Source organism: Glaciecola punicea, from assembly GCF_001756615.1.
Lineage (GTDB): Bacteria > Pseudomonadota > Gammaproteobacteria > Enterobacterales > Alteromonadaceae > Glaciecola > Glaciecola punicea.
This window is the reverse complement of record NZ_LZXY01000008.1, coordinates 1-115,343: the sequence shown is the minus strand read 5'-3', so window position 1 is coordinate 115,343 and position 115,343 is coordinate 1. Positions and strand designations below refer to the sequence as shown.

Here is a 115,343-nt window from a genome sequence, read left to right as displayed (position 1 = left end):
GATTACCTTACGATTAAGCCATGTTTTCAACGTAAATGAAGAGCTCGCAAAGTCCATTGAGTTAGTCGCTGAGCGCATTAACAATAAAACCAACGGGGCCGTTCGGGTGCTCACTTATCCTGGCGCACAAATAGCAGCATATAAAGACGGCGTTGAAATGGTAATGCGCGGCGCGTATTTCATTTCAGTCGAAGACCCTTCTTACATTGGCGATTATGTCCCTGAATTCACTGCCTTAGTGGGTCCAATGCTATACAACAATTTTGATGAATATATGGAAATTATCAAGACGCCTTTAGTGCAAGACTGGGTGAAGAAGCTCGAAGACAAGGGCATTAAAGTACTTTCTCTGCAGTATATATTTGGTTTTCGAAACTTAATCACCGATAGGGTAATTATCACACCCGAAGACCTTGAGGGTGTGAAGCTCAGAACGCCCGGGAGCAAGCTCTTCATTCAAACTATCAATACAATGGGCGCTAATGCGACTCCTTTGCCCTGGGGCGAAACTTTCAGCGCCTTACAACAAGGTGTGGTTGATGGGCTTGAAGGTTCTGAATTTACTAACTTAGGCGCGAAGGTGTATGAAACGGGTAAAAAAAATGTGGCGTTTACCAATCATTTTTTAGGTACCTGCGGCATTTACATCTCTACTGAAGTGTGGGCAAAAATACCAGAGAAATACCAGCTCATCATTGCGCACGAATTTGAATACGAAGCGCTGCAAATGATTAACAAGCTTAAGAGCCAACATGCCCAAGTCATTAAAGATTTACAAGCTAAAGGGGTCCAGTTTAATGAGGTAGACCGCGAAGCATTTGAAGCTAGAACCATTCATTTATTCGACGGAAAACTGCCTGGCGTAACCGTTGAAATGTACGACCAAATTCAAGCCGAACTTAAAAAGATTCGAGCAAGGTCTTCGCAATGACCTCAGGGCTAAAATTCTTCTTTACATATTTCGAAGAAATTCTGTGCAGTATCTTTTTAATCATCATGATTAGCTTAGTTATCATCAATGTATTTTTACGCTATTTCTTGGGATATTCAATATTTTGGGCGGAAGAAGTCGCCACGATCTGCTTTGTGTGGTGCGTGTTTGTGGGTGCAAGTGCTACTTATAAACATAAGTTGGATTTGGGAATAGACTTTCTTATTACCAAAATGCCAACTCAAATAGAAAAGATTGTTCGCTTTTTGACGGGTTTGATTCTACTAGCCATTAATGGCTACATTTTTTATATGGCCATTGTGTTTACTAAAATTGCTTGGGCAAAGCCTACCGCGGTGTTAGGCATTAGCTCTGCAGTGTTTAATTCAGCGCTAGTTGTGGGTTTTGGTCTTATCACCTTTTACGCCATTAGGTTTTTATATCACGATGTCGCTGCGTATATTCGCCAAAGGCGAGCTTTATGATTTACTTGCCTATTTTACTCGTTTTCTTACTCTACTTTCTCGGCATACCTATCGCCTACGCATTATTTGGCTCTGCCATCTTTTACTTCACCTTTTTTGACGCCGGTATGCCTGCTGACCTAGTATTGCAAAAGTTTATTACTTCTGCTGCCTCCTTTCCATTACTTGCAATCCCATTTTTTGTGATGGCCGGTTCGGTTATGAACTATTCTGGGATAAGTAGAAAACTCATGCAAATGGCCGAAGTCTTAACGGGCCACCTTATTGGCGGCTTGGCGCAAGTAAACGTGGTAATGAGCACATTTATGGGCGGTGTATCAGGCTCGGCCAATGCAGACGCCGCTATGCAAAGTAAAATACTCGTGCCGCAAATGGAAAAGCGCGGCTATAGCCGCTCGTTTTCTGCCGCTATTACGGCAGCTTCTTCTGCAATTTCCCCAGTAATCCCTCCGGGCATTGTGATGATCATATATGCACTGATTGCGCAGGTTTCGGTAGCTGAACTATTTGTGGCTGGCTATGTGCCAGGTATAATTATGGCGGGTGCGCTGATGTTCACCGTCACGCTTATTGCTCGCAAGCGTAAATACAAACCGTCACGAGATAAGCGCGCTAGCCTTCGCGAGATAGGAGCACAATTTACAGATTCAATTTGGTCGCTGTCGCTGCCCTTTGGCGTGATTCTAGGATTACGATTTGGCCTGTTCACACCTACTGAGGCTGGCGCAATAGCGGTGCTTGCCTCAATTCTCATTGGGTTATTTGTATATAAAGAACTTAAATTCAATCATATCAAACATATTTTGTTAGATACGATTTATGGCACCGGCACAGTCGTACTAATTATTGTTGCTGCTTCGGTGTTTGGTTACTATTTAACCTGGGAGCGTATTCCACAAGAATTTACCGCTATGCTGTTAGAATTTACCTCTAACAAGTATATGATGCTTGCGGTTATTAACGTATTTTTGTTACTCATTGGTATGTTTTTAGAAGGCGGCGCAGCCCTAATCATCCTTGCACCACTTTTAGTGCCCGTTGCAGTTGCCTTAGGCATCGACCCTATCCACTTTGGAATGATCATGATTATAAACATAATGATTGGCGGCGTCACACCTCCATTTGGCTCTATGATGTTTACGACTTGCTCCGTCACAAAGGTGTCGGTAGGCGATTTCATACGCGAGATTTGGCCCTTCATCATCGCGCTCATATTCGCGTTGATTGTGATTACCTATGCCCCTGCTTTGGTCCTGTTTTTGCCCAGTCTGATGTAACGCTACTTTAGTACGATAAATGCTGTATAGACTAAACGTGTGTTTTAACTGCTATTCGAAAAGTAGGAGGTAAAGGACACGATTAGCGCCTTTTGAAGTGGTCATAAATTAGAAGCTAACGGCTGCTTTGAACCTTACTATTTCATCGTTAATCCAAGCGCATGTTTTGGTTGAATATAACGCCTGCCTGCGTACGATTGTATACGCCTAGCTTTTTCAAAACAGCTGAGGCATGTTGCTTCACAGTTGATTCTGAAATGTTTAGCTCATAGGCAATTTGTTTGTTGAGCAGACCTTGTGCGATGAAGCTTAGCACCTTGAGTTGATGTGGCGTGAGTTGTTCTAGCTGCTGGAAAAATAGCTTTTCGGTAGGTGCCTGCTGCGTTAACTGATAGCCCTTAGGTAGCCATTGATTGCCATCTAACACGTGGCTAACCGCTTCACAAATTTCACTCATATCTACCGATTTTGGAATGTAGGCACTGGCGCCTAATTTTACGCATTTAGTAATGGTATGCTCTTGCTCGTCAGCTGAAACCACAATAATTAAGGTATTAGGGAATTGAGCGCGAATAGCCGAAATACCGGCAAGGCCTTCGTTTCCTGGCATATTTAAATCTAGAAATAGTAAATCGATGTCTATGTCATCGCTTAACTTTTCAATCGTGCTGGCTAAATCCTGTGACTCTTGCACCTCAATTAGCATTGGATGCATTATTAACACTTGTTTAAGGGCGTTTCTGAACAAAGGATGATCATCAGCAATGAGTGCTTTAAACATAAGGTTGCCTTAAGAGAAAATAACAAGGGTGTCTGTGTAGACGCAGCCTGTTAAAAGTAACACTTCTGCCATAAAAAAGCGCTAGGTAAGCTACGTTGCCCAGCGCTTTTCAAGGTTTTCTATAAAGACTTGCTAAAACATCCTTTACGTTAAAGTGTAATTGTATTGTATTCAATCACTCGTTTAGAATCTATAACCTACAGTTAAGTGAACCGTTCTGGGGTCACCATAATAGCCAATGAGCGTAACGTCACCGCCTAAACCAGGGGTTAAATTACCAGACCCGTCAAGCCCACCCACAAAGTCATATCCACCCACTAGGTATTCCTCATCAGTTAAGTTCTTACCGTGCAGGCTTGCATACCAATCGCCTTCAAGACTTTCCCACATAACACTAACATTAACCATACCGTAACCGTCTTGAGCAAGCAACTCAGAGGTTTCAAACAGCAGATAGTCGTCGCGGTAGTAGTAATTCGCGTTGAATACAAAGTTACCCAGCTCGGTTTCCAACAAGTAATTGGCCGCAAAGTTAGCCGTATTTTCAGGTGTGCTAGACAAGCCAATAAGTGGCGGTATGCTGTCGTTGCGCACAATCGCAAAGTTCAAATGGCCAAATGCGGCATTGAAGGTTAAATTATCAGAAGCCACATATGTCACTTCAGCTTCAAAACCGCTACCGCTTGTTTCAGCCGCGTTTTGCAAGGTTTGGTTAAGCTGAGTGCCGTCGCCTGCATCGCCCACCCCAATGTATTGGCGGTCTTTGTGATCGTAGCTAAAGAGCGTCACGTTAGTTCTTAACTGTTCGGTCCAATCTCTTTTAAAGCCTATCTCAACTGAATCTACAATTTCAGGATCCACTCCCGCTTCGTTCCCACTCGCGCGCGGGTTAAAGGTACCCGACTTGAAGCCTTGTCCATAAGAGGCATAAATCATGGTGTCGCGATCCATTTGATATTCAAGCCCTACGCGAGGACTAAACTGGTTCCAAGTCTTGGACTTGGGGCTGTCTAATACGCCATCGCCATCGCTGTCGGTGCCTAACACAGTAGGCACTAATTGGCCTTCGGGTCTTACATAACCCGGCACCCAGCCGGTGCTTGGATAAACAGGAGCAAAAACTAAACCATTGTTAACAAAGGCGGTTTTTTCTTCGGTGGTGTATCTGGCGCCTAAGGTTAACGATAGTTTATCGCTCAAATCAAATGAACCTTGGGTATAAAGTGCATAGCTTTGTGAGTTGTTGCAACCGGCAACTTCTCGGGTTAAGCCAGCCGCACCAAGGGATCTTCCTAACACATTTAAAATGGCATTAAAGTTACCACACGACTCACCATCGTAATAATAAAGGCCGCCTACTAGGCTATATCCGTCTTGTAGATAAGTAGCCTGAAGTTCATGTGTTTGGTTTTCGTCTCGGTATTCAGCCGGTACGTCGAAAATATCAAGCGCGGTGTTATCAAAGTCGATATTGGTTGGCGAATAACTGTCGCGATCAGAAGCCACGTATTTCAATTCAAGATCGTCTGTTGCATTGTAGCGTACAGTTAAGCTTACACCTTCAATTTGCACCTCGTTAGTGGTGGGTAGGCTGGTGTAGGAATCGAATTTATTCGCTGGCACTGGCGCATTAGTTAGCAACGAAGGTAGAAGTCTGTAACCGCCTTTAGCGTTTGAGTCGTCTTGTGTTTTATCCCATGCCAGTCTAAAAGATAAGTCGTCGGTAGGTCTGTATTCAAGATTCAAGCGGGCAGCCCACAAGTCTCTATTATAGTTTTCTAAGTCTTGACCCGGCAGCGCCGACTGTAAATAGGTGCCAAAACCATCGCGACTCAAATCAGCATAGCCAGCGCCTATATATAGTTTATCTTCAATAATCGGCAACTGACCGGTAAGTTTTATGTCTTGCTGTCCATAGCTTCCTACGGTGGCACTAGCGGTAAATGCGGCGTCTCCGCGCATCTCTTTAGTCACGTATTTAACCGCGCCGCCAATCGTGTTTTTACCATATAGCGTGCCTTGAGGGCCTCGTAATACTTCAATACGCTGCACGTCTAGAATATCAAGTACCGCGCCTTGGGGACGCGCAATATACACATCGTCAATATAAATACCCACGCCTGGTTCATAGCCCCACAAAGGATCTTGCTGACCAATTCCGCGAATAAAAGCGGTCAGCGTACTGTTGGTACCTCTGCTGGTTTGCAAGGTGGTGTTGGGCGAAAACTGCTGTAATTCGGTGAGCACAGATATGCCATTGCTAAGCAACTCTTCTTCCCCAATTGAGGTAAGTGCCACCGGCACCGACTGCAGCGTTTCTACGGTGCGTCTTGCAGTTACGTTGATGACCTCAAGTTTACCGGCCTCTTTTTCTGCAGTAGCATTGTCTTGAACCGCCATTGTGGGCATAGCAAGTAAGCCGCAAGCTAGTGCAACTGACGTAGCTATTAGGCTTTTGACTAAGCCTTGGCGTAAGTTTAATTTACTAGTGTGTGTCACACCAGCGCAAATATCTGTGCTGTAAACAGTGTGCTTTTGATTAATGGTTTTCATCATTCTTTCCTATTATTAAATGCGGTAAACATAATGTAAATGTCGTTAAATGCTAAGCATGGGGTGTGCGGTCTAATGTAAATATAATGTAAATAGATGTAAAAAGAACTAGTACCATCGTACTATGGGCATTCGAGTAGAAATAGCGCATGCTTTTTCAATCCTGGCGGTCTGCGGTCACAGACTAGGCCATGTGCAATGACGCGCACGGCATTTGCTTAGGATTTGATTTATGTTGAGTTTAATTGGACTAGTTGGTGGCCTTGGCCTACTGATTTATCTAACGATAAGGGGGGTAAATTTATTTATTGCCGCTCCATTTTGCGCCCTACTTGTTGCGCTTAGCAACCACATGCTGGTATTTACCGGTGATGCAAACTTTGTTGTCACCTACATGGACGGTTTTTCGGGTTTTGTCGCCTCATGGTTTTTTATGTTTTTACTCGGCGCTATTTTTGGTAAATTTATGGAAGACACCGGCGCCGCAGACTCCCTCGCGCGCGCTATCGTTAGAAAACTAGGCTATAAACAAGCGCTATTTGCCGTGGTTGCCGCTTGCGCGGTGCTAACCTACGGCGGCGTGTCGGTTTTTGTAGTGGCATTTTCTGTTTACCCCATGGCCTTGAGCCTGTTTAAAGATGCTAATTTACCGCGCCGCTTTATTCCCGCTACCATGGCCTTTGGCTCGGTCACCTTTACCATGACCTCAGCCGGATCACCTGAAATTCAAAACTGGATCCCCATAAAATTCTTAGGCACGTCTCCTTTTGCTGCATGGGAAGTGAGTTTAGTCGTTGCCGTCTTTATGGCCACATTTGGCTACTGGTGGCTGAAAAAAATGGTCACCAAAGCGGTCAACAACGGCGAGTCATTTATAACTAGGCCCCAAGATCCCAATATAGAAGCGCGCGAATACCCGCACCCAGCGTCTGGCTTAGTACCTCTAATGGTGGTGCTGTCTATCTCGTTCTTTCTGCATGAAGCTTATGCTCAGTATGCCTTAATTGCCGCGTTGGGCGGCGGTGTAATTGCCCTGATAATTGTCAATTATAAGTACTTCATTAACATGGGTGAAGCGGTAAACCAAGGCACTACCGGCGCCCTTATTGCCATTGGCAATACTGCGGCGGTGGTGGGTTTTGGTTCAGTTGCTAAAACAACTGAAGCGTTTCAAGATACGGTATACCTAATGACCCATCTTCCGGGCAACGAACTGGTGGGCGCCGCCGTTGCCGTCAGTGTTATTGCGGGTTTAACCGGCAGTGCTTCAGGTGGCCAAGCCATTGCTTTGCCAGAAGTTGCGCCGCATTATCTAGCGCAAGGGGTCGATCCAAGCGAGCTTCATAGGGTGGTATCAATATCCTCAGGCGCGCTTGACTCACTACCACATAATGGCTATGTAGTAACCACTATTCGCGCAATCTGCAATGAAACTCACAAAGCCGCTTACGGCCCTATGGCCTGCTTAACGGTGATTGTCCCGCTCATTGGTTTATGTATGGCAATTGCGCTTTTCATTATGTTTTAAATAAGGAAGGTAAATAAATGTTCAGTATAAGATCCATAAACTATTGTTGTTTACCCAAAGGGCTAGTATGTTGTTTGTTTTCATTAATAGGCATAGTGTTGCTTGCATTTACCTTTGCTAGCACACCCTTACACGCCAAGGAAAATCAAAGCCTAATGATAGTAATAAAACAAACGCATAGCATAGACACCTTCACGACCTTTGGTGGCCAAACAATTGAAAATGTAAAGGTAGGGTGGGAGAGCTATGGCGAACTTAATGAGGACAAGTCTAACGTTATTTTAATTACCCATTACTTCACCGGTAATTCTCACGCAGCGGGAAAGTATCACATAGATGATGCAGAACCGGGCTATTGGGACGCCATTATAGGCCCAAACAAGGCGATAGACACCAATCGGTTTTTTGTGATTAGCGTTGACTCGCTAGTCAATATTGGGGCTTTTGATGAAAACGTGATAACCACCGGCCCTGCCTCTATCAACCCTAAGACACAAAAGCCTTATGGACTCACATTCCCCGTGGTAACCATGCGCGATTTTGTTAATACCCAAAAATCAGTCTTGGAAAGCTTGGGTATCCAAAAACTCTTCGCGGTGGCAGGCCCCTCGATGGGCTCGATGCAGGCTATTGAGTGGGCCAGCGCGTATCCGCAGTGGGTAGAACGATTAATTTCAGTAATAGGATCGGGAAGCGCCGATGCGTGGACAAGTGCGTATTTAGAGCAGTGGACTGTGCCAATTACCATGGATATTAATTTTAACGGCGGCGATTATTATAATCTGCCAAAAGAGCAGTGGCCTACTCTAGGCTTAACCCATGCCTTAGCCATGATCACCCAGTCTGCCTTACACCCAAACTTTTTCATTCAAATAGGCGCACAAATTGGTTATACGCCGCTTGAGGAGGATGCTTTGCAAAGTATTAGCGCTAAGCCCAGCATTGTGAACTGGCTTATGGGCCGCGCAGCCGAGCGAGCGCATCTAATGGATGCCAATCATTTGCTATATTTAGTGCGCGCGAACCAGCTTTTTGTTACTGGCATGCAGGGCACGCTTGAAGAGGGATTAAAGCAAATTACCGCTAAGGTGCTGCTAATACCCGCCACTACCGACCTATTGCTGATGCCTTATCACGCTGAAAAAATAGACTCTTTACTTCGCGCTAACGAACAAAGCTCACAGTTAGAATACTTAAGCGGTGATCTTGGACACCTCGAGGGCGTTGCCGGTATTGTAAAACATGCAAACACTATACGCGCATTTCTAAATGACGAAGCACCTAAAGCTGCAAACAGTGATAATGAATAAGCAATGATAATCTCACGCGATAAGTGCACAGTTTTTACGTTTTTATTGCCCGTACTAGCCTCATGCGCCTTCTACACTGGCACTGCGGTGGCTAGCGAAAAAGCTAAAAATGTTGTGCTTGATACATCAAACATTACCCTGTCAGGCATGTCATCAGGCGGCTACATGGCAACTCAATTTCATTTTTCTCACCCTGAGTTGGTAGCGGGTGTGGGGGTGTTTGCAGCAGGCCCATATGGCTGCGCGCAAAACTCAATTATGACGGCACTGGCGCAGTGTATTGATAAAGCGCCTGAAACCTATGCAGACAAAATAAAGGACATTTCTACGACGCTAGGCCCTTCAATTAGCCAGATTAAAAACGATAAGGTGTGGTTGTTTCACGGCGCCTTAGACACAAAAATTTCATCTAAAGTGGCAAGTGCATTACAAGCGCAATACGCCCAGCTTGTTGCCGCTAGTAATCTTGCTGTGGTAAACAACAAGCCAGTAGCGCATCTGTTTCCTACTTTAGAAAATGGCGTAGACTGCGAAGAATCGGCTTCCCCTTATATTGGCAAATGTAATTTCGACGGCGCAGGAGAAATGCTCTCCTTTATACTAGGGCCGCTACAAAACCCAGTAGATAAAAATACAGCTATGCAAGCAGGCGAGCTTATTACCTTTGAGCAAAATGCATTAGCCAACATTGACAACACCGGCATGAATGAACAAAGCTTTGTTTATTTACCCAATAGTTGCCTAGACGGAAAGTCCTGCAAGGTGCATATAAGCTTTCATGGTTGCAACCAGTCTATAGACAATGTGGGCCAGCAGTATGCCACCAGCACGGGGTTAAATGAATGGGCCGCTAGTAATCGTTTGGTTATTCTATATCCGCAAATTGCAAAATCTAGCTTTATGCCAATGAACCCTCAGGCCTGCTGGGACTGGTGGGGATATACCGGCAGCGACTACTTGAATAAAGACGGTAAACAAATTGCGGCTGTGCACAAAATACTATTGTCACTAGAGGCTTATTTGAATCGCTAATATTGTTGGCGCAGCGTGGGCGTAAACTTTCCTTTCATAGATGAGCGTGCCTTGTATAGACTGATATAAACTGCCCTATTGTTGTTTTAAGCTTAAGCATTATCAGGTTTAGATCAACTATTTATCAAAAGTAGACCAAAGTCCTTTAATCATTATCATTTATATATATTATGAAAATTGCCATAGACGTTATATCGATACCGGCTGCTGTCATGTAGAAATGATATTCGAGATTTTAACGTGATGCTTTTTCATGAACCTATAATAAGGATGCAAATATGACAATAGTAGCTTTAGAAACCGGCGATACCAGAGGGATTGGCGAAGCAATTTGTATAAAGTTGCACGATAAAGCTTATACGGTAGTTGCCAACTATGGTGGCAACAATCAAAAAGCAGCAGATTTTACAGAACGTACTGGTATTGCGACTAAAAAATTCGACGTGTCTGATTTTGAAGCAATAGCAGCGGGCATTGCAGACATCGAAAAAGAATTCGTTCCGGTAGACGTATCAGTAAACAATGCCGATATAACGCGCGACGGCACTATGCACAGAAGGGACTTTGTTCGGTGGGATGCGGTTTTTCAAACCATCCTAGCCTCTTGCTTTAACACCCGCCGTGCAGTAATTTAAGGGTACGCACTCGTCAATTTGGTCGTATCATCAATGTGGGTTCGGTGAATGGTCAAGCCAGTCAGTATAGTCAGGTTTTTATAAATACATAAGGAACAGTAATATGAGCGAGTCAGTTGTAATTGTTGCAGCAAAACGTACCCCTATGGGCGGATTTATGGGCGCATTATCAGCGGTTCCCTCACCTGTTTTAGGCGCAACTGCGATAAAAGCAGTTATCGCCGGCATTCCAGCAGACGCTATTAACGAAGTCATTATGGGCTGCGTGTTACCCGCAGGACTTGGCCAAGCACCCGCTCGCCAAGCTACGCTGGGAGCCAACCTTCCTTTGAGCGTAGGCGCTACCACCATCAACAAAGTATGCGGCTCGGGCATGAAAGCGATTATGCTAGCGAATGACCTAATTAAAGCAGGCAGCGCCTCTGCGATTGTAGCAGGCGGCATGGAGAATATGTCAGCGGCACCTTATTTATTGCCAAAAGCACGTGCTGGTTACCGCATGGGTCATGGCCAAACCTTTGACCATATGATGATGGACGGCCTAGAAAACGCATACGACGGCAAAGCAATGGGCTGTTTTGCACAAGCCACCGCCGACAGCGAAGGCATTACCCGTGAGCAAATGGATGAATTTGCCATAAGCTCGCTCACTAAAGCACAAAGCGCCATTAAAGACGGCACTTTTAAAGACGAAATTATTGCCGTTACTATCCCCACTCGCAAAGGTGACGTAACGGTAGACACCGACGAAGGCCCCAGCAATGCACGCATTGACAAAATTCCTGAGTTGCGCCCTGCTTTCACCAAAGACGGCACGGTAACCGCGGCTAACTCAAGCTCAATTTCTGATGGCGCAGCGGCCTTGTTAGTTATGTCAGAATCTAAAGCAAAAGAACTTGGCTTAACGCCGCTTGCTAAAATAGTGGCTCACGCCACTAACGCCGTTAAGCCTGAAGACTTTACAGTCGCCCCGGTAGGCGCGATTGAAAAAGTGCTTAGCAAAGCAGGCTGGAGTCCCAATGATGTTGACTTGTTTGAAATAAATGAAGCCTTCGCTATGGTCACTATGTTGGGCATTAACAAGCTTGGACTAGACAGCAGTAAAGTTAACATTAAAGGCGGCGCTTGCGCACTTGGTCACCCAATTGGCGCGTCGGGCGCGCGCGTTGTGGTGACTTTACTGCATGCCTTGCATCAAAAAGGCCTGAAAAAAGGCGTTGCTGCTCTGTGTATTGGCGGCGGTGAAGCTACTGCGCTAGCTGTAGAAATGCTGTAGTAATTAAGTTGCTTTAAAAAACGAAGCTGCTGCCTCGTTTTTTAAAGCCTGCTAATTTATTAAGGCAATCAGATCATGAATTGTTTTTACGGGCATCACTTTAGCGCCTAAACCCTCCATCGACTTATGATAGTTCCTGTGCGGAATATAAATTTCAGTAAACCCATGCTGCGCCGCCTCTTTAACACGCGGTACGCCACTATCAATAGGACGCACGTCGCCATTTAGGCTGAGCTCGCCCATAATGCAACTGGTACGTGGAATAACGAAGTCGTTCAAACTGCTTAACAAAGCGGCCACCAACGCAAGATCGATACACGTCTCTAACTCATCAATTTTCAAACCGCCTACAATATTAAAAAAAGTATCGTGAAATATTTTCGTTTTAGTATGCTTACGCAATATACCTGTGAGCATTTTGATACGGTTCATATTCAAACCCACACACACCCGCTGGGGATATTCAGCCTCATTTTCTGTGGTTAAACATTGAATCTCGAGTAAAATATTACGGTTTCCCTTACGAATACAGGTAATGGTAGAGCCGGGAGAGTTAGTACTTGAGCCTGACAAAAATATTTCACTTGGGTTGTCGACGCTAAGCATGCCACGCTCACACATTCTAAATATGCCCACGGTGTCTACATCGCCGAAACGGTTTTTGTTCGCACGCAGCGTGCGAATCTGACCGTCATTAGTGTCTATATGCAACAGCGCATCAACTATATGTACAAGAGTTTGCGGGCCGGCGATTTCGTTATTCTTATTTACGTGGGCAATAATGAACATGGTGACGTTGTTTTGTTTGCAATACTGCGTCAGTATTTGCGCGGCTGCCTTAACCTGCGAAGGCGAGCCAGGGCTGCCGTTTGCCGACTGCGTTACCACCGCTTGAATAGAGTCTATTACGGCAAATTTAATTTGCTGCGCGTCAAGCTCGTCAATGATATTTTCGACGCTGGTTTCGCTGAGCAAAAACAAATTGTCGTTGTTATACTCAAGTTTCAGCCGGTCTACCCGGTTTTTAAACTGCGATAGCGATTCCTCGGCGGTACAATATAACGAGGGCATGCGCAAAGACATCCTAGCCACTAAGTCACTTAACAAAGTCGTTTTGCCTGCGCCTGGGTCGCCCGACACAATATTTACTGAGCCTTTGGTAACGCCGCCGCTTAGCACTCGATCAAGCTCGCCTATGCCGGTGAGGCTTTTTTGCGCGTCAGCAGACTGCACATCGTCTATCTTTTTAGCACCACCGCCTTGGCTGCCCGCATAGCCTAGCGCGCTGCTCGAAAGACCTGACTTTGCGCGCTGACTGGGTGCATCAGCACTTACCCGCATTTCGGTCATGGTATTCCAACTGCCGCAAATACATTGCCCTTGCCAACGCGGAGTGCTGTGCCCGCAATCGGTGCACACAAATTGAGTTTTTGGGACCTTTGCCATTATTTGTTGTTTCCTTTTGGGAGCATTTGGTGATGATACTACATGGTGGGCAGACGTAAGAAGGAAATTTAAATTTCCCTTTATTTATAAGCCAATGTTCCGATAAACAAACAATAAGCACAATAAACTACTTCCACAAGAGCAAGCACTATCAAGTAACAACCTAACCAGCGGCCAAGTTTGTCGCCCTATCGACAAATCATTCAAGGTTTAACCCTTGGTCAAAAGGCCAATTTCAATAAAGAATTTGAACGGCGCCCTAAAGCGATTTCGTCAAACCTACGGCTTTTAGTAAAAATGGAAGTTAAACGTTTGGCCAAGCCCAGTATTCACTCAATAGATCTGCGCACGGTAGTTAATGAACAATGCTGAAAAACTTTATTTGCTATGGCTGCAAGCAGTACAGCAAGCCTTCAAAGCCACAATAAACGATGTTTGCATCGGCGCCAGCTTGGACCTTAGGTTTGGCTTTGTAAGCGACACCTAAAGCTGCGGCGCTCATCATCAGTAGGTCGTTGGCGCCGTCGCCGATGCCGATAGACTGGTGGGGGTCTATGCTATAATGATTCAGGGTATCAATAAGTATCTGTTTTTTCATCTCCCCGTTCACAATATCGCCTTCAATTTTGCCAGTTAAGCAGCCTTGTTCTATGCCTAGAATGTTACTAGTGGCTTGGGTCAGCTCAAAGCTGTCTTTTATGTAGTTGGCGAAATAGGTAAAGCCGCCAGAGGCGATGCACGTTAACCAACCGTGCTTTTGTAAGATTGCTATGGTATGCGCAAAGCCTGGGGTAATGGGGAGTCTGTTTTTTAACTTTTCGAGTTCTGCAACGTGTATACCCTGCAAACAAGCAACACGCGCATTTAAGCTTTGATTGAAGTCGAGTTCTCCGAGCATTGCTCGCTCGGTAAGCTCGCGAACCTTATCTCCTGCGCCTGCTAAGATCGCTATTTCATCTATGCACTCCATATCTATAATTGTTGAGTCCATATCCATAACTAACAATCCCGGCCTCGACAATGACACGGATGAGATTTTAAAAGCATCCACACGATAATCTTTTGCTAAGGTAAGCAATACGCTCGCTTTAAGAAGGCTATACTGATTCGCTTGCAATTTACCGCTGTCACATGTCGCTGCTGCACTATGTTGCTGGGAAGCATCTGGTTTATGCACAAGAAGCACGTTATTCGCGGCTACCGTATTATGATACAGAGTTAGTTCAATAGCCTGTTGCGCAAATTCACTGTGCAGGTAATGTTGCTGAATAACAAGGTGCTGAGCCTGGCAAAAATACTGGCAAATAATGTGACTAAGCAGGTCTAAATTAATAGCTTGGCCCACTATTACGCACTTTTCATTTGGCGCAGCATGAAGACTATGCCGCGCGCTGTAATCGCTAAAATGCGACTTGTCAACTGTTTCAAACTGAAGGTGCTGGGGAAGAAGAACCTCAGATGAAGAATGTTGTGCTAAGGCTAAGCCTAAATAATTACCGTCGTTTAATTGAGTGTGTAAGTGCGCAACAGCCAAGCGTGCGTTGCTCGGTAAGCCGTGTTTGTATGATGCGATATTTTCGGTCACTAAGTGAGCTTCCTGTAAATCAATATTTCAGTGCTAAAGCCATCTGCTAATTAATACGCAATTATAAAATAGTCAAAGGCAGCGCTTGGATAAGCAAATAATACGTGAAGCCCACACATTTATAAAGTCAATTTGAGCACCTCGCGCATGCGCTCCTGCAGCATATCTATCAACAGGTCAGGCTGAGACTTTGAAAAAAAGCGTTTATAACCCACTTTTTTCACCATAGCCTCTTTAAAAACTGTTCTAAAACGACGTTAACCATAGCAGGTTTCGGCTGCTTTTAGCGAAACACCACTGCAAGCTTAGCAATCGTCTCAGGCAAACCTCATCCTTAACAGAAGTTCTCAAAAAACAAATCTTGGCAATTAATGCGTTTTCAACTAAGGTCGTTATAACTGTATAAAAGCAAAGATTAAGCGCCATGAACATCCATCGTAAAAGCCACAATTATTCAATATTCAAACGTATATCTAGCCTTATTTTGCTTATACTCTGCGTGATCATTGGCGTTAATTTATATTACATGCATTCACAAAACGCCGCCAAGTGGTATCAAGTTGAGTCTGAACAACTTGGGCGCAGCCTCACCCTGCAGGCCGCTAAGCTTATTGCCGCGCCCTTAGCTAAAGATGACGAAGAAATGCTGATGCAGTATGTGGCGGTTATTAACCAAGGCATGTTTGTAAAAGGCGCCGTTTTATTTGACGAACTAGGCGTGCGCTACGCTCAGGAAGAAGATAATTTTTCGGTGGTAGACATGGTCAAAGAAAATGCAGTAAAGCCTCTTGTATTTGTCGAAGACATTGTGTTTGAAGGCAACCTTATTGGCTACATTAAGCTGCTATTAGACAAGCAGGCCATTACCGAGCATCATCGAATTTTTAACAAAAACCAGCTTTCGCAGAGTATACTTATGATTGTATTGAGCATTGTGGCCGCTGCGTTAGCCACAAGGTTGTTTTATAAAACCCGTCAAAGCTATCGCAAAGCGGCAACCGAAGACAATTTGGTGTAGTGACCCTTGATTGCTGTGGTTTTAGCTGGTTTGGTAATCTATGTAAATATACGGTGATAGTTAGCAGTACTTTGCTGCACTACCTCGTTTACTGATATACCCTTTAATTTTGCTAAAGCTTGCGCAATTAAAGGTAGTCTTTCGGGCGTATTAGGCTCACCTTGAAAACCATATACTGGCATGTCAGGCGCGTCGGTTTCTAACACAATATGCGCCATATCAACTGCCTTAATTGTGCGCCTTGTTTTAACGGCCCGCTCATACGTTATAGTACCGCCTACGCCAAGGGCCAAACCTAAGGCTATATAAGTCTGCGCTGTTTGATAGCTGCCGCTAAAGGCATGCACCACCCCACCAACGTCAAACTTCTCTTGTTTAAGTATGCGAATAAGCTCGTTGTGCGACTGCCTATGGTGCAGTATTAATGGTTTTTTAATCACTTTTGCTATGCGTATTTGCTCCCGCAGCACTTTTTCTTGATATTCCATGGGTATGCTCAGTGAACCGTCTACCCCGCATTCACCAATGGCGACTATTGTCGTTTTATGCTGGCTAGCCAAATCGGCCATGCGCATCATTTGCCTTTTTAATTCAGGTTCTGGCAAAACGCTTAAAAAACACGGATGACAACCTAAAGCGATATCAATAAGCGGATACCGATGTTTTAATTCTAAAAGGGACGCAAACTGGTCAAGACTTAAGCCCGGCACTAACAGCTTTTTAAGGCCCAGTTGCAGGGCCTTGTTCAGTATTTGCTTGCGCTTATTCTCAAATACCGCAAGGTCAAAATGGCAGTGGCTGTCGATCATGTCTAGGGCATTAATCGAGTACTGTCCCACTCGCCATTTTCTGCTTTATTATATTCGAAACGATCGTGCAGGCGGTGCTCGCCTCCCTGCCAGAATTCTATTTGGCTGGGTTTGACTAAGTAACCCCCCCAAAAATCGGGCAGTGGAATTTCGCCTTTTGCGAACTTTTCTTTTACTTGCATGAACTGAGTGACTAACAACTGACGAGTCGATATGGGCGTACTTTGCTGGCTTGCCCACGCGCCTAGCTGGCTCGATTTGGGGCGTGAGAAAAAGTATTTCGCCACAGTGGAGCGAGGCAAAGGTTGTGCAATGCCGCACACACGCACTTGGCGCTCTAAAAAGTACCATGGGAAGTGCAGACTTATTTTATCGTTGTGCTTTAACTCTTTGGCTTTGCGACTGCCTAAGTTGGTGTAAAACACAAAGCCTTCGTCGCTCACGTCTTTGAGCAATACTATACGCTGGCTAGGCTGACCGCTTGCGTCAACCGTGGCTACAGTCATTGCGTTTGGGTCGGGCAGTTCTGCCGCAATGGCGTCTTGTAGCCATTTGTTAAATAAATCCATAGGGTTTTTAGTAAGCACGTTAGTGTCGAGCGTGCCCTTGGTATATTCTTTTCGAAAATCTTGTAATGGTTTCATCGATTCATCTCGCTTATAAATAGCGTTACTTTAACAACCGTTAATTGTTGATTGGTTTGTTTACCTGCAAGTTTTCGCACTTGCATCTTAGCGGCCAACTAAAAAATTAGAACTTAACACTTTTGGCACAGCCACTTATGGACGATAATCATCGTCATAGCCTAATGAACGCAGTGCTCGGTCATCGTCAGCCCAGCCCGATTTTACTTTCACCCATAGTTCTAAAAACACCTTATTGTCGAACAAGACTTCCATGTCTTTTCGCGCTTCAGCGCCCATGGTTTTTAAATGCGACCCTTGCTTGCCTATAATCATAGGCTTTTGCGAAGCGCGATCAACCAATATAAGGCCGTGAATATGGTAAACACCTTTAGGGGTTAACGAAAACTGCTCAATTTCTACCGTTACCGCGTAAGGCAGTTCATCGCCAGTGAAACGCATTAGCTTTTCACGAATAATTTCAGCAGCCATGAATCGGCTTGAGCGATCGGTTACGTAGTCTTGAGGGTAATAAAACTCACTTAAAGGCAGTTGCTCAAAAATTAACTTGCGCAGGTTATCTATTTGTTTGCCCTGCTTTGCAGACACTGGCAAGAGGTGGGTAAAATCATGCTTTTTATTCAATTCTTTTAGGGTGTCAAATAGTTTGCCGTGCTCAGGCACCATATCTATCTTATTCACGACTAACCAACAGGGTAAACCCGACTGCTTAATTTTGTTCAACACAAGCTCGTCATCATCGGTCCAGCGAGTGCCTTCTATTACGAATAACACCATCGATACCTCGCTTAAGGAGCTTGACGCGGCCTTATTCATCAATTTGTTTATCGCTTTTTTCTCATCAGCGTGAAGGCCTGGGGTGTCTACGTATATAGCTTGCCTATTATCGAGGGTGTCTATGCCCATAATACGGTGGCGAGTGGTTTGGGGCTTGCGCGAGGTGATACTCACTTTTTGCCCTAAAATGCGGTTCAATATCGTTGACTTACCCACATTGGGGCGGCCAACAATGGCAATCATTCCACAGTACGTTTCAGTCATAATGGTAAGGCCTCTAAAATTTGTTTGGCTGCTTCTTGCTCGGCAATACGGCGGCTCTTGCCAGCGCCCGTTTTATGGATTTTTAAGGCATGTACATTGCATTTGACAGTAAACATTTGCGCATGATCCTTGCCCTTTATGTCTGTCACTTTATAATCGGGCAAATCTAACTGGCGGCTCTGCAGGTATTCTTGCAGCTGCGTTTTGTTGTCTTTTATCTGCTCGTCTGGGTCGAGCGCTTTAATTCTTTTTTCAAACAGCGTGTTTATGGTAAGCGCTACAGCGTCTATTCCAGACTCAACATAAATGGCGCCAAGAATGGCCTCTACCGCATCTGCTAAAATTGAATCTCGTCTGCGACCGCCGCTTTTCATTTCGCCAGGCCCTAGTTTCATAAGCTCACCCAAAGACAATTCTCTGGCGACTTTGGCTAGGGTTTCGCCCTTAACCAGATTTGAGCGCATGCGGGTGAGCTTGCCCTCCGGCAGATTTGGAAATTTTTCATACACCCGCTGGGCAATCACAAGGCCTAACACGGCGTCGCCTAAAAACTCTAGTCGCTCGTTATGTTTGCGCGCGGCACTACGATGCGTAAGAGCTTGCTGCAGTAGCGATACATTACTGAAGGTGTAATGAAGCTGTGCTAGCAACTTAATATAGGGATCTATCACGACTTATTTCACCTATCCAATTGGGCTTAACAAACTCAGCATATCCATGTTAATTAATACCGCCAATTCGGCTGAAGCGCACACCGGTTGGCACAAACGTAGGTAAAAAGTCATCTTCGCTGCGTTCAAACTCAAAACTGACCCATATGAAAACGGCTTTGCCGACAATGTTCTCTTGCGGCACAAACCCCCAGCGGCGACTGTCAGCCGAGTTGTCGCGGTTATCACCCATCACAAAATAGTGATCTTGTGGAATAATATGTGTACTGGCGGGGCTCATAATCCTAGGGTTTCGTAAAATTTGATGCTTCACATCGCCAATCGTTTCGGTAAACATGGATAGGACATCACCGTGCTCTTGCAAATTGCTCAAGCCCTGCGATCTTAATGATGCTGGCACTTGCGGCGAGCACACCTGCCCTGTTTCACACACCGGTTCAATAAACACCTGCTTACCACGATAGTGAACAGTTTCCCCCGGCAGCCCGATTACGCGCTTAATGTAGTCTATTCGTTCATCTAGAGGATATTTAAACACGATGACGTCGCCGCGCTTTACCTCACCTGTTTTAATAATTTCCTTGCGCGCTACGGGGTCCCTTAGGCTATATGCAAACTTTTCAACCAGTAAAAAATCACCCACCAGCAAGGTTGGAAACATAGAACCTGACGGTATTTGAAAAGGTTCGTAGATAAAAGAACGAAAAATCATGACGCCAAAAAATATGGGGAACATCTGCTTGCAAAAATCAACCACCGCAGGCATGTCGCCACTTCCGCTTGCTGCATTAGCAATGTCTGCATTGCCAACGGCAACTTTTTTGGGGGCGAAGGCTAGCGCGTATACCAGCCATACCAGGCCGGTTATAAGGCTGGCGCCAACTAAAAGAATGGAGAAGTAAGTGGCCATTAATTATCTACCTTAAGAATTGCTAAGAATGCATCTTGCGGCAGCTCTACATTACCCACCTGCTTCATGCGCTTTTTGCCGTCTTTTTGCTTCTGTAAAAGTTTCTTCTTACGACTAATATCACCGCCGTAACATTTTGCGATTACGTTTTTACGCAACTGTTTAACAGTACTGCGCGCAATAATATGGTTGCCAATAGCGGCCTGAATGGCAATATCAAACATTTGCCTAGGAATAAGCTCGCGTAGTTTTTCAACCAGCAAGCGTCCGCGATAGGGGGCATTGTTTTTGTGTGTGATAATGGCTAAGGCGTCCACGCGCTCGCCGTTAATTAAAATATCTAAACGACACATATCGGCTTCTTGAAAGCGAGTAAAGTTGTAGTCAAGTGATGCGAACCCGCGGCTGGTCGACTTTAGCCTATCGAAAAAGTCCAGCACCACTTCGGCCATGGGTAAGTCGTAGGTAAGCGCTACCTGTTTACCGTGATAGACCATGGCGGTTTGCATGCCACGTTTTTCTATGCACAAGGTAATAACATTGCCTAAGTATTCTTGCGGCACTAATATATGGGCAGTAACGATGGGTTCGCGAATTTCCTCTATGTCGTTAACTGAGGGCAGTTTTGACGGGCTGTCTACTTTATAAACCTCGCCCTGCGTGGTTTTTACTTCATACACTACCGTTGGCGCGGTAGTAATCAGATCAAGATCGTATTCACGCTCCAAACGTTGCTGAATAATTTCCATATGCAACATGCCTAAAAAGCCGATACGAAAACCAAAGCCTAAGGCTGTTGAGCTTTCTGGCTCATAAAATAACGACGAATCGTTTAAGCTTAGCTTAGCGAGCGCGTCACGAAAGTCTTCATAGTCGTCGGAGCTTACCGGGAATAAACCGGCATATACCTGTGGCTTTATCTTTTTAAAACCCGGCAGTGCTTTTTCACACGGATTTCTGGCTAAGGTGATGGTGTCGCCCACGGGAGCTCCGTTAATTTCTTTTATACCGGCAATAACGAAACCAACTTCACCAGTTCTTAATATAGTCGTTTCGGTTTGTTTAGGGGTGAACACACCAATTTTATCTGCCTGATGCACAACACCGGTCGACATAATTTTAATTTTATCTTTAGCGTTTAATTCGCCATTAACAATACGCACAAGTGATACAACGCCTTGGTAATTGTCAAACCACGAATCTACAATGAGAGCCTCAAGCGGTGCGTCTTTATTGCCCACCGGCGGCGGTATTTTGTTTATAATAACTTCGAGTACGTCAATAATGCCCTCGCCGGTTTTTGCCGAGCATCGAACAGCATCTATGGCGTCTATACCGACTATATCTTCTATTTCTTCGGCGACGCGATCGGGTTCGGCTTGGGGCAAATCTATTTTATTTAAAATAGGCACCACTTCCACATTCAGGTCGAGCGCGGTGTAACAGTTAGCTAGCGTTTGCGCTTCGACGCCTTGCCCGGCGTCAACCACCAATAAAGCACCTTCGCAGGCGGCTAATGAGCGCGATACTTCGTAGCTAAAATCCACATGACCAGGGGTGTCAATAAAATTGAGCTGATATTTTTCGCCGTCTTTGGCGTTGTAAAACAAGGTAACGCTTTGCGCTTTTATGGTAATGCCGCGTTCGCGCTCAATGTCCATCGAGTCGAGTACCTGCCCTTTCATTTCGCGAATAGTAAGGCCGCCACATTCTTGTATAAGACGATCAGACAGTGTCGACTTTCCGTGATCAATATGTGCGATAATACTGAAGTTACGAATATTTTTGAGTTGCATATAAAAAATGTTACCTACTATGTTCTATATCCCGGGGCGGTGAAGCTTTGCAGCGGAAAAAAGTTAACGAAATGCTGACGCGTTAGTAAGTGTTGTTTGAATAGCTTACTAACCATTTAACGACCTTTAATTATACGAAACATCAGCGCACAACAAAGGACACAGATAGTACCGTTTTGCGAGACTAATTGCGACAAATCAAGCGCAATATCGGTATTTTGATATAATTTGCATGTGAATGTACAATCTAGCCCCCAGCAGCAGCCTCAGCGCTTATGCTGTGAGCCGGCTGGGCGACTAAAGCAGCCATGCACTCACATGCAAAACCCCTTCACTGCTAAATTTTATGTACGGGAATTTCATGTTTATGTGTGACGACGGGAGAAAGCGTTGCGCCTAAGAATATTGGCGTAAAATGATGCTTATTGCTAGGGCGTTTAGAAAATGCCGACGCCCCCCAGAAACCGCCTAGCGCAGCAGTACAGGCAAACCCTAACGCTAGTAGCTCATGTGCTTGCGGAAAAACAGTCATAAAAATAGTCGCGCTGAGCATTAGCAGCAGCAAAGGCACTACATACACGATAAGAGAAGCGCGCAGCAGTGCTCTCTCGCTTATGCCAATTTTAACCTGTTGGCCTACTACCAACTGGCACGGTACTTCAATGCGTACATGGTTTGCTTTCGGGGTGAAGGCTTTGGCGATGGTGCTAGTTGGGCAGGCTTCGCTGGCTTTGCAACCCGCACAAGTGGTTTTCACTTGGGTTTCAATCCAGACATGATCGCCGTCTAATGCGACTACCGTTCCCATTTCTTCAATCATTTAACGATTGTCCTAGTTGTGCTGATTGTGCTGATTGTGCTGATTGTGTGCTGACTGCATAAGTTATGTGAGCTATACGATACATTTATTACGCAAACAAGCTTAAGGACGGTCACTTTTTAATACAATTGAGCTGGCCATTTTGCTGGCTGTTTCTAAGGGGATCTCTCCCACCACCGTTACTTGAATTCTTCCGTCTGAGATTGACACAATAGAGGTAACATCGGTAGTTAGCGCTATATCTTCTTGACTTGCGTCGCTAGCTTTCATGACGTAAATGGACACGTCAACTAGTCCGTCACTCACCATCATATATTCTGCCGGCTGACCTGTTAATGAAATACGGCGTAAATTTTCGGTGACTTTTTGCATGCCTGTGGGCACAAATTCAAGCGTCCATGGGAGCGCTTGATTCTCGGTCGCTTGTTTGCTGGCGACCGGCGGTAACTGGTCGGCTTGAATATTATAAAAGTATTGCTGTACATCGTCATTAATAGACAATTGGGTAACCTGCATTTGCTCTAAAAGCTCGCCTTGCAGGTCGTACATGTTTAGCTTTAGTAACAACCCCGTTTGCTCATCTAACCATAAGTTATATTGATAACGCGACTTGTCTTTGCTAATCACTCTTATTTGCTGGGCCATACGGCCCGAGACTCGATTACGGCCCATGAGTAACACCTCGTAACCCGCTTTTAATAAATCGGGGTTGTTTAAAAAGGCGTTGGGAATAGGCCCGTCTATAAAATCGGACCTAATGCTAAGCGGTGTAAAGCCTGGCTCAAAAATGCTAACTTTATTGTTTATGCGAATTTGTTCAAAGCCTGGGCCGTTAAGCAAGCTAAGCTGTTCAGCAGAATCGCCATTCTCCATGCGCGCTCGTCGCCATACGTAAGGCATAATCTCACGCCTTGGGCTTGACACTACGTAGCTAATTTCGAACGACACTTGGTTAATTGTGTTCGACAAACGATTCATCCATGCATCAGCTGACATCACATCGAAAGTTTTTTCTTGGTTGATCTCAGCCAGTGATTCAAGTCCAGATTTGGTTTCTGCTTGCGTTTCTGTTTGCGTTTCTGTTTGCGTTTCAAATTGCGTTTGAGCTTCATTGCTGCTTTGGGCCGCACTCGCTAAAGGATACAGAGCAAATGTGATGATAAACATGAAAACAGCCGCCGACAATAAAATCGCAGGCAGCTGTTTTTTAAAATATAATAGCGTCATCTTATTTTGCACTACCACCGTTTTCATTAATCGATTCTTCGTTAGACTCTGCAGCTTTCACGCTTGCATCAGAAATGGAGATGTTTCGCAGCCTTTGCTGGCGCACGTGATCTTGAATTAGCGCGTTGATTTGCCGTCTTTGCTGGATAAGCTGGTCCATGCGATCTTGCTGAGAAATACTGGCGCTTTGCAAGCTCACAGGTGCTAAACCACCTTGAGGACCTATAATGGGAGGCGCAGTTCTAAAAGGGTCTGTTATTTCAGGCTTATTGTAAGTTTGCACGCCAAAAATTACCATTGCCGTTACACATGCCACCATGGCTAACTGGCCACTTTGCCTAGCAATAGGCAACAAGGCTTGCACTACCGGCAGTTCCCGCCAGCCTGGCTTGGGCGCAATCATTGCTAGTTCGTCGTGTAACGCTATGGCAATCTTGTCGCTGATGTCAAATGAAATGTCGCTTGACATGTCTTTACGCAACACATCGCGTGTTAAATGATAGCTTCGCCATTTTGCGCTCAGTTCTGCATCATTCATAATGGACTTAGCAAATTTGCTTCTTTCGCTGTCCGTTGCTTCACCGTCGACCATGGCCGATAAATTTTCATGCTTTTGTATCATTGACTGAATATCCTAGCTCAACCTATCCATTCGAGTCGCAAATAGATGGTTCGTTCATTTTGTTGTACCAAATCTTTTCTTTTGTTTATTAAACCAATGAAAATATAGGCTTTATAAATTTTAACGTTCAGTAAAAATCAACCATTACGAATATACAAACGTAAACAAAATAAAAAATTAATTCTCAATTAACGGCAGAATCACCTTGTCAATCGCTTCTCTAGCTCTAAAAATTCTAGATCTTACCGTGCCAACCGGGCATTCCATCACCGCAGCAATTTCTTCATAGCTTAAACCTTCTATTTCACGCAGTGTGATAGCCGCGCGTAAATCGTCTGGTAAGCTTTCAATTGCCGCAAAAAGTTTTGTTTGTAACTCTTCTGACAGTAAGGTTTTTTCGGGCGACGCATTTTCTTTTAGGGCATCGCTACCGTCATAAAAATCAGCCTCTTGGGCGTCTACATCACTCGCAGGTGGCTTTCTGCTTTGCGAGGTTAAATAGTTTTTTGCGCTATTAACCGCTATTCTATAAAGCCAAGTGTAAAAAGCACTCTCGCCTCTAAAATTCGGCAATGCTCTGTAAGCTTTTATAAACGCTTCTTGAGTAACATCGGCTACGTCTCCTGAATTTTTGACATAGCGCGAGACAATGTTCATTACTTTATTTTGGTGCCTAACTACAAGTAAATTAAACGCGTTTTTATTTCCGCTTTGTACCTGTTTAACTAACTCTTGGTCGGTTGTTTGCTCGCTCATTAAAGCCACATCTCCTTTTACACTACTACCGAAATGGCGGCTGGCAAGTGCTATAATTGACCCATACTTTTGGTTTAAGTTCGAACTTTATCAAATTTAATCCGTAAAAACGCTTTATCTTAGTATTTTATTGCTAATATTTAGAACTATCCAAACAAGTTTCACGTAATTATCGAGTACTTTCATTACTATGTCTGAAAATAACTATGCAAGCACCTACAGCAGTCCCAACGGCTACATCCGAACCTGCAATGTCTGCACAAACCGCGATATTAGAAGCAGATTCGCCTGAAATATCTGTGGCAAAAGTCACTAGCTTGCCAGAAGCACAGGCAGAACATAGCTGCGACCTCTTAGTTATTGGCAGTGGCGCGGCTGGGCTTAGTCTTGCTTTGAATATAGCCGACCATTGCAATGTAATTGTGTTAAGTAAAAGCGATATTGATGAAGGCAGCACTCGCTATGCTCAAGGTGGTATAGCAGCGGTATTTGACGACAACGACTCTATTGAGAGCCATATTCAAGACACCTTAAAAGCTGGGGCCGGCATATGCGATGAGGAAGTGGTGAGATTCACCGCGCAAAACGCCAAACAAAGTATGCAGTGGCTCATAGGTGAAGGCGTGCCCTTTGACCAAGAGTTAGATGCTAACGGCGACACTAGGTTTCACCTCACTCGCGAGGGTGGCCATTCTCATCGTCGAATATTACACGCTGCTGATGCCACCGGCGCCGCCGTTCAAAGCACCTTGTCTGAACGCGTAAAAAATCACCCAAACATTCAATTGTTTGAGCGCTACAACGCCATAGACCTTATTAAAACAAGCAAAAGCGACAATCACTGTGTAGGTGCATATGTGTGGAACAGAAACACTGAAAAAGTAGAGTCAATAAGGGCCACTTTTGTCGCACTAGCAAGCGGCGGCGGCAGTAAAGTATACCAGTACACCTCAAACCCCGACGTTTCAAGTGGCGACGGTATTGCTATGGCGTGGCGAGCAGGCTGTAATATCGGCAATATGGAATTTAATCAGTTTCACCCTACCTGTTTGTATCACCCCGACGCAGGTAACTTTTTAATTAGCGAAGCCCTGCGCGGTGAGGGCGCATATTTGTGTCACGGCGACGGCACCCGCTTTATGCAGCAATTTGATGAACGCGGCGATTTAGCCCCGCGCGACATTGTAGCCCGCGCCATCGACTTCGAAATGAAGCGTCTAGGTGAAGACTGCATGTATTTAAATATTAGCCATAAACCAAGCGAATTTATCATAAAGCACTTTCCGAACATCTATAAAAAATGCCGCTCTTTAGGCATAGATATAACTCGCCAGCCTATTCCGGTGGTACCAGCAGCGCACTATAGCTGCGGAGGCGTGGTCACCGACCTTGATGCGCGTACTAATTTAAACAACGTGTATGCCATTGGTGAAGTGGCTTATACAGGTTTGCATGGCGCTAATCGCATGGCCAGTAATTCGCTGCTTGAATGCGTGGTATTTGCACACGCCTGCGCTAGACATCTAATTGCCAGCGGGCAATTAGGCCACAGCAAGCAGCAGTCGGCTAACGCAAACGCCATTATTGAACTTTGGGATGAAAGCCGCGTTATTGATTCAGATGAAGCGGTTATTATTCAGCATAACTGGCATGAGCTACGCTTATTTATGTGGGATTACGTTGGCATAGTGCGCTCTAACAAACGCTTGGAACGCGCCGCACGACGGATTAATTTGCTGAAGCAGGAAGTGGACGAGTATTACTCTAACTTTAAAGTAAGTAACAACATGCTTGAGCTGAGGAATTTGCTCTGCGTTGCCCAGCTTATTGTCATTTGTGCCATCAAGCGTAAAGAAAGCCGCGGGCTGCATTACAACTTAGATTATCCTGAACTGTTGGAAAACTCTGGCCCTACTATTATTAACAAGGATATGTCGCTGTAGCTAAGTGCAGTGAGCCGCTCACGCATGTTATTCAGCTCAAAAAATCACATTATTAGCCAAAATAACTAGAATCTAATATTGCCATGCAAAAATATGTGTTCTTTGGTGCCTGTCTTGGGGCTTAAGTTAAAATTTATTGTGTTTGAGGCACACTCTCGAGTATTGAGTATAGTGTTTGCCGGTAGCGCAATTGCATGTTTAAACACAGTGTCTATTGTAAATGGGCTTTGATAAAAGCGATGCTTATTGGCAATGTTTGAGACCGTGAGCGCTTTTGAGAACATGCCGTGGGCAATGGCTTTTTTGAAGCCAAAGAATTTTGCGCTCATGTTATGTAAATGGATGGGGTTATAATCGCCCGACACTTTCGCGTATTGGCGGCCAATGTTACTCGCAAAATTCACTTCAAGCTTTTCTGAAACGCCCACAGCAATTGCGCTTGAAATCCAGTCCGGCGCTTGCTTGGCGTGATTTTTTACAGCCTCTGCTGCATCCGCATGCTTAGTGCGAGCTAAGTAAAAACTCGTGGCTTTTATATCAGGCGCATCATCGTTTGTGTTGTTCGCGCTGCTTGCGGTGGTAACAACCTCAAACAACCAGCCTTTTTTGTGGTAAAAAACACCGCCAAAATAAGTCTGCAAATGTAATTTATCAGCTTGACTGGGTAGCTTATTTACGTTTATTTGATTGGCCACATGCACCATGCCCATGGGCGCAAAAGGAAAATCTTTATGCACCATCATTTCTAACTGCAAAGGCAATGATAAAGTTTGAATATAATTGGGATGCACTAGCGAAGCTAAGCCCGGCTGCCACTTCGTAAGTTGATTGTAAGTGGTGCAATGTTTTGCATTAATAGACTCTTGGCGCTGACAACTTACTGTTGGCAAGCACATATTCGGTAATGAATGCTCGCTTTGTAGCGTCGTGCTAGGTTTGTGGCTAAGTGCTTTTATATAAAGCTGTAGCGTTTTAGTATTCATATTCATTAGGCCCAATACTTTCACACAAGTTACATACATGGAAACTTTCCCCATCAGGAAAGTTATCAACCGTGATATTCATTGTTAGTATAGAGTAAAGTACTCTCTTCATGAAAACTTCTTCATATCAGAGCATAATCGGTGTTTGTCAAAACCATGGTGTTCTCACGCACTTTGTTTTGAAAAGCGCCAAAGCGCCAGTTAAGACACGTGCCATATTAAGTGACGACATATGCTTTTATATTGAGAAGGACTAAGCAAGAATTTAGGTAAAAACACCCAGTGCATTTTTTTTTGCCTAGCCCAAAGTGACAACTCATTACTAGGCGTTTTTTGAAATGCAAGCCAGCAACCCAGCTGATTATGCCTGCAGTGTACTTCACACAGCACGGCTAAAAGCTCATATTCGTCGTTTATTCTATGCACACCAGCGCCAACGTCACCTTCATGCAATATCAAATGAGTGATAGTATCTTGCCTACGCCCTTTCAGTAAGAAAATACACATAACGGTGAGGCTAATTAGTAAAATATAGCTGAGTGTGGAAAGAGTATACTTCGCAAGTAGTAGGGTTATCGCTACCGCTATTAGTAGGCAAGCGACATTACAACGGTCAACAAATTGGTTTGATGGCGCAAGTGCAATCGTTATTGACACATATAAGCCTTATATTAAACGTGTTTAAACGGCTTTAGTCAGCTCTAATCTTAACCCGGTCTAGCACTATACTCACCATTTCAGACAGATCTGGATCGAAACAACGTTGATGTCCCATAAACCAAGCGAACAAATCTGGGTCGTCGCAGGTTAATAACCGCTCTAACGTTTCTTGCTCTTGAAAAGTGAGTGTGTCAAACGCCTGATCTACGAAAGGCAGTAGTAGAACATCAAGTTCTAACATGCCTCTTCTGCAGGCCCATCTTAATCGTGCTAATCGTTTAGGTTCAAATACCTTCGCGTTCAAAACTCTTTCCTTTATTAAATAAGTTTTACATTGCTAGCTTAACATTAAGCTAAGCTCCAAAATACTGATCTTGGGATAATTGTTGCTTTAGCAAGTAAATCTTTGTGCGACTATTGTAAAATGCACAGGTAACCCATAGTTCTACCTGATAACATGCATAGCATCTGTATTTTTAACCCTTTTTAAGGAGCGTGTAACGTGGCTACTCATTCATTTATGGCAACACTAGATGACCTAAACATTGTTAAAGTATCGGGCGAACAGCGCGTCGACTATTTAAATGGGCAATTAACGGTGTCGACCAAAAAGTTTGACGGCGGGAGCGCACGATTAACCGCCCACTGTGACTTTAAAGGCAAAATGTTTGCCGCTATTATCATAAGCCAGTGTAATGACGCATTTTTCCTTAGCATGCATAAAGACTCGGCAATAATTAGCCAAGAACAGCTTAAGAAATACGGTGTATTCTCAAAAGTAGACATTCAAATAAACGAAGAGCTCCATTGTATCGGCATTGCCGGCGATGAAAACATTAAGCACCTAAGGGTGCTGTTTCCAGCGCTAAGTAGCACGCATATGAGCACTACCAACAATGAATTCGGCCAAGCTATTTGCTTTTATGACGCAAGCCTGCGCTACTTGTGTTACCTAAGCGACAAAGGCAAGCAAAGGTTGCTAGATATTAGCGACGCCGACGCATTTGTTCCCTGCGACCGTTGGAATATGCTAGAAATTGAAGCCGGGATTGCGAACATACAAGCCGCCACTATGAGCCAGTTTGTGCCTCAAATGCTAAACTTTCAAAGCATACACGCCATCGATTTCGACAAGGGCTGCTATATGGGCCAAGAAGTAGTGGCTAGAACCAAATTTTTAGGCAAAAACAAACGTGCTACGTTTTTATTAAGCGGTACGCTTGAAAGTGAGCTAAGCATTAACGCCGGCGACAACATAGAGTTGCAAATAGGCGAGAGCTGGCGACGCGGCGGTGTTATTGTGCGCGCCGTAAGCAGGCCTAATGCAGTGGACGAGTCGGGCAATAGCAAAACGGTAAAGCTGCTCGCGGTTATGCCCAACGACACTGACCCAAACGCGGTAGTGCGCTTAAAAGACAGTGATGTTAGACTTAGCGTGACGCCACTACCTTACGAATTAACAAGATAGTATTGATATTATATATCTTAGCACTAACTTATCTTACTTAACCAAAAGGATATTTATGCAAATAGCCGACAATCACGTAGTTACGCTTCACTATACCGTTAAAACTCAGGACGGAGACATTATTGATGAATCTCAGTCAACTGAGCCACTAGCATTTATTCAAGGCTCCAACTTTATGATAGCGGGCTTAGAAGACGCTTTATATGGCAAGCAAAAAAGCGAGAAGTTTGAAATAACTGTTGAGCCTGAGCAAGCTTACGGGCACCGTCAAGACGCATTGGTGCAGGCAGTACCTGCTAGTATGTTTGAAGGTATGGACATTGAAGTGGGCATGAGCTTTCGCGCCACTACCGACCAAGGTGAGCAGTCGGTCATAATAATCGATAAGACTGACGAGCACGTTACCGTAGACGGTAATCATCCATTGTCAAGCCTAACACTTACCTTTGATGTAAGCATTGAAGATGTGCGAGAAGCCAGCGCCGAGGAACTCGAGCATGGACACGTGCACGGTGCCGGTGGACACGATCACTAAGGCTTAAAATACTTGGGCTGCTTTTTATCTGCCAAGCAGTTGTTAAGCGCCCCTTGCTATTGATTTATTAAGTTTATCCTAGCGCATCAGCGCCCTCTTCACCGGTGCGGATCCTGATAGTACGCAACACATCAGACACAAATATTTTGCCATCGCCAATTTTGCCTGTTTTAGCCACCTCAATAATACTTTCTACTACCAAGTCAACAATATCGTCATTAACCACCACCTCAATTTTTACCTTAGGTAAAAAATCTACCTGATATTCGGCCCCTCTATACAGCTCCTGATGGCCTTTTTGGCGACCGAAACCTTTCACCTCAGTGATAGTCAAACCTGACACCCCAGCATCTGCAAGGGCCTCTCTTACATCATCAAGTTTGAAAGGTTTAATTATCGCTTCTATCTTCTTCATTATATATTACTCGTTGTCGTAAATAGTCGGAATAGGAATTCGTTTATGCTGCGTTTTAGTATAGATGTTTATTAAACGCTCGTCACTGCTCTTGTCTTGGCTTTTACCTTCTAAAAAGTCATCAATTTGATTATATGTAAGCCCAAGTGACGCTTCGTCAGTTAACTGCGGCTGCAAAGATTCTAAGTCAGCGGTTGGCGCTTTTGTAATAACGTGCTCTGGTGCGCCTAAAAATGCAGATATTTGTCTCACCTGACGTTTGTTTAGGCCAAACAGCGGTGCTAAATCACAGGCGCCATCGCCGTACTTCGTATAAAACCCCGTAATATTCTCGGCTGAATGATCGGTACCTAGCACTAAACCTTTGCTTAAGCCTGCAATATCGTACTGTATGGCCATACGCGTGCGCGCTTTAGCGTTGCCCTTTACGAAATCGTCTAACGCGCTAGTAATATCGTTATTGTTAAAAGCCGACGAGGCTTGCAGTGCGTCACGCGCTGCACTATGAATAGCGTCGGCACCCTCTTTTACGTTCGCCGTTACAGAAAGACTTGGCGCTATAAAATCTAAACTGGCTTGGGCGTCGGCTTCATCAGCTTGGCTTGAATAAGGCAGTCTTACTGCAATAAAACGATATTGCGCAGCTACTTGGCCTACTTCTTCATTTAAAGCATTAACCGCTAATTGCGCTAAACGGCCTAGTAGGCAAGAGTCTATACCACCGCTAATGCCCAGTATTAAAGATTTCATACCAGAATCGAGTAGCTGCTGTTTAATGAAATTAACCCTGCGGTTCACCTCAAAACTAGGGTCTATGCTAGGAAGCACTCTCATTTCATCAATAATATTCTGTTTTAACACTGTAGGCTCCGTTCAATATTTATGCTATACGGTGGATAATTTGTAAGTCAGGATTTGCAGACCAGTACTACAACAAAGTCTAAACTTTAACATGCTATTGTATAGCTGCATACGCATCCATTGCTCTTCATATTATATAGTTTACGCGTATTAATTAGGAGTAGTGAAGTGAATTTTAGTGTAAGAGTGGTTAAAACGTTAACAATGCGTGACGGTAAGTCGCCTTTGACAACATGCGAGTCAAAGCAAAAGGCTTGGCGCTGTTGAAGATACTGATGGAAACGAGCTTAGCTGTAGCTAACGTTTTTAGTTTATATTTTGTTCTATGTTTACTATCACAAAGACCAGTATTTAATTAAATAAATACGGTTAAGCTTTTATCTCACACTTTATATAAGATGGGATTAACAGCTTGTGGTAAAAAAAACAGATCTTGACAGCGGTTTCACACTGCTTGAACTACTCGTTAGCATCGCTTTATTTTACATAGTATTAGGCATTGCTGCGCCAAGCGCTAAAAGAATTATCGATGTGCACAAAATTGCTGCCGATATAAATCACACCAACGCGATCATTCGATATGCTAGGACCTATGCCATAAGTCATTATCAAACAAGCAAAGTGTGCCCTGCTTTTGATCACACTACCTGTTCTACAGACTGGGCGCAGCCGTTAATTGTATTTGCTGATAGCAATAGTAATAACCTTCGCGATGCTGATGAGCCTCTGCTTGCGGCGCGCGCTGCCCTGCGTTCGCAGCACAAAATGAAAGGACCGAAATCACCGATACAGTTTTACGAAAGCGGTGAAAACGCTTCGCCTGCCAGTTTAACGCTGTGCCCTGTGTCTAATGATAATACACTGGCAAGAGCATTATATGTGAGTTTACAGGGCCGTATTAGACTCAGTATAGATCACAATAAAGACGGTATTCATGAACGGGTTAAAAGAGTAAATTTAGTCTGTACTTCATTTTGAGCACTCGTTCATCATTGCTTTATAGGGCTTTGCATTTCCCACTGACAAGTTTGATATGGGTGCACGAACCTGAACCGCGCTGAGAGTTTTTATAGGTTTAATATGCAGATCTTGCACTGTATGGGCAGGATCTGCCGTTTGCTGATATATACAAGCTTGTTCAAATTCAAGGCCACAGTAGCTTAGTACTTGGCTTATTAGCGTTTCAGGTTGCTGCACTAGGTCTTCATAATGCAGCCTGTATATTTCGCTACCAAAGGCTTTATGCCAAAAGGCCATTAGGCTTTGATAAAAACCGTGATACACATTTAACTGCGACAAATCACAAAAATAGGGTTCGTTGCTGGCAAAATGATGTCTGAAAATAGACAAGGCGACGTCGTCAAAATTACGGCTTAAGTGAATAATTTTGGCATCAGGGAAAACGCGTTTAATAAGCCCTATTGACTGAAAATTTGCCGGCAATTTGTCGATTATATAAGGGGCGGTTAACTGGCGTTTTTTAATGGCACTGTTATAAATAGCCCGTGCGTTTTTAAGCAGCGTATCGTTTTCGCAAGAGTCTTGTAATAATGCGCTCATAAAGAGTGGATATGGCTGCTTGAAATGCTGAGTAAAATAGCGCGCAAGCTGTTCGCTGATGATAGTTGTCTCTGCCACACTTTCTATGGCCGAATGTTTACTTAGTAGCGTTTCAAGAAGTGTTGAGCCCGTTCTGGGTAAGCCAATTATAAATATAAGGATTGGCCCTTCTACATTCGCATTATTATTATGTTCAAGGCGTTTGTTATGTTGGGTAAACGGGCTATGAACACTTTTTATTTGACCAAAAAAGGTCGCAAGATCTTGGGTATCAAAATTAGCCTGCATGCGCTGAATATTGTTCGCTTGCTGCCATTGCATAAAAGCTTTTTCTGTTTGGCCTAAATGATGAAACACTTCACCAATTCCATAATGTAAAAGCATCGCTTGAGGTGAATTTTTAGGCTGGCTTTCTAATAACTTTATAAGCTGATCTGCGCTGCTGCTGCAGTGCATGCTGGCATCAAGCTTAAGCATTAAAAGCCAAGCATAGGCGAGTAATTGCACCATTTTTGAAGACGACTCACAAAGCGCAATGCAGCGTTTACAATATTCTTTAGCTTTGGTGAATTGGCCGGTTTCACTGCAGTGTAGGGCCGCTTTATATAAAACTTCAGGACTTTGCCTAAATTGCGCTAACATAAAATTATTTAAGGTAGTTACGTCTGCATGCGCATTCACGGCTTCAAAAGTATCCATTAAGCTAAATATGGGCCTGTAATCCTGCGGCATTCTTTGGCAAGCCTGAGACAGGTGAGAAATAGCCCGATCAAACTCTTCTACAATGCTATAAAGTTCACCTAAGACCAAGTGAATCTGGCCATTATGAGGATAGACCTGAAGCAGCGACCTTAATATTTTATGCGCTTGGCCATAGTCTTTTTTTTCCACGCAGTGCTGCGCTTTTTCAAGCGCGTGTTGCGCTTCTTTGGGCAAGTTTAGTTCATTCATATAAGAGCGGCTTTATCCTTGGCTCATAACATAAAAAAGCCCTGCGGCGGCGTTCTAAACTAAACGCACCACAAGGCTTAATGTGTGAAGTGCAAAGGTGATGTTGCCGATGCACTTTTAGTCTTTTATTTCATACAACTTTTTACAAAACGCTAACACTTAAAAGTTATACGTTGCCTGAACATAATAATAACCGCCATTGATACCAAATGGAGAGGTTTCGTAAAACACACCACCCCAGTTATTATTGGGAATACCTTGAGCCGCTGGAATATTAATACGCTCAGCATCTTGGTCGAAGATGTTTTGTGCGCCGGCCGTTAAAGTAATTGAATCATTCACGAAGTAACTCGCTTCAAAATCTACCGTAACTGCTGAAGATGCTGTGATTGCCGTGGCATCAAAGTCGACGTGAACACCTTGGTATTCGCCAAAGTAATTCACGCGTGTAAAGAATGAGAAGTCATCCATACTTTGCGACCACGTGGCGGTAGCGCGATGATTGGGTAAATCTTCTTCTAAACGTTTTACTTTGAAAGCACCGGTAATCTCAGAGAAACGGGTAACCTCGGTTTCATTCCAATTATACGCTACGCTAAATCTCGAACTGCCGCCCATAAGCTCAGTAGAATAGTTTGCTACTATGTCTAAGCCTTGGGTAGTAGTGTCAAAGTCGTTGGTAAAGAAGCTGACTTGGGCAAGGCCGTCTGAGTTGGGAACACCGGCGGCTTTTAAGGTAGCCTTGTTTTGTTCTGTTAAATCGATTTTATTCGACTGCGAAATACGATCATCAACGTCAATATTGTAAAAGTCTAGCGTAATGAAAACATCACCCGCACTGTAAACTGCGCCCAAGGTATAGCTTACTGACTCTTCTGGTGTAAGCTCTGTACCGCCTAACTCAACCGAGATTGGGTTAGTCGGCGGCAGCAGTGCCGAGTCAACTAATACGCCACTGCTCAGGTTAGTTTGCACGTTACTTACGTTAGCTTGACCAACGGTAGGCGCTCTAAAGCCGGTGCTCACTGAGCCTCGAAACGATAAGTCGTCGCTAGCGTGGAACTGACCGCTTACTTTAAAGTTAGCCGTTGAACCAAAGGTGTCATAGTCTTCATAGCGAACGGCTAAGCCCATTAACAATGCTTCACTAAAAGGTATTTCAGCGTCGCCGTAAACGGCGTAACTGCGCCTTGTTGATACACCTTGGTCTGAAGGCTTAAAGCCAGGGAAACCGTTTGACCCAATACTGAAACCTTGGTTAAACAGAGGACCGACCTCAAAGGATGCTTGGTCGCCTGAAATAACCTCAAAGCTTTCTTCTCGCCATTCCAAACCACCGGCAATGTTTGCCAAATCATCTAAGCCAATATCGACTAACTTAGCCATATCATAGTTAATGGTTTTTTCTAGCTGGATGTACTTACCTGGTGCAAACTCTCGGGGGGTATCAGGGCCTAATGAAGAGTTGAGTGTGTCAAAAATCAAAAACTGCGATTCACTTCGACCTACACCGCCGCTTAAATCAAATAACCAACCGTCAACAAAACCACCGTTAAATTCGCCTTTAGTCCCCATGGTTATTGAAGTATCGGTGATGTTTCCGCCAAAGTTAGGGGTAAACCCGCCTGGTAAATTTTGGTTATGTGCAAAACAATTTGCAGCCGTTAATTGACCCAAGGCCAGTTCGTTAGGTAGACCGTTTGCACCAAGTTCCACCACAGGGCAGTTTAATTGCTGCGACAAACCGTCAAGTGAACCGACCAAAATAGTTGCGGGGGCCGCATCCCATGCTGCTTGTCCCGTTGGATTGTCATTACCGGGACGGTAAGCGGGGCTGCCATCAACATTTCTGACAATTCCGCCATATACACCTGGTCGTGTGGTTGGGCTACGGTAGTAGAAACCACCGCGTACGTCACGCTCAGAATAGTTACCAAACATGTAAAATTCTTTATCGTTGCCTAGGTCTAAACCAACGTTACCAAAAATAGTGATGTCGTCATTTATTTCAGGTGAACCCCAAATTTGGGCAGGATTAGCAAGCTCTAAACCCGCTGCGGCGAACTCTGTTGCATCAGCTCGCTGCACACTTCGGCTGGTAGCATCGGAGTTTTTATACTGAAAGCTTAAATTAGCAAAACCATTGTCGGTAAACGGCAAACCAACGTTACCTGACACCTGCGTAGTAGCGCCATCACCTTCGTAATGTTCGCCTTGGCGTACTGAAAGAGAGCCGCCATCGTTGTCATCTTTTAATACAAAGTTCAATACACCGGCAATAGCATCCGAGCCGTATTGTGCAGCGGCGCCGTCGCGCAGTACTTCAACTTGCTTAAGTGCGATGCTTGGAATCACGCTAATATCGGGGCCTTGAGCGCCGTCGTTTATGCCGCCGCCAAGGAAGGTTATAACCGACGAGCGATGGCGACGTTTGCCGTTGAGTAACACCAGCGTGCTGTCTGCTGATAAACCCCGTAAAGTCGCAGGGCGTATTAAGGTAGCACCATCACTGATGGGCATGTCGTGAACATTAAACGAAGGAACCGAGCCCTTAAGAATACTTAGCATGTCAGTGTTACCTGACTTAGACAACTCATCTGCGCCAATAATATCGATAGGTACGGGTGAGTCTGCTACTGAGCGTGGTGCTGCGCGGCTGCCGACAACGGCAATTTTTTCGACGTTGTCAATGTTTCGAGCCTGCTGTGCTAGAACGGGCATGGAGAGCATTAGACCTGCGGCAGCTGAAGCTGCAATGCCGATACGCACGCTGGTGCATAAAGATGAAAGTTTCTTTTGCATGGTTCTTCCTATGAGTGTGTAAATAGTATGTATTAATTATTTTATAAATGACTTTAGGGTAAAAAAGCCACTGTGAGCGCTCATAATTTGGCGACACAAAATAATATATACAGTTCTTTTTCTTAATTATCAATAAAATTAGAAAATAACGCTAGACACTTGTGTTTTTTTATGACTAAAGTATAAATTTTAAGTGATATTTGTAGGAGGCCTTGCTAGTCTGTGCGTAGCAAATTTTTAATGCCCAGATGCGAGATAAAAGAGTCATTAATGGTAGGACCAACAAAAATGCGCTAGGTCAATACTAACAACGCCAACAGTACTCGCTCAAAGCAAGTGCTCCATCCGCGTTTACGTCCCATCCTTTACGTCCATCATTATATAAGAATAGATCACCGTTGCCCGCTACCAAAGAGCCCACGACCGGCGTCGCCTTTAGCATATAGGACTGGCCGTTAGTACTTACGCTGTAAATTGAAAGCGTGTATTTTTTGTTGTCAGCGGGTTCAGAAGCAGGCGAATAAGTCGCAAATATCGCAGGGACACCTGTGTCGCCGCTCGATACTGCAGCGCCTTTATAACTGAAGTTAGACGCACTATGTCTTTCCATGGCGCTGGCAAGACCCATTAAGTCAGCTTGTGCAGCGCCGCGTGCACTGCTAACAACCATGCCTTGATAGCTAGGATAAGCAATGGCAGAAAAAATGCCTATTATGGCCATTACTATCATTAGCTCTATTAAGGTGAAGCCTCTGGTTTTGGCTGTTAACATTACTTTTTCCTTAAATGTGTTGTGATGATTGAAATAGTCGTTGAGCGACTATCTCAGCCTTGTTTACGCCTTACGGCTTTTCAATTTCTGTTGTCCAAGTGTCTTTTTGCACGCGCTCAAAACGTCCATATATGTTTTGCGCTAGGCATTCAAAAGCGCTGCCACAAGCGACTTCATTGCCATTTTCATCAATTTCTATTACCGCTGAAACACATTGTGCTCCCAAACAAACAACGGGCTGCGCAATATTTTCAATCAAAATTTTAGTATCGGGCGCAATACCAGTTTGGGCAATTTGTGCAAATCGATCCAGTGGTTCTTTTTCGTTGTTTCGATTAATGTCTGCTACTGCATTTCCATTTAGCATATTGACTAAATGCGCACGGCTGTTGCCGGTAGGCGGAGCACACAAACTATCACTCGCAGAAGCGGGTAAGTAAGTAGTAAAAAATATCTTATAATCGAGAATTAATGGTGATGCCAATACCTTTTCACCGCCGCTGTTTAAGCGAATTCTCCAACCACTCTTTTCTAATAAGGCTTTTGCTTCGATTTCGCGTTCCTGTGAATTACTTGAGGTTAATAGATGATCGGTCGCATCATACAAATTTTCTTGTGTAAACGCTGAGCTAGGTAATAAGAACTTACCTTCGTCTTCGGTATTAAACATACCGGTGTCTTTTATCAGATAAAATTCATCTTCAATTACCGTGTCTAAAGGATTCGCTCTAAATCCTGAGCCAATCGCCACCGCATAGTATTGTTCTTCGCCCAATGTTATTTCAGACACATCGGGGCCGTAATAAAAACGTCTATTTTCTTGCGCAGTATCGCCTGAAAAACTAGCCAACAATCCACCACTTACCAGCTCGTTTTTATTTTTGCCATTATATATGTCAAGCCGAAATAATTGTCCGCCCATATCTGCAACGTATATATGATCTGCCAGCCCGTCGTTGTTGCGGTCAATCGCTGACACTCTAGCGGGAATACTATATTTCATATCATCAAGGATAAGATCAGCGTTCTCGTTACTGGCAGACCACAGCAGGCTGCCATCATTAGCGTCAATAATGAATACGCTATTGCCAACGCTGTCTTGTGAGCGCTCTTTTTTTTCGTCTTGATCCTCATCGTAGCCGCCACCAATAATCATAACGTCTTTAACATCGTCAGTTATTTTAATCTTGGTTAATATAGGACGCGACCAGCTTTGCCCTAAATTTTCAAATTCACCTTCACCTTCACCGCCGTTTATAGTGAATTTCAATTTAGGATCCATTTTTGCGGTAACGTCAAATACATAGTAATTATTACCGCCTCGGCGCATGCCTAAATACAAGTAGATTTTTTCACCCACGTTGCGCACCACTAAATCACCGTCTAAACCATACTTGTGACTGAAGGAAGAGCCATCGCTATAGAAATCATGTAGGTTAGAGAGTAACTCTTTGGGTGCTATAGCGAAGTTTTCACTGCCGTCTTGTGCATCTATAGAATGCAAGAAGCCGTGATTAGTAGAAACGAACACCGCACTGTCGGTATCTGAGTAGTTAATAATGACTGGTTGTGAGTGAATGGGATCTCCCATTTGTAAGCGCACGTCGCTGGTGGAACCGTCATTGTCATCATCAAACACGTCTACCCCACGCGCCCACTTTAATACTTGCGTTCTTAGCAGTTGTGCATCGCTCATGGTATTAATGGCAAGATCTTGAACGCTTATATTGACGTTACTTTCATTCAATTTATTCGAATTTTTAAATATTCTCTCGGTTGTATCTTCAAAGAAATATATATTTCGTACAAGATCTAGCTTACTAGCCGCACCGCCTTCACGCACATCATTGCCATCGGCAAGTGTAGACCAGAAGCTATGACTGTTTTCTGCAAAGAAACCGCTTGCAGGATTAACCGCATTGAGACCATTTTTATCTAATATTTTATCGCCTTTAATACGGTATTTTTTTAAGTTTCCAGGCCAAAGAGTCCCTTCACCAGGCTTGAACAAAGCAAAATATAGTTCGTCGTGGTGAGACAGGCGATTTAATTGGTTTACCGCAACGCCGGGGGAGACGAAGGTCGTGTTAACGTCTTTTACCTGGCGCAAAATAGTCTCAAAAGCAGCCAATAACTTTTCGCTGTCGTCAGCCTGATAGAAACCGCCGCCGCTTTGTAGGGCTAATTTATTCAAAAAACTGTCAGCATTTGCATTCGTAGCAAAGCCAATTGTATGGGTAACCACGCGCGCATTAATAACGGAGTCGTTGGGATCGCTTATATTTTTTACTAACGCTACACCGCACTTCTCATCTGTGTCACCACCAGCGCACCTTTTACCTAGCAAGCTTTCAATCTTACCGATAGCCGTATTACCAGCAGCTTCACCATCAGACAGCAGCACAATATGGTTATTCGTTTGACAGATTAAATCTTCAATAGGCGAAATGTAGCGCGCGCCGGCAGGTATATACTCTTCGCGGCAGTTCTCATTACTTAAATCATTCTCATCACATCCAGCCGGCAGAACCGAATTTTCGCCCACATAAGATTCTCTGTGACTCACTCGGGTACTTCTTTGCATTCTGCCTCGTTCGTTATATCTTGAAACACCTCGTTTGGGTTTGTAGTCAACGTCAAGTCCACCAAAATACAGCGCCGCTTCATAAAGCGTGCCGACTATTGGGGTGGTTCCAGCAGTACTCAATTGGTTAACTTTACTGATTAAATGATCTCTTACCGTAGAGACGGTCTCGGGTGTTGCATTACCCTCAAACTCTATCACTAAGCTAACCGCATCCGATTGTTTCCCCCTAGCGGTAAAAGCACCACGGCTGTCATTACTAAAATCTGACATAATTAGCATCAATTCGTTGTTAGCAGTCCAGCCTGCTCTATCCACTATTTCTTGAACAATATTAGTGATTGATGGAGACTGATACACGCCGTTTTTTTCAAAACGCTGAATATTGGTCCAGCTAACAGAGGCCGATGTCTTCGGCGTTTTTTTAAGGCGATAATCGCTATGCGTAGAAAAATTAACTGGATTGTCCAGCGCCGCGCCATGAATAGCCATTCTAGCGTTAGATCCATTGCGGTTTTGAAAAGCGGTAAACTCTAAGTATGCGTTCGTTATGGTAGAACCAGCCGGCACTTTTAAATCGTTAAATAGTACTGCTGTGTATGCATTTGAATTTGAGTGAAATGACAATTCATCACCAGTATTTGCTTTGCCATTGTGACGCTCCTCTGCATTGTCGCTTTGTTTTTGTACTTGATACACCAAGCTATCACGAGTACAGCCAGTTGCCGTGTTTTCGTCAAAGGTAATTACAAGCTCAGCTGCACTGGAGTCTGCGTGCTCACTTGTGTAAATTTGCCTGTTAGCCCCAGCGGTGGGATCCAATGTTTTTACAATAAGCGCCAGATTGTTATTACCACACCAGTCAGAGCGATTTACTATTTCTTGAATAATTGGCGTTAAATCAGGCGTTCTAAGGGTTTCGCCATCACTTGGGAATTGATTGCCTTCGTTCCAAATTATTTCTTCATCGCTTGTTGGACGATCAGAAATATTATTTAAACCTGTCGAGAATTCAACAGCATTGCCCACCGCTTCACCTTTAATTATGAAGGCTGTTGCACTGTTGTCTATGCGCGCTGATGTAAAGCGTAAAAATGCACTTGTAATGATGGCTGAACGCGGAATTTTCACATTTTGATATCTAAAACCAGAATAAATCGTTTCTGTCCCCTGAGCAATAGCGTTTATGGTGGCGCCGTCTGTTACGGTTTGTCCGATTTGACGGGCATCATCTTGGCCATCGATAATAGATAAAATTATTTGCGGGGCAATAGATGAGTCAATATCTCGGACAGGAAATAAAATGGGCCCGCCCTCATTCTGAAAATGCATTAGGCCTGCATTAATGTTGGTGGCGCCACCAAGTACCACACGCAGAGCATCTTGTACTCTCTTCATGCGCGTAACGCCAACGCTGTCTCGACTGCCCATACTGCCTGACGTGTCCATGATAAACAGAACATTGGGTTTATAGGTGACCATTGAGTCACTTGAACCTACATAAATATCAAGATCATCGCCAAAGGCACTAAAACTGACCATGAAGCTAAGTGAACAAGCGATCAACGAGAGGCCTAATTTTTGCGTAAACATAAGTATTACCTCGTTAATTTGTTGCAGGTGCGAATACAGAAGCACTCAAAGTATTGGCTACCACGTAGCTACTGCCTTGTGTTTGGCCGCAGCCTCTGACAATGAATATATGGCAATTGATATTGCTACCGCCGATCACCTTACTTGAACCTCGACATGCTTGTTCGCGCACAAAAGCTGTTTTTGACCAGCTGTCTACTGGCGGGTTTTCACTGTAGCGTCCAGTAGCGGTATGTCTTGCATTAAAGTCTAGACCGTTTTTGGTAACGGCACGGTCAGTGCGATTAGTGTCAAAACAGCTCATTTGATCCGTGCCTAGATTAATTTGTGGCAGCTGTCTTGCTTCTGAAAGCGGGTCGGTAAGTACAGGATCTGTTAATACCGATTCGTCTTCTGATTCAAAAATTACTCCTGCAATTGCCGCTTCTGCAGCATTAAATGACACCGACTTACGCTCCATTGAACCGGCCATTTTGCCTTGTAAAAGACTGATAGACACAGACGACACGCCCAATATTGTGATTGAAAGCAATACCAATAAGGCGAATACCATCACCAAACCCTTTTGATTTTTCATACTCCTCCCCTAACAAAATTTCGCATATTTCTAAATGTTATCGTGGTTTCAAAGACCTTATAAAGTCCTTCGTCGGGCGCCGTCAGTAAATCTTCATTAAGTAGTTTAAAGGTCAGTTTTCTATCTAAGTTGATGTTGCCTTCTCCTTTCACTACAATTGCCATGCGTAAGCTAACCACTTGCTGTTTTGCATTGAAGGCATCACTTAGGCCCGACGCATCTATGTATCTAATGGGCAATGTTTCGCCATCGTTGCTTAAGGGGTCTGCCATTCCGTAGGTCACTTGAAAAGACAGTACGTTGTCTAATATTGTGTAAGCAGCATGGCCGTTGTGACCAGCAGCCGCTTTTTGACCGCGCAGTACACGTCCGTCAAAACCTCTGCATTTAAGCTTGCCTTGATCCACAAAGTATTCATTTACCACAAAAAACGCTTCATCCATGGCATAGCCTAGCGAAAAGCCTCGACAGTCTTTCGTAGCCTGCAGGCTAAGCACTAGAGTATCACTTGCGCCATCGCCTCCTTGTTCACTGCCAAGCGTTGTCCGGTTACTAAAATCACCGGGAATAGGAATAGGGTGATTACGCACAAAAGATTCTTCTTCAACAATATCTACGCTGTCGTTTAGGTGTGGGTCTAAAGCATTATATAAGCCCACCATAAGCAATTCGTAGCGCATTCTAGAGACGATAAAACGACCGCTTTCTTGGGTACTTGCCATTGCTCTGTTGAGCTCGCCGGTCATCGAATTACTGATAAGAATTTGCACGACGGCGCTGGAAATGACTAAGCCTAAAGCCAAGGAAATCATCACTTCAACCAGTGAAAATCCCTGTTGCTTGCTATTCACTTTGCCTAAGCCTTGCATTACAGTGCTACCTGTTTTACAACGCAGTCGAAGTCTGAGTTACCATCGTCATTACAGTTTGTATTTGATTTTTTGAAATCACCGCGCCAGCTTTGTACCGACCACTTAACCATTATTGTATGAATGGAACCTGCAGTACATGCGTGGATGTCTGTGGTGTCGCTGTCGTTACAGCTTACCTCAAGCGTGGCATTGGCATTTTCTCTGACCACGGAACATGACATTTGGTAAGCATCAAAAACAGCTAAATCGGCGGCAATGCACTCACCCGTTTGGCACTTAGGAATACCTGCAGGAATAGTTAAGCAATGGCATTCATAGGGAGGTGTTGATCCTACACAGGATAAATTCTTGAAATTATAAAAATTTTCATCGACATAATTATTATGAATAACGAATCCGTCGGTTACGCGTGAAGCCACCGTGGAGGCATATAAACGCTCTGTCATTTGCGCGCTGACCATAATCGCTTGGGTACGCGCTAATGCTTCTTTGTTGGCAAATGAACCAACAAACTGTAAAGAAGCGACACCGAGTAATCCTACGGACAAAATGACCAAGGTAACAAGCACCTCAATCATGCCTACGCCTTTTTGACGAGCTACGCTATTAAACTGCTGTGTCTGCCTGATTTCTATATTTCTCATAACGTAATAAAAAAGTTTGCGTGTAAAGGATATCGACACCTTATCAATTATCCACAAGATAAGGTTATTGTGAATGAGTGTAAGGTATTAAATTTAGATGAGAACTGGCCTTTTGGCCGGAATTGTCAGGCGTAATGTACTAATAAAAATAGAGTATAGATTATAGTGGAAGATGGATAACGTTATGTAAGCTCTCTTAGCACTGCACTATAGGGGAATAGATTTGTGCTTAGCAACATAGTATAAACGGCGCCTATTATGTAGTTTATTTGTAATGGGCGCTGTTTAAAAGGCAGGTATTTTCTTACGTGATCTGTTTAATACGCAGTTCTTTAGGCACAGCAAATTCGACATTTTCTGGTCGACCATCTCGTTCACTGGCTTTACTAGCGCCCCATTCAATTAGTTTGTCAATCACCCCTTGTACCAAGATCTCGGGTGCCGATGCGCCTGCTGTTACGCCAATGTGCAAGGCACCTTCAAGCCATTCTTTTTGAATGCAGTCTTTGTCGGCAATTAAAAAAGATTTAGCGCCTATTTTGTGGCCTAATTCTCTAAGCCTGTTTGAATTAGAGGAGTTTTGTGCGCCTACCACCAGCAATACGTCGCAGTCGTTGGCTAAGTCTCGCACTGCGTCTTGGCGGTTTTGGGTGGCATAGCAAATATCGTCTTTACGTGGGCCATCAATTTTTGGGAATTTTACGCGCAGGGCATCAATTACGTCTGCGGTATCGTCTACCGAAAGGGTTGTTTGGCTGCAATAGTAAAGCTTAGCTGGATTATTAACTTCAAGTTTCAAGACATCATCAATAGACTCGACCAAATAAATGCCGCCATCGGCGTTGCTATACTGCCCCATCGTACCTTCAACCTCAGGATGTCCCTGATGCCCAATAAGCACGCATTCTATGCCCTTCTTGCTTGCCCGCATTACTTCCATGTGCACTTTTGTTACTAGTGGACAAGTTGCATCAAACACTTTTAAACCGCGCATGGTGGCTTTGTTTCGAACCGCTTGTGATACACCGTGAGCAGAGAAGATCACAATGGCATTGTCGGGCACTTCAGTTAGCTCTTCCACAAAAATTGCGCCGCGATCTTTTAAACCATCCACGACAAACTTGTTGTGTACAACCTCATGGCGCACATAAATAGGCGGCTCAAATAATTCTAAGGCACGCTCTACAATTATAATTGCGCGGTCTACGCCGGCACAAAAACCGCGGGGATTGGCTAAATGAATTTGCATAGTTACCTCTTATTTAACATCAATTATTTCAACAGCAAATACCACCGTTTGTCCGGCCAATGGATGATTAAAATCAACCGTTACCGAATGCCCTGCTATGCTGCGGATAATACCTGGGAGCTCGCTGCCATCGGGCTGTGAAAACCCCATTATCATACCTTCGGATAACTCCATATCTGCTGTGAATTTAGTTTTATCAATGTAATAAATGTTGTCTGGATTGGGCATACCAAAGGCATCAGTGGGCTTTAAGGTAAATGACTTTTTATCGGCAACGGTTAAACCGCGCAAACATTCTTCAAAGTTGGGCGTTAAACTGCCGTCGCCCATTACCATCTTAGCCGGCTTGTTGCTCACACGTGTGCTGTCTGCTGCGGTGCCATCCTCAAGGGTTAAATCGAAGTGCAAAATAACTTGGCTGTTGTCACCTATTATTTTGCTATTATCTTGCGGTGTTGCTGTACTATTTGTCATCGACTTTATTTGCCTCTTTATTCTTGAACATATCTAAAATTAGTAGCCCCGCACCAATGAAAATGGCCGAGTCTGCTACGTTAAACGCAGGCCAATGATACGTGCCGTAGTAAAAATCTAAAAAATCGATTACATAGCCATGCATTATACGGTCAAATACGTTTCCTAGTGCACCGCCTAATATAAAGGAGAAGGCGACGGGCAGCAAAAGCTGCTCTTTTGTGGTTTGCCGTAGCCACCACAGTATCAAAGCACTGACGGTTAACGCTACAGCCGATAGAAAATAAACTTGCCAGCCGCCTGCATCATATAAAAAACTAAACGCTGCACCATAGTTATGTACATAGGTTAAATTGAAAAAACCCGTAATTTGTATCGATTCAAATAACGTCATGGTCTGAACAATTGCATACTTAGTCCACTGGTCTAGTATAAAAATAATCGCTGATATCCACAAAAAGCGCAGCCCCGTGGTCTTAAATAAATCAAGCATATTGGCGCGCTTCCCCGTTGCCGTCTACGTTTTCTATACATCTGTTACACAGTTGCGGGTGGGTAGGATCGCTTCCCACTTCTTTTTTGTGGTGCCAACAGCGTACGCATTTCTCATCCGCCAATTTTTCAACCAGCACAAACATGTGTTGATTTGGCGTGTCCAGTGCACCCAGTGGCTTTTGTGCTAAGTCTTTAACATGTGCCTCCGAGGTAATTAATACAAAACGAAGTTCATCTTCGAGTTTACTTAACAAATCGGCGGTTGGCGTATCTACATACAAAGTGACCTTGGCTTCTAGTGAACCCCCAATAAGCTTGCTAATGCGGGCTTTTTCTAAAGCGCTGTTTACGTCTGCTTTAACCAGCATTATTTGCTGCCAAAAAGTGTTGTCTAGTGTCTGCTTACTAACACTGGGTAAAGCGTCGTACCAGGTTTGGGTGAACACAAATTCCTCACGCTCACCAGGCATTACTTCCCATAATTCTTGAGCGGTAAAACTGGTGATAGGCGCCATCCAGCGCACTAGCGCCTCCATGATATGATAAAGTGCCGTTTGACAGGACCGTCGCGCAAGGCCGTCTGATTTGGCGGTGTATTGACGATCTTTGATAATGTCGAGGTAAAAACTACCCATATCAATTGAACAGAACTGCATAAGCGTTTGACAGACAATAAGCATATCGTATTGCTCATAGGCGTCTAAAATTTCTTTTTGTACTTGGCTTGTTCTTTCTACTGCCCACGCGTCTAGTGCTACCATGTCGTTGACCGCAACTAAATCGGTGGCTGGATTGAAGCCGTTGAGGTTAGACAATAGAAAACGGCAGGTGTTACGAATACGCCTGTAAGCGTCTGCAGAGCGTTTCAGTATTTCGTCACTTACCGTCATTTCACCGCGATAATCGGTAGAGGCAGCCCATAAGCGCAATATATCGGCGCCCAGCTTGTTGGTGACTTCTTGGGGCGCAATTACGTTGCCCACGGATTTCGACATCTTTTTACCGTTAGCGTCTACCGTAAAGCCGTGCGTTAATACTTGCTTATACGGTGCGTGGCCATGCATAGCAATAGAGCTGATAAGCGAAGACATAAACCAACCTCGGTGCTGGTCAGAACCCTCTAAATAGAGGTCTGCTGATGCTGGGATATCATCACGCTTGTCAACCACAAAATAGTGAGTAACACCTGAGTCAAACCATACGTCAAGAGTGTCGGTTACTTTTTCATACTCGCTGTTGTTGTCGCCCAGAAGCGCCTCATCGCGTAAATCCCACCATGCCTGAATGCCTTTTTCTTCCACCGCTTTTGCCACTGTTTCCATAATAGCTTGCGTATTTGGATGAATTTCACCAGTACTTACGTGCACGAATAAACAAATAGGCACGCCCCATGTACGTTGACGCGAAATGCACCAGTCGGGACGCCCTTCTACCATAGAGGTAATACGTTTTTCACCCCACGCGGGTATCCACTGGGTTTGTTTAATTTGCTCAAGAGAGGCTTTACGTAAGCCTTTCTTATCCATGCTGATGAACCACTGCGGGGTAGCTCTAAAAATAAGCGGCGTTTTATGTCGCCAGCAGTGTGGGTAACTATGTTCGTACTTAACGCACAGTACCAAAGCCTTATATTCTTTTAAAGCCTCAACAATTGACTGATTTGCTTTAAACACATGCTGGCCAGCAAACATAGGCGTGTCGTGTGTGTATACGCCATTTGGCCCCACCGGATTATAAACTTCTAAGCCATATTCTTTACCTACAATAAAATCTTCCACGCCGTGCGCAGGCGCTGTGTGCACACAGCCAGTACCTGATTCAGTGGTAACGTGATTGCCTAAAATAAGGGGCACAGTAATGCCAAGTAGAGGGTGTTTAACGCGCTGGTTTTCAAGCGCACTGCCGGTGCAGCGTGCCACTATGTTAACGTTTTGCGCTTGATAGCGCAGCGCACAATGCTCTACCAATTCCTGCGCAATTACTAAGCGCTGATTTAAGCCTTCAATTTTCATATCAACCAGTGCGTATACTAGCTCAGGATGTAAACTTATTGCGCGATTTGCTGGAATGGTCCAAGGAGTTGTTGTCCAAATAACGACTTTTGCAGCCAGACTCGTAAACACCGCCTCATCAAGACCAAATGACGCTGCCATTGCTTGAGTATTCGTTACCGCAAAGGAAACATCTATTGCCAAAGATACTTTGTCTTGGTATTCAACTTCAGCTTCCGCTAAAGCCGAGCCGCAATCGGTACACCAATGCACTGGCTTAAAGCCTTTTTCTAGATGACCAGAGTGTACGATTTTTGCCAAGGCGCGAATAATGTCGGCTTCGCTGCTAAAATCCATGGTTTTATAAGGGTTCTGCCAATCAGCCAGCACGCCTAGTCGCTGAAAATCGCGACTTTGTCCTTCAATTTGTTTTTGCGCATACTGCCTGCACTTTTCTCTAAACTGCGCTACGCTCACTTTTTTACCCGGTTTGCCAACTTTTTTCTCAACCATTAGCTCAATCGGCAAGCCATGACAGTCCCAGCCTGGCACATAAGGCGAATCGAAATCAGACAGTGTTTTTGATTTAACAATGATGTCTTTTAAAATTTTATTAACCGCATGACCAATGTGAATATCGCCATTAGCGTAAGGAGGACCGTCATGAAGAATAAAAGACTTTTTGCCTGATTTGGCTTGCCTAATTTTTTGGTAAAGATTTTGGCTGTCCCAGTGTTTTAACATTACAGGCTCGCGATTCGCCAAGTTACCGCGCATTGGAAAGGCCGTATCAGGCAAGTTTAGGGTCGCTTTATAGTCACTCATAGGGTGTGGTTTCCATTAAATCATCAATTGGCGAACAAGCATTTGGCCCGCGCTGCGTCTTTTTTTATTTGTACGGTGAGTTCCCCAAAATCTGAAAACTTTACCTCATTGCGTATCTTGCTGACAAACTCAACTCGTATATATTGGGAATACAAATCACCCGAAAAATCGAACAAGTGCGCTTCAAGCTGCATCTTTGTGCCATTTAAGGTAGGGCGATGCCCCACATTTGCAACGCCATTGTAAACATTGTCGTTATGTTTAACTTTTACCGCAAACACACCACTGACGGGCGATTTTGTTCGCTTTAGTAATATGTTTGCAGTGGGGAAGCCAATTTTTCTGCCGTTTTGTTCGCCGTGAACCACCGTGCCTGCTACCTCAAAGGGTCGCCCTAGCATTTGCGCGGCCAAAGTAAAATCGTCATTTCTTAGGGCATTGCGTATGGCGGTAGAACTGATTCGGTGGTCGTGCAGCCTAAAACTTTGGGTGCTAACAAGTTCAAAACCTTGTGCTTTGCTTTCTTGTGCCAACATCGTAAAATCACCACTTCGCCCAATGCCAAACCTGAAGTCGTCACCCACAACCAAAAACTTTACTCCTAGCTGCTTCACCAGCAAATTAGTGATGAAGTCGTGGGGCGACATACTGGAAAATTCTGCGCAAAAACGCACGCACAAGAGCCTATGAACGCCTAACTTTTCAAGCGCAATATATTTATCTCTTAACACAGACAAGCGCGCTGGCGCATGTTCAGGCGCAAACAGCTCTTCAGGCTGTGGCTCAAATACCATCACCACTGCAGGTAAGTTTAACAGTTTAGCCTTTTGCAATACACTTTCAAGTACCGCCTGATGGCCTAAGTGTACACCGTCAAATTTACCAATGGTTAGCACGCAACCATTATGCTGCGCCCGGATATTATGTAGACCTCTGATTAATTCCAAACTATTTCGCTACTTTTTTATGAAACAACAAAGCCAGAGATTATAAACGATGAGCACATTAATGTCAGTGCCTTAACGCGATTAAAAGTGCTTACTTTACGTAACTGCGCTGCTATTTTTTAACTTTCTTACCAATTAACTGATGAGGCCGTACCCCTAAGATCAAAATGCTGATGGCATAACAAATTATGCCTATTGCGATACAATAGCACAAATATTCTACACGCTGGCTGAATGAGCTTTGTACCCACGCCAGATTTGCCGAATAAGCAAACACCGCTATTACCATAACAACAGTGGCAAGGGTAATTTTGGCTAGAAACCACCAAGTGTCTTTTGAGATCCTGTACACCTCTAAAAAAGATAGACGTCGGTATAGTAAAACCGCGTTCATAATACCTGAAATAGACGTGGCTAAGGCTAAACCGACGTAACCAAGAGGAATGGCCAATATTAAGTTAAGCACCATGTTTATCGCCATGGTAATAATACCGTATTTAACCGGCGTTTTAGTGTCTTGCCTAGAGTAAAAAGCGGGTGCAAAAATCTTAACTAACATAAAGCCAAACAGGCCTATCGCGTAAGCCATTAAACTGAGCGAGGCCATGTGTGCGGTGTCTACACTGAAAGCACCCCGCTGGAAAATCACCAGCATTAGCGGCATTGCAAGGACCATAAGTGCAGCACCTGCGGGAATACCTAGCATGGCAACAATACGAAAAGCCCAGTCTATATTTTTTGAGAATGCCTGCTTGTCTTTACTTACATGGTTTCTTGACAGCGTGGGTAAAATCACTGTAGCGATAGCGATACCAAAAAGCCCTAAAGGAAACTCAAGCAAACGGTCGGAATAGTATAGCCAGCTAATCGACCCTGTTTGTAAGAAACTCGCTATTACAGTGTCAAGGAGTAAGTTAATTTGGCTCACCGATACACCAAAAAGTGCGGGTATCATGAGTGTGCGCACTTTTACCACGCCTGGATCAGACCAGCCCCATTTGGGTCTAACCAGCAGTCCGGCTCTGTATAAAAAAGGAAGTTGAAAAAACAACTGAACCACGCCGCCAATAAACACACCCCACGCCAGCGCATATGCGCCCAGAGACAAATGAGGCGTTAGAAAGTATGCGCAGGCAATAATAGAAACATTTAGCAACACCGGCGTAAAAGCAGCAACGGCAAACTTGCCCATAGTGTTTAAGATAGCGCCGGCAAACCCTGTTAGCGAAATAAAAAATATATATGGAAAGGTTATTTTTAAAAGGGTTGACGCTAGTTCAAACTTTTCTCCCCCAGGCTCTTCATTTAAATAATCAATAAACCAACCTGCACCAAATATGGCGGCTAACAGGGGTGAGGCGACCACACCAACAATGGCCGTAAAAAAAACGATAGCACCGAGTGTACCCGACACTTTTGCAACAAAGTCTTTTAACTTTGCGTTGTCATCTTGTGCATTAACTTCTGTTAAAACAGGTATAAACGCTTGAGCGAAGGCGCCTTCGGCAAATAGGCGACGTAAAAAATTGGGAATTTTATTCGCGAATAAAAACACATCAGCGCTTGCGCTCGCGCCCAACAGATTAGCCACCACAACGTCTCGCACTAGCCCTAGCACTCTGGACAATAGCGTCATTGCGCTGACGATAACGCCGGCCTTTATTAGTTTGTCAGGCATAGAGCACTCTTGAAGAAACACACATGGAATATTGTATTAAACCCATACACTGTTGGGGAGTATAATACGACGGTATTAATGTAGTATAACTGTATTGTTGATAAGTTTGCTGTGTCTTGAGGTTTTTTTGTTTTTATCCTCTATAAGCGTTGACAAATATCGAAATAACTTAGATAATCCGCACCCTCAATTTTGACATGAATATTTTAGGAGTTTCCCCCTTGGCTAACATTAAGTCCGCTAAGAAACGTGCAATTCAAGCCGAGACGCGCCGCCAGCATAATGCAAGCCGCCGCTCCATGACACGCACTAGCATCAAAAAAATCATTGCCGCTATAACCGCTGGTAACAAAGAAGAAGCACAGGTAGCTTTCACAGCCGCTGTTCCTGTTCTCGACAGAATGGCGACAAAGGGTCTTATTCATAAGAATAAAGCAGCCCGTCATAAATCTCGCTTGAATGCACAAATTAAGGCTATGGCCTAGTTTAATAGCCCTCACGGGTATTTAAACACAGATTACAAAGGCTTCTAGTCAATTAGAAGCCTTTTTTTTAAGCTCAAGTTTGCCTTTTTGCGTATACCCCTTATATGTCTTAATTAACATAAGAGTTGTTTGATGATCAAGTATGTTTTTGTACTGCCACTTACCCTTAGTTTCATCTGGTTTTTGTATCTTCAGTATAATAACTATTCGTTTAAGCAAGGTAGGAGAGGCTATGTGTATATAGCGGTTGTTAGCGCTTTCATAGTAGGGTTTTTCAGTATTGTGTGGCTGATAACGCGGTCGTAACACGATCCATTAATATTAAAAAACCCGCTTTTGCGGGTTTCTTATTTTCAGTGATACAGTAGCGTTTCTTATTGAGTCACCAAAGTAAGATCGGCACCAACTCGCAGCGCCGCAACGAAATTTTCATAAGTTTGCTGACCTTGCATACTAACTAACCTTTGCGCAATAGTAGCTTGCATGCTCTCGTCTGTTTGCGAGGCTATATTAACCAACGACAATACCACTAGACCAACGCTGTTATCAAACACTGACACTACTTTACTGTTAACACCTTGAGTAGGCCCTAGTTCAAAAATAGCATTCACCATTGGCACCGGCAGTTCGTTTGAACTACGCGCTAAGCCTACATGCGTCGACCATGACAATGCGTGTTTAGCTAAGAGAGGGCTAATATCTTCATCATTCAACATAGCAGTTTGAATATCTAGTGCATAGACCAGCGCCTGCTGCTGCGCCTTTTGGGTCTTGAGTAAGCCCTCTATTTGCTGACTAACTTCACCGAGCGAACGCGTGCGCTTAGATTTATGCTCGGCAACTCTGGCAACCATCACTAATTCATCACTAAGCTCTAATAAATCACTGTTTACTCGGTCAATTACTAATTCACCAGAAAAAGCAATGTCATTTAATTGGGGGTAGTCAACACCCTGGGGTAGTTGGTTTTCCTCAAAAAAACCAGTTTCTATAACAGGTCGGTTAATGGCTTTTGCGACCGCTTCTAAGGAATCTGGCTCCTCAAATGCTAAACGCGCCATTTCTTGCTGCAGTGCAAAGAATTCATCAGTTGCTTTTGTTAAGCGTAAATCGCCCTCAATACGCGCGCTAGCCTGAGACAATGGTGTAACAATAGAAGGCGAGTACTGGGTAAGTTTTATAATGTGTAGACCAAAGTCGGTTTCAACAATCACAGATATATCACCCACCGCGTTTAAAGCGTAGGCAGCATCGCCAAACTCACCTTCGTAATCGCTAGGACTAATTTGACCTAAGTCACCACCTTCCTCAGCACTTATAATGTCATCAGAATTCTCTTGCGCAAGTGTTGCAAAATCTTCACCATTACGCAGTTGTTCTAAGACTGCCTGCGCACGAGTTCTGGCTAATTCAATGTCGTCTCCTGCCTCAAACAAAATATGCGATACGCTGCGCGTTTCTTGGCTTGCGAACAAACGGGTATTGTCAGCGTAATATTGGGCTATTTCTTCTTGGCTCACTTCCATTTGCGGACTTAAGTCCGCTACCGATAACGTTACGTAGGCGAGTTTAACCTGCTCTTGAGTATCAAATCTTGAAAGATTTGCATCGTAATATACCTGAACCTCTTCACTTGTTAGTTCTATGGATTCTTGATATTTCGCTAAATCTATTTGTAAGCTTTTCGCGTCGCGCGTTTGCCCCTGAAGCGCTAGCAAATTAGATATTTGATGCTGCAAACTAAAGTTAGACCCGTTAATAGCCTGAACCAACTGCTGGCGGGTCATTTGGTCGCGCATATACTCAGCAAATTGAGTAGGTGTATAGCCTGCACGGCCTAGTGTATTTAGATAAATGGTGTTGTCAAAAGCCCCAGCTACTTGAAACTCGGGTAGCATTGTAATTGCTTTCTTAATTTCACTGTCCCCAACGCGTAGGCCCAACGATTTAGCCTTTTGGGTAACCAGCTCATCATTAATGAGCTGTTGCAATATGTCATTGCGAAATTGAGTAACGTAAGTTTCACTGGCGAATAAAGAATTAACCGCGTCACCAAACTGGCTTTCAAGTCGTGCGCGCTCATTGTTATAGGCAATATCTAGAGCGCCTGCGGGTATTTCTTCACCATTTACTATTGCCACTGCATTCGTATTATCAGAAGAAATGTAGCTTCCCACACCAGTGAACACGAAGCTAACGACTATTAGCGCAATAATTCCTATCGCCCAAGGACCTTGAATGCCCTCACGAATATTTTGTAACATGTTTAACAACAACCTTTTGTTAGCAAGAAGAAGCCGTCCTAACCGTTGGCGCCTACTTTATTAGTTAAATATTTAACTGTAGATTATACCGACCCTTTTCTGGATACGCGAGTAAAACCCGTTTTAAGTCATAATAACTTGACTATTAGCAAGCAACAGACGTAAAAAAGGCGATGAATTTTCATCGCCTTTACGCAGTGTATAACGCTTTACTAATTAGTTGCATGCGTCTTTTAGTGCTTTACCTGCTTTGAATGCTGGTACTTTTGCAGCCGCTATTTGTATAGTGGCGCCCGTTTGAGGATTACGCCCACTGCGAGCAGCACGGTCGCGGACGGCAAAAGTGCCAAAACCTACAAGCGCAACTTGATCACCATCTTTAAGCGCTGTGGTTACAGTATCGGTAAATGCATCTAATGCACGACCAGCGGCTGCTTTAGAAATATCTGCAGCTTCAGCGATTTCATCAACTAGTTGAGTTTTGTTCACAATATGCTCCCCTTCATTTATTTTTATAATATATTATCTTAACAGAATGTGTAGCCAACTCTGAGAATCATTCTTCGTTTTATGAACAATGGCTGCCTAGAGCTTAGCCAGTTTAATGATCGTTAAATCGTTGAGTTTGAACGACGACTTCGTTACTGTAATAAAAAATCTGAGTACCTGCAAACCCTTTATAATAAAGGCTTTGAACGATTACCTCAATAAGGTAGCATAACTAGGCTAAATGTGAATAACTTATTTACGTAAAATCACAAAAAATGCAAATATGCCACGCTTGCACTTAATGCTATTTAATAAAAACTCAGTAAACCTATACTTTAGTGCTTACTGTGAAGCTCTCGACGGGATATTCTAAGGCAATATCCAGTACCTCGTCGATCCATTTCACAGGATAAATCGTCAAATCGCCGATCACGTTTTTAGGTATTTCTTCTAAGTCTCTTTCGTTGTCTAATGGAATAATAACCGTTTTTATACCGCCTCTATGGGCCGCTAATAACTTTTCCTTTAGGCCACCAATCGCCAGCACTTCACCACGCAGTGTAATTTCACCGGTCATGGCAACATCGCACTTAACAGGGTTACCGGTTAAAGACGACACGAGTGCAGTACACATACCGATACCTGCGCTTGGACCATCTTTTGGGGTAGCTCCCTCTGGTACATGCACATGAATATCACGCTTTTCATAAAAATCAGGATTAATTCTGAGTTTCTCTGCACGCGACCTGACGACCGTCATAGCAGCTTTAATAGATTCTTGCATCACATCGCCAAGCGAGCCTGTAGCAATAGACTTTCCTTTACCAGGCACGGCACTGGTTTCGATAGTTAATAAATCACCACCTACTTGAGTCCACGCTAAACCTGTCACCTGACCTATTTGATTGTTTTTATCTGCCTTTCCATAGTCAAACTTTTGCACACCAAGATAGTTCTTTAAGTTATCTTGATTAACCACCACTTGCCCTTTTTCTTTTTTAAGCAAGATGTTCTTGACTGCTTTTCGGCAAATTTTAGAAATTTCACGCTCCAAATTACGCACACCGGCTTCACGTGTGTAATAACGTATTACCCCTACTATTGCCGACTCTTCAATTTTCAATTCGTTGTCTTTAAGACCGTTACGCTCAATTTGCTTGGCAATTAAATGGCGAGTTGCAATATTCAGTTTTTCGTCTTCTGTGTAACCCGACAAACGAATAACTTCCATTCTGTCCAATAAAGCATCTGGAATATTCATGCTGTTAGAGGTCGCAACAAACATTACATCAGACAAATCGTAATCAACTTCTAAGTAATGATCACTAAAGGTGGAGTTTTGCTCAGGATCTAATACTTCTAAAAGTGCTGATGAAGGATCTCCACGCATATCAGAGGACATTTTGTCAATTTCATCCAGTAAAAATAGCGGATTCTTGACGCCAACCTTTGACATTTTTTGAATTAATTTACCCGGTAATGAGCCAATGTAAGTTCTACGATGACCCCGTATTTCAGCTTCATCGCGAACACCACCTAAGGACATTCGAACATATTTTCGCCCTGTTGCTTTTGCCACTGATTGCCCCAGCGATGTTTTGCCCACACCAGGGGGACCCACCAAGCATAATATGGGGCCTTTCAATTTCTTTACACGCTGCTGTACCGCCAAATACTCTAATATACGCTCTTTTACTTTATCTAAACCATAATGGTCATTGTCGAGCACCTTTTCGGCCTGCACTAAGTCGCGTTTTACCACGCTGCGCTTATGCCATGGAACCGACACCAACCAATCTATATATGAACGAACGACGGTGGCTTCCGCCGACATAGGCGACATCATTTTAAGTTTGTTAAGCTCTGCTGAGGCCTTGTTTTTCGCCTCCGCTGGCATTTTTGCCGCTTCAATTTTTTGCTGTAAGGCCTCAAATTCGTCAGGTGTATCTTCAAGTTCACCCAACTCTTTTTGAATAGCCTTCATCTGCTCGTTCAAATAATATTCGCGCTGACTTTTTTCCATCTGCTTTTTCACACGCGTACGAATTTTTTTCTCTACTTGCAGTAAGTCAATTTCACCATCCATTAGTGTCATTAAAAATTCGATCCGCTCTACTACACCCTGCATCTCAAGCACTTTTTGCTTTTCAACCAGTTTTAAAGGCATATGAGCGGCCATGGTATCTGCCAGTTTAGCGACGTCTTCAATGCCGTTTAGTGAAGTGAGTACTTCTGGTGGTATTTTCTTATTTAGCTTTACATAACCTTCAAACTGCGACACCGCAGAACGAATAAGTACATCTTGCTCTGCTTCATCCATCACCTCATCATTTAATACGTTTACATCTGCGATAAAAAATGGATCTGTGTTCAGGTAGCTAGCAATCTTGCCACGCACATTACCTTCAACAAGGACCTTGACGGTACCATCAGGCAATTTTAACAGTTGTAAAATGGTGGCTACCGTGCCAATGTCAAAAACTTCAGATGTGCTGGGTTCATCAATACCGGCATCAGTTTGTGCCACTAAGAAAACACGCTTATCGTTATCCATGGCTGCTTCTAGGCATTGAATAGATTTTTCACGTCCAACAAACAAAGGAATTACCATATGTGGATATACCACTACATCGCGTAATGCCAAGACTGGCATGTTTTTAAGTACACTGCTGGTGGTCATTTTTCTCTCTTAACTGGTTGCATTGTGGATGTATATGGGGATTCTCAGGTAAAGTTTAAACCTGATTTAATAAAAAACTAAAAAAGGGCCTCGATGGCCCTTTCTTGCTTACTCAGAAGCTGCTTTTTTATCGGTATTTTCATAGATCAGCAAAGGCGCAGATTCCCCTCTTATGACGGTTTCATCAATAACTACTTTCGCTACATTCGGATTTGAAGGTAAATCATACATAGTATCTAAGAGCACAGCCTCTACAATAGAGCGCAGGCCTCGGGCACCGGTTTTGCGTGTCATTGCTTTACTCGCAATTGCGCGAAGTGCGTCTTCCCTGAACTCCAACTCAACACCTTCAAGCGCAAGTAAAGCGCCATATTGCTTAGTGATAGCGTTTTTGGGTTCTTGTAGAATTTGTATTAGAGCGTCTTCACTTAATTCCTCTAAACTAGCAACTACCGGCAAACGACCAATAAACTCTGGGATCAGACCGTATTTGACCAAGTCTTGCGGCTCAACATCTTTAAACAACTCCGACAAATTTTTCTTATCTGACTGTGCTTTTACTTCAGCACCAAACCCTATACCAGAGCCTTTGGCGCTGCGCTGCTCAATTATTTTGTCTAAACCAGCAAATGCTCCACCACAAATAAATAGAATTTTAGAGGTATCAACCTGCAAAAATTCCTGCTGTGGGTGTTTACGTCCGCCTTGGGGAGGAACCGATGCAATGGTCCCTTCTATTAATTTTAGTAAAGCTTGTTGTACACCTTCGCCAGAAACATCGCGGGTAATTGACGGATTGTCTGACTTGCGCGAAATTTTGTCTATTTCATCGATGTACACGATACCGCGCTGCGCTTTTTCAGGATCGTAGTCACACTTTTGAAGCAGCTTTTGAATGATATTTTCAACGTCTTCACCAACATAACCCGCCTCTGTTAAGGTGGTTGCATCAGCCATTGTGAAAGGCACATCGAGCAAGCGAGCAAGCGTTTCGGCTAGCAGCGTTTTCCCGCTGCCGGTCGGGCCAATTAGCAGTATGTTGCTTTTGCCTAATTCAACGCCTTCGTGTACATCGCCGTTTTTCAAACGTTTGTAGTGATTATAAACTGCTACTGCCAACACTTTTTTAGCGTGTTCTTGACCAATAACGTAATCGTCTAAATGCGCATGAATCTCACTTGGTGTCGGAAGCGCATCCTTCTTTTGCTTAGGTGAAATTTCTTTAATTTCTTCACGAATGATATCGTTGCAAAGCTCTACACATTCGTCGCAAATGAATACAGAAGGACCCGCAATAAGTTTACGTACTTCATGCTGACTTTTACCGCAGAAAGAACAGTACAACAACTTGTTGTCGCCCTCTTTGGTACTATTATCGCTCATAAAATTTGCCTTTAATCTTTGGGTTGCCCTTTTACAAAAGGGCATTTGAATTTATTTTCCAACATCGTCTCTGCTGTTTAAGATACTATCAACTAAACCATAGTCAACTGCTTGTTGTGCACCTAAGAAGTTATCTCTGTCAGTATCTTTTGCCACTTTTTCATATTTTTGGCCAGTGTGCTGCGCCATTAGGCGATTCATCTTTTCTTTTATAGACAAGATTTCTTTGGCATGTATTTCAAAATCAGACGCTTGGCCCTGGAAACCACCTAGGGGCTGATGAATCATTACACGTGAGTTAGGCAATACATAACGTTTGCCCTTTTCACCCGCTGAGAGTAAAAATGCACCCATACTAGCGGCCTGACCAATGCACACCGTGCTAACATTTGGCTTGATGAAATTCATTGTATCATAAATGGCCATACCAGCTGTTACTGAACCACCGGGAGAATTTATGTATAGAAAGATATCTTTCTCAGGGTTTTCTGCTTCTAAAAACAGCATTTGAGCGACAATCAGATTAGCCATGTGGTCTTCAACCTGACCTACTAAGAAAATGACGTTTTCTTTTAACAAACGTGAATAGATATCAAACGAACGCTCACCGCGAGCGGTTTGTTCAATAACCATAGGAACGAGTGCATTAGAGGGTTCAAAAATATTATTGTTCATTTTGTCTCTTTTTAGTTAAAAAAAATGCCCGGTGAGTCCGAGCATTTAATCAGTTGAGAGTCTGTTACGCCAATTATTACGTGTAAACTACGCTTTTTTGTTCATAACTTCATCAAAAGATTTTTTCACTTCTTTGACTTTTGCTTTTTCTAATATGGTATCAATTGCCTGCTCTTCAAGGGCAAGGTTCTGAATTTGTTTTAATAACTCTTGGTTGTTTTTGTAGTACTCAACAACTTCAGTAGGATCTTCATAAGCAGAAGCCGTTGTTTCGATAAGTGCATCAACGCGCTTAGGATCAACTTCAACTTTATTCTCTTTTATAATTTGCCCAATTAACAGACCAACTGCCACTCGGCGCTTAGCGTTTTCAGTAAACATGTCAGCAGGCAACTCGGGTAAATTTTGACCATTTCCTTGCTGTGCAAAGCGCTGCTTAGCTTGTTCACGTAAGGCATTCACTTCTTGGTCAACCAATGCTTTGGGCGCATCAACGCTGTTGCTCGCCAACAATGCATCAATTACTGCTTCTTTTACGCTAGTTTTGAGCGTTTGGTCTAATTCGCGCTGCATGTTTTTCTTCACTTCAGCTTCTAAGGCTTCAACTCCGCCTTCTTTCACGCCAAACAAAGTTGCAAATTCATCGTCAATTTTTGGTAAATTTAGCCCTTCAACTTTGTTTACTGTGATTACAAATGACGCTGCTTTACCTTTTAAAGCTTCTGCATGATAGTCTTGAGGAAAGGTCAACTCAGCAATGACTTCATCGCCCGTCTTAGCACCAATTAAAGGCTCTTCAAAGCCTGGTATCATTTGGCTTTTGCCTAGCTCTAGTGGAAAATCTTCGGCTTTACCGCCGTCAAACTCTTCACCGTCGATGCTACCAACAAAACTTATGGTAAGTTTATCGCCTTTTTTAGCTTTACGCTTACATTCTTTAAACGTAGCGTGCTGCTGCTGAAGGGTTTTCATCATTTCACTTAGGTCATTGCCAGCAATCTCTACTACCGGCTTTTCAATTTCTAAGGTGTCTAGTGCACTCACTACCACGTCTGGATACACTTCGAAGGTGGCGGCAAACTCTAAATCTTCACCAGCAACATCTTTGGTTAATTCAAAATTCGGCATGCCTGCAGGTGTAAGCTCTTCTTGCATAATAGCTTGATAGAAATGCTGCTGCATAACATCGCCTGACACTTCTTGACGTACCGCACTACCAAAGCGTTTTTTGATTACGCTTGCTGGCACTTTACCTGGACGAAAACCGTTTATACGCTGTGTTTTTGCTAATTGTTGTAAACGCGACTTAACGGCTTTATCTACAGATTCCGCTGGAACGGTAATAGTAAGACGGCGTTCTAAACCTTGAGTCGTCTCGACTGACACTTGCATTCTTCTACCTCAACTATGCGCCACTTGCGCTTTGTGTAATCAATCATAATAGATTCGTAGATAATTTAAGACTGTTTGAAGCCCATGTTTCAATTATTTACTAAACTATGCATGGCACTCAAACAACTTTTAATGATGAATGAGTTTAAAAAAAGGACGCCAAATTATACAGAGTGATTTTATTTTAGTCGAGGAGTTATGCGGATTTAATTAAAAAAACCGCGTTTTTGAGGATTATTTTAGTTTTATAGAGTAATTTTTACGCACAAAAGAAAAATGGTCGGTGAGATAGGATTCGAACCTACGACCCCTTGGACCCAAACCAAGTGCGCTACCAAGCTGCGCCACTCACCGATATGTTTATTATGAAAATGTTTATTTTGACTCAAAAGATTGTTGTGACAACCCTTCAATAGATGGTGCGGAAGGAGAGACTTGAACTCTCACGCCGTGAAGCACTGGAACCTAAATCCAGCGTGTCTACCAATTCCACCACTCCCGCAAACTTTATGCTGTGCTGCACTTTCTACAGACACTTTACCAATGTTTTACTGATACTACATGTATATTTATGCTACAAGAACTTAGGTTGTAAAAGAGTATCACATGTTGTCAGAAAAAAGTGGGGTGGACGATGGGGTTTGAACCCACGACCGCTGGAATCACAATCCAGAGCTCTACCAACTGAGCTACGCCCACCACTGATTTACTACTTTTCCTGACAGCAACTACATTTACTACCCTTTCTCATTAGCATGCCTTTTGGGCCAATACGATGGCGCGTCCGGCAGGATTCGAACCTGCGACCACCCGCTTAGAAGGCGGGTGCTCTATCCAGCTGAGCTACGGACGCTCGTCGAATCGAAAAGCTAATGGTCGGTGAGATAGGATTCGAACCTACGACCCCTTGGACCCAAACCAAGTGCGCTACCAAGCTGCGCCACTCACCGATTGCGTAAAGGATAAACATTGAATGCTCATCTCTACGGGGGGCGCATGTTACCGACAATGCTGAATTTGGTCAAACACTATTTAGCATAATTTGTGGATTTTTTAAGGTTGCTGTTTTTTTCAGCATTTCTTGGCCATTAAGCGTCGCTTTGGTGATTCGACTAACGCGCTGCCTATCATTTTATTCGATGTATTATACTACTCTAGAAAGTCTGTTTCACTAGCAAACTCTGGTTATTTTACTCATTTTTCCTTAAACTACACCGCAAAACCACCAGCGGATAAACTCGGTACATGACAGCTCAACTGATAAATGGCAAAAACATAGCACAACAAGTACGTAATAACGTGGCGGCGCATATAGACGTGCTAAAAGAAGCGAACAAGAGACTGCCCGGATTAGCTGTTGTATTGGTGGGCACAAACTCCGCATCTCAAATTTATGTCGCACACAAAACCAAAGCCTGCGCTGAGGTAGGTCTAGTATCAAAAGAGTTTACTTTGCCTGCCACCACCAAACAACACAGCGTATTAGCCTTAATTGACACGCTTAATGACGACCCCGAGATTGACGGTATTTTGGTGCAGTTACCCTTACCTGCAGGCTTAAATGTCGAGGATATATTAGAGCGTATCCATCCAAGTAAAGATGTTGATGGCTTTCATCCCTATAATATTGGTCGCTTAGCGCAGCGCATGCCTGCTTTGAGACCGTGCACGCCCAAAGGTATCATGACCATGATTGAGGCCACAAAGCGCAAGATTAAGGGCATGGATGCAGTTATCGTGGGCGCATCAAATATAGTGGGTCGGCCAATGGGGCTTGAGCTCCTGCTAGCCGGCTGCACTGTTACGACTTGCCATAAGTTCACCAAAAATTTACAAGCGCACGTGCAGCGAGCCGATTTGTTGGTGGTGGCGGTAGGTAAGCCTCACTTTATACCTGGCCACTGGATAAAAAAAGGCGCAATTGTCATTGATGTTGGCATTAACCGCTTGGATGACGGCACCTTAACTGGCGATGTTGAATTTGAAGTCGCAAAAGACCGAGCAGACTGGATAACACCTGTGCCTGGGGGCGTTGGCCCCATGACTGTAGCCAGCTTAATAGAAAATACACTAGAGGCTTATGTTGAATATCACTCCTTCCAACATCAGGTAAGGGGCACTGCTAAATGAACAACAAAAATGGCCCAGCGTCAGCGGCAGGTCACGGCGCAGAAGCAAAAGTATGGAGATGGCTTGACAAGGTCGTCATTGGTGAAAACCTATGTCCTTTTGCAAGAGTACCGCGTGAACGCGGCCAAGTGCGACTGCTAGTTGTGCAAGAGCCTAACGTGCAGCACTTGTTAACAATACTGGCAAATGAATGTCATTACTTGGTCGCACATCCTAAAACAGAAACTAGCCTAATCGCCTTGACCCATCAGCTAGATGATTTTTACGATTATCTAGACGCCTTGGACATGGCTCAGGAGCTGCTAGAAGATCTTGGCTATGAAGGTGTTTTTCAATTGGCAAGTTTTCATCCTGAGTACTTATTTGCAGGTGAACCGGCTAATTCAGTCAGTCATTATACAAATAGAGCACCCTTCCCTATGTTTCATCTAATTCGCGAGGCTAGCATTACCAAAGCGCTCGCCTTCGTTGAAGACCCTGAAGATATTCCTAGGCGCAACATAGCGCATGCAAACAAGCTAGGGGTGGCTTTCTTCAAAGGGTTTCTATCGTAATTGACATTGCACTAGAGCTGTTCTACAAACAGCTCGTAAGGGCTTGTTTGAAGCGCTTATTCTAGATACCTACCCTAGACACTTGTTTTAGGCGCTCGCTTTCGACATACTTTAGCGATTAATAACAGCAGCAAAACAAGTACCACTGGCGCAAGTACAATATTGATGAGTTTAAGAATATCGCCTAAGGCCTCAATATCTCGCTGCAGCTGGAACTGCACCTCGCGAAGTGATTTTCTAATTGCCATTCTTTGCTCGGTAAAGCCGTTGATGGTCGCTTCTTGCTCGGCACTTAGAGCAACATTGCTGTCAGGAATTTGCAACTGAGCCAGGGCCTTTTCGGTTTGTTCTAACTGTTTCTGCAAGCGCTTCTCTTGTGCTCTAAAGTTTTCTTCTGCGATCAGCCGGATAGCCTGCACCCTTGTGAAAGGCCTATCAAAAGTGGCACGACTTCTAATGCCGATAAGACCATCACTACCGCTTAAGTTTTCAAGCGTATTGATGATAAAATCGCCATTATTAGCAAATGGTGTCGATACCATTTGCCCAAAAAAGTTACTGCTTTGCACCCAAAAACGATCTGCCGCTATATCAGCGTCGGCAATTACCACTAAGTTCAAGCTATTGGTTCGTCTTATTATATTTTCACCATCAGGCGCTTGAGCGTCAGCAAAGTGTGATACCGCGCTGCCTGAATAACGCGCCGCAAGGATAAATGCTTCGTCGCCTTTGGTAAAGTTTTCAGCAAACACTGCTGGGTTTCGTGTTGCCATATATCTTTGCGCTGGCATAAGGTCGTTAGCGGCAGATGAGCTTAGCAGAACTGTTTGCGACAGCAGGCTGTTTGAGCCTAAGGATAAAGTGCCAAAAGAGGCGCCGTTAATACTGTCTAAATCGGTAGTGGTGATATCGTTTGGGTTAATTTGCTCGCGAGTTAGGCCTAAAAAACCTAAGTGTCGAATAAGGCCACCAGCCGGATTCCGCACTTCTAGACCCGTTAAAGCATCAAGCACAACGTTTTCATTATCAAATTTAATGCCATAAGAGGCAAGTAAAGGCAAAAACGAACTATTAACCCCCACTGAGCCCATCTGCGCCATTAGGTCAGACTCGTAGTGGGCATCTACTAATGCCAAGGCCCTGCCTTGGCGCATTAAAAACTGATCGATACTGAACAGCAGTGCCTCATTTATATTTTGAGGATGCCATAGCAACAGCACGTCAGTGTTACCAGGTAAAGACTTAGTCGAACTGCTAATTAACGTGATATCGAACATCTTTTCAAGCTGCTGATACAAAACAAAGGCGGCTGTTGTTTTCCCATTTAATGGATTTTCACCGCCGGCAATTTCTAAATCAGTAACAATAGTTAACTTAGCAATCTCAGGCTCGTTTAAACTGTAGAGTAAAGTACTAATATCGTATTCTAAAAAAGCTTCTTTGCTGGGGTCGAAAAAGCCAATTACCATGGTGTCACCAAGGTTGTTTGTGCCGGCTAGACCAAAATAAATAGTGTTTTGAAAACTGCCTGTAGAAGCTGCTGTTAAACCAAATGCTGCAGCGCTGTCTTGGGCTTCTGAGAAGGGCTCAGGATCAATTATTTCTAGGTGTATATTGCCCTTGCCTAGTTTCACATATTCTTGCAGCAGACTTTGTACTCTTGCCTTATAGTCGCGTAGAGCCGTCATGCCGGTTGAGTTACTCTCAGAAAAAAACAGCTGAAGTGTAATAGGCGCTTTTGTATCAGCCGCTATTTTTTGACTACCTTTGCTTAATGAGTATATTTTTCGCTCGGTCAAATCAATGCCTACACTATTGGCATACATGTTATTGAACACCATTGCGCCTAAAAATAAAGCGCCAAGCAGGCCAAATATTATGATGTTAAAAAAAATCGTTTTTAGCATTAATGTGCCTTTTTCTGTTCAATTACCACATAAGCTGCAAACAGCCAAACCGCAATGCTTAGCACGTAAAACAAGACGTCGTTTAGCACAATTACGCCTTTTGCCATGTTTTGGAAGTGAGTCAAAAAGCTTAAACCAGCAATGGCATCAACTATTATGTTAGGTGCCCACATTTGGAATAAATCAATTACCACGGGCGAGCCTGCCAATACAAAAACGAAACAAATCACAATGGCTAAAATAAAGGCAACCACTTGATTTCGGGTAGTTGCCGACATGCAAATACCCACGGCTAAAAAAGTACCCGACATAAGCCAACTGCCTAAATAAGCCGCCAAAATAACCCCGTTATCGGGCGCACCTAAATAGTTAACGGTAACAAATAGTGGAAAGGTCATTAGCAAACATAAACCCAAAATTGCCCAGGCTGCAAAAAACTTCCCGAGCATAATTTGCATAGTGGTAATAGGCAATGTCATGATTAACTCTATACTGCCGCTTTTGCGCTCTTCAGACCACGTACGCATAGCAATAGCAGGCACTAAAAACAAATATAACCAAGGGTGGAAGTCGAAGAAACTAAGCAAGTCTGCCTGTCCTCTTTCATAAAATTCCCCAAACAAAAAGGTAAACACTCCCGACATAACCAAGAAAATTAGAATAAAAATGTAGGCCACAGGGGTCGCAAAAAAACTCGCAAACTCGCGTTTAAAGATAGTCAATGTGGCACTCATACTTGCTCCTGCTGGTTAGACTCAAGTGTAATTTTTCTAAACACATCATCAAGTCTGACCTCTTCAGGATACACCATGTCTACCGGCATTTGGTGATATTGAATATGTGAGGTAACTTGACCAAGAATATACCTGCCAGGCTGAGCAAAAACCGTCACATAATTAGTGCCTGGGGTGTGCGTCATATCTAACACACCGTCTATTTCAAGCAGGCCTGATATGTCACTTGCATAGCTTAGCTTAAGCGTCACGGCATTGTGTAAAGGCGACATTTTTTTCAAGGTTTCTGGTGTATCATCGAAGCACTTTTTGCCATTTGCGATAATAATAACGCGGTTACACACCGCAGCCACTTCATCAAGAATATGCGTAGACACAATCACCATTTTGTCTTTTGCCAAATTTTTAATAAGCTGTCTAACGTGGTATTTCTGATTGGGATCTAAGCCGTCAGTCGGCTCATCTAAAATTAAAATATTAGGATCGTGAATAAGAGCTTGTGCTAAACCTACTCTGCGTTTGAAGCCCTTGGAAAGATGCTCAATTTTTTTATTCAAAACCTGCTCAAGCTGCACTTGTTCACACACCTTGGCGATGGCTTGTTGGCGTGTGGTTCGCGGCATTCTCCTGACTTGGGTAATAAAGTATAGAAACTGATACACAGTCATATCGCTATAGGCAGGCGCTCCTTCAGGCAAGTAGCCAATATTTTGCTTTATTTTTAAGGCTTTGCGGCCTGATTGTGTAAAGCTAAGACCGTTTATTTCGATGGAGCCTGAAGACACGGGCAAAAAGCCGGTAAGCATTTTCATGGTGGTCGATTTTCCGGCTCCATTTGGGCCTAAAAAACCCACCACATCGCCGGGTTTGATTTCAAACGATAAATCGTCGACTACGCGGTGCTGATTAAATACCCGGCTGATATTTTTTACCGAAATCATGTTTTCCCTTGAGATTATTATGTAAGATGGAAGCCTACATGGTCGCAAAAATCCCAAGTGTTGGCTGAGTTTATTCTGCGCTTAAAAAGAATGTATTATAAAGCGCTTTATTGACCAACTATTATAATCAAATGTTTACACTTACTATGACAAATATTTAACGTTAAATCCACTTTCTTAAGCTAAAGCATTGTCTTTTTACGATGAGCTTAGGCCAATTTATACGCTTAATACAAGCACCGGTATATAAGCTTGCTTAAGAGCATTGTTCTACTAACCAACTTTTATGGACACACTTGTGACTCACTCAATCACTCCCATAGGACACATATTAACCCCCTTTACGCAAAAGTTTTCGATTCCACGTCAAGGCTTATCGCTAAGCTGTGCATCTGGCGAAATTGTGTTTAGTGAACATATTGATATCCCACAGTCTCTAGACGGCATTGAAGCGTTTTCGCACCTATGGCTGTTGTTTTTATTTCATGAAAACCTCGCACAAGGCTATAAAACGAAGGTAAGGCCGCCGCGTTTAGGGGGAAACAAAAAAATAGGCGTATTTGCTAGTCGCAGTAGCTTTCGTCCCAATGGCATTGGCATGTCAGTGGTCAAAAACCTTGGTATGAAAGACCAGCGTTTGCAGGTAGAAGGTGTCGATTTGTTAAGCAACACGCCCATTGTGGATATTAAGCCTTACTTGCCCTACGCAGATAGTGTGGCGCAAGCAAGCGCAGGCTTTGCCCAAGAAAAACCAAAGCCGCCTTTAACGCTTAAGTTTTCGACACAAGCTGCGCAAAAATTAACACTGCACCAAGCATGCTATCCCGCACTTACGACGCTGATCCATAATACCCTTAGTCAAGACCCTCGCCCTTCCTACAAAAAGCACAAACCAGACGATAAAATTTATTTTATGCAGCTCTACGATATTGAACTTAGCTTCTGTGTAATGGCCACTACCGCTGAGGTAATCGACATTTATCCAATCCTTACGTGAGCTAGGCTTATTTTAAATAAGCCCTAAGAATACATTTTAGCTTTAGTCTGCGCCCACACACTGCTAATATTCGAGGCATTAAAAACTGACGGTTTATTTATACTCTACTATGCGCACTACACAATATTTATTAGCCACACAAAAAGAAGTTCCTAGCGACGCGGACGTTGTTTCTCATCAGCTCATGTTGCGCGCCGGAATGGTCAGAAAACTCGCTTCTGGTTTGTACAGTTGGTTACCCACGGGGTTACGGGTGTTAAACAAAGTCAGTAAAATTGTACACGAAGAAATGGTCCGCGCCGGATCTATTGAAATCAACATGCCTGTGGTGCAGCCAGCAGATCTATGGCAGCAATCAGGGCGCCTAGAAGAATATGGCCCTGAGCTTTTGCGCATTCAAGACAGACATCAGCGCGACTTTGTGCTTGGGCCAACGCACGAAGAAGTCATTACCACTATTGTTAGCAACGATGTGAATAGCTACAAACAGCTTCCGCTTAACTTGTATCAAGTACAGACAAAATTTCGTGACGAAGTAAGGCCTAGATTCGGTGTTATGCGTTCTCGCGAATTTATAATGAAAGACGCCTACTCGTTTCATTTATCCATGGAATGTCTAAGCAACACATATCAAGATATGCACACAGCATACTGCAATGTGTTTGACCGCATAGGCCTAGACTACAGGTCTGTTATTGCCGATTCAGGCTCTATAGGCGGTGCGGTGTCACATGAGTTTCACGTATTAGCAGAATCTGGCGAAGACGATATCGCATTTAGTAATAGTTCTGACTACGCAGCAAATGTAGAGCTTGCCGAGGCCATTACCCATGCGGTTGCTGCTAGCGCCACCAAAGCGCTTGAAAAAGTAAATACGGGCGATGCAAAAACCATTGCTACGGTATCTGAATTATTGAGCATTAATGCAAGCCAAAGTGTAAAAACGTTAATTGTTGCCGCCAGCAGTGAAATTGACGCTGAGTTTGTAGCGCTTATTTTACGCGGTGATCATCAACTTAACGTCATAAAAGCTGAGAAACACCCGTGGATTGCCAGTCCTTTGGTAATGGCGCAAGAAGACGCCGTCAAAACCTTAGTGGGATGTGGTTTTGGAACACTTGGCCCTATCAAAATGCCTATACCGGTGTTAGTAGATAGAAGCGCCGCCGCCTGCAGCGATTTTGTATGCGGTGCAAACGAAGAAAACATGCATTTTACTGGCGTTAATTGGCAGCGTGATTTTAGCACAAAAGGGGCCAACGCGAGCGGTTTAGACAGCAGTATTGTAGTCGATTTACGCCAAGTCGTTGCGGGTGACCCGTCTCCCTGCGGCAACGGCACTTTAGATATTCGCAAGGGTATTGAAGTTGGGCATATCTTCCAATTAGGCGATAAATACAGTAAAGCAATGAACTGCGGCGTGCTAAGTGAAACGGGTAAGTACCAAGTCTTACAAATGGGCTGCTATGGTATCGGCATAACCCGCATAGTGGCCGCGGCAATTGAACAAAACAACGACAAGTACGGCATAATCTGGCCCGACGCTATCGCCCCTTTCAAAGTGGTGATCATTCCAATGAATATGCATAAGTTGCATCGAGTAAATGAAGTCGCCCAGAAACTTTACCAAGATTTACTCGACGCTGGCGTAGAAGTGTTGTTTGATGATCGTAAAGAAAGACCTGGCGTTATGTTTGCCGATATGGAATTAATTGGGGTGCCGCACAGCATTATTATTGGTGAGCGAAACCTCGATGAAAACGCCCTTGAATACAAAAATAGAGCCACTGGTGAAAAAATAATGTTGCCAATTGATAAAGTTGTTACCTTTATTACCGAAAAGTAAATAAGGCAGTTTCTATTTGCTCTTGAAGGGTGGCAATGTGTAAGACAAATACATGCAAGTAACATTTTATGGTGTACGCGGCACCATACCAAGGCTGGGTGCATATACGCTTCGCTATGGTGGGAATACCGCGTGTGTTCATATTCAACTTAACGATAAAACCGATATAGTGCTAGACGCCGGCACTGATATTCGTTTGATTGGTAAAAAATTTGTCAAAACAAAGACGCTTGGATGATAAGCAGCATAGACACTTAACGGACTAAAGCTATGTCGAGCTGACTAACGGCGAGAAGCGGCCGTTCGGTTATTGTAAAGTCAAGGCAGTATTTCGCTCCATTTGCATGCAAAAACCGTCTAGTGATCAGTCGAAAAGCTTCTTACCTTCTACCAGACTTTCATCCAAATAGGTCAATCAAGGATGATAGCTGTGCTGGCAATGCAGTAAACGGCAAAATACAAACGTCACCGACCGGAAAATACCTTGCTGTATCAACTGGTCGAGAGACATTACCCTGAATTCAAAGAAACCCTATCTGAACAAGGTAAACAATCGCCAAAATTTGTTGAGCGTGAGTTTGACGAGTTTCTGCGTTGTAGTCGCTTAGAGCACGGTTTTTGCGGGTCGTATGTGGCGACTGTAAACATGAGAAGCTCGTGGCGTTTAGTTGCAAGCGAAGAGGCTTTTGTCCCAGCTGTGGTGCTAGAAGAATGGCCGAAAGTGCCGCACTTTTGGTAGATGATGTATTACCCCAGTAACTGGCGCGGGATTACCCGATCCGCCAGTAAGTATTCGGGCCTGCCCATTCCACTTCGATTGCTTTTGGCGAGATATCCCAATGAATTAAGCAAAGTCATGGGGATTATTCACCGTGCAATATCCATGCACATTGTAAGTCTAGCTGGCTAGCAGGGACTGCGCAACGCTCGGTAACTGGCGAGTGAGGATACAAGCAAATGACGGCTGGCATATCAATGAAAACCTGCATTATTTCCCCTTAGTCAACATCAACCCACTCAAAAAGCCAGTTGTAACGAAGGGAAGTACATAGCGTTAATTCGTCTGATACTCTAACACTCTACGCTTTACATTCTTCAAAATAGTTTCACTTTCCCATAAGAACATAACTGATATTCAAAGAATGAAACAAAACTAGTTAAGCGGGTTCAGAATCTAGGCACGAGTTAGTATAGCCCCTAAGTCTTTAGGTCGTTGTACCGGCTAGTAGTTTACGATAACACTAATGGTATCGCTATATGCGCCAGCATACTTACCACGATTTGTGCTTAGAGGTATACGGCCATAGACCGTATGAATGTAGTTTTGGCCATTTACCGGGTTTGCAATGGTGACGGTGTAATTGCCGCCGGAACTGTTATCACCCCAGACTTGCTGGTGAGCAGCATCGCGATAGAGATTGTAGTCAAGAGAATAACTGCCGGAAATCATGCTGCGTTGATTATAGGTACCACTTCCGGATGAGAGCGCGATAGAGTAGACAGCAACATCAGTGCAGTTCACCGTTATACTGCCGGTGCTTTCTACAAATTTGAGGGTTAGTGGGCTAAAATTGCCGAAGTTGACAGCTGTGGCACTTATTTGGCAGACGGCCGCCTCCGTTCCAGAGACGATCATTAGACCAAACATGCACAACAGCATTCCATTTGGGCGTAAAGGCGCAGCTTTCATGGTTCTTCTCCACAAGTTAGCGGCCCAATACGCGGTTCTATAGGGCCGGAGGGGTCAAGTGTAAGAACCAGATGGCATTTGCCACTCTGCCATTCCACTGACAATTTGTTGCTATCAGCAAGGTCCATAAGATAGACCTCTCCGCGCTTACCGACGAGGAAACTGCGCTTACCAGGCGACACCGCTACGCGGGCGCCAGCTGGCACGATGGTACCATTAATCTGGCGTAACAGTATCTGTGCATTGCGTGATCGGCGCACGGGGAAATCGACGAACAGGCCACTGCGTGCAAACGGCACAGCTGTTTCTTTTACACTCTGGATCTCGATATCAAAAGGGAGCTCGGCCGGGTTAATAGTGAGGTGGTTTTCCTGAAAAGGGAGCAAATTTGGAACCAGGGTCATGCCGCTGCTGTTGGTCGTGGCGACCAGCTGGTTACTCCGGTAGATTGGAACATCTTCAAGTTGATCTACCTTGACCACAGCAAAACTACCAGCACCGATACGACGAGTGGCGAAAGCATGCCCGCCCAGCCAACCGACAGAGCCACTAGCACCCAGGCGAAAGGCTGCATTGTTGGCGGTATCACTGGCTTCGGCACTGAAACTGCCTTTGTTGGTATTTTGGGTAAGCCCCCCGTGCCACTGTCGGCTAGGGTCTTCACTGACGCCTAGGCGCCAACCAGACCCGAGACCGCCCGGTGGTGATTGGCTCAGCTCCGCCCGGTTGATTGTGTTACTGTTACCGCTAAAGTTGGTGTTGGCATTTGCTGTCCGTTGCCCTCCTAACGACAGGGTAAAGGTGACGCCACCGCTCCAGGCACGCTCAGGGCCTAGGTCCTGATTCACATAGCTGCTCAGATAAATATCCCATGGCAGTGATACTGACAGGCTTGCCGTGAGAAAATCCAGACTGTCATCGTTCCATGAAGATTGGTAAGTGTAGCTGATCCCCGCCGAGACATTTCCCGGAAGCAATGTACTAAGGCCTGCACTGAGTCGTTTGCGTGGTCTGGTTTCGTTTGGGGCTGCGGCGAACTGTACAAAATCTTGATCAAAGTACTCCCAGCGCAATGAAGTATTGCCCTTTGAAGTTCGACGTTCCAGACCGAACAAATAGTGGTTACCCTGAATGTCGTCGGTACTAGCAGTTGCCATTGCAACTTCCGCAGTGGCAAAGGTGCCAAGTAGCACAGCAAAATCGACCCCTACCGCTCGTCGATGAGGCTGAATCTCGAGGTGTACCCCTGCCGTCAATGCCGAGGTTAGTCCATACCGCCCTGTGCCAGACATGAAGCTATTGCCATAGTCGTTATTTTTTATGCCGTAATTCTCGCGTAATACTCCTGCTTCTAAAGAAAAATCAGATAAGCCTTCGGCCAGCAGACGAGGGGAAAAATAATAACTCTGGCTGATAACACTTTCTCGCCCAAGCAGATCACGCACGATCAGATTGATCTCTCCGGCACCGCTCATAACGGGCACATTGGTCAGCTCAAAGGGTCCGGGATTGACTTGTTCTGTGTTTTGTCGACGATTATTGATCAACACATCAATTGTGGAAGGCAAAGCCGCCGTTCCGGACAAATTGGGCATAGGCATCGAGATAAAACCGGGCCGCAGCGAAAAGTTGCGAGCCCAGCGGACACCTGCATAACGCGCCGGCCGACTCCAAGAGCCGCCATCGCTGACAGTATCGCCCAACACAAGCGTTTCCATTGGACCGGGGAGATCTTTACGCCAGTAGCTCTCCGTGCGCACAGCTTGATCATTTTGCCGGTTACCGCTCATTACGAGACCTGTTACACCCGACCCCCACTGACCAAAGGCTACCCCTTCAAGGAGAATACCGTGGCTCTCGTATCCGTGGTCCCCGCTGTTGATGTTGGCATCATAATCAAGAAAGAAACCGGGTTTGACGACATTGGGGAGTGAAACAGACACACTACTCTGGTAGATTTTATTGTCTATGAAAGCGGATGCCGGAGTGGTAACTGTCAAAGTCATCTGGTTCAGGTCTAATTTGTAGGTCAGGCCAGGGATCGATTCCAGTGCGTAGCCATACTGATTGCCTGCCAGCATTAGGGGCTCGCAATCAGGCAATCGCAGGCGAGCTGTCCGCCAAACGGAAGCTCTTAGAACAAGACGGCCATCTGTAAGCTTTTCCGCACGAACAATTTCAGGCTGGAGTTGGGTGTTAATGGTCATTATAAGTAACAGTGTTTCAGCATGCCCAGTATTATTGCCATCGCCTCGCGTAACGGCGGGCGTGGCCAAGGTCAGGAGTGCCGTGCTGAGCAGGATAAAGACTTGAATCCACAAAGCTTCAATTTGGCGTTCAGGAGATGAGGGAGTCGGGGTCACCGACTTGGATTTGCCAACTCAAAAGTCATCTGTCCATCCGAAGTCTCTGCAGTGACGGTCAATTGCCCGGCAGAGGCTGGCGGCGAGGCGAACGTCCATTGCTTCCAAGCGCCAGCTAAGACGCGGTTACCTGCATCTAGATTCTCTTTCCAATTTATTCCATTCACAATCAGGCTCTGCACCTGCACATATTGGTCGCCGTCGTTTACCAGACGCACGCAACCGCGTTGTGCCGAATTCGCACAACTTTCAAAGTGCGGTCTTGGGCCGACCTTGCCAGTTCCTGCAACAAATACCGGAAGACGGTGCGAGAATAAAAGGTTGATACCATCCCCTTTTCTTTGACCTTCAATATTGCTCACATCATCCAACACCAGGCGGTAGGCGCGTTCTGCAACCGCAACAGTTGGATGTCTCAGCGTGACTCGGAAAATCTGAACTCCTTCTGCCTCGATCTTGGCGATTGTTGGTGCAACCAGCAGGTCAGTGCTTTCTTCGAGAAGGTCTTCGCCGTTGGCCTGAGTCCATGCAAGGACTTCACTCTGCAAGATCAATGGCGAATCCGAATCATTGCTGACGGTGACTGTCACCACTGAATGGATTGGCGATAGCTCTACTTTCACTGGAGATATAATCACGGCCCACGCACTGCTAGAAAGGAGGTTACCAATGACAATAATAGCCAACAGGTATAACTTTTTGCTTTTCAAAATGAAATTGGTGGATACAGTCATAAATAAAGACTCTTAGTAACGTTCATAAATAGATTAAAAAAATCGTTTACCTTGCAGAATTGCAGCTAGGCTATAACACTCATTTTCTTCTCTTGTTGGTGAAGGGCAAAGCCAGAGGTGCCCTATAAAAATTAGTACTCCACGTTGATAATGATTACCGCTTTATAGATACCAGGATCCTTACTTTCGTGGTCTGCTGCCTTTATAAGCCCATTTAGCTGCACTGGCCGTTCGGTGCCGTCTGCAACGAAGGAAGCAATCGCTTCACCTGGTAACGCTGTAGGCAAGGCATTAGTCAGTGCCGTAGCCGGAGTTTGCCCAAGACTAAAGGGAATTTCGACGGTACCGGCGCCAGGACCTTTCAGGAGCCGAGGCGAGTCAGACCAGATAAGCGGCGTAGTCCCAGCGGTGCACGTAATTTTCAGCGACCCTGCTGTATCCGCAACGAGATCTTGAGTCGAAAAAGGCGAGAATGAAGGGAAGACCATTGTGGCGGAGCTTACAGAGCAAGCTTGACCTATGGTCGCGGTAACGGTCATCGTTCCGGGTGAAGTATCCGCCATTGCCATATTGGCCATGCTCAGTGCAACTCCGCATGCTGCCAAAGTAAATAAATTACTTTTCATCTTTCACTTTATTCTCCATGACAAGATCTCACTCACCCGTTATTGAACCATCCCAAACCCTATTGATGTAACCAACTCTCTAATGTTCAAGTGACTTACATCACCGTTCGTTTATCCCACGCCATGCTATCTACTCAACCAAATTCAAACTTACATTAGTTAAGTTAAAAATAGCATGAAGTAGTTACATTTTCTAACACCCTATAGTTTAATTTTTCCATAGACAGGCAATTTACAATAGTGAAATAATACCATACTATGACAACCCAAGCCAAAGGCGTCAAGTCTTGACTTCAGACGTCATAATCAATGACAGTCTGCTTCTCGTTCATTGCAGCCTGCCAGCTTTATTTTGCTTTAGTCTCCTATGTGCCATTTGTGATCATTTGAGACAACCTCATTCATTATTCCTTGAGCACATTCAAGCTGAATCAAAAATGTATGGTTAATAAAAGTTAAGCAGCATTTAGAGGATGTTCAGTTTCAAACATTAATTCCCTTATTTTCGCACTATTTATATTTACGGCTAGTCTCAGTTTCAGACTTTCCGATATTCAGGATAGATTTACGTGAGTAACCTCATGGGTTTAAAGATGCCTTGAGTCCCAAACATTAACTCAATCATACATATGCTAGCAAAATCAACTTTGGTGCATTCGGTAGCACAGGAGGCGATTAAACTAGCACTAGCCGCAAGCGTTAAAAAGCTCGCGCTTTGCAGCCATAATCCACAGTGCAGCAATGCCGTGGAAGAAGGGATTGTTGAACATACTAATCTAATTATTGCGATTGGCGGCGCCAGTACAATAGTGTTTGCTACAAGTGGAGGACTTGTGATTATTGCTTGATTACTTTGCAATTAATTTACCATTACCATGTAAACCCACCGTTTTATTACCGCCTCAACGCTTGCACATAGCATAAGGCTTATGCATTTTACGATATTGTTCGGTATCTTTTGATGTATAATTGTGTATATCTTATCGTTTAACCTGCAATTATACTCACATTGCGATACAAGGACTTAACCTTGAAAAAGCCATTCGCTAGCATATTTATAGCCTTCTTTTTATTCATTTATCAGTGGCCAATGGCAGTGGCAAGTAACGAAATGGTTGTTTTACCCGCTATAACACTTTTTGCTATAATAGCGCCAAAAACCACTGCACAAACGACGCAAGAAAAAGTTGATACACAATCTACAGAGCTTAAAAATGTAAGCGGTAGTGCACCGGTAAAAACATTGCTAAGTGAAAAATTCGAGAATGAACGTGAAGCTAATCTAAATTCTTTCTCACTTGTTCAGCATAATCCAAACTACCTTTTGCCGATAAGCTATTCTCCCAACCCAAACTCCATATCGTTTGATGGCATAGACGACGAGCAGATTGACCGCTTTGAAGCCAAATACCAAATAAGTGTAAAAACCCCGCTGTGGCTCCATCAAGACGATGCTTCGGGCGTATATTTTGGTTTTACTGCGGTATCCTTTTGGCAAGTATACAATGATGAGACCTCTAAGCCTTTTCGAGAAACAAATTATCAACCTGAGGTATTCTACCAATTTAATACTGACACATCCCTTGCCGGTTACAAATTCAATTTGTTTCGAATAGGCTTAAATCATATGTCAAATGGTCAGTCGGGCTTAAAGTCACGTAGCTGGAATCGCATTATCGCAACAGCGCTGTTTAGCGATGAAAATACAGCATACTACATACGCACGTGGGTAAGACTGCCTGAAGATGCTAAAACATCGCCGCTTGATCCCCTAGGCGACGACAATCCTGACATTAATGATTACTATGGAAGAGTGGAATTAGGCTTCGGCTATCGTTTGGGTGAATTAGACATTGCTACTAGCATTAGAAATAACCTGTCTTTAGGGGATAATCGCAGCGGCGTTGAGGTAAACATTACCTACCCCTTTAACAAGCGCTACGATTTACTTGTGCAGTTATTTAGTGGCTATGGAGACTCTCTTATTGACTATAATCTTCACAAACAGCGGGTGAGCATTGGCGTACAAATACGCTTTTTATAGTGACCCAAAGACCTTTTTCTATTCCCACTCAGTAGCAACGTGGTTTTTAAACTGTTTAATATCAAGCACTTAATTCCACCTCATAGTACGTGTGTAACAAGTGTGTAACTCACCAATCACTCTGCACGTTTTTTCTACGCGTGTGAGACTATTGCAATTCAATAGTTTACGCAATCAGCACTTGCACATTGTACGACGAAGAACGTGCTGAATTATACACGTTCTTCTGTTCTTCTGTTCACTTGTTCTTTAGTGTCAAACGTCTGCCAAACTGCGCTTGTTGTTCTATCAGCGCATCTAACTCACCTAGTTCAGCAGCCTCTCGCAACTTACGAAGTGTATCAACTACATCAGCTTCGCTAGCTAGTTCGATGGCATTCTTACCTTTAGCAAACTCTAGTGGCTTGCTGCCATAGCGCACCACTAGGTTTATCTTTCCATCAACACTAGCAGTCCACCAACGCTTAACACGTTTGGCAACTTCAACTTTGGTTTGTTTACCTTCGTCATCAGTAACCCATTTATGCTGCGTGGGCGTGTAGTCTTTGTTTGTTGCAAGTTGGATTTGTTCATCTATCTTTGCCATCAACTTGCGACGACGAACAGCGATGGGGTTGTTGTTTTGAAGTGGGTTAAATGCAACGAAATTCAGTGTATCAAGTACAGTCATAACAGCCTCCTTGTTAGCTAAAAGCATTGTGCTTTCAGAGTTCGGTGGCTGTCATCCGAAGATTAGTCGTCAGTGTTCAGAAACTTTTCAAGCATCAACCTATCACCTTTGGACGATACTACTGTGTCTCTACCGATGCTACAAATTGCACGTTCAACAACACCTATTTTTACGTCAATCTTCTTCACTAAACGACTATCGTCACTCAGCTTCTCTATACTACGTGATGTAACCAAGCGTGGTAAGTTGCCAAGACTTGCATCAATTAAACTACCGTGTCCAAAGTCTAAATTTCTATCAAACCAAATCTGTAAGCTAGCATCAGCAGCAACAATTTCTTGAAGTATCTCTAGCGCATCTTCACATAAGCTTTCGCACTTGCTGTCCAACTTATATGCTGCAGACTTCTTACCCTTTCGATGGTAAGCATCAGAACGATTACGCATCATAATAGCTTCTTTTAACTTATCCTCGTAGCGTTTCAATTCGTCTGGCTTGTCTTTTAGTTCTTCTCGCATTTCAAGCTGTTCTTGCCATTCTATGTCAACTTGTGCGTATTCATCTTCACTTAGCCAAGTTTGAAGCTGACGGTTTTGCACGTTTTCTCTACGCCTTAACTTTTCTGCTATATGTTCGAGTTTAAATAGTCGCCTTTGTTCATCTGCAGTAAGTGTGCGACGTGGATTAGTTTTATCTAAGCGTTCTTGCAGCAACTGAAGAATGTTACTAATTGATTGCTTTTGATTGTCGTACCACTCACTCATTTGAATTTAGAAAGAGCTTCCGCATACAAGACTCTTTAGGATGCATTCCATCGTAGAATTCGTCATTGCTGCAACCAACTAAATCTCCATCATATGAACCGTTAATACCTACATCATTGCGGCTAGCGAAATCTCGAAACCAATCTTCTATTTCAAGAAAAATAGGCTTTTTTGATGCCATCAGTTGATAAAGTTCAGGATGATATGGCGAGAGGATAAAGTTAACCTTCACCCCATTGGATTGTAGGTATGAAACAAACATTTCTAAGTTTTTTATAGACTGATTATCATATTCGAAGTCATCCATTGCGTAATTAAGCAACTTAACAAATTCTGAGCTTATTTCTCTTGCTTGGTTAATATAGGTTTCGTTGTAGACATGAGAACCATCGTAAGCTTTTTTTGCGACAGCTTCTATGCTTCCATCTATTGGAATAGAAATATTTTGTAGAGACAAAATATTTCGCAACGAATCTAGTATAGATTCATCAGAATCTTCAGTTGATTGGTAGTCTTTTAGGCTAAGAAAAGGATAAGGTGTTTCATTACTAGACATTAATCCTTTCCAATGGCTATATAAATTGTAAATTGATCGGTATCTATTCTGACCATCATTGCTATTTATAAGCCAGGGGTCCGCTGCAATGTAAATTGTCTGATAATTTAGCTTAGTCAGTGCTTCAAGGCCAAAAGCGATATCATCTTCTATTGAAGCTCCACTTACTGTAAAACTTTGAATATCTTTTCCTATTATCTCTGAAGTTATCTGCATCACACGGCTTGAGCCCACAATTATGCTATCGACGTTTGAAAGTGGATACAAAAGTCGCGCTTCTATAAACTTTCTTTGATCCATATTTTCAAAATAGACAAATTGATTTTGAGAGAGCATCTTTGCTAACTTGTATTCGCTACCATTTGATACTTGCTTAGATGCATAGCCAACTGCAACAAGAACAACTAGTGCTCCGAAACTCATAATGAACATTGAACTGCGTTGTATTAAATCCTTATTGCGGAACGGTGCTTCAATATATTTCCAACTGAAGTAGGCACAAATAAAAGTTAACCCAATCAATATTAAAGAAATTTCAGTGTCCATCGAAACTTGGTTTTTAAACACCCTCGTAAATGCAAAGATAGGCTGATGCCAGAGATATGCTGAATAGCTAATCAACCCAATGCCAACAAACGCCTTAGTACTTAAAATTTTTGCGACAAAGGTGTCTTTATCAGCGTAGAGAACAAGGAAGACAACACCTAGTACTGGCGCTAATGCGTATACACTAGGAAACGGTGTAGTTTCATCATAGAAAAAGATGGAGAAGATAATTGCGGCTAAACCAATTAGTGCTAAGGAGTTGTTTTTTTGCACACCGCGCTTATGCACTATAAAGGCTGAGATGGATCCAAAAAATAACTCCCAAGCACGAGTTGGTGCAAGATAAAAATTAGCTCCAGCGTTGTTTCTCCAACCCCATTCACTTGTTAAAAAGCTAACTGCTAGCATCATAACAATCATCCAAAAAACTCTATTAATACCAAAGCGCCAAGCAATAATTAAAAAGAGTGGAAACAATACGTAGTATTGTTCCTCTACTGCCAAGCTCCAAGTATGCAACAAAGGATTCAGCTGAGCCGATTCAGCAAAATAACCTTGCTGTAACCAAAAAACAACATTCGATAGAAATAAGGAAACACCAATCAAGCCATTACCGAATTTGTTTAGCGCCACGTCTGATAGTAAAACCCAAGCAAATACTGAGCTTATGATCATTACAAATGATAGCGCTGGCAGTATTCGTCGCGCTCGTCTTTCGTAAAAGTTAACGAGGCTGAAACGCTGGCTCTCTAGATCTTCAATGAGGATTGTAGTAATCAAGTAACCACTGATTACAAAGAACACATCAACGCCTACAAAGCCCCCACTAAACAGCTCAAATCCAGCGTGGAAAAGAATTACTGGGACAACAGCTAGTGCTCGCAAGCCGTCTATTTCAGCGCGATATTTCATATAAACAATCCGTTAAGTAGCATTTAGGTGGGAAGGTAAACTTTACTTCTCTTTTGGTTTTCTGCCTTCAGCAATTGAGCCCTTAAGCATCCCAGCCGTAAAGCCAAACTCTTTGCATAACCGCTTCACTTCTTTGAGTGCGTTAGCACGTTCATTCTTCTTTGCTTCAGCCATCTTCTGCTGGATAATTTCCATCTCAGCTTTAAGTTCGTCATACGATTTCATCACACATCTCCTTCGAATAAGTGTCTATGTCATAATATAGATTTTAACGAAAGTTTGGAAGCACGTTTTTTTGACGTCTAGTGCTGTGTGTTGTAATTAGACAAAAGTATTTACACAGCGCCTCACTATGCCAGTCAGTCATTGTGTCAACCACACTGACATACAGCTATAAACCGTGCAGTTTTGACGGTTTTAACTATAGTAACTTACTGGTTTCGTTGATTCGGTAGCGGTGGTTGCGGACGAATAGGCGTAAAGTCTGTTCGTTCTGTGTCTTTTGGTGTCGTCTGTGGTGGTGTTTGTTTCTTGACTATCTTCGTCTTAGGAACAGCTACTGTCCGTGTCACTGTCTCTGGCTTAGCCATCTTCTTTGCTAATGCTACTACGCTGCTGCTAGTGCCTAGCATCAACTCAAGTGCTGCCCACTTTGTTTCATCATCCACACGCTCTATCTCACCACGTATGGCTTTTAAGCCTTGCTGTATGTCTTGTAGTGCACTCTTGTTCATACTGTTATTTAGCAACTTGTAGGGTGGGGTGGGTTAAAATCACCACCACACTTCTGTAAGTACTCCACCACAAGAATCCGCTGCACGAAATTTTGATACTTAAAACCCAATTTCGGATGACGACTTTGCTCGTTTGAAGTTACAGTGTTACTTGTCAAACTCTCACCTCGTCTTTCCACCACCCCACAGCATCAGAATTTATCTGCTTGTGACAACGTTCGCTGAGTTCAATGAACTGTTTGGCAAGCTGTGCGTGACGCTCTGTAGCCGTCATACAGCGTCCGTAGTGCTGCAGCTTGCTTGCACATATAGCCAAGGTACCAACACTTGGTTTTGCGCGCTTAAAACGCAGCGTACGCACGTAGCACTCGCTTCTGCACAGCCAATCTCTGCTAAATTCACTCTCACTGCTCACAGCACCAATCTGCTGCAATAACTCAAATACGTCGTTTAGAACCGTTTTCTGCATCCTTTTTTCCTCTGTTGATAAATAACTATATGCACAGCTTGTTAATGTTGCTGTGTATTTAGCACGTGTTGCTAGGTACAAATGAGATTAAGGTTGGTACGCCGATTGAAATAGTACTGCTGATGCCTTCTGATGTGAGAGGACAAGCAAACGGACTGCTCATTGTCTGCTTCAATGCACTACCCCAGTGATGCTGGGATGCCTTAAACGACACACCTATGTGTGATTAACGATTTTGCATTGCCGTAATGGTTGAATAGGAACACCTATTGTAAAGTGAGTTGGAAATGTCATTAAACCAACAAAGTCGCTGCGCTGCTTCTGGCTGGCTCGCAGCAATGACTTGCGTAAGACAGCACGTAATAGGTGATAGCAAAACCTACCTTCCTCGTAACAGAGTTGTGTAAGCCCAGTTGTGTAATCCTCAGTAAATGAGCGAAGAACTACAGTCATTGCCGTTTACGGCTTTGACTTGTTCTTCCTAGTAAATGAGTAATAGATAATTATTCATACAAAGAAATTAACGCTGTGTTGTTTGAGATTGAGCGAACGCGAAAGAACAAACGGCACAAGTAGTGTTAGCGAAGCTGACACTTAAACAGCACTTAAGAATATGTAAGAAAACAATGATTATCTTACTTTTCTACATAAGTCTTTGAATTATGGAAGGTATTTATAAGGCACATTCTGGTTGCTCAATACAAACATCAGAAAATACACTGTATGTACGAAAATATTACATTTAGGTGGTTTAGATGGCACAAGCAAAGACACTTAGCAAAGCAGAACTAAAGCAGCTGTTAGACGTAACTAATTCGTGCAGTCGTTATTCACAGCGTGATGCAACGATGCTGCTGTTTACGCACTTGTGTGGTTTACGCATAGGGGAAGTGGCTGCGCTGCGTTTTGACGACATACTTGATGCAAACGGCAACGTACGAGACGAAATGACACTTGATGCAGCACGTACCAAGTCCAAAAGAGCACGTAAGATATTTCTGCCAAAGCAGATGCAGCGTCAGCTAAAAGCATACACAAGCAGCGTAGCAAAGCGTCCACAGCACGGTTATTTGTTCTCTACACAAAAGGGTGCACGATTTAGTGCAAACACTGCTACACAGCATCTACAACGCTTGTACGCACGTGCTGGAATTGCTGGCGCTACGTCACACAGTGGCAGACGCACTTGGCTTACTGCACTTAGTCAGCGAGGCGTTAGCGTGTTTGTGCTAGCAGAGATGGCTGGGCACAGAAGTATTCAAACAACACAGCGCTATGTTTCAGTTAACGACGAGATGAAACGCAACGCTGCTGAGTTGATTTAGCTTACAGAGAAGTCAAAGAATATCTGTGTGGATACTTTGTCATCTTTACTGTTTGGCACCAATTTATTGCCTTCAGAACGGCAATTGTATTGCTCCTCTAACATCTTTTTGTTCTGTGGATAATCACTATTTAACATACGATACACTCCGTTATGTTCATCTAATTGAGTGAAGTAACGAACACTGCTTTCTGTCCAATACGGCGTACCCAATGTTAAACGAGTGTTAGTTGCCTTAGCTATATGTTGTACAGCTTTTTCATTTTCCAAAGCGATAACGTGATTGTGAGCTGTGCCTTCAATTAAGTCTGCATTACGCTTTGCGTCATACCAGAATGTTGCAATTTTCTCATTTCCATACACATCGCTTTGCGTAACATCAACATACTCACCTTCTGGAGTTTTCCAAATACTATGAAACATCCAAATGTACATACCATTACGGTAAAGTTCTTTCTTACGCATCAACAACCAACCACCAATTCGCTCACCACCAATTCTGTCAACTAAGTCTTGTACGTTTTGGTGACAATTCAGCACTACGCCAGTTCCAGTTACACCTTTAATGCGACGTTTAATAAGATAACAATCATCGCTAGACACTTGCTTCATAGCTTCACTAATCACTTTAGGAAGCTTGTTTGTGTAGTTAGTACCAATCATTCTCACTCCTTAAAGCACTTCAATAGTGCCATCTGCGTTACGTCTGTAGTCAGCTACAGCGTTAGTTAAACGGATTTCGTCGTTAAGGTGGTAATACGTCTTTTCAATCTGTGCCACGCTAGTGCCACACATATCTGCTATCTGTCTAAACGTTAAGCCACTCATAATGCGCTGCGTAATCATAAAGTGTCGTAGGCTGTAGGGGACTAAGTCACGTGTTTCCCTATCTGCAATATCTGCTAACTCAATCATCTTGTGCCAGTGATACAACATCATACGTTGTGTGATTTGGTTTTCACCATCAATCGTAAACACAAGTTCATCTGCGTTCGTTGGTTTAGCAATTTCGCGCAAGCGTTCGAAGTACTGTCCGTTACGACACAAGAAGGTACGGCTTGTGCGCACTTTACTTGTCTCAGCACGTACGTGAATACGTGCTAGCGTTTGCTCCGTACTGTTTGCTGAATGTCGCTCTAGCTGCACATCACTCCAACGTAACTGTCGCTGTTCACCAACTCGTAATCCACTGTTAGCTGCAACTAGCACATAGTGCTGCACGATTTTTCGCACTCTAAGCTCAGCGTCATCTAGCTTGTTGTGTTTGGCACAGTAAGTACGCATTGCGCGATAGAGTGTTTCGTATTCATCGTTAGTCAGTGTTGCACGACGTATTGCTTCGTTGCCTTTGTCCAAGCGTGGTAGCTTCTTAAATTCAAAGCCGTCTATGTGCGTTTCGCCATTCTTGTGCAGCCACTTCATCAATGCATTTATAGTGCTTTGTTCGTTTTGTACTGTGACTTGTTTGACTTTGGTGTTGGTGCTTTTGTGGCGATGGTAGAAGTAGTTTTCGCAATCAGTGCGTTCTAGCTCTTTGAGCTTGGTGTCTTTGCCAATGAAGCTAAGGAAGTGCTGAAGGTGTGTTGCGATTGTTGCTAAGCGTCCCTTAACAATATGCCCTAGTTCAACGTCACGTTTGCGAAAGCTCAAGTACTTCTCGACACCTTCTTTTGTAGTTATGGAGAAGTAACTCTTACCTTGCTGCAAGTTGCCGTAAATCTCTAAGTAAGCTGCTTTGCCACGTTCAATTGCTGTGCTTTCGCTGCGTGTGCGTAGGCTTTTACGTGCGTACTTGTTCTCTTTAGGCAACCACAAGCGAAACTGCCAATACTCGCCTCGCTTGTACACACAAGCTTCGTCAAATATGGCTATTTCGCCTTCAGCAAAGTTTTGTTTTTTAAGTACCACGTTTGCTCGCAGAGTTACTATTATTTTCAGTAGTCACACGTTTGTGCAACATTCTGTGTAACTGTACGAGAAAACTTCAATTAAATCAACGATTAATTTTATACGTGAAACAAATGTGTAAGTTAATTATTGTTTAATATCAATAACTTACACTAGAATAACTACTCCCATTCTATGGTCGCAGGAGGCTTACCTGAAATATCGTAAACAACTCTGGAAATGCCATCAACTTCATTAATAATACGATTAGAGACAATGCCCAAAAACTCATACGGTAAATGCGCCCAACGCGCAGTCATAAAATCAATTGTTTCAACGGCTCTTAAAGATACGACCCAGTCATACTTGCGCATGTCTCCCATAACGCCTACCGACTTGACCGGCAGAAATACCGTAAAGGCTTGGCTTACCTCGTGATAAAGGTTATGACGATGTAGTTCTTCAATAAAAATGGCGTCGGCTTTACGCAGTAAATCACAATATTCTTTTTTAATTTCACCCAGTACTCTTACCCCTAAACCCGGTCCAGGAAAAGGATGGCGGTAAAGCATGTCGTAAGGCAGCCCTAGTTCAAGGCCTATTTTGCGCACTTCATCTTTAAATAATTCACGTAAAGGCTCTACTAAGCCCATTTTCATATCGGCGGGCAGACCGCCTACATTATGATGTGATTTGATAACGTGTGCTTTACCTGTTTTAGAGCCTGCCGACTCAATTACATCGGGGTAAATGGTGCCTTGAGCAAGCCATTTCGCATTGGCTAACTTGCTTGACTCTTCATCAAATACATACACAAACTGATTGCCGATGATTTTGCGTTTTTTCTCTGGGTCGGTTTCGCCAGCCAGTGCGTCCAAAAATCTCTGCTGCGCCTCAATCTTGATGATATTTAAGCCAAAGTGATCGCCAAACCTATCCATTACTTGCTGACCTTCGTGCAAGCGAAGTAAGCCGTTGTCAACAAACACGCAGGTTAGTTGAGCACCAATAGCTTGGTGCAACAGCATCGCCGTAACAGAAGAGTCAACGCCGCCTGATAGGCCAAGAATAACTTCGTCATCACCCACCTGTTGTTTTATCCGTGCTACCGCATCTTCAATGATTGAAGCGGGTGTCCATAATTTTTCACAGCCGCAAATGGCCATAACAAACTGCTGCAGAATACGTGAGCCTTGTTTAGTATGCGTGACCTCGGGATGAAACTGCACGCCATAAAATCTCTTCTTTACGTTTACCATGCCAGCGTGCGGGCAGTTAGGCGTTTGTGCGATAGTTTCAAAGCCAGGCGGCACTTCTATAACCTTGTCACCATGACTCATCCACACGTCTAATAGTGCATTTCCCTGCGCGTTTATGCCATCTTCAATTTTATCAAACAAATGTGAAGGCTTCGGCAGTTCCACTTGCGCATAGCCAAACTCGCGCATATCAGAACCTTGCACTTTGCCGCCTAACTGATGCGCCATTGTTTGCATGCCGTAGCAAATACCTAAGACCGGTACACCTGCATTAAAAACATACTGCGGCGCGCGCGGGGAATTTCCCGCGCTTACCGACTCAGGACCACCCGACAAAATAATACCATCTGGTGCAAATTCTCTAATGTACTTTTCATTTACGTCCCAGGCCCAAAGTTCGCAGTAGACGCCTATCTCACGTACGCGCCGGGCGATGAGTTGAGTGTACTGTGACCCAAAATCAAGGATAAGAATTTTCTGACTATGAATATTAATCGACATTAAATGTCCTAAAAAGTAGACTACGTTTACAGGGACATACACATAATGGCAAGAGTATTCTCTGCCCACATGTATACTCCCCGCATAAAAACAAAAAGGGTATTCCCGTAATATGCCCTATCCTAAGCGATAGTTTGGTGCTTCTTTGGTAATGCTGACGTCGTGGACGTGTGACTCACCCATTCCTGCGGCAGTCACTTTTACAAACTTCGGCTTGGTGCGAAGCTCATCAATTGTCGCGCAGCCCGTTAAGCCCATCGCTGATCGCAAACCACCTAACTGCTGATGGATAATGGTAGAAATAGGACCTTTATAAGCCACTCGTCCTTCAATGCCTTCGGGGACTAATTTTTCAGCGCTGCTGCTAGTTTGAAAATATCGGTCTGAAGATCCATGGCTTTGGTTCATTGCGGCTAATGAACCCATGCCGCGATATGACTTGTAATAGCGGCCTTGATAAAGCTCCACTTCACCGGGAGCTTCTTCGGTGCCAGCCAGCATGCTGCCGACCATCACCGAGCTTGCGCCAGCAGCTAAGGCTTTTGCGATATCACCAGAAAAACGAATGCCGCCGTCAGCAATAACCGGAATGCCTAACTTATCAACGGCAGAAACAGCATCGCTTATAGCGGTTATTTGCGGTACGCCGCAGCCAGTAACTATACGAGTGGTGCAAATAGAGCCGGGGCCTATACCTACTTTAACAGCATCTACACCAGCCTTTGCTAATGCTAAAGCGCCCTCGGCGGTAGCCACATTGCCGGCAATAATTTGTAAATTGGGATATTGTTCGCGCACTTGCTTAACACGATCAATCACGCCTTGGGAATGGCCATGCGAGGTGTCAATTAAAAGTACGTCCACGCCTGCTTCAACCAGCAGTTTAATACGCTCTTCTGTGCCTGGCCCTACGCTTACCGCAGCGCCAACGCGTAATCTACCTTGCGCATCTTTGCAGGCGTTTGGTTTACTCTTAGCTTTTTGAAAATCTTTAACGGTAATTAAACCGGCTAGTTTAAAGCTATCGTCAACCACCAATATTTTTTCAATACGATATTGATGCATCAGCTCCATGACCTTGTCGGGGCTAACCTCAGCGGTCACCGTGACTAAGTTTTCTTTACTCGTCATGACTTTACTGACCGGCTCTTCAAGACGGTTTTCAAAACGCAAATCACGGCTGGTGACAATGCCTATTAAATTATTTTCGCCGTCTACCACAGGAAAACCAGAGTATCCTAGCTGCTTACTCATGGCGATTGTGGCGCCAATGGTGTCGCTTGCGCTCACCGTAACCGGGTCGAGCACCACACCACTTTCATATTTTTTGACGCGCAAAACATGATCGGCTTGCGCCTCGGGAGTCATATTCTTATGCACAAAGCCTATACCGCCTTCTTGCGCTAAGGCAATGGCAAGTGATGCTTCGGTAACTGTGTCCATAGCAGCAGACATAAGAGGGACATTTAAACTAATGCCGCGGGTGAGACGTGTTTTAAGGCTTACCATGTGTGGCAAAACTTGGGAGTGACTGGGTACTAAAAGTACGTCGTCAAAAGTATACGCTTCTTTTTCTATTCGTAACATGCAATTTGACCTATATACGAGTGGCTTAATTGCGGTGAGATTGTAGTATTTTTTCATATCTAGGTAAACTACAATTGCGTATTGTTTGAGAAAAATGTTTAATAAAGCCAATCTTTACACGTGAATTGGTCAAAAGGTAATATATTCAATTATGTTTGCAGTGCCCCAAGCCGTCAAAATAATCAGTGTTACCAAACTTAATCGCTTTGCCAAGCAGGTGCTTGAAAGTGAAATTGGACAAGTATGGGTTAGCGGTGAAATATCTAATTTTACGCGCGCTACTTCAGGCCACTGGTACTTCACCTTAAAAGATGACAAAGCGCAAGTACGCACCGCCATGTTCCGCGGGGCTAATCAAGGTGTAAGCTTTACCCCTAAACATGGCGACAAAGTGGTGGTTAAGGCGAATATAAGTTTGTATGAAGCTCGCGGCGACTATCAACTTATTGCCGTGGCCATGGAGCCCGAGGGCGAAGGCTTGCTTAAACAAGCCTTTGAAGCCTTAAAACTAAAACTACAAAACGAAGGTTTGTTTGCGCATGAAACTAAGCAAACCTTACCGGCTCATATCACTAAAATTGGCATTGTTACATCACAAACAGGCGCCGCCGTTCACGACATTTTGCATGTACTGGGCCGCCGAAACCCCAGCATAGAGGTAATTATTTACCCTAGCATGGTCCAAGGCGACGGCGCGGCGGCCTCTATTGCTAAACAAATTGAGCGCGCTAACATCAGAAATGAAGTCGATGTATTAATCGTCGGCAGAGGCGGCGGTTCACTTGAAGACCTATGGCCATTTAATGAAGAAATAGTCGCGCGCGCTATTTATGCCTCACATTTAGTGGTGGTGTCGGCAGTGGGTCATGAGGTAGATGTAACCATCGCTGATTTTGTTGCTGACATTCGCGCTGCTACACCATCAGCTGCCGCTGAATTACTTAGCACCGACAAACATGTACTAGAAAAGAACCTAAGTGAGCAAAAACGCTCACTTGTTCGGGCGCTCAACGACATGCTGGCGCAAAAAGAGCAGCAAAGAATGTCGCTACAGCAGCGATTGCAGGCGCAACATCCCGTTAAAAAGTTTAATCAAAACAGCCAGCAATTTGATTATTTGTACGCTAGACTATTGCAGCAACATCCTGCAAAAACAATTAAAGAAAAGCTTGAATCGCTTCACTATTTACACCAGCGTCTACAGGCACAGCACCCTCAGTTACGTTTACTTGCGCATAAACAAACACTCACTCGCTCGCATCAGCGATTAACTCAAGCCCTTACCAAACAGATCAATAACGCCAAACAGCAGCAGTCGAGCCAAGCAAAAAACATCTCGTTTTTATCGCCTGTTAATGACATAAAGCGAGCTAAGCAAGCTAGTCAAAAGCGTTTACTCGACTTAAGCAGTACAATGAAAGCATACGTGCTTAGCAAAGAACAACACTTAGGCAAAACAGCAGCATTACTCGATACTGTTAGTCCCTTAGCGACTTTATCGCGCGGATATAGTATGACGCTTAGCGAAAATATATTGCTAAGGTCGGTGAGAGACGTTCAAAAAAATCAGATAATTACTTCACAACTAGCCGATGGCGAAATAGTCTCCACAGTAAATTCAGTTTTGAAAACAGCTTCTCCCGCCTCACAGAGGAATTAGTTCACTGCGCTAAAACAGCAAATTTGATAGTCTTTAAACAGGATCTATAGTCTTATTTACTTCGTTACCTTACCTTTTGTCAGGTGAGGACAGTAGGCGCTTTCGTTTACGCTCTTGCGATACGGTAAGCTTACCTGGTTTGGCGTCAAAAGGATTTGAGCCTTCTCTAAACTCTATCTTTATGGGCGTCCCCATCATTGATAATGAACGCCGATAATAATTAGTTAAAAAACGCTTATAAGCATCCGGCAAATCTTTCACTTGGTTGCCATGTATGACAATTACCGGCGGATTGTAGCCACCCGCATGCGCATACTTCATTTTAACTCGTCTCCCACGCACCAAAGGCGGTTGATGATCGTGCTGTGCCATTTCCATTATATCAGTAAGCATAGACGTATTAATGCGCTTAGTGGCCGACTCGTATGCCTCTTGGACCGATTCGAATAAATGTCCCACTCCCGAGCCGTGTAGGGCTGAAATAAAATGCAAGCGAGCAAAATCAACAAAACCTAAACGGCGATCAAGCTCCTTTTTGACTTGGTCTTTGACGTGGTTGTCTAAACCGTCCCATTTGTTAACGGCAATGACTAAGGAGCGACCGGAGTTTAAAATAAAGCCCAACAGCGATAAGTCTTGTTCGGCAACACCCTCTCGCGCATCAACCACAAGCAAGACCACATTGGCTTCTTCAATCGCTTGGAGAGTTTTAACGATAGAAAATTTCTCAACAACGTCAGACACTTTCTTACGTTTTCTAACACCCGCGGTGTCTATTAAGACATATTCGCGACCATCGCGCTGCATAGGAATGAAAATACTGTCGCGGGTGGTACCGGGCAAATCATAAACAACAACGCGCTCTTCCCCTAAAATTCTATTCGTTAAGGTCGACTTGCCTACGTTAGGCTTACCCACAATAGCCAGTTTAATGGGCTGTGCTTGCAGCTGTTTAAGTTTTTCTTGTGCATCGATTGTTTCTTCTTCGATACTCGGTGGCGCTACATGCATGTCTTTAAATATCTTATCTAACGGCGACAACACCGCTTCTATTAGCTTAGACACACCGCGGCCATGCGCCGCAGCTATTTGTAACAAACTGCCCATGCCTAAAGTGTAAAAATCTGCGCTTTCGCTGTCGCCGTCTAGGCCATCAACCTTGTTAACCACAATATGAACGGGCTTTTCTTGCTTACGCAAATGCTCGCTTATACCAATATCAGTGGGCGTTAGTCCGTCTCTTGCATCAACTAAAAATAGCACAACGTCTGCTTCTTCTATGGCCAATAAAGACTGATGCGCCATGCGCGCGTCTATGCCTTGCTCATTGCCACTAATGCCGCCTGTATCAACCACGATAAACTGGCGCAGCTCAAAGGTAGCGGTGCCGTATTTGCGATCGCGGGTAAGACCAGGAAAATCCGCTACTAACGCGTCTCGAGTATTGGTTAAACGATTAAATAATGTAGACTTTCCAACATTTGGGCGCCCTACTAAGGCTATTACAGGTAACATTTTTTTCTCAAATTAGGTAATAAGTAAAAAAGCGCAAACAAAAACGCCAATGAGAGAACCATTGGCGAAGTTTAAACGCAATAATCAACGGGTGCACATTAATTAGATTATTCGGGCGTACTAAGCACACTAATTTCGCCGTCTCGGGTTTGCACAACAAGCAATCCGTCTATAAAAACAGGCTCATTGTATATAGCCTCGTTTTCTCCCCTTCCCACTTCTATGCGCGACACGTATTTTCCTTCGTCTTGCGTAAAGTAGTGCAAATAGCCGAATTTGTCGCCTACAGCAATGTAATCGCCCACGGGGGTAGCAGCGGTTAAATTTCTTCTTCTTAGCTCGCCATTAGACCAAAGCTCTACACCGTTGCGTCTGTCAATTGCATAAATACTGCTGTTGTTGTCTGTCACAAACAAGCGATTCCCATCGATAGACACATTGCGAAAAGAAGCGTATTCGCGCGTCCATATCACATTTCCAGAACGCAGCTCAATCGCGGCTAGTGAACCCCCATAGGATACCAGAAACACGGTGCCGCCAAAAACAAGCGGCTTAGAATCTATGTCAACTATGCGGTCAAGTTCAGTTGCGCCGGTGGGCTTAGCCACTTCCGATTCCCAAGCGGTTAGGCCGGTGTCAATGATACTGACTCTTACACGACCGTTAGCTAAACCAACAATAGCGCCACCAGCGGAGGCAGTTGGCGCCGATATACCTCTTAGCGTAAGGGGAGGAACATCAGAGTCATTTTGCCATTTTACTTCACCGGTAAGCGCATCTAAGCCCATTAATGAACCAGAAACAGTGTTAACAACGATTATGTTTGCGTCTGCAGCCGGTGCAGCTATCACTTCACTTGGTACATTCGTCTGCCAATTTATACTACCATCGGCCTCGTTTAATGAATAAACAACGCCGTCTTCAGTGCCAAAATAAATTGCATTGTAGGCCGCGGTTAAACCACCCGAGATTTTAGCAGATACCGAACCTGCAAATAAGCCATAGCCATTGCTAAAAGAGCTTTTGGTACTCTTACGGCTAATATCACGCGACCAAATGCGCTTACCCGTGTCAGGGTTAAGGGCAACAATTTCGCCCTGCCTGTCGGCGGCAAAAATTTTGCCGTAAGCCACCGCTGGGGTTAATCTTGAGAAAAATTTTTCTACGCCATCACCTACCGATTCAGACCATACAACTTCGGTTTCAAACGCCATGGTTATTTCCGGTAACTGCCTAATTTCTTTTTCTTCATCGTCGTCAAGCCAGCCACCTATGGTAGCGCAGCCGCTTATGCTCATGCCAAGTATAAGCGTAGTTGATAGCTTTAGAAATTTATTCAACATTGCCACCTATTTCTTGCGTTTTTGCAAATGCAATATTATCTCGCTTCATTTTTAAAGTAGGGTTGTTTGGCATTTGCGCCATTGCTATTGTGTAGGCATTTTGTGCGCCATCAAAATCGCCCATAGCTAACAAGGTATCGCCTCTTAACTCTTCGACTTGATTCTCAAAAGACGTTGATTCAAGCGAATTTAGCACCGCCAATGCTTCATCCTTTTCGTTCATTTGAAGATGCACGTTAGCTAAACGTATACGCGCAATATCGGCAATAGTTGAGTCTTGGCTAATGGCAGTTTTCAAATGCATTTTGGCATTTTCGTAATCTTCATCTTGCACTGCTCTTTGTGCCAGTATCATGGCAGCAAGTGGTGCGTAGCCTGTGTCACTTTTCTCAGCCACAAACGCCGCAAGGCCTTCTTTGTTGCCGTCATCTACGAAGCTTTCTAAGCTAGCATTATACGCTGCAGAAGCCTCTTCCTTCGCAATTACTTGTGAATCGTTATAAAAACGCCAGCCCCACAGTAAACCCAAACCAATGATCGCGCCAGCAATAATCGCCATACCATTGTCTTTCCAAAATTGCTTTATGGCCTGTACCTGCTGCTCTTCGGTTTCGTACCCTATCATTTTTATTGTTTCCTTATTTCAGATCTCAAAACATCGCGTTGATTTGTTTCAATATTTATTAATATGACTGTCGTTTAACCTCGTTGGCTAGTGAATGTCTGCCAGTAATGCTAATAATGTTTTTTCATTTACTTGGTTTTGAGGGCTTTCTTTACGTAACCACTTAATCCCAAAGGTATTCTCTTTGACTTCATTTTCACCAATAACGATGGCAACTTTCGCCCCGCTTGCATCAGCTTTTTTTAGTTGTTTTTTAAAGTTTCCACCGCCGCAGTGCAGCTGGACCTTTAAGTACGAAAACTGGTCGCGCAAATTCTCAGCCAGGCGCAATGCGATTAACGATGCATCAGCCCCTATTGCCGTCACGTAAACGTCGGCATGATTAACCATTGGCTCTAGCTGGGTAGACTCGATTAATAAAACCAATCGCTCAATACCCATCGCAAACCCTACGGCGGGAGTCGCTTTTGCGCCAAGCTGTTCCACTAAGCCGTCGTAGCGACCGCCTGCACAAACAGTACCTTGGGCTCCTAAAACATCGCTTACCCATTCGAAAACAGTACGATTATAATAATCGAGACCGCGCACTAAGGCTGGATTAACGTGGTATTTGATGCCTAAAGCGTCTAATCGTTCACATAAACTCATAAAATGTTGATGTGACTCTGGATCTAAATGATCAATAAGCTTAGGTGCATTTGCCACTATAGCCTGCGTATTTTTGTCTTTAGAGTCCAACACGCGCAGTACGTTGGTGTGCAGTCTTCGCTTGCTGTCTTCATCGAGTTGATCTACATGCTGACTTAAGTAGTCACTTAGTAGCGCTCGGTAATCGCTGCGCGCTTGAGCATTGCCTAAGGAGTTAATTTGCAGCGCTACTTTGTCACTTATACCAAATGACTTCCACAACCGAGCCCCTAGCAATATCATTTCTGCGTCTATATCAGGACCTTCAAAACCGAAAGCCTCCATACCTAACTGATGAAACTGCCTGTATCGACCTTTTTGTGGGCGCTCGTGCCTAAACATAGGGCCCATATACCACAGGCGCTGCTGCTGATTGTACAGCAAGCCATGCTGAGTACCTGCGCGCACGGCGCATGCGGTGCCTTCTGGGCGTAACGCTAAACTGTCGCCATTGCGATCTTCAAAAACATACATTTCTTTTTCGACAATGTCGGTAGCTTCCCCCACAGAGCGTTTGAATAAATCGGTGCTTTCTACAATAGGGGTACGAATTTCTTGATAATGGTAGCTATTGGCTAAGTCACGGATACGCGCTTCAACAAACTGCCAAACAGGTGTTTGTGAAGGTAAGCAGTCATTCATACCACGAATTGCTTGAATAGTTTTAGACACTGATAACTCGCGTTACTGATAAAGCGCAATAGTATAAGGATTTTGGTACGTGGGGTAAAGAAATTAAGCGCGCAAAGCACACTTATAGTAAGCTTTTATGCATCCCCATTTGACACCAAAACATCAATTCTATTTTTTTCATCAAGCATTGCTGTTTTTGCGGCAACTTTTGCGCGGATTTTTTGCTCAAGTTTATCCACTAACTGATCGTTTGCAAAACGCTCGCGTTGACGAATACCATCCTCATAAAACCCGCTCATGTTGCGCGCACCCGTTAGGCCTATATCGGAAATCTCAGCCTCACCAGGGCCATTTACTACGCATCCTATTATAGACACGTCTAAAGGCATTATAATGTCCTCTAATCTTTGTTCAAGCGCATTCACGGTGCTTATTACATCAAACTCTTGCCTTGAACAGCTAGGACAGGCAATCAGATTAATGCCTCGGGCACGTATACGCAGCGATTTGAGAATATCAAAGCCCACTTTAATTTCTTCGACCGGGTCTGCGGCCAATGACACACGAATAGTATCGCCTATGCCTTCAGCTAGCAGCATACCTAAACCGACCGCGCTTTTGACAGAACCCGAACGCAGCCCACCTGCTTCTGTAATACCCAAATGCAAAGGCTGACTTATCTGTTTAGCCAGCAGCCTGTAAGCCCCTACCGCGAGAAATACATCAGAAGCCTTGACCGAAACTTTAAATTGGTCAAAGTTTAATTTATCGAGAATATCAACATGGCGCATAGCAGACTCTAATAATGCCTGCGGTGTAGGTTCACCATACTTTTCTTGTAAATCACGCTCTAGAGAGCCGCCGTTTACGCCAATTCGAATAGGGATATTATAGAAGCGGGCGCAGGCTACGACGCTCTTAACACGCTCAATATTACCAATATTGCCAGGGTTAATGCGCAGACAGTCTGCGCCATACTCCGCTACCTTAAGCGCTATTCGGTAGTCAAAGTGAATATCGGCCACTAAGGGAATACTCACTTGCTGCTTAATCAGCTTAAATGCTTCAGCCGCGTCCATAGTAGGCACCGACACTCGAACAATGTCAGCGCCAACGGCTTGGATTCTGTTGATTTGCGCAACGGTTGCAGCAACGTCAAGCGTTTCGGTGTTAGTCATTGACTGCACCGCAATGGGTGCACCATCACCAACCGGCACACTGCCAACGTTAATACGAGTAGATGGACGACGCTTTATGGGAGATTCTGAAAACATTCCTAGCTCTCAACTGTTAAAGTAAAATTAGCCGCTTGACCCGAGGGGTATACGGACATGTCGATGGCTTTCCCGCCAAAATCGATATCCACATTGTCAGGTGTACATAAAATTATCTCAATGGGCGCTAAACCTGACACTTCCATTACGCGCCCCTGCTTTTTGATACCAATAGCAATTGTTTCATTGTTTACATCTTTTACGCTCACCCAACAGTCTGTTTTGAAGGTGAACGCCATATTTATGCTGCCATCAGCGTTCATACGCACGCCATTCACCACCTTTGCAGACGTTGCAGGGCTTATGTTAACAATGTTAGGTACAGCAGTTTGAAACTGCTGGTTAGCTTCATTGTCTGTTTGGTCTGTTTGGTCTGTTTGCTCTAACACCTCAGCGTTAGCGTCGAGGCCTTGCTCTGAGTCTTCATTTTCGCTTAAATTGGTAATGTTAGATGCGCTGTTGTCAATGTCTTCTTCTAGGATTTCCGGTCCGGTGTTTAAGCGGGCAATGTCTTGTTGTTCTAAGTTTAAGCCAAGCACACTCTCTTTTTTGCCAATACTATCAGTTTCAGAAGAACTTGTGCTTGCCCCATCCTCAGACTGTTCACTCTCACTAAACAATTTATCAAGTGTTTCTGATACAAAACGTTGCGAAGTCGTAAGAGAGTCTGATTGCTGCGCCCACCAGCCAATGACAGACCCTAACACTAATAGAGCCACCACAACAGTAACCATATTCCATTTATGATCATCGGCTTCGCGTGACACTCTTTTAGAAAAACTCTGTAACTTAGCGGGCTGATTACTACGCGAATGAATTCTCTCGTAAGCATCAAGCAAGGGCTGTACTTCTAGATAAACCAATTTTGCATACAAGCGCACGTAGCCTTTACTAAATATCAGTGAAACGCCCGGCTCTAAAGCATCATTTTCAACTGCCTTAACACTGTTTGGACGAAGATGAAGCCTGTCTGCTACTTGCTGCTGGGTCAAACCCAAGTCTTCACGTGCTTTTTTTAACTGTTTGCCTGGACTATTTTCGTAATCAACACTTTGGGTCTCTGCGTTAACCGATGACGATGTTTGTTGTAATTTTTTGTCTTCATCACTCATTTTAAATTGGTTCCTTTACCCACAACTTAGTGCCTATTCGGATCGAAGATGCATCTTCTAAGTTATTCCATTCTAGCAGTTTTCTTATCTTCACGTTATATTTCAGCGAAATGCGATATAAATTTTCTTTTGCCTGAACAATATGAAACTGTCTTAGTTGCGTAGCTACTGCGTCTGGAATATCTACAGCGGGTATTTGCGTCATCTGTGTCGATTCAGATGCCAAGTTACTCTCATTCTGACTAGCCGGATTCGCAGCATTACTGGTCGCAATGTCATCCATGGTAATGGTAGAACTGGCGGGTATGTCGCCCACTTGGGAACGCGCATTATTGTCCGGTCTAATTTTTTGTGTAATGGCCATATTAGCTTGAAACTTACCAATATGTTCCAATGCTTTTGCTGTATTTGGATAAGACGGATACAGCGTTCTTAATAGTTCAGAGTATTCTACCGCTGCGCGAACATCATTTTGTCCTTGCGCGACTTGAAATGACAGCCACAAAGACTCTTTGGAAACACCCGCGCTTCGCTCATACTTAAATAGTGACCTTTTTGCAGCGTCAAACTGACTTGTTTGCATATATAACTGCGACACAAAGAGCAGGCTTGAAGCGCGCGTGGGCTGATGATTAAGCGCACTGTCAAAGTATGCAATTGCCTCTTCTATTTTCCCTTGGGTTTGTGCACATATGGCTAAATTCTCATAGGTTTGAGCCGTTGATACATACCGTTTATCGTCTACGGCTCTCAAAAAATATCGCTTTGCCTGCTCGTAGTCGCCCTGCTTACACAAAAAAGCCCCGTAGCTGTTTAATACATCGGGGTCGTTATTAGAATAATCTATCGCTTGCTTATAATACTCTTGCGCGCGCGTAACTTCGTCTACCTGCTGGTAATAAAACGCCATGGCAAAGTTTGCTTGCCCCGAGAGAGGATCGAACTCTAAGGCTCTGTCTAAGTTAAATTTTGCTTGACTGAAACTGCCATTTTTTAAATACGTTAAGCCTAAGCTTACCCGTGTTTTGGCCGCTTCCACTTTATCAAAATCACCCGCTCCTTTAAATCTCTTATCGGCGGGTTGAGACCCACAAGCACTTAATATAAGCACTACTGCGACTACACATATTTTCTTCAACATAAGACCTTCGCCTTTAGCTCCTCACTATTGAAAATATAGTGCAGGCCTGATTACTGGGTTACTCTGACCGATATTGGTTTGCCTTGCATTTGCTTCTTTAATAGGCGCTTTGTTCTATCCACCACGTCGCCTACTAACTGTCCGCAGGCAGCATCAATATCATCACCTCTGGTTTTTCTGACTACGGTGGTAAAACCATAGCTCATTAGTACTTTAGAAAAGCGATCTATTCTAGAATTGCTAGAGCAGGTATAAGGCGAACCAGGGTAAGGATTAAACGGAATTAAATTAATCTTACTTGGCGTATCTTGTAACACTCTGGCTAGTGCATGAGCCTGGTCTGTGCTGTCGTTAACACCATTAAGCATTACATACTCCACCGTTACTCTACCCTGATTAGCTTTTGACTTAGCTAAATAACGCCTAACGGCCGCCAAAAACTCTTCAATAGGGTACTTTTTGTTCACCGGCACTAATTCATCGCGCAGTTCATTGTCTGCTGCGTGCAAGGATATCGCCAATGCCACATCTATTTGATCACCCAGCATGTCTAGGGCAGGCACAACGCCCGAAGTTGACAAGGTCACACGGCGTTTAGATAAACCAAACCCGAAATCGTCAAGCATTATGTCCATCGCGGGCACGACATTTTTTAAATTCAGTAACGGCTCTCCCATGCCCATCATGACGACATTTGTAATAGGACGTTTTGATGTATCTTTTGACAAGCCAATAAAAGTCGCCACTCGCCATACTTGGCCAATAATTTCCGCTACCGACAAATTGCGATTGAAGCCTTGCTGCGCGGTAGAGCAAAACGTGCATTCAAGCGCACAGCCCACTTGCGAAGACACACATAAAGTAGCGCGATCGGTTTCGGGGATCCATACTGTTTCTACTTCTTGCCCGCCATCGAGCATTATAGCAAACTTGATGGTACCGTCTGAGGCTTGCTGATGCTCAGATATTTCAGGAGCACGCACTTCGCATAGGGCAATGAGCTTTGCACGTAAATCTTTATTTAAATTGGTCATTTTGGTGAAGTCGCATTGGCCTTCTTGATAAATCCACTTCATCAACTGCTCTGTTCTGAAAGGTTTCTCACCAATGCTCGACAAGTACTCGCGTAAACCATTGCGGTTAAAGTTAAGTAAATTGACTTTTTTTGTCTGCGCGGCAGTTTTATCCTGCGCAGCCCCTTGTACGATAACCGACATGTAACACCTATCTAAACAAATATTTATATATAACGATGACCCTACTGTATGTGAGTCGACTCAATTTTAAGTTCACTTTTGATGAAAAAAGGGAGCAATTGCTCCCTTTTTCCCAAAATGTACTCATGCTTAGCGTGTGCGTGGGCAAATCTCTTCATCAGAGAAGAAATACGCTATCTCACGCGCCGCTGATTCTGGCGCATCTGAACCGTGAACTGCATTTTCATCAATTGATGCAGCGTAATCAGACCGCAAAGTGCCTGCGGCAGCATCGCTTGGGTTAGTTGCACCCATTATTTCCCGATTGCTAAGAACTGCATTTTCGCCTTCTAAGACTTGCACCATAACCGGACCTGAAGTCATAAAGTCCACTAAAGCACCAAAAAATGGACGTTCTTTGTGTTCAGCATAAAAGCCTTCGGCTTTATCTTTGCTCAAATGAAGCATTTTCGACGCAACTATTCGTAAGCCTGCTGATTCGAAGCGATTATATATTGCGCCTATTGCATTTTTAGCAACTGCGTCTGGTTTAATTATCGAAAAAGTTCGTTCTAAAGCCATGTTTTTTTCCTACTTATTCAAATTTTTTGTGTGTATTTTATTACAAACGCTTGCGCTAAATATGTTCTTATATAACGTTCTTCAACGAAATAACGCATATCTTATTTGGCAATGCGCTCAACAAAGTCGTATTAGTGCACATAATTATATGCAAATACACTATAAAACACTAATCTAATTTTGATTAATGTTGCTCCAACACATGGTTGATGTGCTTTATGGGTACTAAAGACTTAATGATGAACCCAATCAACGGTATTCAAATCGACGCCGTCTTTGAACATGTCCCATAAAGGTGAGATCTCTCTTAGTTTGTCAATTTTGCTTAAAATTACATCAATAACATAGTCTATTTCTGCTTCTGTAGTGAAGCGGCCTAAACTAAAACGAATAGAGCTGTGCGCTAGTTCATCAGTTAAGCCTAGCGCGCGCAGAACGTATGATGACTCTAAACTGGCTGATGTACAGGCTGAACCTGATGAAACCGCCATGTCTTTAAGCGCCATAATTAGGGATTCGCCTTCAACATAGTTGAAACTAACGTTAAGGTTATGCGCTATACGCTGCTCTAAGTCTCCGTTAAGATATACTTCTTCCATATTTTTAATGCCGTTCCACAATTTGTTGCGCAACATAAGAATACGGGCACTTTCAGTTGCCATTTCTTCTTTAGCTATTCTGAACGCTTCCCCCATTCCCACGATTTGGTGCGTGGCTAAGGTACCTGAACGCATACCTCTTTCATGACCACCGCCGTGCATTTGCGCTTCAACTCTAACGCGTGGTTTGCGCGATACATACAACGCGCCTATACCTTTGGGGCCATACGTTTTATGCGCCGAAAAAGACATTAAATCAACTTTCATGGTCTGTAAATCAATTGGGATTTTACCTGTGCTTTGGGCTGCGTCTACGTGAAAGATAATTTTGCGTGAACGGCATATCTCGCCAATGGCCGCAATATCTTGAATCACGCCTATCTCATTGTTTACGTGCATAATAGAAACTAAGACAGTGTCATCACGCATAGCAGCTTGAAGTTCGTCTAAATCGACTATACCATTTGCCTTTGGCAGCATATAGCTTACTTCAAAACCTTCACGCTCTAGCTGGCGTGTACTATCAAGCACAGCTTTGTGTTCAGTTTTTAGGGTAATAATGTGCTTACCGCGTTTTTTATAAAACGCGGCAGCACCCTTAATAGCGAGGTTGTTTGATTCAGTTGCGCCTGATGTAAACACAATCTCGCGTGGGTCAGCGTTAACAAGCGCTGCAATGTTATTACGTGCGATGTCTACTGCTTCCTCTGCTACCCAACCGAACTTGTGTGATCTTGACGCCGGATTGCCAAAGTTACCTTCAAGTGACAAACACTCTCTCATCGCGTCAGCGACACGCGGGTCAACTGGCGTAGTAGATGAATAATCTAGATAAATAGGTAGGGTTAATTCACTCATCTTTTACTCCGCTTATAGCTGCATACTAATTTCAATGTTATTTGAATTAGATATAGCAGTTTAATCTTGTCTGCCCGGGACTTTTTGAATGAAGGCTATTCTATATACTTGACTGTTTTAGTCAAGTACTGTTTAAACCCTCATAGCTAGATCAAACGACACCTGTTGATGCTTAGTCCTTCTTTGATTCACTAACGGTTTTGTCAACCGCAGAGAGCATACCGCGCAAAATCGCAAGCTCTTGCGACTCTAAACGGGTGCGTGTAAACATGCGCCTCACTTTTGACATAATAACACCGGGGTGCTTTGAACGGATAAAGCCGGCTTTAGCAAACGTTGATTCAAAATGTACATAAAACTTTTCTAATTCTTTGCTTAGTGGATACGGGTTTTCAAGTGCCTCGCGCTCTATATATGGCGCGCGCTGAAGCGCAATATGATGCTGACGAATCTCATAGCACAGCGTTTGCACCGCAGCTGCTAAGTTCAATGAGCTATATTCAGGATTAGCGTCTATGCATACATGAAAGTTACACTGCTGTAATTCTTCATTTGACAGCCCGTTGTTTTCTCTGCCAAATACCAAAGCAACAGGGTAATTAGCCGCTTCAGTAATTAATTTATCGCCGCACTCGCGTGAATCTAGCATAGGCCAAGACAAAGTGCGTGAACGTGCAGATGTGCCTACCACTAAACCGCAGTCTGCGATGGCTTCTTGTAAAGTATTCACAATAGTAGCGTTGGCTAAAATATCGGTAGCGCCAGCGGCCAAAGCACTTGCTTTACTGTCGGGTTTGGTAACTGGGTCAACCAAGTATAAATTCTTCAAACCCATGGTCTTCATGGCCCGGGCAGCCGATCCAATATTACCAGTATGAGAGGTATTAACGAGTACAATTCTAATGGCGTCAAGCATGATAAATCCTACAAACCAGTTATATTATGCTGTAATTAATGTGGCGTATATTGAGCGAGTTAACTCAACTCTTACACAATACAATACGCACGAACAGCGGGTATTTTAACAGCAATATTGTAGCACACAGAAAAGCGATTGCGACGATTTGAAAGCTATCTTTAGCCAGAGCTTCTAAGTTTTATTTACAGTCAATTGAGCCTAGGGCTAAGTTCTGCTAGACTACGCGACGATTTCAACTATGTTCTTTTTACAATTTGGTGGGTACTATGCATCCTATGCTTAATATTGCTGTGCGCGCGGCGCGTGCGGCGGGAAATGTGATAACGCGCGGTTATGAAAACCGCAGCGATTTAGAAATTCAGTCAAAAGGCGCTCACGATTTTGTGACTAAAATCGATAAAGAAGCCGAATTAACCATTATTAGCAAAATTCAGCAATCGTTTCCAGATCACTCTTTTATAGGCGAAGAGGGCGGCAACATAAAAGGCAATAGCGACTTCACATGGATTATTGACCCACTAGATGGTACTAGCAATTTCATCACGGGTATTCCTCACTTTGCTGTTTCTATTGCCTTAATGTTTAAAGGCAGACTTGACCAAGCGGTTATATTCGACCCTATCAGAGGTGAATTATTCACCGCAACTAAAGGCAGTGGCGCGCAGTTAAATGGCTACCGTTTGCGCTGCACCAAAGCAAAAGATTTATCTAATACTCTACTGGCCACGGCCATTCCCTTTAGAAACAAATCAAATCTTGAAGACGATTTAGCAAAATTTGCTAAAGTCTTTAAAGACTGTGGCGACATTAGACGCTCAGGCTCAGCGGCACTCGATTTGGCCTATGTAGCCGCCGGTCGCTATGATGGCTACTGGGAAAAGGGTCTTAAGGCCTGGGATATGGCAGCGGGCGCACTATTAGTGAAAGAATCTGGCGGTTTAGTAACTGATTATGCGGGTAACAACGACCCACTTTATACTGAAATGGCAACGCCAAGCAGTGCTAACGGTTTGGTAGCAGGCAACCCGCGCGTAGTACAAAGCATTGTGAAGCGCTTACAATAGCAACGCTCGTTTAAAAAAAGACTAGGCGCTTATAATACAACAAGCGCTTGGTCCAATCATTAAACGTTTTCATCAAGCCCATTCCTCGCCATGTTTAACTACTGGGTTTCTAAATCTAATATCATCATTATGTCTTGACCAACCCATTCTGCCTCTGGGTCAGAATCATAGCCAATGCGATAGTCTAAGCGGTTGATGGCAAAGTTAGCGCTAAGTTTATTACCTGTTTGCTTCAAAAAGAAGGTTTGTGTTTTGCTAAACCCTCTTAAGGTAAGCTGACCGCTCACCTTAAAGCCGCCGTCTATCATTTCAACCGAGTCACTAACAAAGCTTCCTTGAGGATGATTTTTCACATCAAACCAATCCCCCTCTAACAGAGCAGTGTCGTAAGTAAAGTCACCGGTTTTGGCAGAACGTAGGTCAAACGAAGCAGTAATACTGGGATTACTGTGAGGAGGTAGGACTAAATCTGCCTGCCACTTTTCAAATACGCCGCTAAACTTCATACCTACGTGCTCGCCTGAAAAACCTACCTTGCTGCCCTTGTTATCGACTGTATAAGTGTTTAATGCGTACACCGACGCGCTCACGATGCACAAAGCTACGAATAAGCCCGCATATCGCAATCTTGTCAACTTGCCCACCAGAGCATTCATCATTGTTTTGACCACCACATTCTTTTCAGTAAGTTAATTTTATGTTTTTTCTTGTGCCATACGACCGCCGAAATATGGCCCAATATTAACGTTGCCAAGCTTATGGCTGTTATCCAATGTACGTTATTTGCGATTGTTTCAATGGCTTTGTTACGGGCAACACCAGGAACATGAGGCCAATTTATCCAGTCAACAAATACCAAAGTGGGCAAGCCAAAGGGGCTGGCCGACACCATTAACCAGCCCGACAGCGGCATAGTAATAAGCGCTATATATAAAGCAGTGTGCCCAAGCTTGGCCTGCAGATTTTCTGTTGGCGTGAGTGCGTCTAATGCTGCTGGTGCTTTGGTAAATATTCTTACGCCAATACGCAATAATATTGCCCATAGCATAATAACACCCGACGCTTTATGAATTTGGAATAGCCGGAATTGATCGGCTCTAGATATATCGGCATATACCATGTACAGGCCGCTAGCAAACATAAACATTAAGCCTAAAACAATTGACCAATGCAGCAATATACTTAAGCTATGGTAGCGATTGCCTTGACCCGCACCTGACATTAGACTCATACTATTGCATCACCGCGTGCTATTGAGTTTTTGCAAACTCGCCTTCAATCATCACTTTTACTTCGTCGCCTATATTGGGCACAAACTTCGACATGCCCCAGTCGGAACGTTTAATAGTCGTGGTGGCTGAAAACCCCATTGTTGGTTTGCCGCTAAAGGGCTGGCGTTCCATTGCACCGTTGAAAATAACATCTAACGTTACCGGCTTTGAAACACCTAAAAAGCGCAGATCGCCTTGCATAAGTGCGGTTTTTTCGCCCGTCATTTCAATTGACGTCGACGCAAAATCTATACTGGCGAATTTTGGCGCATTAAACCAGTCTTCATCTGTTGCCAGAATTTGATCAAAGTCTTTCTCATCTGCATTAGGGTAAGCGGTTTGAATAGACATTGGGTTAATAGTTGCAACGACCCGACTGGCCTCAATATTATTGGGCTTATAGTCAATGCTTGCATCAAAATCGGCAAAGCGCGCCACATAATTAGTTAAACCCAAATGAGACACTTTCCAGATAACCGACGCATGACTCAGATCTAAGGTGTATTCACCTTCAGGCATATTGTTAAAGGGGCTTTTCGCAAATACCCAGGACACACAGCCCGCCAATGTAATTACAACTACTGCAACTGATATTTTTATAAATTTCATACTAATAGGCTCCTAATTAACGCGTGAATGTTTAATAGTTTTGAATTTGCTGTTGTATCGACGCAGTCAAATCAGACGGAATACACAGCTGATTTGCCAATGCCTGTAAATACGCTTGCGAATCTTGATGCTCTAAATCTAAAGCGGTTGCGCTAGCCGCATAAACCTCAATACCGGTTTGTGCGTTAGGTACCTGAGATACTAGACTGGCTAAATCGAGGGGCTTTCTAAGCTCGTCAAACAATGTGGCTTTTTCTTCTACGCTAAGGTCCATTGAATCAACTTGGGCAAAAATACGCTGACGCTCGTCGTTATCAATGTGCCCATCGCAGTGAGCAGCAGTAATCATCGCGCGCATTAATAGCATTTGTCCGTTAGGGTTGTTATCGTCTACCACTTCTTCAAACTGCTTCTGCTGTATTCTAGCGGGCGCAAAATCAAACTGAGCGCCTTTATGGGCAACGTGATGCTGCTCTTGATTAAAGGTTTGCGGCATACTCTGCGTTTGGTTATTGGCTAAGGCTTGTGGCTCCTGCTGCGGACTAGTTGTTTGTTGAGCACTTTGATTCTTGGCCGAGTAATTTTGATATGCTTTCCAAGCTAAACCCCCTACTGCAGCTAAAGCACCTACTTTAAGCACTGAGCCACCAACTTTACGGCCTTTTTTACTGGCGATCATACTGGTTAGTCCGCCGCCGGCAACACCGCCCATAAAACCGCTCAATGCGCCTGAGCTAGTTAAGCCGCCAATCATCTTTTTTAAGTCCATCCGTCACTCCAAAAATTATTATTATTAATGTTGACAACAGTTATACGAAAAGATTACATAAACTGGCTCAGATTGTTTATGAAATTTTTCATATCAGGGTTTTAAGGGGATTTGAAAAGATAAAACCCCAATAATTATTCATTATTAGGGTTTTCATTGGACGTGATTAGACTGTGTTAGATAGACTCTAAATCTTCGCCTTCCTTTTCAACTTCTTCGGGTATTAAATCTTCTTTGCTGACGCCTAAGGCTAAGGCAACGGCGCTTGCGATATACACAGACGAATATGTCCCTATAAATACACCAAACAATAGTGCTGTTGCGAAGCCGTGTATTAATTCACCCCCTTTATAAAAAAGCGCAACCAGTACTAGGATGGTAGTTAATGAAGTAATAATAGTGCGGTTAAGGGTTTGGGTAAGTGAAATATTCACTATTTCTAGCGGTGTTCCCTTGCGGATTTTTCTGAAATTCTCACGAATTCTGTCCGATACCACAATGGTGTCGTTGAGTGAGTAACCTATTACCGCCAACAACGCCGCCAAGACAGTCAAATCAAACTCTAATTTGAAAATAGAGAACATCCCCAAGGTAATAAGCACATCGTGCAAAAGCGCCGATACCGAACCAAGCGCAAACCGGTATTCAAAACGCATTGCTACGTATAACAATATGCATATTAGCGCCACCAGCATTGCTAAGCCCCCTTGTTCGGTGAGTTCTTCACCAATACTTGGACCAACAAAACTGATACTTTGCACCAAAACGGTGGCATTTTTTGCGCTTAATGCCTCAACCACCATGCCGCCAATTTCATCCTTAGGTAAATCATCTCGTGGAGCAATTCTGATTAGTACATCTTGGCTACTGCCAAAGTTTTGTACAATCGCCTCCGGAAAGTTGGCGTCTGCTAAATCGGTTCTCACTTGCGTTAAATTAGCGCCGTCCGGGTAGGCCACCTGAATTTCTGTTCCGCCAGTAAAGTCTAAACCCCAGTTTAATTGATTGACCGCAAGTGAGGCGACTGAAGCAAATATTAATAGGGTTGAAAAAATTAAGGCGGGCAACCTAAATCTCATGAAGTCAACGGGCTTATCTAATCTCAACAGTTGAAATTTCATCTGCTACCTCCTTAAATCATTAGCGACTTGACGCGTTTACCGCCCCAAATCATGTTAACTATTACGCGCGATACAATAATGGCAGTAAACATCGATGTTGCAATGCCTATCATTAGTGTAATCGAGAAGCCTTTTATAGGGCCCGTTCCTACTGCAAACAAAATCATGCCTGCAATGAAAGTGGTAATATTGGCGTCTAAAATAGTTGAAAACGCATTGTCATAGCCAAAGTGAATAGCCTGTTGTGGGCTTCTGCCTTCACGGATTTCTTCTCGTATTCGTTCAAATATTAACACGTTAGCGTCAACCGCCATACCAACGGTTAATACGATACCCGCCATACCGGGAAGCGTTAACGTTGCACCAGGTATCATCGACATAATGCCCACGATCATGATCAGGTTTACCACTAGTCCAATATTGGCGACCAGACCAAACGCCCTATAGTAAATGAGCATAAAGGCAAGCACCGCAATTAAGCCGTATATAATTGCCTGCATGCCTAGTTTGACGTTTTCAGCGCCTAGGCTTGGCCCTACCGTACGCTCTTCCACAATTTGAATAGGCGCTATTAGCGCTCCTGCACGTAATAGCAAGCTTAAATCTCTTGCTTCTTTCGCGTTATCGATACCGGTAATTCTAAACGAGTTACCTAAGCGAGCCTGAATAGTCGCTACGTTTATGACTTCTTCATGCTTCTCAAAAATAAGTTTGTCTTCACTGTCGCGCTCACCTGTAGACTTGTATTCAATAAATACAGTGGCCATAGGCTTGCCAATGTTGTCTTTGGTGGCATTTGACATTTTACTGCCGCCTTTAGAATCAAGCGAAATGTTTACCTGCGGGAAGCCATTTTCGTCGGTGCTACTGTTAGCGTCAATAATGTGGCTGCCCTGAAGCATAACTTGTTTACGCAGTAAAATAGGCTGGCCGTTGCGATCGAAGTTTAGCTGCGAGGAAGCTGGAATACGTCCATTTACTGCATCGCGTACGTCATTAGTTTGATCAACTAGCCTAAAATCAAGGGTGGCGGTGGCGTTTAGAATTTCTCTGGCAAGGGTAGAGTCCTGTATGCCGGGAAGCTGAACAACTATGCGCTCTGATCCTTGTTTTTGTACCAAGGGCTCTGCTACGCCTAATTGATTTACACGGCTGCGAATAATAGTAATATTTTGCTTAACCGCATAGTCTTTAATCTCCGATAGGCGGGCGTCGGTGAAGCTTGCACGAAGAGTTAGCGCATCGCGTTCACTAAACAGCATGTTGCGATAGTTATTACGTAAGAAAAATTGAGCGTCCTCAAGGACCTGCGGATCTCTAAAAGAAATCTCGATAAAATCGCCAGCTTGACTCACCGCACGGTAACGCAGGCTTTCTTGGCGAAGCTGTGTTTGGAAGTCGTCAATGGTGTCTTCAAATGCCTTACTGACCGCACTCTTCATATCCACTTCCATTAAAAAATGTATACCGCCGCGCAAATCAAGGCCGAGTTTCATGGGCGCTGCGTTTAGCGCTTCTAGCCAATCAGGCGTATCGGGCGCTAAATTCATTGCGACTATGAAATTGTCGCTAAATGCATCGTGTAAATGCTCGCGCGCAAGAAGTTGAGTGTCGGAGTCATTTAACCTAACTAGTAGTTGGTCATTTTTAAATTCAACCGCTTTGAAGGCAATATTTGCTTCGCGCATGCTCGCTTCAACGTCGGCGATCATTTGCGGGCTAACAGTGGAGGTTTTGCCTGACGAAATTTGCACAGCATGATCTTCGCCATATAAGTTCGGCAAGGCATATAGCGTACACATACTTAGCACGAAAACAACTAACACGTATTTCCAAATAGGATTTTGGTTTAACACAATTACTTCCTACATGCCTTGCATACCGCGCCCGCAGTGACGAGCAGCGAAATGCCGGCTTTATTTTATATTGACTTCATAGTGCCTTTTGGCAATACCGCACTAATCGCTGATTTTTGAACAACGATTTGATTAGCTTCATTTAATGAAATTTCAATAAAATCCTTGTCATCTGCAACTTTAGTCACTTTACCCACAATACCGCCTTGGGTTAACACTTCATCGCCCTTGCCAATTGAAGAGATTAAGTTTTTATGCTCTTTTACGCGCTTAGCCTGCGGACGATATAAAAGAAAATAAAAGATTAAACCAAAAACGGCTAACATTATTAGCATTTCGTAGCCGGGCCCGTCTGATACGCCGCCCGCTGCTTGGGCGTGTGCGTTAGAGATGAAAAAACTCATGTTTGCTTTCCTTATGTAAATTTAAAATTTTTGTTATTTGGGTATTATTTTCAACGATAACCTTGTTGTAAGTACTTGCAACAAGGCGCGTTAATTATAAATCGGGGACATCCATCCCTTTTTGCGCATAAAACAGCTCAACAAATTCTGTTAATGCATTTTCACTAATGGCGGTGCGTAAGCCTTCCATAACCACCTGATAATAGCGCAGGTTGTGAATGGTATTAAGACGCGCGCCTAGTATCTCATTACACTTGTCTAAGTGATGTAAATATGACCGAGAATAGTTTTTACAAGTGTAACAATCACATTTCTCGTCTAAAGGTTTGATGTCTGTTTTATGCCGAGCGTTACGTATTTTAACCACACCATCATGTACAAATAGGTGACCATTTCGCGCGTTGCGAGTGGGCATAACACAGTCAAACATATCAATACCACGGCGAACCGCTTCTACTATATCTTCAGGTTTACCGACTCCCATCAAATAACGGGGCTTGTTAGCGGGAATTTGCGGCGCGGTGTGTTTAACAATGCGCATCATGTCTTCTTTTGGCTCACCTACTGACAGTCCGCCGATGGCGTAGCCGTCAAAGCCAATTTCTTCTAGGCCGCTGAGAGAAACATCGCGCAAATCTTCAAACATACCGCCTTGTACTATGCCAAATAAAGCTGAAGGATTATCGCTGTGAGCTTCTTTAGAGCGCTTTGCCCAGCGTAATGATAGCTCCATAGAGCGTTGCGCCTCATCCTTTGTGGCAGGAAAAGGCGTACACTCGTCAAATATCATGACAATATCAGAGCCTAAATCACGCTGAACATGCATAGATTTTTCAGGCGTAAGCAATATTTTTTCACCGTTGATGGGCGAACGAAAGGTCACGCCTTCTTCATTTATCTTACTCATGGCACCTAAAGAGAATACTTGAAAGCCGCCTGAATCAGTTAAGATAGGCTTATTCCAATGCATAAAGTCGTGCAGGTCGCCGTGGTCTTTGATAATGCCGGTGCCAGGGCGAAGCATCAGATGAAAGGTATTGCCTAAGCAAATATGTGCACCCGTTTCGGTGAGTTCTTCAGGAGTCATGCCCTTTACTGTGCCGTATGTACCCACTGGCATAAAAGCAGGTGTTTCAACCACACCACGCTCAAATATTAATTGACCGCGTCTGGCAAGGCCGTCTGTATTAAGTAGAGAAAACTTCATTCACGATCTGCTGTGTTATGGGCTAAATGTTAATCGTACATTAACTAAATATTTCCGATTAAAATTAGCTTGATTCAAAAATTTTCGCGATTATAGCAAACTTAGTGATGAAAATAATACCCCATTACAAAAACCAGTCAGTATTCGTAAATTTAAAAAAGCGGCCGGCGAGATTTGTAGTTGGCGCTTTTAGCCATACAAGCCTCGCAGCAAGCAAGCACCTTATCGCAGCACAGGCATGTGTCTAATCAACATCGATAATAGAACGTCACCTTTGAAAGTGGTAACGGTCTGACCACATCCGCTGTCCATTTATTGGTATCGCTGAACAATAATAATGGTTGATGATTATTATGCCCAAAATATGAACACATATTTTAAGACGCCTGTTGAACAAGCGCTAAACATGAACGTAAGAAGGAAATTACTAGACGCTTGCCAGTGACGGCATAGTCTAGCTTGAATTTTTTTATATAAGTTTCGTGTAATCAGGCCTTTGTTTGAGCACCCTCAATAAACATGGCGTCACCATAACTAAAGAATCGATACTCTTGTTCAATCGCTTCGCTATAAGCCTTCATAACACCGTCGCGACTCGCAAAAGCACTAATGAGCATCATCAGGGTAGACTGGGGCAAATGAAAGTTGGTTAACATACAGTCAACTACTTTGAATTCAAAGCCAGGGTAGATGAATATGCTGGTATCAGACAAAAAACTCTCGATAAGACTATCAGACGCTTGTTGCGCAGCCGATTCAAGCGATCTTACCGAGGTAGTGCCTACCGCAATAACGCGTTTACCATTAGCCTTGGTTTGCTTGACTAAATTAGCCACTTCTGGGGTGACCTCAGCAAACTCCGCATGCATTTGATGGTCTTCAATATTCTCCACGCGTACAGGCAAGAAGGTGCCAGCTCCCACATGCAGGGTAACAAATGCGGTATTTACACCCTTGTCTTTAAGTGTTTGTAAAATTGCCTCGTCAAAATGCAGGCCCGCTGTAGGCGCGGCAACTGCACCTGGTTTTTCGTTATACACCGTTTGGTAACGCTCTTTGTCGGCAGCTTCATCAGGTCGGTCTATATAAGGTGGCAGTGGCATGTGGCCATGCTGTTCTAACAATTCGAAAATTGTTTGAGGACTTTTTGGGTTTACCTCAAATTGAATGTGAAATAAGGCATCTTGACGACCCAACACTTGCACCTTTATATCACCTTCTAAGGTTAATACCGCACCTACTTTGGGAGACTTACTGGATCTTATGTGCGCAAGAGCGGTACTGTCGTTAAGAACACGCTCTAGCATTATCTCTATTTTACCGCCACTTTGCTTATGTCCAAACAGCCTTGCAGGTATGACTCTGGTGTTATTAAACACAAGTAAGTCGCCTGGCTCAACTAGGTCAACAATGTCAATAAAAAGCCCATGGCGAACCTCGCTAGTGGCGCCATTTAACCTAAGCATGCGAGAGGCCGTGCGCTGGGCGCTTGGATATTTTGCAATTAGTTTTTCGGGTAGTTCAAAATCAAAATCAGTTAGTTTCATAAAATAATCAAGTCAGTGTTATCGCTAGTGTATCGGGTTGGGTTTTTCACCATTGTGAATGTGGCGGACTGTTTGCTCATTAGCTTGAGTTTACACCACTGTTTAGGTCTATTAACGCTACATTTATTACTCGCTTAGGCGCTATCACAATAAATAAACGTTAATCGCTTGTATTTAGTTTAAAAGTTTCTCACACTTACGCCCATTATGTTCAAAGCCAAGCCAAAAGATTATTTATGCAAACGTGGATCAAAGTCAGAAAAATAATGACGCAGTACTTTTCTAATTTGCGTTGGTATGTAGTTGTATTAATGATGGTGTTTTATTCACTAAGTAGCTATGCCCTACTTTTTATAGCAGGCGAAGAGGGTTTACTCAATATACACGACTTTGTATATTGGTTAGTAATAACGAGTTCAACCGTAGGCTATGGCGACATGTCCCCCAGCACCGCGGCGGGTAAATGGATAGTCGCCCTATATATAATACCTATGGGGCTGTCTATCTTTGCCTTAGTGCTTGGCAGGGCAGCAAATTTTGTAAGTAAGCAATGGCAAAAAGGAGCACGAGGTTTGAATGCGTTAAATGTAAGTAACCATATTTTAGTAATTGGTTGGAATGGTAAACGAACAGAGCAGCTTATAAAGCTGCTGCTGATTGAGAAAGAAAATTCCATCGAAAAACCGGAAATAGTGCTGTGTGTAAGAGCCGATATTACCAACCCTTATCCTTCTTTAATCGACTTTGTGCACGTTGAATCGTTTAATAAAGACGAAGATATGGACAAGGCCTGCGTACAAACCGCGGCCACTATATTAATTGATAACCCGCATGATGACATGACCATGACCACCGCTTTATATTGTTCTCAGCGCAATAAAAAAGCCCATAAAGTGGCATATTTTGACGACGAAAGCCTGGTTAAACTGCTGCAACAGCACTGTCCAGAAATAGAATGCACGCCTAGCGTAGCGGTTGAAATGTTGGCTAAGTCGGCGTTTGACCCGGGTTCAAGTCTTTTGCATCACGATTTATTAGACGTATATGAAGGCCAGGCGCAATTTTCAGCCACTATTGCGCAAAACGTTGATGCCATTAGCGTTAAAAACCTGTTTTATCAGTTAAAGCATAAATACGATGCCATTTTTATTGGCGTTGCAAGCAATCATGACATTCTTAAAATTGTCGTAAATCCTCCTCTTACCGCACAGCTATTGCCGGGTGATAAAATTTTTTATATCGCTGAAAACCGCATAAATAACATCGATTGGACAAAATTTAGCGACGCTGATTTACTATAGCTTGTATTCAATGTTAGTACCTTTGGGTATAGTATTTTATTACACCCTAAGACAACGAAAGACGCTAATTAGGGTGACAAGCCAAGCTTATTGGGCGTAAAATGCACACCCTTTTGAGTAGTAGAGTAATTGATGTGAGCCAAAACGAAAGCGCCAAGCAGCAGAAGTCCGGTTTTTTTGGAAATTTAATCTTCAATATCGCCATTCCCGTCCTTATAATGACCTACGCCAGCAGTGACGAATATTTAGGCCCGGCATGGAGTATTGTGGTTGCCCTCGCTTTTCCGCTTACCTACGGTTTGCTTGAATTGAAAAACACCAAGAAAATCAACATGTTTTCTGTACTTGGGATTGTAAGTGTGCTGCTAACGGGCGGAATAAGCTTACTCAAACTGCCAGCTGAATATATGGCTATAAAAGAAGCTGCTATTCCTGCCGCTATTGGTCTTGCCGTTCTCATCACCCAATTCACTAAAAACCCGCTGGTTAAAGCGCTAATTCTTAATGACCAATTAATTAATTGGGACAAACTCAATAAACGCTTGGAAGAAAAACAAAAGGTAGAAGTATTTAACGCTAAAGTGGCCATTAGTTCGTACATTGTCGCCAGCTCGTTTTTCTTGTCGTCCTCTTTAAATTACGCCTTAGCCAAGTGGATATTAGTGTCGGAACCCGGCACCACTGCTTACATTGAGGAAATTGGCAGAATGACCGCCTTAAGTTATCCGGTAATTGTTATCCCCAGTATGATTTTGTTGATTACTGCGCTCATTTATTTATTTAAACAAATCTCGGTAGTGACTGGCGACCCAGTTGAGGATTTTATGCGCCAGTGAAGACCTTCGATATTGTCTGTTAACAAAAACGCCTGCTTT

At 43.8% G+C, this 115,343-nt stretch carries 100 protein-coding genes, 5 tRNA genes and 2 pseudogenes (1 of these 107 running past the window's edge); 27 read left to right on the top strand and 80 right to left on the bottom strand.

The features are described 5' to 3' along the window. The 3 genes in view from BAE46_RS10705 to BAE46_RS10695 are tightly spaced (each overlapping or abutting the next) and all read left to right on the top strand, a layout consistent with a single transcriptional unit that may run on beyond the window. Positions 1–931, top strand: partial view of a C4-dicarboxylate TRAP transporter substrate-binding protein gene (locus BAE46_RS10705; protein WP_070112766.1) — the 3' portion only. It extends 98 nt beyond the left edge of the window; 931 of the gene's 1,029 nt are visible here — the last part of the coding sequence; its start codon lies off the left edge, out of view; it ends in the stop codon at positions 929–931. After that, positions 928–1,416: a TRAP transporter small permease gene (locus BAE46_RS10700; RefSeq protein WP_006002514.1), complete on the top strand. Its 489-nt coding sequence runs from the start codon at positions 928–930 to the stop codon at positions 1,414–1,416. Before BAE46_RS10705 ends, BAE46_RS10700 begins: the two co-directional genes overlap by 4 nt. Continuing rightward, entirely contained in the window at positions 1,413–2,693 is a 1,281-nt protein-coding gene (locus tag BAE46_RS10695) for a TRAP transporter large permease (protein ID WP_070112764.1), read from the top strand. Before BAE46_RS10700 ends, BAE46_RS10695 begins: the two co-directional genes overlap by 4 nt. A 148-nt stretch (positions 2,694–2,841) precedes the next feature. Here BAE46_RS10695 and BAE46_RS10690 read toward each other — a convergent pair whose 3' ends face one another. Together BAE46_RS10690 and BAE46_RS10685 are read right to left on the bottom strand one after the other, a co-directional pair. Next, positions 2,842–3,474, bottom strand: a complete 633-nt coding sequence (locus tag BAE46_RS10690; protein ID WP_006002518.1) for a response regulator — start codon at positions 3,472–3,474, stop codon at positions 2,842–2,844. 183 nt (positions 3,475–3,657) lie between these two features. Then, positions 3,658–6,027 (bottom strand): TonB-dependent receptor, encoded by a 2,370-nt coding sequence (locus BAE46_RS10685; protein WP_141729341.1) that lies wholly within the window; start codon positions 6,025–6,027, stop codon positions 3,658–3,660. A 232-nt stretch (positions 6,028–6,259) separates the two neighbouring features. Between BAE46_RS10685 and BAE46_RS10680 the strand changes: the two genes are divergently transcribed. The 5 genes from BAE46_RS10680 to BAE46_RS10660 all read left to right on the top strand — a co-directional run bounded on the left by BAE46_RS10680 (position 6,260) and on the right by BAE46_RS10660 (position 11,808). After that, the gene (locus BAE46_RS10680) at positions 6,260–7,555 is read left to right on the top strand and encodes a GntP family permease (protein ID WP_006002726.1); all 1,296 of its coding nucleotides are present in this window, start codon (positions 6,260–6,262) and stop codon (positions 7,553–7,555) included. Positions 7,556–7,629: 74 nt separating this feature from the next. Further along, the gene (locus BAE46_RS10675) at positions 7,630–8,865 is read left to right on the top strand and encodes an E22 family MetX-like putative esterase (RefSeq protein ID WP_070112791.1); all 1,236 of its coding nucleotides are present in this window, start codon (positions 7,630–7,632) and stop codon (positions 8,863–8,865) included. A gap of 3 nt (positions 8,866–8,868) precedes the next feature. Then, the gene (locus BAE46_RS10670) at positions 8,869–9,897 is read left to right on the top strand and encodes an extracellular catalytic domain type 2 short-chain-length polyhydroxyalkanoate depolymerase (RefSeq protein WP_070112762.1); all 1,029 of its coding nucleotides are present in this window, start codon (positions 8,869–8,871) and stop codon (positions 9,895–9,897) included. A 278-nt stretch (positions 9,898–10,175) separates the two neighbouring features. Beyond that, on the top strand, positions 10,176–10,532 hold the full coding sequence (locus BAE46_RS14830; protein ID WP_006002720.1) for an SDR family NAD(P)-dependent oxidoreductase: 357 nt from the start codon (positions 10,176–10,178) through the stop codon (positions 10,530–10,532). A gap of 103 nt (positions 10,533–10,635) precedes the next feature. Beyond that, on the top strand, positions 10,636–11,808 hold the full coding sequence (locus BAE46_RS10660) for a thiolase family protein (protein ID WP_006002718.1): 1,173 nt from the start codon (positions 10,636–10,638) through the stop codon (positions 11,806–11,808). 51 nt (positions 11,809–11,859) lie between these two features. On the opposite strand, the gene radA is transcribed toward BAE46_RS10660, so the two are convergent. Further along, positions 11,860–13,254 carry a DNA repair protein RadA gene (gene radA, locus BAE46_RS10655; RefSeq protein WP_006002716.1) on the bottom strand — a complete coding sequence of 465 codons (1,395 nt, stop codon included), beginning with the start codon at positions 13,252–13,254 and terminating at the stop codon, positions 11,860–11,862. A 385-nt stretch (positions 13,255–13,639) separates the two neighbouring features. Continuing rightward, entirely contained in the window at positions 13,640–14,839 is a 1,200-nt protein-coding gene (serB, locus tag BAE46_RS10650; protein ID WP_070112759.1) for a phosphoserine phosphatase SerB, read from the bottom strand. Positions 14,840–15,263: 424 nt separating this feature from the next. On the opposite strand from serB, the gene BAE46_RS10645 reads away from it, so the two are divergent. After that, positions 15,264–15,857, top strand: coding sequence for an AhpA/YtjB family protein (locus BAE46_RS10645; protein WP_006002710.1), 594 nt, complete (start codon positions 15,264–15,266; stop codon positions 15,855–15,857). A 38-nt stretch (positions 15,858–15,895) separates the two neighbouring features. Here BAE46_RS10645 and BAE46_RS10640 read toward each other — a convergent pair whose 3' ends face one another. The 10 genes from BAE46_RS10640 to rpoE form a co-directional block, all read right to left on the bottom strand. Then, complete coding sequence (locus BAE46_RS10640; RefSeq protein ID WP_244885010.1) at positions 15,896–16,696, bottom strand: TatD family hydrolase; 801 nt, start codon at positions 16,694–16,696, stop codon at positions 15,896–15,898. Continuing rightward, entirely contained in the window at positions 16,669–17,310 is a 642-nt protein-coding gene (gene pdxH / locus BAE46_RS10635) for a pyridoxamine 5'-phosphate oxidase (protein WP_006002708.1), read from the bottom strand. The genes BAE46_RS10640 and pdxH overlap by 28 nt, the downstream gene beginning before the upstream one ends. Before the next feature lie 135 nt (positions 17,311–17,445). Continuing rightward, on the bottom strand, positions 17,446–18,351 hold the full coding sequence (gene era / locus BAE46_RS10630) for a GTPase Era (RefSeq protein WP_040519954.1): 906 nt from the start codon (positions 18,349–18,351) through the stop codon (positions 17,446–17,448). After that, on the bottom strand, positions 18,348–19,022 hold the full coding sequence (gene rnc, locus BAE46_RS10625) for a ribonuclease III (RefSeq protein ID WP_070112754.1): 675 nt from the start codon (positions 19,020–19,022) through the stop codon (positions 18,348–18,350). The genes era and rnc overlap by 4 nt, the downstream gene beginning before the upstream one ends. A gap of 49 nt (positions 19,023–19,071) precedes the next feature. Continuing rightward, positions 19,072–19,932 carry a signal peptidase I gene (gene lepB / locus BAE46_RS10620; protein WP_070112752.1) on the bottom strand — a complete coding sequence of 287 codons (861 nt, stop codon included), beginning with the start codon at positions 19,930–19,932 and terminating at the stop codon, positions 19,072–19,074. After that, a complete protein-coding gene (gene lepA, locus BAE46_RS10615) occupies positions 19,932–21,728 on the bottom strand; it encodes a translation elongation factor 4 (RefSeq protein ID WP_006002704.1) in 1,797 nt (598 codons plus the stop codon). Before lepA ends, lepB begins: the two co-directional genes overlap by 1 nt. 337 nt (positions 21,729–22,065) lie before the next feature. Next, complete coding sequence (locus BAE46_RS10610; RefSeq protein ID WP_006002703.1) at positions 22,066–22,548, bottom strand: SoxR reducing system RseC family protein; 483 nt, start codon at positions 22,546–22,548, stop codon at positions 22,066–22,068. A 102-nt stretch (positions 22,549–22,650) separates the two neighbouring features. Beyond that, positions 22,651–23,802, bottom strand: coding sequence for a MucB/RseB C-terminal domain-containing protein (locus BAE46_RS10605; RefSeq protein WP_070112750.1), 1,152 nt, complete (start codon positions 23,800–23,802; stop codon positions 22,651–22,653). Continuing rightward, the gene (locus BAE46_RS10600; RefSeq protein ID WP_006002699.1) at positions 23,777–24,397 is read right to left on the bottom strand and encodes a sigma-E factor negative regulatory protein; all 621 of its coding nucleotides are present in this window, start codon (positions 24,395–24,397) and stop codon (positions 23,777–23,779) included. The genes BAE46_RS10605 and BAE46_RS10600 overlap by 26 nt, the downstream gene beginning before the upstream one ends. A 177-nt stretch (positions 24,398–24,574) precedes the next feature. After that, the gene (rpoE, locus tag BAE46_RS10595; RefSeq protein ID WP_006002696.1) at positions 24,575–25,153 is read right to left on the bottom strand and encodes an RNA polymerase sigma factor RpoE; all 579 of its coding nucleotides are present in this window, start codon (positions 25,151–25,153) and stop codon (positions 24,575–24,577) included. A 206-nt stretch (positions 25,154–25,359) separates the two neighbouring features. On the opposite strand from rpoE, the gene nadB reads away from it, so the two are divergent. Then, on the top strand, positions 25,360–27,096 hold the full coding sequence (gene nadB / locus BAE46_RS10590; RefSeq protein WP_244885009.1) for an L-aspartate oxidase: 1,737 nt from the start codon (positions 25,360–25,362) through the stop codon (positions 27,094–27,096). Between the two features lie 65 nt (positions 27,097–27,161). Here the strand turns inward: nadB and BAE46_RS10585 are convergent, their stop codons facing one another. The 3 genes from BAE46_RS10585 to BAE46_RS10575 form a co-directional block, all read right to left on the bottom strand. Then, on the bottom strand, positions 27,162–28,079 hold the full coding sequence (locus tag BAE46_RS10585; RefSeq protein ID WP_171901029.1) for a MaoC/PaaZ C-terminal domain-containing protein: 918 nt from the start codon (positions 28,077–28,079) through the stop codon (positions 27,162–27,164). 201 nt (positions 28,080–28,280) lie between these two features. Then, positions 28,281–28,736, bottom strand: coding sequence for a hypothetical protein (locus BAE46_RS10580; RefSeq protein ID WP_070112746.1), 456 nt, complete (start codon positions 28,734–28,736; stop codon positions 28,281–28,283). A 34-nt stretch (positions 28,737–28,770) separates the two neighbouring features. Beyond that, positions 28,771–29,043, bottom strand: a complete 273-nt coding sequence (locus BAE46_RS10575) for an FAD assembly factor SdhE (protein WP_040519953.1) — start codon at positions 29,041–29,043, stop codon at positions 28,771–28,773. 198 nt (positions 29,044–29,241) lie between these two features. Here BAE46_RS10575 and ygfZ point away from each other — a divergent pair, with 198 nt between their 5' ends. Then, positions 29,242–30,207, top strand: a complete 966-nt coding sequence (ygfZ, locus tag BAE46_RS10570; RefSeq protein ID WP_141729339.1) for a tRNA-modifying protein YgfZ — start codon at positions 29,242–29,244, stop codon at positions 30,205–30,207. Between the two features lie 55 nt (positions 30,208–30,262). Continuing rightward, positions 30,263–30,742 (top strand): FKBP-type peptidyl-prolyl cis-trans isomerase, encoded by a 480-nt coding sequence (locus tag BAE46_RS10565; protein WP_006002684.1) that lies wholly within the window; start codon positions 30,263–30,265, stop codon positions 30,740–30,742. Between the two features lie 73 nt (positions 30,743–30,815). Here the strand turns inward: BAE46_RS10565 and BAE46_RS10560 are convergent, their stop codons facing one another. Together BAE46_RS10560 and nadE are read right to left on the bottom strand one after the other, a co-directional pair. Further along, positions 30,816–31,157, bottom strand: coding sequence for a P-II family nitrogen regulator (locus tag BAE46_RS10560; protein WP_006002682.1), 342 nt, complete (start codon positions 31,155–31,157; stop codon positions 30,816–30,818). Between the two features lie 6 nt (positions 31,158–31,163). Further along, the gene (nadE, locus tag BAE46_RS10555; RefSeq protein ID WP_006002681.1) at positions 31,164–32,018 is read right to left on the bottom strand and encodes an ammonia-dependent NAD(+) synthetase; all 855 of its coding nucleotides are present in this window, start codon (positions 32,016–32,018) and stop codon (positions 31,164–31,166) included. A 414-nt stretch (positions 32,019–32,432) separates the two neighbouring features. Here nadE and BAE46_RS10550 point away from each other — a divergent pair, with 414 nt between their 5' ends. Further along, a complete protein-coding gene (locus BAE46_RS10550; RefSeq protein ID WP_006002679.1) occupies positions 32,433–32,996 on the top strand; it encodes a GspH/FimT family pseudopilin in 564 nt (187 codons plus the stop codon). Here the strand turns inward: BAE46_RS10550 and BAE46_RS10545 are convergent. The 13 genes from BAE46_RS10545 to murJ all read right to left on the bottom strand — a co-directional run bounded on the left by BAE46_RS10545 (position 32,988) and on the right by murJ (position 52,032). Further along, positions 32,988–34,529: a tetratricopeptide repeat-containing sulfotransferase family protein gene (locus BAE46_RS10545; protein WP_070112743.1), complete on the bottom strand. Its 1,542-nt coding sequence runs from the start codon at positions 34,527–34,529 to the stop codon at positions 32,988–32,990. The two genes, BAE46_RS10550 and BAE46_RS10545, sit on opposite strands and share 9 nt — an antisense overlap. Positions 34,530–34,688: 159 nt before the next feature. Continuing rightward, positions 34,689–37,331: a TonB-dependent receptor plug domain-containing protein gene (locus BAE46_RS10540; protein WP_006002676.1), complete on the bottom strand. Its 2,643-nt coding sequence runs from the start codon at positions 37,329–37,331 to the stop codon at positions 34,689–34,691. A gap of 304 nt (positions 37,332–37,635) precedes the next feature. Continuing rightward, on the bottom strand, positions 37,636–38,103 hold the full coding sequence (locus tag BAE46_RS10535; protein WP_070112741.1) for a type IV pilin protein: 468 nt from the start codon (positions 38,101–38,103) through the stop codon (positions 37,636–37,638). Positions 38,104–38,173: 70 nt separating this feature from the next. After that, on the bottom strand, positions 38,174–42,280 hold the full coding sequence (locus BAE46_RS10530) for a PilC/PilY family type IV pilus protein (RefSeq protein WP_070112739.1): 4,107 nt from the start codon (positions 42,278–42,280) through the stop codon (positions 38,174–38,176). Between the two features lie 13 nt (positions 42,281–42,293). Next, a complete protein-coding gene (locus tag BAE46_RS10525; protein WP_040519952.1) occupies positions 42,294–42,857 on the bottom strand; it encodes a pilus assembly PilX family protein in 564 nt (187 codons plus the stop codon). Further along, positions 42,854–43,726 carry a PilW family protein gene (locus tag BAE46_RS10520; protein ID WP_006002668.1) on the bottom strand — a complete coding sequence of 291 codons (873 nt, stop codon included), beginning with the start codon at positions 43,724–43,726 and terminating at the stop codon, positions 42,854–42,856. Before BAE46_RS10520 ends, BAE46_RS10525 begins: the two co-directional genes overlap by 4 nt. Continuing rightward, on the bottom strand, positions 43,726–44,373 hold the full coding sequence (locus BAE46_RS10515; RefSeq protein ID WP_083256860.1) for a prepilin-type N-terminal cleavage/methylation domain-containing protein: 648 nt from the start codon (positions 44,371–44,373) through the stop codon (positions 43,726–43,728). Before BAE46_RS10515 ends, BAE46_RS10520 begins: the two co-directional genes overlap by 1 nt. 304 nt (positions 44,374–44,677) lie before the next feature. Then, positions 44,678–45,622 (bottom strand): 4-hydroxy-3-methylbut-2-enyl diphosphate reductase, encoded by a 945-nt coding sequence (gene ispH, locus BAE46_RS10510; RefSeq protein WP_006002666.1) that lies wholly within the window; start codon positions 45,620–45,622, stop codon positions 44,678–44,680. A gap of 9 nt (positions 45,623–45,631) precedes the next feature. Next, complete coding sequence (gene fkpB, locus BAE46_RS10505) at positions 45,632–46,096, bottom strand: FKBP-type peptidyl-prolyl cis-trans isomerase (protein WP_006002665.1); 465 nt, start codon at positions 46,094–46,096, stop codon at positions 45,632–45,634. After that, complete coding sequence (gene lspA / locus BAE46_RS10500) at positions 46,086–46,589, bottom strand: signal peptidase II (protein WP_070112735.1); 504 nt, start codon at positions 46,587–46,589, stop codon at positions 46,086–46,088. Before lspA ends, fkpB begins: the two co-directional genes overlap by 11 nt. After that, the gene (gene ileS, locus BAE46_RS10495) at positions 46,582–49,407 is read right to left on the bottom strand and encodes an isoleucine--tRNA ligase (protein WP_070112733.1); all 2,826 of its coding nucleotides are present in this window, start codon (positions 49,405–49,407) and stop codon (positions 46,582–46,584) included. The genes lspA and ileS overlap by 8 nt, the downstream gene beginning before the upstream one ends. Before the next feature lie 23 nt (positions 49,408–49,430). After that, the gene (gene ribF, locus BAE46_RS10490) at positions 49,431–50,354 is read right to left on the bottom strand and encodes a bifunctional riboflavin kinase/FAD synthetase (RefSeq protein WP_006002662.1); all 924 of its coding nucleotides are present in this window, start codon (positions 50,352–50,354) and stop codon (positions 49,431–49,433) included. A gap of 112 nt (positions 50,355–50,466) precedes the next feature. After that, positions 50,467–52,032: a murein biosynthesis integral membrane protein MurJ gene (gene murJ, locus BAE46_RS10485; protein ID WP_006002661.1), complete on the bottom strand. Its 1,566-nt coding sequence runs from the start codon at positions 52,030–52,032 to the stop codon at positions 50,467–50,469. A gap of 221 nt (positions 52,033–52,253) precedes the next feature. On the opposite strand from murJ, the gene rpsT reads away from it, so the two are divergent. Continuing rightward, positions 52,254–52,517 (top strand): 30S ribosomal protein S20, encoded by a 264-nt coding sequence (gene rpsT, locus BAE46_RS10480; protein ID WP_070112731.1) that lies wholly within the window; start codon positions 52,254–52,256, stop codon positions 52,515–52,517. Positions 52,518–52,891: 374 nt separating this feature from the next. Here rpsT and BAE46_RS10470 read toward each other — a convergent pair whose 3' ends face one another. The 11 genes from BAE46_RS10470 to BAE46_RS10420 all read right to left on the bottom strand — a co-directional run bounded on the left by BAE46_RS10470 (position 52,892) and on the right by BAE46_RS10420 (position 62,350). Further along, a complete protein-coding gene (locus BAE46_RS10470; RefSeq protein WP_070112726.1) occupies positions 52,892–54,781 on the bottom strand; it encodes a SurA N-terminal domain-containing protein in 1,890 nt (629 codons plus the stop codon). A gap of 216 nt (positions 54,782–54,997) precedes the next feature. Next, positions 54,998–55,270 (bottom strand): HU family DNA-binding protein, encoded by a 273-nt coding sequence (locus tag BAE46_RS10465; protein ID WP_006002657.1) that lies wholly within the window; start codon positions 55,268–55,270, stop codon positions 54,998–55,000. Positions 55,271–55,598: 328 nt separating this feature from the next. After that, positions 55,599–57,950 carry an endopeptidase La gene (gene lon / locus BAE46_RS10460; RefSeq protein WP_006002655.1) on the bottom strand — a complete coding sequence of 784 codons (2,352 nt, stop codon included), beginning with the start codon at positions 57,948–57,950 and terminating at the stop codon, positions 55,599–55,601. Between the two features lie 108 nt (positions 57,951–58,058). Then, complete coding sequence (clpX, locus tag BAE46_RS10455) at positions 58,059–59,333, bottom strand: ATP-dependent protease ATP-binding subunit ClpX (protein WP_006002654.1); 1,275 nt, start codon at positions 59,331–59,333, stop codon at positions 58,059–58,061. A gap of 51 nt (positions 59,334–59,384) precedes the next feature. Next, positions 59,385–60,008 carry an ATP-dependent Clp endopeptidase proteolytic subunit ClpP gene (gene clpP / locus BAE46_RS10450; protein ID WP_006002651.1) on the bottom strand — a complete coding sequence of 208 codons (624 nt, stop codon included), beginning with the start codon at positions 60,006–60,008 and terminating at the stop codon, positions 59,385–59,387. An 87-nt stretch (positions 60,009–60,095) separates the two neighbouring features. Further along, positions 60,096–61,400, bottom strand: coding sequence for a trigger factor (gene tig, locus BAE46_RS10445; RefSeq protein ID WP_006002649.1), 1,305 nt, complete (start codon positions 61,398–61,400; stop codon positions 60,096–60,098). Between the two features lie 277 nt (positions 61,401–61,677). Next, positions 61,678–61,754, bottom strand: a tRNA-Pro gene (locus BAE46_RS10440). Between the two features lie 63 nt (positions 61,755–61,817). Then, positions 61,818–61,902, bottom strand: a tRNA-Leu gene (locus BAE46_RS10435). A 121-nt stretch (positions 61,903–62,023) separates the two neighbouring features. Further along, positions 62,024–62,099, bottom strand: a tRNA-His gene (locus BAE46_RS10430). A gap of 77 nt (positions 62,100–62,176) precedes the next feature. Beyond that, positions 62,177–62,253 (bottom strand) — tRNA-Arg (locus BAE46_RS10425). Positions 62,254–62,273: 20 nt separating this feature from the next. Further along, a tRNA-Pro gene (locus tag BAE46_RS10420) sits at positions 62,274–62,350 on the bottom strand. Between the two features lie 295 nt (positions 62,351–62,645). Between BAE46_RS10420 and folD the strand changes: the two genes are divergently transcribed. Together folD and BAE46_RS10410 are read left to right on the top strand one after the other, a co-directional pair. Beyond that, positions 62,646–63,530: a bifunctional methylenetetrahydrofolate dehydrogenase/methenyltetrahydrofolate cyclohydrolase FolD gene (gene folD, locus BAE46_RS10415; protein ID WP_070112724.1), complete on the top strand. Its 885-nt coding sequence runs from the start codon at positions 62,646–62,648 to the stop codon at positions 63,528–63,530. Next, positions 63,527–64,084, top strand: a complete 558-nt coding sequence (locus tag BAE46_RS10410) for a DUF1415 domain-containing protein (RefSeq protein ID WP_006002646.1) — start codon at positions 63,527–63,529, stop codon at positions 64,082–64,084. The genes folD and BAE46_RS10410 overlap by 4 nt, the downstream gene beginning before the upstream one ends. Before the next feature lie 74 nt (positions 64,085–64,158). On the opposite strand, the gene BAE46_RS10405 is transcribed toward BAE46_RS10410, so the two are convergent. Genes BAE46_RS10405 through BAE46_RS10395 form a run of 3 tightly spaced genes read right to left on the bottom strand, consistent with a single transcriptional unit; the run spans position 64,159 to position 67,666 of the window. Continuing rightward, positions 64,159–65,991: a GldG family protein gene (locus BAE46_RS10405; RefSeq protein ID WP_070112722.1), complete on the bottom strand. Its 1,833-nt coding sequence runs from the start codon at positions 65,989–65,991 to the stop codon at positions 64,159–64,161. Beyond that, the gene (locus tag BAE46_RS10400; protein WP_070112720.1) at positions 65,991–66,725 is read right to left on the bottom strand and encodes an ABC transporter permease subunit; all 735 of its coding nucleotides are present in this window, start codon (positions 66,723–66,725) and stop codon (positions 65,991–65,993) included. Before BAE46_RS10400 ends, BAE46_RS10405 begins: the two co-directional genes overlap by 1 nt. Then, a complete protein-coding gene (locus BAE46_RS10395; protein ID WP_070112717.1) occupies positions 66,722–67,666 on the bottom strand; it encodes an ABC transporter ATP-binding protein in 945 nt (314 codons plus the stop codon). The genes BAE46_RS10400 and BAE46_RS10395 overlap by 4 nt, the downstream gene beginning before the upstream one ends. A 298-nt stretch (positions 67,667–67,964) precedes the next feature. Between BAE46_RS10395 and tsaA the strand changes: the two genes are divergently transcribed. From tsaA to BAE46_RS15265, 4 genes and pseudogenes are all read left to right on the top strand, one after another. After that, a complete protein-coding gene (tsaA, locus tag BAE46_RS10390; RefSeq protein WP_244885008.1) occupies positions 67,965–68,663 on the top strand; it encodes a tRNA (N6-threonylcarbamoyladenosine(37)-N6)-methyltransferase TrmO in 699 nt (232 codons plus the stop codon). A 109-nt stretch (positions 68,664–68,772) separates the two neighbouring features. Beyond that, positions 68,773–70,509, top strand: coding sequence for a proline--tRNA ligase (locus tag BAE46_RS10385; protein ID WP_070112713.1), 1,737 nt, complete (start codon positions 68,773–68,775; stop codon positions 70,507–70,509). Positions 70,510–70,561: 52 nt separating this feature from the next. Further along, positions 70,562–70,729: pseudogene (locus BAE46_RS10380) on the top strand (MBL fold metallo-hydrolase); the annotation flags it as partial. Between the two features lie 228 nt (positions 70,730–70,957). Continuing rightward, a pseudogene (locus tag BAE46_RS15265) lies at positions 70,958–71,265 on the top strand (transposase zinc-binding domain-containing protein); the annotation flags it as partial. Between the two features lie 466 nt (positions 71,266–71,731). On the opposite strand, the gene BAE46_RS10370 reads toward BAE46_RS15265, so the two are convergent. From BAE46_RS10370 to BAE46_RS10355, 4 genes are all read right to left on the bottom strand, one after another. Further along, the gene (locus BAE46_RS10370; protein WP_083256859.1) at positions 71,732–72,199 is read right to left on the bottom strand and encodes a Csu type fimbrial protein; all 468 of its coding nucleotides are present in this window, start codon (positions 72,197–72,199) and stop codon (positions 71,732–71,734) included. Continuing rightward, positions 72,196–74,406, bottom strand: coding sequence for a fimbria/pilus outer membrane usher protein (locus BAE46_RS10365; protein ID WP_171901028.1), 2,211 nt, complete (start codon positions 74,404–74,406; stop codon positions 72,196–72,198). The genes BAE46_RS10370 and BAE46_RS10365 overlap by 4 nt, the downstream gene beginning before the upstream one ends. Before the next feature lie 152 nt (positions 74,407–74,558). Continuing rightward, entirely contained in the window at positions 74,559–75,296 is a 738-nt protein-coding gene (locus BAE46_RS10360; RefSeq protein ID WP_070112707.1) for a fimbrial biogenesis chaperone, read from the bottom strand. 131 nt (positions 75,297–75,427) lie between these two features. Next, positions 75,428–75,901 carry a spore coat protein U domain-containing protein gene (locus BAE46_RS10355; RefSeq protein ID WP_171901027.1) on the bottom strand — a complete coding sequence of 158 codons (474 nt, stop codon included), beginning with the start codon at positions 75,899–75,901 and terminating at the stop codon, positions 75,428–75,430. A 650-nt stretch (positions 75,902–76,551) separates the two neighbouring features. On the opposite strand from BAE46_RS10355, the gene BAE46_RS10350 reads away from it, so the two are divergent. Both BAE46_RS10350 and BAE46_RS10345 read left to right on the top strand, forming a co-directional pair. After that, positions 76,552–76,770, top strand: a complete 219-nt coding sequence (locus tag BAE46_RS10350) for a hypothetical protein (protein WP_070112703.1) — start codon at positions 76,552–76,554, stop codon at positions 76,768–76,770. 182 nt (positions 76,771–76,952) lie between these two features. Then, positions 76,953–77,966 carry a phospholipase A gene (locus tag BAE46_RS10345; RefSeq protein ID WP_070112701.1) on the top strand — a complete coding sequence of 338 codons (1,014 nt, stop codon included), beginning with the start codon at positions 76,953–76,955 and terminating at the stop codon, positions 77,964–77,966. Between the two features lie 238 nt (positions 77,967–78,204). Here the strand turns inward: BAE46_RS10345 and BAE46_RS10340 are convergent, their stop codons facing one another. The 6 genes from BAE46_RS10340 to BAE46_RS10315 form a co-directional block, all read right to left on the bottom strand. After that, positions 78,205–78,663, bottom strand: a complete 459-nt coding sequence (locus BAE46_RS10340; protein ID WP_342341486.1) for a DUF6641 family protein — start codon at positions 78,661–78,663, stop codon at positions 78,205–78,207. Positions 78,664–78,698: 35 nt separating this feature from the next. Next, positions 78,699–79,400, bottom strand: a complete 702-nt coding sequence (locus BAE46_RS10335; protein ID WP_070112697.1) for a hypothetical protein — start codon at positions 79,398–79,400, stop codon at positions 78,699–78,701. Then, complete coding sequence (locus BAE46_RS10330) at positions 79,393–81,414, bottom strand: acyltransferase family protein (protein ID WP_070112695.1); 2,022 nt, start codon at positions 81,412–81,414, stop codon at positions 79,393–79,395. The genes BAE46_RS10335 and BAE46_RS10330 overlap by 8 nt, the downstream gene beginning before the upstream one ends. Before the next feature lie 42 nt (positions 81,415–81,456). After that, complete coding sequence (locus BAE46_RS10325) at positions 81,457–81,639, bottom strand: H-NS family nucleoid-associated regulatory protein (RefSeq protein WP_070112694.1); 183 nt, start codon at positions 81,637–81,639, stop codon at positions 81,457–81,459. A gap of 206 nt (positions 81,640–81,845) precedes the next feature. After that, positions 81,846–82,148 (bottom strand): hypothetical protein, encoded by a 303-nt coding sequence (locus BAE46_RS10320; protein WP_070112692.1) that lies wholly within the window; start codon positions 82,146–82,148, stop codon positions 81,846–81,848. Positions 82,149–82,302: 154 nt separating this feature from the next. Further along, positions 82,303–82,617 (bottom strand): DUF6626 family protein, encoded by a 315-nt coding sequence (locus BAE46_RS10315; protein WP_070112690.1) that lies wholly within the window; start codon positions 82,615–82,617, stop codon positions 82,303–82,305. A 755-nt stretch (positions 82,618–83,372) separates the two neighbouring features. On the opposite strand from BAE46_RS10315, the gene BAE46_RS10310 reads away from it, so the two are divergent. After that, positions 83,373–83,942, top strand: a complete 570-nt coding sequence (locus tag BAE46_RS10310) for a tyrosine-type recombinase/integrase (RefSeq protein WP_070112688.1) — start codon at positions 83,373–83,375, stop codon at positions 83,940–83,942. Here BAE46_RS10310 and BAE46_RS10305 read toward each other — a convergent pair. The 4 genes from BAE46_RS10305 to guaB form a co-directional block, all read right to left on the bottom strand. Then, complete coding sequence (locus tag BAE46_RS10305) at positions 83,939–84,604, bottom strand: hypothetical protein (RefSeq protein WP_070112686.1); 666 nt, start codon at positions 84,602–84,604, stop codon at positions 83,939–83,941. The two genes, BAE46_RS10310 and BAE46_RS10305, sit on opposite strands and share 4 nt — an antisense overlap. A 9-nt stretch (positions 84,605–84,613) precedes the next feature. Further along, on the bottom strand, positions 84,614–85,849 hold the full coding sequence (locus tag BAE46_RS10300) for a tyrosine-type recombinase/integrase (protein ID WP_070112683.1): 1,236 nt from the start codon (positions 85,847–85,849) through the stop codon (positions 84,614–84,616). A gap of 161 nt (positions 85,850–86,010) precedes the next feature. After that, on the bottom strand, positions 86,011–87,588 hold the full coding sequence (gene guaA / locus BAE46_RS10295; RefSeq protein ID WP_070112681.1) for a glutamine-hydrolyzing GMP synthase: 1,578 nt from the start codon (positions 87,586–87,588) through the stop codon (positions 86,011–86,013). A gap of 117 nt (positions 87,589–87,705) precedes the next feature. Then, positions 87,706–89,175 (bottom strand): IMP dehydrogenase, encoded by a 1,470-nt coding sequence (gene guaB / locus BAE46_RS10290; RefSeq protein ID WP_070112679.1) that lies wholly within the window; start codon positions 89,173–89,175, stop codon positions 87,706–87,708. 151 nt (positions 89,176–89,326) lie between these two features. Here guaB and xseA point away from each other — a divergent pair, with 151 nt between their 5' ends. Beyond that, positions 89,327–90,835 carry an exodeoxyribonuclease VII large subunit gene (gene xseA, locus BAE46_RS10285; RefSeq protein ID WP_070112676.1) on the top strand — a complete coding sequence of 503 codons (1,509 nt, stop codon included), beginning with the start codon at positions 89,327–89,329 and terminating at the stop codon, positions 90,833–90,835. A gap of 69 nt (positions 90,836–90,904) precedes the next feature. Here the strand turns inward: xseA and der are convergent, their stop codons facing one another. From der to trmJ, 11 genes are all read right to left on the bottom strand, one after another. Further along, positions 90,905–92,350, bottom strand: coding sequence for a ribosome biogenesis GTPase Der (gene der / locus BAE46_RS10280; RefSeq protein ID WP_006002613.1), 1,446 nt, complete (start codon positions 92,348–92,350; stop codon positions 90,905–90,907). Positions 92,351–92,457: 107 nt separating this feature from the next. Beyond that, on the bottom strand, positions 92,458–93,693 hold the full coding sequence (bamB, locus tag BAE46_RS10275) for an outer membrane protein assembly factor BamB (protein WP_006002612.1): 1,236 nt from the start codon (positions 93,691–93,693) through the stop codon (positions 92,458–92,460). Then, the gene (locus BAE46_RS10270) at positions 93,683–94,318 is read right to left on the bottom strand and encodes a YfgM family protein (protein WP_006002611.1); all 636 of its coding nucleotides are present in this window, start codon (positions 94,316–94,318) and stop codon (positions 93,683–93,685) included. Before BAE46_RS10270 ends, bamB begins: the two co-directional genes overlap by 11 nt. Positions 94,319–94,405: 87 nt before the next feature. Beyond that, the gene (hisS, locus tag BAE46_RS10265; RefSeq protein ID WP_081483873.1) at positions 94,406–95,677 is read right to left on the bottom strand and encodes a histidine--tRNA ligase; all 1,272 of its coding nucleotides are present in this window, start codon (positions 95,675–95,677) and stop codon (positions 94,406–94,408) included. A 95-nt stretch (positions 95,678–95,772) separates the two neighbouring features. Continuing rightward, positions 95,773–96,912 carry a flavodoxin-dependent (E)-4-hydroxy-3-methylbut-2-enyl-diphosphate synthase gene (gene ispG / locus BAE46_RS10260; protein WP_070112673.1) on the bottom strand — a complete coding sequence of 380 codons (1,140 nt, stop codon included), beginning with the start codon at positions 96,910–96,912 and terminating at the stop codon, positions 95,773–95,775. Positions 96,913–96,914: 2 nt separating this feature from the next. After that, positions 96,915–98,024, bottom strand: a complete 1,110-nt coding sequence (locus tag BAE46_RS10255) for a RodZ domain-containing protein (protein WP_070112671.1) — start codon at positions 98,022–98,024, stop codon at positions 96,915–96,917. A gap of 1 nt (position 98,025) precedes the next feature. Next, positions 98,026–99,165, bottom strand: coding sequence for a type IV pilus biogenesis/stability protein PilW (gene pilW, locus BAE46_RS10250; RefSeq protein WP_006002607.1), 1,140 nt, complete (start codon positions 99,163–99,165; stop codon positions 98,026–98,028). Positions 99,166–99,215: 50 nt separating this feature from the next. Beyond that, positions 99,216–100,382, bottom strand: a complete 1,167-nt coding sequence (gene rlmN / locus BAE46_RS10245) for a dual-specificity RNA methyltransferase RlmN (RefSeq protein WP_070112669.1) — start codon at positions 100,380–100,382, stop codon at positions 99,216–99,218. A gap of 129 nt (positions 100,383–100,511) precedes the next feature. Then, positions 100,512–100,943, bottom strand: a complete 432-nt coding sequence (gene ndk / locus BAE46_RS10240) for a nucleoside-diphosphate kinase (RefSeq protein WP_006002605.1) — start codon at positions 100,941–100,943, stop codon at positions 100,512–100,514. A gap of 233 nt (positions 100,944–101,176) precedes the next feature. Beyond that, a complete protein-coding gene (locus BAE46_RS10235) occupies positions 101,177–102,400 on the bottom strand; it encodes an IscS subfamily cysteine desulfurase (RefSeq protein ID WP_070112666.1) in 1,224 nt (407 codons plus the stop codon). A 172-nt stretch (positions 102,401–102,572) separates the two neighbouring features. Beyond that, entirely contained in the window at positions 102,573–103,316 is a 744-nt protein-coding gene (gene trmJ / locus BAE46_RS10230) for a tRNA (cytosine(32)/uridine(32)-2'-O)-methyltransferase TrmJ (RefSeq protein ID WP_006002601.1), read from the bottom strand. A gap of 269 nt (positions 103,317–103,585) precedes the next feature. On the opposite strand from trmJ, the gene suhB reads away from it, so the two are divergent. After that, entirely contained in the window at positions 103,586–104,383 is a 798-nt protein-coding gene (gene suhB / locus BAE46_RS10225; protein WP_006002598.1) for an inositol-1-monophosphatase, read from the top strand. Positions 104,384–104,481: 98 nt separating this feature from the next. On the opposite strand, the gene BAE46_RS10220 is transcribed toward suhB, so the two are convergent. The 9 genes from BAE46_RS10220 to queA form a co-directional block, all read right to left on the bottom strand. Further along, positions 104,482–105,042 carry a YceI family protein gene (locus BAE46_RS10220; RefSeq protein ID WP_006002596.1) on the bottom strand — a complete coding sequence of 187 codons (561 nt, stop codon included), beginning with the start codon at positions 105,040–105,042 and terminating at the stop codon, positions 104,482–104,484. Next, a complete protein-coding gene (locus tag BAE46_RS10215; protein ID WP_238528927.1) occupies positions 105,039–105,614 on the bottom strand; it encodes a cytochrome b in 576 nt (191 codons plus the stop codon). The genes BAE46_RS10220 and BAE46_RS10215 overlap by 4 nt, the downstream gene beginning before the upstream one ends. A gap of 19 nt (positions 105,615–105,633) precedes the next feature. Further along, positions 105,634–106,263, bottom strand: a complete 630-nt coding sequence (locus tag BAE46_RS10210; protein WP_006002591.1) for a YceI family protein — start codon at positions 106,261–106,263, stop codon at positions 105,634–105,636. 31 nt (positions 106,264–106,294) lie between these two features. Next, positions 106,295–107,032 (bottom strand): tellurite resistance TerB family protein, encoded by a 738-nt coding sequence (locus BAE46_RS10205; protein ID WP_006002589.1) that lies wholly within the window; start codon positions 107,030–107,032, stop codon positions 106,295–106,297. A 176-nt stretch (positions 107,033–107,208) separates the two neighbouring features. Then, entirely contained in the window at positions 107,209–108,153 is a 945-nt protein-coding gene (secF, locus tag BAE46_RS10200; protein ID WP_006002587.1) for a protein translocase subunit SecF, read from the bottom strand. Between the two features lie 11 nt (positions 108,154–108,164). Further along, positions 108,165–110,009 carry a protein translocase subunit SecD gene (secD, locus tag BAE46_RS10195; RefSeq protein ID WP_006002585.1) on the bottom strand — a complete coding sequence of 615 codons (1,845 nt, stop codon included), beginning with the start codon at positions 110,007–110,009 and terminating at the stop codon, positions 108,165–108,167. A gap of 65 nt (positions 110,010–110,074) precedes the next feature. Next, positions 110,075–110,413 (bottom strand): preprotein translocase subunit YajC, encoded by a 339-nt coding sequence (gene yajC, locus BAE46_RS10190; protein ID WP_070112664.1) that lies wholly within the window; start codon positions 110,411–110,413, stop codon positions 110,075–110,077. A gap of 94 nt (positions 110,414–110,507) precedes the next feature. Then, positions 110,508–111,620, bottom strand: a complete 1,113-nt coding sequence (tgt, locus tag BAE46_RS10185) for a tRNA guanosine(34) transglycosylase Tgt (protein ID WP_006002582.1) — start codon at positions 111,618–111,620, stop codon at positions 110,508–110,510. Positions 111,621–112,108: 488 nt separating this feature from the next. Beyond that, complete coding sequence (queA, locus tag BAE46_RS10180; protein WP_006002579.1) at positions 112,109–113,167, bottom strand: tRNA preQ1(34) S-adenosylmethionine ribosyltransferase-isomerase QueA; 1,059 nt, start codon at positions 113,165–113,167, stop codon at positions 112,109–112,111. Between the two features lie 236 nt (positions 113,168–113,403). On the opposite strand from queA, the gene BAE46_RS10175 reads away from it, so the two are divergent. Beyond that, a complete protein-coding gene (locus BAE46_RS10175; protein WP_006002576.1) occupies positions 113,404–114,468 on the top strand; it encodes an ion channel in 1,065 nt (354 codons plus the stop codon). Positions 114,469–114,569: 101 nt separating this feature from the next. Further along, positions 114,570–115,304 carry a VC0807 family protein gene (locus BAE46_RS10170; RefSeq protein ID WP_006002574.1) on the top strand — a complete coding sequence of 245 codons (735 nt, stop codon included), beginning with the start codon at positions 114,570–114,572 and terminating at the stop codon, positions 115,302–115,304. Positions 115,305–115,343 lie beyond the last annotated feature (39 nt).

Coding starts and splice junctions, on each gene's coding strand:
- BAE46_RS10370 (WP_083256859.1), bottom strand. CDS start 72,199: ATGAAAGCTGCGCCTTTACGCCCAAATGGAATGCTGTTGTGCATGTTT.
- radA (WP_006002716.1), bottom strand. CDS start 13,254: ATGGCAAAGGTCCCAAAAACTCAATTTGTGTGCACCGATTGCGGGCAC.
- ispG (WP_070112673.1), bottom strand. CDS start 96,912: ATGTTTTCAGAATCTCCCATAAAGCGTCGTCCATCTACTCGTATTAAC.
- BAE46_RS10210 (WP_006002591.1), bottom strand. CDS start 106,263: ATGAAATTTATAAAAATATCAGTTGCAGTAGTTGTAATTACATTGGCG.
- ileS (WP_070112733.1), bottom strand. CDS start 49,407: ATGAGTGACTATAAAGCGACCCTAAACTTGCCTGATACGGCCTTTCCA.
- fkpB (WP_006002665.1), bottom strand. CDS start 46,096: ATGACAAATAGTACAGCAACACCGCAAGATAATAGCAAAATAATAGGT.
- yajC (WP_070112664.1), bottom strand. CDS start 110,413: ATGAGTTTTTTCATCTCTAACGCACACGCCCAAGCAGCGGGCGGCGTA.
- BAE46_RS10310 (WP_070112688.1), top strand. CDS start 83,373: ATGGCACAAGCAAAGACACTTAGCAAAGCAGAACTAAAGCAGCTGTTA.
- BAE46_RS10220 (WP_006002596.1), bottom strand. CDS start 105,042: ATGATGAATGCTCTGGTGGGCAAGTTGACAAGATTGCGATATGCGGGC.
- secF (WP_006002587.1), bottom strand. CDS start 108,153: ATGAAATTTCAACTGTTGAGATTAGATAAGCCCGTTGACTTCATGAGA.
- BAE46_RS10645 (WP_006002710.1), top strand. CDS start 15,264: ATGAACATCCATCGTAAAAGCCACAATTATTCAATATTCAAACGTATA.
- BAE46_RS10700 (WP_006002514.1), top strand. CDS start 928: ATGACCTCAGGGCTAAAATTCTTCTTTACATATTTCGAAGAAATTCTG.
- clpX (WP_006002654.1), bottom strand. CDS start 59,333: ATGAGCGATAATAGTACCAAAGAGGGCGACAACAAGTTGTTGTACTGT.
- BAE46_RS10325 (WP_070112694.1), bottom strand. CDS start 81,639: ATGAAATCGTATGACGAACTTAAAGCTGAGATGGAAATTATCCAGCAG.
- xseA (WP_070112676.1), top strand. CDS start 89,327: ATGTTTGCAGTGCCCCAAGCCGTCAAAATAATCAGTGTTACCAAACTT.
- nadB (WP_244885009.1), top strand. CDS start 25,360: ATGCAAGCACCTACAGCAGTCCCAACGGCTACATCCGAACCTGCAATG.
- suhB (WP_006002598.1), top strand. CDS start 103,586: ATGCATCCTATGCTTAATATTGCTGTGCGCGCGGCGCGTGCGGCGGGA.
- BAE46_RS10540 (WP_006002676.1), bottom strand. CDS start 37,331: ATGCAAAAGAAACTTTCATCTTTATGCACCAGCGTGCGTATCGGCATT.
- rlmN (WP_070112669.1), bottom strand. CDS start 100,382: ATGTCGGTTATCGTACAAGGGGCTGCGCAGGATAAAACTGCCGCGCAG.
- lepA (WP_006002704.1), bottom strand. CDS start 21,728: ATGCAACTCAAAAATATTCGTAACTTCAGTATTATCGCACATATTGAT.
- clpP (WP_006002651.1), bottom strand. CDS start 60,008: ATGAACAATAATATTTTTGAACCCTCTAATGCACTCGTTCCTATGGTT.
- BAE46_RS10235 (WP_070112666.1), bottom strand. CDS start 102,400: ATGAGTGAATTAACCCTACCTATTTATCTAGATTATTCATCTACTACG.
- BAE46_RS10395 (WP_070112717.1), bottom strand. CDS start 67,666: ATGATTTCGGTAAAAAATATCAGCCGGGTATTTAATCAGCACCGCGTA.
- BAE46_RS10170 (WP_006002574.1), top strand. CDS start 114,570: ATGCACACCCTTTTGAGTAGTAGAGTAATTGATGTGAGCCAAAACGAA.
- BAE46_RS10545 (WP_070112743.1), bottom strand. CDS start 34,529: ATGAATGAACTAAACTTGCCCAAAGAAGCGCAACACGCGCTTGAAAAA.
- BAE46_RS10385 (WP_070112713.1), top strand. CDS start 68,773: ATGCGCACTACACAATATTTATTAGCCACACAAAAAGAAGTTCCTAGC.
- BAE46_RS10215 (WP_238528927.1), bottom strand. CDS start 105,614: ATGAGTCTAATGTCAGGTGCGGGTCAAGGCAATCGCTACCATAGCTTA.
- ndk (WP_006002605.1), bottom strand. CDS start 100,943: ATGGCTTTAGAACGAACTTTTTCGATAATTAAACCAGACGCAGTTGCT.
- BAE46_RS10410 (WP_006002646.1), top strand. CDS start 63,527: ATGAACAACAAAAATGGCCCAGCGTCAGCGGCAGGTCACGGCGCAGAA.
- BAE46_RS10330 (WP_070112695.1), bottom strand. CDS start 81,414: ATGAAATATCGCGCTGAAATAGACGGCTTGCGAGCACTAGCTGTTGTC.
- murJ (WP_006002661.1), bottom strand. CDS start 52,032: ATGCCTGACAAACTAATAAAGGCCGGCGTTATCGTCAGCGCAATGACG.
- lon (WP_006002655.1), bottom strand. CDS start 57,950: ATGACCACCAGCAGTGTACTTAAAAACATGCCAGTCTTGGCATTACGC.
- trmJ (WP_006002601.1), bottom strand. CDS start 103,316: ATGCTTGACGCCATTAGAATTGTACTCGTTAATACCTCTCATACTGGT.
- BAE46_RS10350 (WP_070112703.1), top strand. CDS start 76,552: ATGCTAGCAAAATCAACTTTGGTGCATTCGGTAGCACAGGAGGCGATT.
- BAE46_RS10255 (WP_070112671.1), bottom strand. CDS start 98,024: ATGAGTGATGAAGACAAAAAATTACAACAAACATCGTCATCGGTTAAC.
- BAE46_RS10520 (WP_006002668.1), bottom strand. CDS start 43,726: ATGCAAGGCTTAGGCAAAGTGAATAGCAAGCAACAGGGATTTTCACTG.
- BAE46_RS10535 (WP_070112741.1), bottom strand. CDS start 38,103: ATGTTAACAGCCAAAACCAGAGGCTTCACCTTAATAGAGCTAATGATA.
- der (WP_006002613.1), bottom strand. CDS start 92,350: ATGTTACCTGTAATAGCCTTAGTAGGGCGCCCAAATGTTGGAAAGTCT.
- BAE46_RS10560 (WP_006002682.1), bottom strand. CDS start 31,157: ATGAAGAAGATAGAAGCGATAATTAAACCTTTCAAACTTGATGATGTA.
- BAE46_RS10470 (WP_070112726.1), bottom strand. CDS start 54,781: ATGTTACAAAATATTCGTGAGGGCATTCAAGGTCCTTGGGCGATAGGA.
- ispH (WP_006002666.1), bottom strand. CDS start 45,622: ATGCAAATTCATTTAGCCAATCCCCGCGGTTTTTGTGCCGGCGTAGAC.
- guaA (WP_070112681.1), bottom strand. CDS start 87,588: ATGTCGATTAATATTCATAGTCAGAAAATTCTTATCCTTGATTTTGGG.
- BAE46_RS10320 (WP_070112692.1), bottom strand. CDS start 82,148: ATGAACAAGAGTGCACTACAAGACATACAGCAAGGCTTAAAAGCCATA.
- lepB (WP_070112752.1), bottom strand. CDS start 19,932: ATGGCCACTTACTTCTCCATTCTTTTAGTTGGCGCCAGCCTTATAACC.
- BAE46_RS10270 (WP_006002611.1), bottom strand. CDS start 94,318: ATGATAGGGTACGAAACCGAAGAGCAGCAGGTACAGGCCATAAAGCAA.
- BAE46_RS10315 (WP_070112690.1), bottom strand. CDS start 82,617: ATGCAGAAAACGGTTCTAAACGACGTATTTGAGTTATTGCAGCAGATT.
- folD (WP_070112724.1), top strand. CDS start 62,646: ATGACAGCTCAACTGATAAATGGCAAAAACATAGCACAACAAGTACGT.
- rpoE (WP_006002696.1), bottom strand. CDS start 25,153: ATGAGCGAGCAAACAACCGACCAAGAGTTAGTTAAACAGGTACAAAGC.
- BAE46_RS10175 (WP_006002576.1), top strand. CDS start 113,404: ATGCAAACGTGGATCAAAGTCAGAAAAATAATGACGCAGTACTTTTCT.
- pilW (WP_006002607.1), bottom strand. CDS start 99,165: ATGTTGAAGAAAATATGTGTAGTCGCAGTAGTGCTTATATTAAGTGCT.
- BAE46_RS10695 (WP_070112764.1), top strand. CDS start 1,413: ATGATTTACTTGCCTATTTTACTCGTTTTCTTACTCTACTTTCTCGGC.
- BAE46_RS10660 (WP_006002718.1), top strand. CDS start 10,636: ATGAGCGAGTCAGTTGTAATTGTTGCAGCAAAACGTACCCCTATGGGC.
- BAE46_RS10685 (WP_141729341.1), bottom strand. CDS start 6,027: ATGAAAACCATTAATCAAAAGCACACTGTTTACAGCACAGATATTTGC.
- BAE46_RS10360 (WP_070112707.1), bottom strand. CDS start 75,296: ATGACTGTATCCACCAATTTCATTTTGAAAAGCAAAAAGTTATACCTG.
- bamB (WP_006002612.1), bottom strand. CDS start 93,693: ATGTTGAATAAATTTCTAAAGCTATCAACTACGCTTATACTTGGCATG.
- BAE46_RS10690 (WP_006002518.1), bottom strand. CDS start 3,474: ATGTTTAAAGCACTCATTGCTGATGATCATCCTTTGTTCAGAAACGCC.
- BAE46_RS10605 (WP_070112750.1), bottom strand. CDS start 23,802: ATGAAAACGGTGGTAGTGCAAAATAAGATGACGCTATTATATTTTAAA.
- BAE46_RS10610 (WP_006002703.1), bottom strand. CDS start 22,548: ATGATTGAAGAAATGGGAACGGTAGTCGCATTAGACGGCGATCATGTC.
- BAE46_RS10205 (WP_006002589.1), bottom strand. CDS start 107,032: ATGGACTTAAAAAAGATGATTGGCGGCTTAACTAGCTCAGGCGCATTG.
- BAE46_RS10585 (WP_171901029.1), bottom strand. CDS start 28,079: ATGAATACTAAAACGCTACAGCTTTATATAAAAGCACTTAGCCACAAA.
- BAE46_RS10600 (WP_006002699.1), bottom strand. CDS start 24,397: ATGATACAAAAGCATGAAAATTTATCGGCCATGGTCGACGGTGAAGCA.
- BAE46_RS10365 (WP_171901028.1), bottom strand. CDS start 74,406: ATGACCATTAACACCCAACTCCAGCCTGAAATTGTTCGTGCGGAAAAG.
- BAE46_RS10340 (WP_342341486.1), bottom strand. CDS start 78,663: ATGCTTTTAGCTAACAAGGAGGCTGTTATGACTGTACTTGATACACTG.
- BAE46_RS10305 (WP_070112686.1), bottom strand. CDS start 84,604: ATGATTGGTACTAACTACACAAACAAGCTTCCTAAAGTGATTAGTGAA.
- BAE46_RS10525 (WP_040519952.1), bottom strand. CDS start 42,857: ATGAAAAATCAAAAGGGTTTGGTGATGGTATTCGCCTTATTGGTATTG.
- BAE46_RS10405 (WP_070112722.1), bottom strand. CDS start 65,991: ATGCTAAAAACGATTTTTTTTAACATCATAATATTTGGCCTGCTTGGC.
- BAE46_RS10670 (WP_070112762.1), top strand. CDS start 8,869: ATGATAATCTCACGCGATAAGTGCACAGTTTTTACGTTTTTATTGCCC.
- era (WP_040519954.1), bottom strand. CDS start 18,351: ATGACTGAAACGTACTGTGGAATGATTGCCATTGTTGGCCGCCCCAAT.
- guaB (WP_070112679.1), bottom strand. CDS start 89,175: ATGTTACGAATAGAAAAAGAAGCGTATACTTTTGACGACGTACTTTTA.
- BAE46_RS10680 (WP_006002726.1), top strand. CDS start 6,260: ATGTTGAGTTTAATTGGACTAGTTGGTGGCCTTGGCCTACTGATTTAT.
- tgt (WP_006002582.1), bottom strand. CDS start 111,620: ATGAAGTTTTCTCTACTTAATACAGACGGCCTTGCCAGACGCGGTCAA.
- BAE46_RS10530 (WP_070112739.1), bottom strand. CDS start 42,280: ATGTTTACGCAAAAATTAGGCCTCTCGTTGATCGCTTGTTCACTTAGC.
- queA (WP_006002579.1), bottom strand. CDS start 113,167: ATGAAACTAACTGATTTTGATTTTGAACTACCCGAAAAACTAATTGCA.
- BAE46_RS14830 (WP_006002720.1), top strand. CDS start 10,176: ATGACAATAGTAGCTTTAGAAACCGGCGATACCAGAGGGATTGGCGAA.
- BAE46_RS10565 (WP_006002684.1), top strand. CDS start 30,263: ATGCAAATAGCCGACAATCACGTAGTTACGCTTCACTATACCGTTAAA.
- pdxH (WP_006002708.1), bottom strand. CDS start 17,310: ATGAAACCATTACAAGATTTTCGAAAAGAATATACCAAGGGCACGCTC.
- BAE46_RS10515 (WP_083256860.1), bottom strand. CDS start 44,373: ATGAGAAATATAGAAATCAGGCAGACACAGCAGTTTAATAGCGTAGCT.
- BAE46_RS10335 (WP_070112697.1), bottom strand. CDS start 79,400: ATGAGTGAGTGGTACGACAATCAAAAGCAATCAATTAGTAACATTCTT.
- tig (WP_006002649.1), bottom strand. CDS start 61,400: ATGCAAGTGTCAGTCGAGACGACTCAAGGTTTAGAACGCCGTCTTACT.
- lspA (WP_070112735.1), bottom strand. CDS start 46,589: ATGCTTGATTTATTTAAGACCACGGGGCTGCGCTTTTTGTGGATATCA.
- BAE46_RS10400 (WP_070112720.1), bottom strand. CDS start 66,725: ATGAGTGCCACATTGACTATCTTTAAACGCGAGTTTGCGAGTTTTTTT.